This is a genomic window from Amycolatopsis sp. lyj-84, assembly GCF_046549075.1.
Lineage (GTDB): Bacteria > Actinomycetota > Actinomycetes > Mycobacteriales > Pseudonocardiaceae > Amycolatopsis.
In genome coordinates, this window is sequence record NZ_JAJPWO010000015.1 from 113605 (window position 1) to 218725 (window position 105121).

Annotated in this window: 112 protein-coding genes, 1 tRNA gene and 1 pseudogene (1 of these 114 cut by a window edge); 80 read left to right on the forward strand and 34 right to left on the reverse strand. The window is 69.1% G+C overall.

Translation table 11 applies throughout. The annotated features are described in order from the left end of the window. Positions 1-3652 carry the 5' portion of a type VII secretion protein EccCa gene (gene eccCa, locus ACLJRM_RS35495; protein WP_410665580.1) on the reverse strand. Its footprint begins 290 nt before the window's first position, so only the first 3652 of its 3942 coding nucleotides appear in the window; it begins with the start codon at positions 3650-3652; its stop codon lies off the left edge, out of view. Positions 3653-3805: 153 nt separating this feature from the next. Here eccCa and ACLJRM_RS35500 point away from each other — a divergent pair, with 153 nt between their 5' ends. Genes ACLJRM_RS35500 through eccD form a run of 6 tightly spaced genes read left to right on the forward strand, consistent with a single transcriptional unit; the run spans position 3806 to position 9257 of the window. After that, on the forward strand, positions 3806-4582 hold the full coding sequence (locus tag ACLJRM_RS35500; RefSeq protein WP_101609453.1) for a WXG100 family type VII secretion target: 777 nt from the start codon (positions 3806-3808) through the stop codon (positions 4580-4582). A 20-nt stretch (positions 4583-4602) separates the two neighbouring features. Continuing rightward, complete coding sequence (locus ACLJRM_RS35505; protein ID WP_101609452.1) at positions 4603-5667, forward strand: hypothetical protein; 1065 nt, start codon at positions 4603-4605, stop codon at positions 5665-5667. An 18-nt stretch (positions 5668-5685) separates the two neighbouring features. Further along, positions 5686-7035 carry a WXG100 family type VII secretion target gene (locus ACLJRM_RS35510; protein WP_101609451.1) on the forward strand — a complete coding sequence of 450 codons (1350 nt, stop codon included), beginning with the start codon at positions 5686-5688 and terminating at the stop codon, positions 7033-7035. Between the two features lie 13 nt (positions 7036-7048). Beyond that, positions 7049-7558: a hypothetical protein gene (locus ACLJRM_RS35515; RefSeq protein WP_101613388.1), complete on the forward strand. Its 510-nt coding sequence runs from the start codon at positions 7049-7051 to the stop codon at positions 7556-7558. Then, positions 7555-7884 (forward strand): YbaB/EbfC family nucleoid-associated protein, encoded by a 330-nt coding sequence (locus ACLJRM_RS35520; protein WP_233223736.1) that lies wholly within the window; start codon positions 7555-7557, stop codon positions 7882-7884. The genes ACLJRM_RS35515 and ACLJRM_RS35520 overlap by 4 nt, the downstream gene beginning before the upstream one ends. Beyond that, the gene (eccD, locus tag ACLJRM_RS35525) at positions 7881-9257 is read left to right on the forward strand and encodes a type VII secretion integral membrane protein EccD (protein ID WP_101609450.1); all 1377 of its coding nucleotides are present in this window, start codon (positions 7881-7883) and stop codon (positions 9255-9257) included. Before ACLJRM_RS35520 ends, eccD begins: the two co-directional genes overlap by 4 nt. A 418-nt stretch (positions 9258-9675) precedes the next feature. Here eccD and ACLJRM_RS35530 read toward each other — a convergent pair whose 3' ends face one another. Further along, a complete protein-coding gene (locus tag ACLJRM_RS35530; protein ID WP_101609449.1) occupies positions 9676-10731 on the reverse strand; it encodes a type VII secretion protein EccE in 1056 nt (351 codons plus the stop codon). A gap of 167 nt (positions 10732-10898) precedes the next feature. Between ACLJRM_RS35530 and eccB the strand changes: the two genes are divergently transcribed. Genes eccB through ACLJRM_RS35545 form a run of 3 tightly spaced genes read left to right on the forward strand, consistent with a single transcriptional unit; the run spans position 10899 to position 13713 of the window. Then, on the forward strand, positions 10899-12323 hold the full coding sequence (gene eccB, locus ACLJRM_RS35535) for a type VII secretion protein EccB (protein WP_101609448.1): 1425 nt from the start codon (positions 10899-10901) through the stop codon (positions 12321-12323). A 14-nt stretch (positions 12324-12337) separates the two neighbouring features. Further along, positions 12338-13060, forward strand: coding sequence for a response regulator transcription factor (locus ACLJRM_RS35540; RefSeq protein WP_233223729.1), 723 nt, complete (start codon positions 12338-12340; stop codon positions 13058-13060). After that, a complete protein-coding gene (locus ACLJRM_RS35545) occupies positions 13057-13713 on the forward strand; it encodes a response regulator transcription factor (RefSeq protein ID WP_020630350.1) in 657 nt (218 codons plus the stop codon). Before ACLJRM_RS35540 ends, ACLJRM_RS35545 begins: the two co-directional genes overlap by 4 nt. Before the next feature lie 10 nt (positions 13714-13723). On the opposite strand, the gene ACLJRM_RS35550 is transcribed toward ACLJRM_RS35545, so the two are convergent. Continuing rightward, positions 13724-14623 (reverse strand): SMP-30/gluconolactonase/LRE family protein, encoded by a 900-nt coding sequence (locus ACLJRM_RS35550; protein WP_101613387.1) that lies wholly within the window; start codon positions 14621-14623, stop codon positions 13724-13726. A 68-nt stretch (positions 14624-14691) separates the two neighbouring features. Between ACLJRM_RS35550 and ACLJRM_RS35555 the strand changes: the two genes are divergently transcribed. Continuing rightward, positions 14692-15180, forward strand: coding sequence for an Lrp/AsnC family transcriptional regulator (locus ACLJRM_RS35555; protein ID WP_410599942.1), 489 nt, complete (start codon positions 14692-14694; stop codon positions 15178-15180). Here the strand turns inward: ACLJRM_RS35555 and ACLJRM_RS35560 are convergent. After that, entirely contained in the window at positions 15128-15922 is a 795-nt protein-coding gene (locus ACLJRM_RS35560) for a carbon-nitrogen hydrolase family protein (RefSeq protein WP_410665625.1), read from the reverse strand. The genes ACLJRM_RS35555 and ACLJRM_RS35560 overlap by 53 nt on opposite strands. A gap of 84 nt (positions 15923-16006) precedes the next feature. On the opposite strand from ACLJRM_RS35560, the gene hisD reads away from it, so the two are divergent. The 4 genes from hisD (at position 16007) to ACLJRM_RS35580 (ending at position 19299) form a co-directional block, all read left to right on the forward strand. After that, a complete protein-coding gene (gene hisD, locus ACLJRM_RS35565) occupies positions 16007-17332 on the forward strand; it encodes a histidinol dehydrogenase (RefSeq protein ID WP_101609445.1) in 1326 nt (441 codons plus the stop codon). Further along, complete coding sequence (locus ACLJRM_RS35570) at positions 17329-18429, forward strand: histidinol-phosphate transaminase (protein WP_410599941.1); 1101 nt, start codon at positions 17329-17331, stop codon at positions 18427-18429. The genes hisD and ACLJRM_RS35570 overlap by 4 nt, the downstream gene beginning before the upstream one ends. Further along, positions 18426-19025 carry an imidazoleglycerol-phosphate dehydratase HisB gene (gene hisB / locus ACLJRM_RS35575; RefSeq protein ID WP_101609443.1) on the forward strand — a complete coding sequence of 200 codons (600 nt, stop codon included), beginning with the start codon at positions 18426-18428 and terminating at the stop codon, positions 19023-19025. Before ACLJRM_RS35570 ends, hisB begins: the two co-directional genes overlap by 4 nt. A gap of 118 nt (positions 19026-19143) precedes the next feature. Beyond that, on the forward strand, positions 19144-19299 hold the full coding sequence (locus ACLJRM_RS35580) for a hypothetical protein (protein ID WP_168214369.1): 156 nt from the start codon (positions 19144-19146) through the stop codon (positions 19297-19299). A gap of 89 nt (positions 19300-19388) precedes the next feature. Here ACLJRM_RS35580 and ACLJRM_RS35585 read toward each other — a convergent pair whose 3' ends face one another. Further along, positions 19389-21563 carry an MMPL family transporter gene (locus tag ACLJRM_RS35585; protein ID WP_101609442.1) on the reverse strand — a complete coding sequence of 725 codons (2175 nt, stop codon included), beginning with the start codon at positions 21561-21563 and terminating at the stop codon, positions 19389-19391. A gap of 160 nt (positions 21564-21723) precedes the next feature. Here ACLJRM_RS35585 and ACLJRM_RS35590 point away from each other — a divergent pair, with 160 nt between their 5' ends. Further along, entirely contained in the window at positions 21724-22293 is a 570-nt protein-coding gene (locus ACLJRM_RS35590) for a TetR/AcrR family transcriptional regulator (RefSeq protein ID WP_101609441.1), read from the forward strand. 61 nt (positions 22294-22354) lie between these two features. Then, positions 22355-23227, forward strand: a complete 873-nt coding sequence (locus ACLJRM_RS35595; RefSeq protein ID WP_410665626.1) for a hypothetical protein — start codon at positions 22355-22357, stop codon at positions 23225-23227. Here ACLJRM_RS35595 and ACLJRM_RS35600 read toward each other — a convergent pair. After that, positions 23224-23772, reverse strand: a complete 549-nt coding sequence (locus tag ACLJRM_RS35600; RefSeq protein ID WP_101609440.1) for an RNA 2'-phosphotransferase — start codon at positions 23770-23772, stop codon at positions 23224-23226. The two genes, ACLJRM_RS35595 and ACLJRM_RS35600, sit on opposite strands and share 4 nt — an antisense overlap. A gap of 46 nt (positions 23773-23818) precedes the next feature. Then, positions 23819-24280, reverse strand: a complete 462-nt coding sequence (gene soxR / locus ACLJRM_RS35605; RefSeq protein ID WP_101609439.1) for a redox-sensitive transcriptional activator SoxR — start codon at positions 24278-24280, stop codon at positions 23819-23821. A gap of 52 nt (positions 24281-24332) precedes the next feature. Here soxR and ACLJRM_RS35610 point away from each other — a divergent pair, with 52 nt between their 5' ends. Genes ACLJRM_RS35610 through ACLJRM_RS35620 form a run of 3 tightly spaced genes read left to right on the forward strand, consistent with a single transcriptional unit; the run spans position 24333 to position 26359 of the window. Beyond that, a complete protein-coding gene (locus tag ACLJRM_RS35610; RefSeq protein ID WP_101609438.1) occupies positions 24333-25025 on the forward strand; it encodes a transketolase in 693 nt (230 codons plus the stop codon). Positions 25026-25029: 4 nt separating this feature from the next. Continuing rightward, positions 25030-25920 carry a transketolase family protein gene (locus tag ACLJRM_RS35615; protein WP_410665581.1) on the forward strand — a complete coding sequence of 297 codons (891 nt, stop codon included), beginning with the start codon at positions 25030-25032 and terminating at the stop codon, positions 25918-25920. A gap of 10 nt (positions 25921-25930) precedes the next feature. Continuing rightward, on the forward strand, positions 25931-26359 hold the full coding sequence (locus ACLJRM_RS35620; protein WP_101609436.1) for an NUDIX hydrolase: 429 nt from the start codon (positions 25931-25933) through the stop codon (positions 26357-26359). Here the strand turns inward: ACLJRM_RS35620 and ACLJRM_RS35625 are convergent. The 3 genes from ACLJRM_RS35625 to ACLJRM_RS35635 all read right to left on the reverse strand — a co-directional run bounded on the left by ACLJRM_RS35625 (position 26345) and on the right by ACLJRM_RS35635 (position 28502). Continuing rightward, positions 26345-27022 (reverse strand): NIPSNAP family protein, encoded by a 678-nt coding sequence (locus ACLJRM_RS35625; RefSeq protein ID WP_410665582.1) that lies wholly within the window; start codon positions 27020-27022, stop codon positions 26345-26347. The genes ACLJRM_RS35620 and ACLJRM_RS35625 overlap by 15 nt on opposite strands. Before the next feature lie 56 nt (positions 27023-27078). Beyond that, entirely contained in the window at positions 27079-28251 is a 1173-nt protein-coding gene (locus ACLJRM_RS35630) for an acyl-CoA dehydrogenase family protein (RefSeq protein ID WP_410665583.1), read from the reverse strand. 71 nt (positions 28252-28322) lie between these two features. Further along, positions 28323-28502 (reverse strand): hypothetical protein, encoded by a 180-nt coding sequence (locus tag ACLJRM_RS35635; protein WP_101609433.1) that lies wholly within the window; start codon positions 28500-28502, stop codon positions 28323-28325. Between the two features lie 133 nt (positions 28503-28635). Here ACLJRM_RS35635 and hisH point away from each other — a divergent pair, with 133 nt between their 5' ends. The 3 genes from hisH (at position 28636) to ACLJRM_RS35650 (ending at position 30433) form a co-directional block, all read left to right on the forward strand. Further along, on the forward strand, positions 28636-29259 hold the full coding sequence (hisH, locus tag ACLJRM_RS35640; protein WP_101609432.1) for an imidazole glycerol phosphate synthase subunit HisH: 624 nt from the start codon (positions 28636-28638) through the stop codon (positions 29257-29259). A gap of 9 nt (positions 29260-29268) precedes the next feature. After that, on the forward strand, positions 29269-30006 hold the full coding sequence (priA, locus tag ACLJRM_RS35645) for a bifunctional 1-(5-phosphoribosyl)-5-((5-phosphoribosylamino)methylideneamino)imidazole-4-carboxamide isomerase/phosphoribosylanthranilate isomerase PriA (protein WP_101609431.1): 738 nt from the start codon (positions 29269-29271) through the stop codon (positions 30004-30006). A gap of 79 nt (positions 30007-30085) precedes the next feature. Further along, complete coding sequence (locus ACLJRM_RS35650; protein ID WP_101609430.1) at positions 30086-30433, forward strand: DUF1330 domain-containing protein; 348 nt, start codon at positions 30086-30088, stop codon at positions 30431-30433. A gap of 66 nt (positions 30434-30499) precedes the next feature. Here the strand turns inward: ACLJRM_RS35650 and ACLJRM_RS35655 are convergent, their stop codons facing one another. From ACLJRM_RS35655 to ACLJRM_RS35705, 11 genes are all read right to left on the reverse strand, one after another. Next, positions 30500-31078, reverse strand: a complete 579-nt coding sequence (locus tag ACLJRM_RS35655) for a Fic/DOC family protein (protein WP_410665584.1) — start codon at positions 31076-31078, stop codon at positions 30500-30502. Further along, a complete protein-coding gene (locus ACLJRM_RS35660; protein ID WP_101609429.1) occupies positions 31075-31665 on the reverse strand; it encodes a Panacea domain-containing protein in 591 nt (196 codons plus the stop codon). The genes ACLJRM_RS35655 and ACLJRM_RS35660 overlap by 4 nt, the downstream gene beginning before the upstream one ends. Positions 31666-31788: 123 nt before the next feature. Continuing rightward, a complete protein-coding gene (locus ACLJRM_RS35665; RefSeq protein WP_101609428.1) occupies positions 31789-32175 on the reverse strand; it encodes a PPOX class F420-dependent oxidoreductase in 387 nt (128 codons plus the stop codon). A 26-nt stretch (positions 32176-32201) separates the two neighbouring features. Continuing rightward, on the reverse strand, positions 32202-32936 hold the full coding sequence (locus ACLJRM_RS35670; protein ID WP_101609427.1) for an ABC transporter permease: 735 nt from the start codon (positions 32934-32936) through the stop codon (positions 32202-32204). Next, positions 32933-33658 (reverse strand): ABC transporter ATP-binding protein, encoded by a 726-nt coding sequence (locus tag ACLJRM_RS35675; RefSeq protein WP_101609426.1) that lies wholly within the window; start codon positions 33656-33658, stop codon positions 32933-32935. Before ACLJRM_RS35675 ends, ACLJRM_RS35670 begins: the two co-directional genes overlap by 4 nt. Before the next feature lie 48 nt (positions 33659-33706). Further along, on the reverse strand, positions 33707-34267 hold the full coding sequence (locus ACLJRM_RS35680; protein WP_410665585.1) for a putative glycolipid-binding domain-containing protein: 561 nt from the start codon (positions 34265-34267) through the stop codon (positions 33707-33709). Next, positions 34264-35187 (reverse strand): NADP-dependent oxidoreductase, encoded by a 924-nt coding sequence (locus ACLJRM_RS35685; protein WP_101609424.1) that lies wholly within the window; start codon positions 35185-35187, stop codon positions 34264-34266. Before ACLJRM_RS35685 ends, ACLJRM_RS35680 begins: the two co-directional genes overlap by 4 nt. 28 nt (positions 35188-35215) lie before the next feature. Continuing rightward, positions 35216-36217 carry a hypothetical protein gene (locus tag ACLJRM_RS35690; RefSeq protein WP_410665586.1) on the reverse strand — a complete coding sequence of 334 codons (1002 nt, stop codon included), beginning with the start codon at positions 36215-36217 and terminating at the stop codon, positions 35216-35218. After that, positions 36214-36723, reverse strand: coding sequence for a SigE family RNA polymerase sigma factor (locus ACLJRM_RS35695; RefSeq protein WP_101609422.1), 510 nt, complete (start codon positions 36721-36723; stop codon positions 36214-36216). Before ACLJRM_RS35695 ends, ACLJRM_RS35690 begins: the two co-directional genes overlap by 4 nt. Before the next feature lie 711 nt (positions 36724-37434). After that, complete coding sequence (locus ACLJRM_RS35700; RefSeq protein WP_410665587.1) at positions 37435-37722, reverse strand: hypothetical protein; 288 nt, start codon at positions 37720-37722, stop codon at positions 37435-37437. A gap of 27 nt (positions 37723-37749) precedes the next feature. Next, positions 37750-38352 (reverse strand): TetR family transcriptional regulator, encoded by a 603-nt coding sequence (locus tag ACLJRM_RS35705; RefSeq protein ID WP_101609421.1) that lies wholly within the window; start codon positions 38350-38352, stop codon positions 37750-37752. Between the two features lie 38 nt (positions 38353-38390). Here ACLJRM_RS35705 and hisF point away from each other — a divergent pair, with 38 nt between their 5' ends. From hisF to ACLJRM_RS35750, 9 genes are all read left to right on the forward strand, one after another. Beyond that, positions 38391-39164: an imidazole glycerol phosphate synthase subunit HisF gene (gene hisF, locus ACLJRM_RS35710; RefSeq protein ID WP_101609420.1), complete on the forward strand. Its 774-nt coding sequence runs from the start codon at positions 38391-38393 to the stop codon at positions 39162-39164. Next, positions 39161-39550, forward strand: coding sequence for a hypothetical protein (locus ACLJRM_RS35715; RefSeq protein WP_101609419.1), 390 nt, complete (start codon positions 39161-39163; stop codon positions 39548-39550). The genes hisF and ACLJRM_RS35715 overlap by 4 nt, the downstream gene beginning before the upstream one ends. After that, on the forward strand, positions 39540-39905 hold the full coding sequence (gene hisI / locus ACLJRM_RS35720) for a phosphoribosyl-AMP cyclohydrolase (protein WP_101609418.1): 366 nt from the start codon (positions 39540-39542) through the stop codon (positions 39903-39905). The genes ACLJRM_RS35715 and hisI overlap by 11 nt, the downstream gene beginning before the upstream one ends. Next, positions 39902-40264, forward strand: coding sequence for a DUF1304 domain-containing protein (locus ACLJRM_RS35725; RefSeq protein WP_410665588.1), 363 nt, complete (start codon positions 39902-39904; stop codon positions 40262-40264). The genes hisI and ACLJRM_RS35725 overlap by 4 nt, the downstream gene beginning before the upstream one ends. 98 nt (positions 40265-40362) lie before the next feature. Further along, positions 40363-41376, forward strand: coding sequence for a DUF3592 domain-containing protein (locus tag ACLJRM_RS35730; protein ID WP_410665589.1), 1014 nt, complete (start codon positions 40363-40365; stop codon positions 41374-41376). Between the two features lie 94 nt (positions 41377-41470). Then, complete coding sequence (locus ACLJRM_RS35735) at positions 41471-42271, forward strand: hypothetical protein (RefSeq protein WP_410665590.1); 801 nt, start codon at positions 41471-41473, stop codon at positions 42269-42271. Positions 42272-42371: 100 nt separating this feature from the next. Then, positions 42372-43394, forward strand: coding sequence for a DUF3592 domain-containing protein (locus ACLJRM_RS35740; RefSeq protein WP_410665591.1), 1023 nt, complete (start codon positions 42372-42374; stop codon positions 43392-43394). 119 nt (positions 43395-43513) lie between these two features. Beyond that, on the forward strand, positions 43514-44101 hold the full coding sequence (locus ACLJRM_RS35745) for a hypothetical protein (protein WP_410665592.1): 588 nt from the start codon (positions 43514-43516) through the stop codon (positions 44099-44101). Positions 44102-44123: 22 nt separating this feature from the next. Continuing rightward, the gene (locus ACLJRM_RS35750; RefSeq protein ID WP_410665593.1) at positions 44124-45353 is read left to right on the forward strand and encodes a DUF3592 domain-containing protein; all 1230 of its coding nucleotides are present in this window, start codon (positions 44124-44126) and stop codon (positions 45351-45353) included. 588 nt (positions 45354-45941) lie between these two features. On the opposite strand, the gene ACLJRM_RS35755 is transcribed toward ACLJRM_RS35750, so the two are convergent. Beyond that, positions 45942-46616: a TetR/AcrR family transcriptional regulator gene (locus ACLJRM_RS35755; RefSeq protein WP_101606056.1), complete on the reverse strand. Its 675-nt coding sequence runs from the start codon at positions 46614-46616 to the stop codon at positions 45942-45944. Between the two features lie 112 nt (positions 46617-46728). Here ACLJRM_RS35755 and ACLJRM_RS35760 point away from each other — a divergent pair, with 112 nt between their 5' ends. The 6 genes from ACLJRM_RS35760 (at position 46729) to ACLJRM_RS35785 (ending at position 50889) form a co-directional block, all read left to right on the forward strand. Next, positions 46729-47142, forward strand: a complete 414-nt coding sequence (locus tag ACLJRM_RS35760; protein ID WP_101613011.1) for an SgcJ/EcaC family oxidoreductase — start codon at positions 46729-46731, stop codon at positions 47140-47142. After that, positions 47139-47495, forward strand: coding sequence for a hypothetical protein (locus ACLJRM_RS35765; protein WP_410665594.1), 357 nt, complete (start codon positions 47139-47141; stop codon positions 47493-47495). Before ACLJRM_RS35760 ends, ACLJRM_RS35765 begins: the two co-directional genes overlap by 4 nt. 30 nt (positions 47496-47525) lie before the next feature. Next, complete coding sequence (locus tag ACLJRM_RS35770; RefSeq protein WP_168214243.1) at positions 47526-48326, forward strand: siderophore-interacting protein; 801 nt, start codon at positions 47526-47528, stop codon at positions 48324-48326. 10 nt (positions 48327-48336) lie between these two features. Beyond that, complete coding sequence (locus ACLJRM_RS35775; protein ID WP_101606058.1) at positions 48337-49572, forward strand: serine hydrolase domain-containing protein; 1236 nt, start codon at positions 48337-48339, stop codon at positions 49570-49572. A gap of 87 nt (positions 49573-49659) precedes the next feature. Then, the gene (locus ACLJRM_RS35780) at positions 49660-50685 is read left to right on the forward strand and encodes a styrene monooxygenase/indole monooxygenase family protein (protein WP_410665595.1); all 1026 of its coding nucleotides are present in this window, start codon (positions 49660-49662) and stop codon (positions 50683-50685) included. 60 nt (positions 50686-50745) lie between these two features. Further along, positions 50746-50889, forward strand: coding sequence for a hypothetical protein (locus ACLJRM_RS35785; RefSeq protein WP_410665596.1), 144 nt, complete (start codon positions 50746-50748; stop codon positions 50887-50889). Here the strand turns inward: ACLJRM_RS35785 and ACLJRM_RS35790 are convergent. Continuing rightward, a complete protein-coding gene (locus ACLJRM_RS35790) occupies positions 50865-52334 on the reverse strand; it encodes an alpha/beta hydrolase (RefSeq protein ID WP_410665597.1) in 1470 nt (489 codons plus the stop codon). The genes ACLJRM_RS35785 and ACLJRM_RS35790 overlap by 25 nt on opposite strands. 215 nt (positions 52335-52549) lie before the next feature. Between ACLJRM_RS35790 and ACLJRM_RS35795 the strand changes: the two genes are divergently transcribed. Beyond that, on the forward strand, positions 52550-54040 hold the full coding sequence (locus ACLJRM_RS35795; protein ID WP_410665598.1) for an FAD-dependent monooxygenase: 1491 nt from the start codon (positions 52550-52552) through the stop codon (positions 54038-54040). Positions 54041-54117: 77 nt separating this feature from the next. On the opposite strand, the gene ACLJRM_RS35800 is transcribed toward ACLJRM_RS35795, so the two are convergent. From ACLJRM_RS35800 to ACLJRM_RS35815, 4 genes are all read right to left on the reverse strand, one after another. Next, complete coding sequence (locus ACLJRM_RS35800; RefSeq protein WP_410604231.1) at positions 54118-55107, reverse strand: TIGR03842 family LLM class F420-dependent oxidoreductase; 990 nt, start codon at positions 55105-55107, stop codon at positions 54118-54120. A gap of 62 nt (positions 55108-55169) precedes the next feature. Continuing rightward, positions 55170-56555: a dihydropyrimidinase gene (hydA, locus tag ACLJRM_RS35805; protein WP_410665599.1), complete on the reverse strand. Its 1386-nt coding sequence runs from the start codon at positions 56553-56555 to the stop codon at positions 55170-55172. Then, positions 56555-57397 (reverse strand): nitrilase-related carbon-nitrogen hydrolase, encoded by an 843-nt coding sequence (locus ACLJRM_RS35810; protein ID WP_101606063.1) that lies wholly within the window; start codon positions 57395-57397, stop codon positions 56555-56557. Before ACLJRM_RS35810 ends, hydA begins: the two co-directional genes overlap by 1 nt. Then, positions 57348-58919 (reverse strand): NCS1 family nucleobase:cation symporter-1, encoded by a 1572-nt coding sequence (locus tag ACLJRM_RS35815; protein WP_410665600.1) that lies wholly within the window; start codon positions 58917-58919, stop codon positions 57348-57350. Before ACLJRM_RS35815 ends, ACLJRM_RS35810 begins: the two co-directional genes overlap by 50 nt. A gap of 241 nt (positions 58920-59160) precedes the next feature. Here ACLJRM_RS35815 and ACLJRM_RS35820 point away from each other — a divergent pair, with 241 nt between their 5' ends. The 3 genes from ACLJRM_RS35820 to ACLJRM_RS35830 all read left to right on the forward strand — a co-directional run bounded on the left by ACLJRM_RS35820 (position 59161) and on the right by ACLJRM_RS35830 (position 62519). After that, on the forward strand, positions 59161-59844 hold the full coding sequence (locus ACLJRM_RS35820) for a response regulator transcription factor (protein WP_168214530.1): 684 nt from the start codon (positions 59161-59163) through the stop codon (positions 59842-59844). Then, a complete protein-coding gene (locus ACLJRM_RS35825; protein WP_101606066.1) occupies positions 59841-60878 on the forward strand; it encodes a sensor histidine kinase in 1038 nt (345 codons plus the stop codon). The genes ACLJRM_RS35820 and ACLJRM_RS35825 overlap by 4 nt, the downstream gene beginning before the upstream one ends. A 69-nt stretch (positions 60879-60947) precedes the next feature. After that, positions 60948-62519 (forward strand): DUF4153 domain-containing protein, encoded by a 1572-nt coding sequence (locus ACLJRM_RS35830; RefSeq protein ID WP_410665601.1) that lies wholly within the window; start codon positions 60948-60950, stop codon positions 62517-62519. 162 nt (positions 62520-62681) lie between these two features. Here the strand turns inward: ACLJRM_RS35830 and ACLJRM_RS35835 are convergent, their stop codons facing one another. Further along, a complete protein-coding gene (locus tag ACLJRM_RS35835) occupies positions 62682-63047 on the reverse strand; it encodes an SSI family serine proteinase inhibitor (RefSeq protein WP_101606068.1) in 366 nt (121 codons plus the stop codon). Positions 63048-63106: 59 nt separating this feature from the next. Further along, a complete protein-coding gene (locus ACLJRM_RS35840) occupies positions 63107-64729 on the reverse strand; it encodes a PucR family transcriptional regulator (RefSeq protein ID WP_101606069.1) in 1623 nt (540 codons plus the stop codon). Positions 64730-64872: 143 nt separating this feature from the next. Here ACLJRM_RS35840 and ACLJRM_RS35845 point away from each other — a divergent pair, with 143 nt between their 5' ends. The 21 genes from ACLJRM_RS35845 to ACLJRM_RS35945 all read left to right on the forward strand — a co-directional run bounded on the left by ACLJRM_RS35845 (position 64873) and on the right by ACLJRM_RS35945 (position 83176). Beyond that, positions 64873-66369 carry a CoA-acylating methylmalonate-semialdehyde dehydrogenase gene (locus ACLJRM_RS35845; protein ID WP_410665602.1) on the forward strand — a complete coding sequence of 499 codons (1497 nt, stop codon included), beginning with the start codon at positions 64873-64875 and terminating at the stop codon, positions 66367-66369. A gap of 158 nt (positions 66370-66527) precedes the next feature. Next, positions 66528-67391: an aldo/keto reductase gene (locus tag ACLJRM_RS35850; protein ID WP_101606071.1), complete on the forward strand. Its 864-nt coding sequence runs from the start codon at positions 66528-66530 to the stop codon at positions 67389-67391. Positions 67392-67499: 108 nt separating this feature from the next. Then, entirely contained in the window at positions 67500-68525 is a 1026-nt protein-coding gene (gene hrcA / locus ACLJRM_RS35855) for a heat-inducible transcriptional repressor HrcA (RefSeq protein ID WP_101606072.1), read from the forward strand. A 40-nt stretch (positions 68526-68565) separates the two neighbouring features. Beyond that, positions 68566-69732, forward strand: coding sequence for a molecular chaperone DnaJ (gene dnaJ / locus ACLJRM_RS35860; protein WP_410604241.1), 1167 nt, complete (start codon positions 68566-68568; stop codon positions 69730-69732). Between the two features lie 3 nt (positions 69733-69735). After that, entirely contained in the window at positions 69736-70488 is a 753-nt protein-coding gene (locus ACLJRM_RS35865) for a 16S rRNA (uracil(1498)-N(3))-methyltransferase (RefSeq protein WP_410665603.1), read from the forward strand. Between the two features lie 824 nt (positions 70489-71312). Next, positions 71313-71663: a histidine triad nucleotide-binding protein gene (locus tag ACLJRM_RS35870; RefSeq protein WP_410665604.1), complete on the forward strand. Its 351-nt coding sequence runs from the start codon at positions 71313-71315 to the stop codon at positions 71661-71663. 114 nt (positions 71664-71777) lie between these two features. Next, positions 71778-72881 (forward strand): PhoH family protein, encoded by a 1104-nt coding sequence (locus ACLJRM_RS35875; protein WP_101606076.1) that lies wholly within the window; start codon positions 71778-71780, stop codon positions 72879-72881. Further along, complete coding sequence (gene ybeY / locus ACLJRM_RS35880; RefSeq protein WP_101606077.1) at positions 72878-73432, forward strand: rRNA maturation RNase YbeY; 555 nt, start codon at positions 72878-72880, stop codon at positions 73430-73432. The genes ACLJRM_RS35875 and ybeY overlap by 4 nt, the downstream gene beginning before the upstream one ends. Before the next feature lie 2 nt (positions 73433-73434). Continuing rightward, positions 73435-74787, forward strand: coding sequence for a hemolysin family protein (locus ACLJRM_RS35885; protein WP_101606078.1), 1353 nt, complete (start codon positions 73435-73437; stop codon positions 74785-74787). Beyond that, entirely contained in the window at positions 74780-75106 is a 327-nt protein-coding gene (locus ACLJRM_RS35890; RefSeq protein WP_101606079.1) for a cytidine deaminase, read from the forward strand. Before ACLJRM_RS35885 ends, ACLJRM_RS35890 begins: the two co-directional genes overlap by 8 nt. Then, the gene (gene era, locus ACLJRM_RS35895) at positions 75106-76005 is read left to right on the forward strand and encodes a GTPase Era (protein WP_101606080.1); all 900 of its coding nucleotides are present in this window, start codon (positions 75106-75108) and stop codon (positions 76003-76005) included. Before ACLJRM_RS35890 ends, era begins: the two co-directional genes overlap by 1 nt. A 156-nt stretch (positions 76006-76161) precedes the next feature. Next, on the forward strand, positions 76162-76503 hold the full coding sequence (locus tag ACLJRM_RS35900) for a CD225/dispanin family protein (protein ID WP_101606081.1): 342 nt from the start codon (positions 76162-76164) through the stop codon (positions 76501-76503). 25 nt (positions 76504-76528) lie between these two features. Continuing rightward, a complete protein-coding gene (locus ACLJRM_RS35905; RefSeq protein WP_101606082.1) occupies positions 76529-76879 on the forward strand; it encodes a CD225/dispanin family protein in 351 nt (116 codons plus the stop codon). Continuing rightward, the gene (locus ACLJRM_RS35910) at positions 76876-77328 is read left to right on the forward strand and encodes a DUF2752 domain-containing protein (RefSeq protein ID WP_410665605.1); all 453 of its coding nucleotides are present in this window, start codon (positions 76876-76878) and stop codon (positions 77326-77328) included. The genes ACLJRM_RS35905 and ACLJRM_RS35910 overlap by 4 nt, the downstream gene beginning before the upstream one ends. A gap of 147 nt (positions 77329-77475) precedes the next feature. Continuing rightward, on the forward strand, positions 77476-78711 hold the full coding sequence (locus ACLJRM_RS35915; RefSeq protein WP_410665606.1) for an RDD family protein: 1236 nt from the start codon (positions 77476-77478) through the stop codon (positions 78709-78711). A gap of 55 nt (positions 78712-78766) precedes the next feature. After that, the gene (locus ACLJRM_RS35920; RefSeq protein ID WP_410665607.1) at positions 78767-79309 is read left to right on the forward strand and encodes a CD225/dispanin family protein; all 543 of its coding nucleotides are present in this window, start codon (positions 78767-78769) and stop codon (positions 79307-79309) included. 49 nt (positions 79310-79358) lie between these two features. Then, positions 79359-80120 (forward strand): DNA repair protein RecO, encoded by a 762-nt coding sequence (recO, locus tag ACLJRM_RS35925; protein WP_101606087.1) that lies wholly within the window; start codon positions 79359-79361, stop codon positions 80118-80120. Positions 80121-80159: 39 nt separating this feature from the next. Then, positions 80160-80981 carry an isoprenyl transferase gene (locus tag ACLJRM_RS35930; RefSeq protein ID WP_101606088.1) on the forward strand — a complete coding sequence of 274 codons (822 nt, stop codon included), beginning with the start codon at positions 80160-80162 and terminating at the stop codon, positions 80979-80981. Then, positions 80978-81400 (forward strand): hypothetical protein, encoded by a 423-nt coding sequence (locus ACLJRM_RS35935; RefSeq protein ID WP_101606089.1) that lies wholly within the window; start codon positions 80978-80980, stop codon positions 81398-81400. The genes ACLJRM_RS35930 and ACLJRM_RS35935 overlap by 4 nt, the downstream gene beginning before the upstream one ends. 37 nt (positions 81401-81437) lie before the next feature. Further along, on the forward strand, positions 81438-82454 hold the full coding sequence (locus ACLJRM_RS35940; protein ID WP_410665608.1) for a permease: 1017 nt from the start codon (positions 81438-81440) through the stop codon (positions 82452-82454). Beyond that, positions 82451-83176 (forward strand): TIGR03943 family putative permease subunit, encoded by a 726-nt coding sequence (locus ACLJRM_RS35945; RefSeq protein WP_410665609.1) that lies wholly within the window; start codon positions 82451-82453, stop codon positions 83174-83176. The genes ACLJRM_RS35940 and ACLJRM_RS35945 overlap by 4 nt, the downstream gene beginning before the upstream one ends. Positions 83177-83254: 78 nt before the next feature. Here the strand turns inward: ACLJRM_RS35945 and ACLJRM_RS35950 are convergent, their stop codons facing one another. Together ACLJRM_RS35950 and ACLJRM_RS35955 are read right to left on the reverse strand one after the other, a co-directional pair. Beyond that, complete coding sequence (locus ACLJRM_RS35950) at positions 83255-83668, reverse strand: Fur family transcriptional regulator (protein ID WP_101606092.1); 414 nt, start codon at positions 83666-83668, stop codon at positions 83255-83257. 2 nt (positions 83669-83670) lie between these two features. Next, complete coding sequence (locus tag ACLJRM_RS35955; RefSeq protein WP_101613013.1) at positions 83671-84054, reverse strand: ArsR/SmtB family transcription factor; 384 nt, start codon at positions 84052-84054, stop codon at positions 83671-83673. A gap of 225 nt (positions 84055-84279) precedes the next feature. Between ACLJRM_RS35955 and ACLJRM_RS35960 the strand changes: the two genes are divergently transcribed. The 12 genes from ACLJRM_RS35960 (at position 84280) to ACLJRM_RS36015 (ending at position 97523) form a co-directional block, all read left to right on the forward strand. Further along, entirely contained in the window at positions 84280-85350 is a 1071-nt protein-coding gene (locus ACLJRM_RS35960; RefSeq protein ID WP_410665610.1) for a hypothetical protein, read from the forward strand. Between the two features lie 7 nt (positions 85351-85357). Further along, positions 85358-85993 (forward strand): class F sortase, encoded by a 636-nt coding sequence (locus tag ACLJRM_RS35965; RefSeq protein ID WP_410665611.1) that lies wholly within the window; start codon positions 85358-85360, stop codon positions 85991-85993. Positions 85994-86080: 87 nt separating this feature from the next. Beyond that, complete coding sequence (locus tag ACLJRM_RS35970; RefSeq protein WP_410665612.1) at positions 86081-86743, forward strand: class F sortase; 663 nt, start codon at positions 86081-86083, stop codon at positions 86741-86743. 92 nt (positions 86744-86835) lie between these two features. Beyond that, the gene (locus ACLJRM_RS35975; RefSeq protein ID WP_101606096.1) at positions 86836-88224 is read left to right on the forward strand and encodes a glycine--tRNA ligase; all 1389 of its coding nucleotides are present in this window, start codon (positions 86836-86838) and stop codon (positions 88222-88224) included. Positions 88225-88634: 410 nt separating this feature from the next. Next, on the forward strand, positions 88635-89576 hold the full coding sequence (locus tag ACLJRM_RS35980) for an ABC transporter ATP-binding protein (protein WP_410665613.1): 942 nt from the start codon (positions 88635-88637) through the stop codon (positions 89574-89576). Beyond that, entirely contained in the window at positions 89573-90301 is a 729-nt protein-coding gene (locus ACLJRM_RS35985; protein WP_101606097.1) for an ABC transporter permease, read from the forward strand. The genes ACLJRM_RS35980 and ACLJRM_RS35985 overlap by 4 nt, the downstream gene beginning before the upstream one ends. A gap of 15 nt (positions 90302-90316) precedes the next feature. Further along, on the forward strand, positions 90317-91513 hold the full coding sequence (locus tag ACLJRM_RS35990) for a sensor histidine kinase (RefSeq protein WP_101606098.1): 1197 nt from the start codon (positions 90317-90319) through the stop codon (positions 91511-91513). Then, a complete protein-coding gene (locus ACLJRM_RS35995) occupies positions 91510-92115 on the forward strand; it encodes a DNA-binding response regulator (protein ID WP_101606099.1) in 606 nt (201 codons plus the stop codon). The genes ACLJRM_RS35990 and ACLJRM_RS35995 overlap by 4 nt, the downstream gene beginning before the upstream one ends. Positions 92116-92147: 32 nt before the next feature. Beyond that, positions 92148-92801: a YdcF family protein gene (locus ACLJRM_RS36000; protein WP_101606100.1), complete on the forward strand. Its 654-nt coding sequence runs from the start codon at positions 92148-92150 to the stop codon at positions 92799-92801. A gap of 40 nt (positions 92802-92841) precedes the next feature. Continuing rightward, complete coding sequence (locus ACLJRM_RS36005) at positions 92842-94113, forward strand: deoxyguanosinetriphosphate triphosphohydrolase (protein WP_410665614.1); 1272 nt, start codon at positions 92842-92844, stop codon at positions 94111-94113. A gap of 521 nt (positions 94114-94634) precedes the next feature. Continuing rightward, a complete protein-coding gene (locus ACLJRM_RS36010) occupies positions 94635-95711 on the forward strand; it encodes a serpin family protein (protein WP_101606102.1) in 1077 nt (358 codons plus the stop codon). A gap of 9 nt (positions 95712-95720) precedes the next feature. Beyond that, a complete protein-coding gene (locus ACLJRM_RS36015; protein ID WP_410665615.1) occupies positions 95721-97523 on the forward strand; it encodes a glycosyl transferase in 1803 nt (600 codons plus the stop codon). Here the strand turns inward: ACLJRM_RS36015 and ACLJRM_RS36020 are convergent. Further along, entirely contained in the window at positions 97513-98739 is a 1227-nt protein-coding gene (locus ACLJRM_RS36020; protein ID WP_410665616.1) for an aldehyde dehydrogenase family protein, read from the reverse strand. The two genes, ACLJRM_RS36015 and ACLJRM_RS36020, sit on opposite strands and share 11 nt — an antisense overlap. Positions 98740-98969: 230 nt before the next feature. On the opposite strand from ACLJRM_RS36020, the gene ACLJRM_RS36025 reads away from it, so the two are divergent. After that, a complete protein-coding gene (locus tag ACLJRM_RS36025; RefSeq protein WP_410665617.1) occupies positions 98970-99536 on the forward strand; it encodes a carboxymuconolactone decarboxylase family protein in 567 nt (188 codons plus the stop codon). On the opposite strand, the gene ACLJRM_RS36030 is transcribed toward ACLJRM_RS36025, so the two are convergent. Further along, the gene (locus tag ACLJRM_RS36030) at positions 99537-100475 is read right to left on the reverse strand and encodes a sigma-70 family RNA polymerase sigma factor (protein WP_410665618.1); all 939 of its coding nucleotides are present in this window, start codon (positions 100473-100475) and stop codon (positions 99537-99539) included. Between the two features lie 117 nt (positions 100476-100592). Here ACLJRM_RS36030 and dnaG point away from each other — a divergent pair, with 117 nt between their 5' ends. The 3 genes from dnaG to ACLJRM_RS36045 are packed head-to-tail and all read left to right on the forward strand — an operon-like array spanning position 100593 to position 103804. Next, a complete protein-coding gene (gene dnaG, locus ACLJRM_RS36035) occupies positions 100593-102491 on the forward strand; it encodes a DNA primase (RefSeq protein WP_410665619.1) in 1899 nt (632 codons plus the stop codon). A 2-nt stretch (positions 102492-102493) separates the two neighbouring features. Further along, a complete protein-coding gene (locus ACLJRM_RS36040; RefSeq protein WP_101606108.1) occupies positions 102494-103006 on the forward strand; it encodes a hypothetical protein in 513 nt (170 codons plus the stop codon). Positions 103007-103039: 33 nt separating this feature from the next. Next, positions 103040-103804: a trans-aconitate 2-methyltransferase gene (locus ACLJRM_RS36045; RefSeq protein ID WP_410665620.1), complete on the forward strand. Its 765-nt coding sequence runs from the start codon at positions 103040-103042 to the stop codon at positions 103802-103804. Between the two features lie 79 nt (positions 103805-103883). On the opposite strand, the gene ACLJRM_RS36050 is transcribed toward ACLJRM_RS36045, so the two are convergent. Continuing rightward, entirely contained in the window at positions 103884-104117 is a 234-nt protein-coding gene (locus ACLJRM_RS36050) for a hypothetical protein (RefSeq protein WP_233224131.1), read from the reverse strand. A 112-nt stretch (positions 104118-104229) separates the two neighbouring features. On the opposite strand from ACLJRM_RS36050, the gene ACLJRM_RS36055 reads away from it, so the two are divergent. Next, a tRNA-Asn gene (locus tag ACLJRM_RS36055) sits at positions 104230-104302 on the forward strand. Positions 104303-104727: 425 nt separating this feature from the next. Continuing rightward, positions 104728-105121: pseudogene (locus ACLJRM_RS36060) on the forward strand (carbohydrate-binding protein); the annotation flags it as partial.

A 105121-nucleotide genomic window follows, 5' to 3' on the forward strand; every position in this document is an offset into this window, starting at 1 on the left:
TCCGGCCCACGGTCGCGACCATTTCGTAGTCGTCGACGACCACGAACAGCTCCGGCCCCCGCCACCACGACCGGTTCCGCAACTGCTCGGGCGTGACATCCGAACCGGGAAGCCGGTTCCGCATGGCCTGCTGGCACTGTTCGATCAGCCCGGTCAGCGCGGTCTCGGAACCCGCGTAGCCCAGCAGATGCGACTCCGGCACCGCGCCGAGCAGCCCTCGCCGGTAGTCGGCGACGATGATCGCGGCCTCCGTCGGCGAATACTTCGAAGTGATGCCTTGCGCGATCGCGCGCAGGAGCGAGCTCTTTCCGGATTCCACATCGCCGAAGGCCACGAAATGCGGTTCGGTGGCGAAATCGAGGTACACCGGCCGCAGATTCGATTCCGCGATGCCGAGCGTGACCTGTTTGCGCGGCCCCGCTTCCAGCGAGTCGAGTGGGATCTCGGGCGGCAGCAGCCGCACGGCCGGAGCCGGCTTTCCCTTCCAAGCAGCGGAAATCCGCCGGTTCAGATCCAGGCCGCCCGCGCCGACGGTGTCCGGCCGCTGATCCGAATCGATCCGCGGGAGCGCCGCGAGGAAGTGCAGTTTGTCCGCGGTCAGCCCGCGGCCCGGCCGGTCCGCCGGGACGTTCTGCGCGATCTTGCGGTCGATCAGCGAGTCCGCCGGTTCACCCAGCCGCAGTTCGAATTTGGTACCGATGGCGTCGCGCAGCGGCGCCCGCATGCCCATCCACTGGTTGATCGAGACGACGACGTGGATGCCGAAACCGAGCCCGCGCGAAGCCAGGCTGGTGATCTGTTCCTCCAGCTGCTCGTATTCCTGCCGGATCGTGGTCCAGTTGTCCACGAACAGGAAGACGTCGCCGAACTCGCGGCCCTCTGTGCTCTCCTTGAACTCCGCACGCCGCTGGCGGAACGTCGTGATCGACTCGATCCCGTTGGCGGAGAAGAACTCCTCACGCTGTTCGAGCAGGGTCGTCAGTTCCGCGACGACCCGGCGGCAGCGCTGGGCGTCGCGGCGCGTCGCGTATCCGGACACGTGGGGCAGCCCGGCGATCGGCGCCAGCGCGCCACCACCCATGTCCAGGACGAACAGCTGGACCTCTTCCGGCGTGTGGGTGAGCGCGAGCATCGCGGCGATGTCCCGCATCAGCGTGCTCTTGCCGCTCTGCGGCGCTCCGACGATCAGCGCGTGCCCGGCGGCACCGGAGAAATCGGCCCACAGCATGTCGCGCCGCTGCTCGAACGGCTTGTCCACCAAGGCGACCGGGATCATCAGCTTGCCGTTCCCGCCCCAGCCCAGCGGGCACAGACCGCGTGCGGCGTCCTCGCCGAGCGGCGGAAGCAGCTGGTCCAGCGTGGGCGGTTCGGCCAGCGGCGGCAACCAGATCTGGTGCGCTTCCGGGCCTTTGCCTTCGAGTCGCGAGATCATCGCGCCGATGATCGTCTCGCCGGTGCCCTTTTCGACCGGTTCCTCCGCTTCGACGGTCACCGGGATCTCCACCGGCGCCAGCGTGAACGGCATCAGCCCGAGGCTTTGGCCGTCCTTGCGCACGATCTTGCTGCGCGGTGGCAGCTCTCCCGAGACGTACGCGGCCTTGAGCCGGATGAGGGTGTCGTTGTCGGACTTCAGATAAGCCGAGCCCGGCACGGGCGGAAGCTGGTAGGCGTCCGCGACCCCGAGCACCGCGCGGCTCTCCGACGCGGAGAAAGTCCGCAGGCCGATCCGGTACGACAGGTGCGAATCCAGTCCGCGCAGCCGTCCTTCCTCCAACCGCTGTGACGCCAGCAGCAGGTGGATCCCGAGACTCCGCCCCAGCCGTCCGATCGCGACGAACAGGTCGATGAACTCCGGCCGCGACGACAGCAGTTCGCTGAATTCGTCGATGATCACCAGCAGCGACGGCATCGGACGCAGGTTGACGCCGGATTCCCTGGCCTTTTCGTAGTCCCGCACCGACGCGTAGTTCCCTGCCGCGTGCAGCAGCTCCTGACGCCGCAACAGCTCGCCGTTCAGCGCGTCCGCCATGCGGTCGACCAGCGCGAGATCGTCGGACAGGTTGGTGATGACGGCGCAGGTGTGCGGCAGCCCGGTCATCCCCGCGAACGTCGCGCCACCCTTGAAGTCGATGAGCGCGAGGTTGAGCTTTTCCGACGAATGGGTGACGGCGAGCGCGGTCACCAGCGTCCGCAGCAACTCGCTCTTGCCGGACCCGGTCGCGCCGATGACCAGCCCGTGCGGGCCCATCCCGCCTTCCGCGGACTCCTTGAGGTCGAGGTCGACCGGCCTGCCTTCGGGATTGATGCCCAGCGGGATCCGCAACCGGTCCCGCGCCGAACGCGGCGCCCAGGTGACCTCGGTGTCGGTGTCGCGCGGGTCGCCGATGCCGAGCAGCCCGGCCAGCCCGAACGTCGCCGACATCGGCGCTTCGCTGACCACCGCCGCCCCCTGGAACAGCGGCGTCAGCATCCTGGCCAGCGCCTCGGCGGCCCCGCGGTCCAACGTGTCCGGGGTGCCGAGGAATCCGAGCCGCTGCTCGGTGCCGTCGCCGACGACCATCCCGAGTTGTTCGGGGCTCATGTGCAGGCTCAGCAGCCGTTCGGACGAAACCGACCGCGGCTGCTCCGCGCCGATCTCCACCACCGTGACGCCGAGCCTGCCTTCTTCGGCGACGAGCCGCGGGTCGGCGAGGGTGTGCCCGCCGTCCACGATCACGACGATATGCGGCAGGTCCAGCCGGGAATCCGGCCGTCGGGTGAACGCGGGCCGGTCGCCGAGGTCGGGGCCGAGGAGGTCGGCGAGCTTCCCGGAGTCGGCGTCGACGAGCCGTCGCGGACCGGCCGCGTCGGCGGCGGTGGAGGCGACGTGCGGCAGCCACTTCGCCCATTCCCAGTCGTGCAGCCGGTCGTCCTTGACGCACAGCGCGATCCGCAGGTCGCCGGGTGAGTGGAAGGTCGCGAGCTGGGTCAGCATCGCCCGCGCGGTCCCGAGCGTGTCCGGACGGCGGCCGGACAGACTGACCTGCGCGAACGACCTCAGCGAGACCGCGACCGGGAGACCGTCGACCGTCGAATAGGTCCGGATGAAGTGCTTGAGGTTCGTCGAGCACACCGGATCGAGGTCTTCCAGCGGCACGGTTTGCGGCGCTTTCAACGGCGTCGCGAGCCGCTGCGGCCCCGTCCCGACGCGCACCTGCCCGAACTGCGAGTCGGACCGGCGGCGATCCCACAGCTTCCCCGTCTCGATGTACGCCCAGAGATCCGCCGGATCGGGCTGCAACGCCGCCATGGCCGCGCGCTGGCTGTCCGCGATGTCGCGGACCTGGCCGCGCAAACCGGTCAGATAGCGCTGGTAATCCCGGCGCTCCTCGTTGATCTGCGCCTTCTTCGCCGCGCCGCCGCGGCCGAGCGACATCACCACCATGCCCGCCATCGCGGTGAGGAACAACGCGCCGAAGATGTAGGTCATCACCCCGCCGTCGCGTCCGATGTAGACGAACGACATGGCGCCCATGCCCAGCATCATCGGCATGAACATCAGCAGTTGCATGGCTCCGCCGGAGGAGCCCTTCGGCAGCATCGGCGGGGACTGCAGGACGATTTCACCGGGCTGCTCGCCCAGGGCCGGCATGCGGTCGCGAGTGGCGCTCATCAGGGTCTTTCTGGCCGCGTGTGGGTAATCCTGCCGATCATTCTGGCCACTCGTGCCGCCGTTGCGGTGGGTACTTTTGCCGTCCGCTCGCGTCTGGTGGCGAACTTACGCTGCTGGTCAACGCAGACGTGGGGGAACGAGAAAAGGAGAACCATGGTCGGCACGGGCGAGTACCGGGCGGAGCCCGAGGCCATGCGCTCGGCGGTCGGGAACCTGGGCGGCATCATCATGCAGGGCATCAATGTCGTCGGCGACCTCGAGCGCACCGTCCTGCAGCCGATGTCGTTCGCCACGTTCGGCAGTGCGGTGGCGGCCGCCAACACGGCCATGCAGAGCCAGCAGGTGGTCGCGGTCCGCACCCTCCTGCAACTGCTGCAGCAGATCAACGGCTTCATCAAGAGCAGCGCCGACGCCTACCAGGCCGCCGACGAGGCGGTCGCGGGCGGCTACGGAGGCCGTCCCGGCGGCGGCGCGGGATCGACCTCGTCGATCTGGGGGAACTCGCACGCGTCCGAACTGGCGACGCTGGCCATCAACGACAGCGCCGGGAGCAACGGCGAACCTTCGTCGGTCGGCAATGTGCTGCGCTACCTGGGGGACGCGCGGCTGGGTCAGCTCGGCGACCACCCGATCACCGACGCGCGGTTCCACGGCGTCTCGGACTTCAACGACTGGCTGGCCGGTGACGCCGACAACCAGGCGCGGGTCGGGGTCATCGAGGTCTACGCCGGTACGGCGCGCAACTTCGGCGACGTGCCCGGCGGGGTGCACAGCGGCGACGTCGTCGTGGTCGAACCGCTCCTGTTCTCCGACAACAAGCCGGTCATCGCCATCGCCGGAGAGGGCGGACTGCTCTACAACCACGGACTCGTCGAAGCGGACATCAACGGCCTGGCGAAGGTCAGCGTCTACCGCCCGGCTTCCGTCTGACTTCCGGCCTGAGGAGCGACATGCTGACTTACCCGAATTCCAGCGCGATGGACGCGACAGCGTCCTCGGGCGGGCCGATCACCATTCTGCCGCAGATCCTCACCGGTCAGCCGGAGCAGATCGCGAAGCACGTGCTCGAAGTGCTCAAGAAGGCCAACGAGTTCCTCACCATGTACAACGAGGTGACGAAGGCCGCCGAGCAGCTGAAGAAGATCTGGTCCGGTGGCGCTTCGGACTCGGCGATGAAGAAGATCACCGACTCCCTGAACTCGCTGACCAAGATCGTCCAGGTCGTGCAGAAGGGCGCGGAGCTGCTCGGCATGGCCGGGACGCTGATCAAGACCGCCCAGGCCGCCTACAAAGCGGTGGTCTCGGCGGTGAACCCGACGGTCGCCGGGCTGATGTCGAATCCGTGGACCTACGGCGCCGCCGTCGCGCTTTCCACCGCCACCAGTGCTTCGCTGCGCGCGTTCATCACCGCGATCGGCGCGCTGCTGAAGGCGCTCGGCGTCGTCGACCTCGCCAACCAGATCACCCAGATCGCCAACATCATCGGTGAGGTCCAGAAACTGTTCGGGCACAGCGATTCCGGCAACGGTTCGGCGGGCAACGCGGCCATCTCCGGCACCCCGGTCACGAACCCGCAGGCGCCGGGTTCGGTCGCCAGCGGCGCGGGACAGGCCGCTGTCGGCGGTTCCGGTGGTGGTGCGGGCGGAGGCGCGAGCGGCGGCTCCGGCGGGGGCACGACGCCGGGCGAGACGCCGCCGTTCACCCAGTACCGGCCGCCCGCGCTGGGCGGGAACGGCGCCCAGGGCAACTGGCCGGGCGGCGCCGACTCCTGGATCCCGGTGGACAGACCGTCCGGCGGCGGCTCGGGTTCCGGCTCCCTGCCGGGCGCGGGTGCGGGCATGGGCAACGGGAACACGGTCACCATCACCACCGACCTGAGCACCGGGAAGTCCACCGTGCAGGCGCCGGGCGGTCAGGACATCGATATCGACATCGACATGAACTACGGCGGCAAGCACTTCGAGCAGCACATCGACATCGACGCGGGAGCCGACTCACCGGCGAAGGGCAGGTAAACCGTGTCGGGGAGCGGTGTGGTCGACGCGTCGGGCGTCGTCAGCTCGATCTTGTCGAATTACCGGCGGCTCGTGGTCGAGTACCAGCGGCGGGTCACCGGCGACCCCTCGGCGCTGAACGCGTCCGCCCAGCGGTGCGGCGAGCGGGCGTCGACGGTTTCTGGCCGGGCGGACGAGATCGGCAAAGCGGCGAAGGCGCTCAACGCGTCCTGGGAGGGCGACGCCTACATCGCGTTCGCCACGGCCGCGGCGAAACTGAGCCAGGAACTCGGTGAGCTCGGCGCCAAACTGAGCGACCAGTCGAACCGGCTGCGGGCGGGCGCGCAGGCCCTGCAGGGCGCGAAGTCCTGTGTGGACTCGATCCTCGCGCAGTTCGACCAGTACGCCGCGCAGCTCGTCAGCCAGGCGCGGACGGCGAACGCGAACGCGGTCAACGCGTTCATCTCCGCCGCCCGCCAGCTCGGCGAGCGCGCCGCGCAGGCGGCACAGGAGATCGCCGACGAGCTGAGCGAGGAACTCGCGCGGCTGTTCCCGCCGGAGGGCGCCGGCCGGATCGAACACGAACTCGGCAAATGGGGCCGCGGCCCGTTGTACTGGCTCAACGGCGAAGCGCTCGACGGCCGCAAGCGCCCGCGTTCGCATCCCTCCTGGTTCGGCAATTCCGGCTGGAAGAAGCTCACCTGGGACGGTCTCGAAGGCACGCGCGCGCCGCGTGCCGGCGACACCCCGTTCGGCAGGCCGAAGCCGGAGGGCCTGCGCGACAAGGCCTGGGGCAACACCGAGATCACCTATGCCAAGTGGAAGCAGGAGCAGGACGGTTTCACCCCGGGGTGGGACGCCAAGGTCTCCTCGCAGGGCTGGGATCTCAAGGCGTCCGGCCACGCCGAACTCGCCGCCTTCAAGGAAGAGGTCGAAGGCAAGAAGGAATGGGGCGTCGCTTCGGGCAGCGCCAAGGGGACCGCGTTCGTCGGCGGCGAGGTGAACGGTTCGCTCCAGGCGGGCGCGCACGGCGTCGGCGTGCACGCCAACGCCTTCGTCGGAGGTAAGGTCGAAGGCGAGCTCGCGGCGGACGTGGCCGGGGTGGGCGTCGGCGCGAGCGGCACCCTCCAGTACGGAATCGGCGCGCAGCTCGACGGCCAGGCGGTTTACGACGCCGGGCACATCAAGGTCAACTTCAAGGCGGGTGTCGCACTCGGTCTCGGTGCCGGGATCGGCGCGAAGATCGACATCGACCTGCCGAAGATCGCGGACACCGTCGGCGAGTACGGCGGCGCGGCCGTCGACGCGGTGAGCGGTGCGGCGGGCCAGGCGGCGGACGCCGTCGGCGAGGCGTGGGACGACGCGGTCTCCTACGTGGGCACCTGGTGATGGGATGAGCAAAATGGCGACGCAGGACCGGGTTTCCCTCCCGCTCGGATTCGACATCCCCGACGGCTGGGTGCCGGTCGAACCCGCGTCGGTCGGCGCCGAGGGCGCGGTCTTCGTCGCCGTGCACTCCGTCCCGGACGCGGAGTTCACCCCGAACATCACCTTGAGCGTCGGGCAGCGGCCGGACGAAGCGCAGATCACCGACATCGCCGACGAGGCCGTCGAACGGCTCGGCCGGACCATGGCGGCGCTCGAAGTGGTGCGGCGCAAGGTGATCGGCACCGGGCTCGCGCCCGGGGTGACGCAGGTACTGCGCATCCGCACCGGCGAAGGACAGGAACTCGTCCAGACGCAGGTGCAACTGACCGTGCCGGGCGCGAGCCCGGCCGAACGGCTGATCCTCGAGATCGCCTGCACCGCAACGCCCGAGGCGGCCCGCCGCCTCGGCGACGACTTCCGGCGGTTCGTGGGCAGTGTCCACGTCCGGCGGGATTTCACCGCAGATGAAGGAGAAGACTCGTGACCACCGACCCCTACGCCATGCCGGACATGGACGAGCTGCTGGACCAGGTCCGCAAGCAGACCGAAGAGGTGCAGCGCATCCAGCGTTCGGTCGAGGCGATGGAGGTCAAGGCGCACTCGCGGCAGAACGAGGTCACCGTCGTCCTGCGCGGTGACGGCCGGTTCACCTCGATCGACATCGACCCGCGCGCGCTGCGCCAGTACGACGCGCGCAACCTCTCGGAGATCGTGCTGGAGGCGGTCAACAACGGGCTGCAGAAGCTGGCCGAGGCCAGCAGCGCCAAATTCGCCCCGGTCATCGAGTCCGCCAAGTCGATCGAAGCATGACGGCCGCGATCGCGGGCTCCACCCGCCGCGTCACGGTGGTGACACCGCGGGCGCGGGTCGATGTGGCGCTGCCGCAGCAGAGCACGTTCGCCGAACTCGTCCCGCAGCTCGTGCGGCTCGCGGGTGCTTCGGGGCAGGCGTCGGCCGAGCATCCCGGGTGGGTGCTTTCCCGGCTCGGCGGCGCCCCGCTCGCGCTCGGGCTCACGGTCGCCGCGGCCCAAGTGCGCGACGGAGAAGTCCTCCACCTGACCCCGCGGGAACGCCCGCGGGGTCCGCTGCTGTTCGACGACGTCGTCGATTCGATCGCCAGTGTCGCCGAGTCGGGCTCTGGCCGGTGGGGACCGGGGATCGCGCGCAAGGCGGGCATCGTCGCGTCGGTGGTGCTGCTGCTCGCCGGTGGCCTGCTGGTGCAGGCGGCGGCGTCGGGCAGTGTGCTGGCGCCGATCGGGACCGGACTGCTGGCGCTCGTGCTGGTACTGGGCGGTGGCGCGCTGAGCCGCGCGTACGGCGACGCGGAGGCCGGTGCCGCCGGCGCGCTCGCCGGGGTCGGCGCTGCGCTGCTGGCCGGGATGTCGATCCTGCCGCCGCATCCGTTGTTCTCCTTGTCGGCGGGACCGCTGGCCGCCGGGCTCGCCGTGGTGACCGTGTACGGCGTGATCGCGGCCGTTTCGGTGGCGGACCGGCTGCCGTGGTTCGTCGCGGTGACCGTCTCGGCCGGACTCGGCGCGATCACCACCGCCATCGTCCTGCTGGCCGACGTGCGCGCGGTTTCGGCGGCCGCCGTGGTCGCCGTCGTGGCGACGGGGCTGGCCGCGGTGGCGCCGATGATGGCGCTGCGGCTCGGCAGGCTGCCGCTGCCCCGCGTGCCCGACGACATGGACGCGTTCCGCGCCGACGAGAACCCTTCGCTCGGCGAGGACATGGTCGGCGGGACGACCTACGCGCAGGCGTTGCTGACCGGGCTGCTCGTCGCGCTCGGGCTCACCGTGGTCTCGGCTTCGGTGGTCCTTGCATCCTCAGGCGGGGCTTGGGAAGCGGGCCTGTGCGCGCTGCTGGGGCTGGCGCTGATGTTGCGCTCGCGCGCGTTCGCCGGCCGCTCACAGCGGCTCGTGCTCATCGGTTTCGGCGCGGCTGCCCTGGCCGCGGCCGGTTTCTGGCTCGCCGCGGGCGGGCCGCGGTCGTTCGTGTTCGGCGCCGGCTGCGCGGTCGTCGTCGCGGCGGCCGTCTGCCTCACGTACGCGACGCGGGTCGCGAAGGGACGCCGTTCTCCTTACTGGGCAAGGACTCTCGACATCGTCGAGTTCCTGGTGCTGCTCTCGCTGATCCCGTTCGTCGGCATGATCGCCGGGGTCTACGAGGCCGTCCGGGGCTGAGGGCCCCGCCCCTCCAGGCAATTAGTCCTCTGGATGCGGTACTTGCCACACGCAATCACCGCATCCAGAGGACTATTGAGGGGAAGGTCAAACGTGTCGTGTTCGCGGGCGGGTCGTGCCGGGCTGAAGGCTCCCTTCGCCGCGTCCGATGCGGTGAAGGGAGCCTTCGGCATCGCGGATCTGGACTGGCCGCACCCTGACTGTCCACACGGGACACTCGGGAGCGACTGGCGCCCGCAGGCCGGTCCAGAACCACGCCACGAAGGCCACCTCTTAACCTTGAAGCCAGCGAAGGAGTCCTTCGCCGCGGAGGCTCGGTCATGCCACATTTGACTTACCCCTCAGTAATTGCGTTACGTCCGTGAAGGATTCCTTCCCTACCCTCAGAGAGGAAAGGAATCCTTCACGGACAGTCCCCTCAGTTCTCCAGGGCCAGCGGCAGGGTCCGCCGGACCGCCGCCGCGTGCCGTCCGTGCAACGGGGTCACCGCGATCCCGTCCGGCCGGACCGTCTCCGCTCCCGGCCGTCCGCCGACCCGGATGGTCACTTCGGACTTCTCCCGTCCGCCGGGGGTCCGGTGCAGCGTGTACGAAGTCGCGGTGAACGCCGAGCCGGGCACGTGAAGATCCAGCGTCCGCGCGAGATCCCGCTCCGACCGAGGCCGGTAGCAGACCTGCGACGCGCCGCCCCAGTCCCACGAACGCCAGCCGTTCACCGGCGCGTCCTGGCCGCTTCCGATCGCGACGCGCAGTTCCTCAGCCACTTCACCGGCTTCGAGCACGGTGCTTTCGAAACCGGCTTCGGCCAGCGCGCCCATGAGCGACAGAGCCGCGCAGGCGGTGCTCCGCAGCGCGCCGAGTTCCCCGCCGCCACGGGCGAGTGCCGCGATCGGCGCGTCTTCGGGCCGGTACCGGACGGTGAGCCAGCGGACCCGGAGCACCGACTGTCCATTGGGGACGGTCCAGGTCAGCAGTTGCGCACTGGACAACGGGATCCCGGTACTCGCGTAGGCCTCGCGCAGAATGCCGACCAAGGCGTCCGGGCCGGGTGACATCGCGCCGGGCTTGAGCCGCACGATGGCGCTCCAGCCGTCGCGGACCTCGGCGACACCGAAGCGGTTGCCCGCTCGGTCGACGTGCTGGCGCACCCGGACGGGACCGGCGAGCCGGTGCAGCGGGTCGGGGATCTCGTGCTTGTCACGGCGCTTCAGCCGGTATCCGGCCCACGTGAGCAGCCAGCCCGCGGCGTGGCGTCCGGCGAAGCGGACCGACGTCGTCAGCACGAGGACGCCGGCCGCGGCGAGGATGCTGATCCACGCGGCCTGGGGGAGTCCGTCGACGGTGAGGGCCAGCAGGATCGCGATCCCGGCGATCTCCCACAGTGCCGCCTGCAGCGGCCGGATCGGCAGCAGCCAAGGCAACGGCGCCGCGCCCGCGGGGCCGCCGCGAGCCGGGGCCGGGCGGGGTGTCCCCACCGCTGGAGCGTCAACCGACAAGGAATTCCCCTCCTCCGTGCACGTGCACGACGGTAGTGGGCTCCGGTGCGGGGGAGGGCGTAAAAATTACCCTCACCGTGGAGCAGGTCGGAACCTAACGTGAGCACCCTCGAACGGGGTGGGTAAGAACGGCGGGGTACGGGAGCGTGTGGACGCAGCGGGACCAGATCCAGGCCTACCAATTCCTCCGCAGGAGACTGGTTTCGGCACTGGTCTCGGCGGACGCCAACCATCCCGTCGCCCCGAGCCGCAGGCTGGTCATCGGAACCCTGTGCGGGCTCGGTGTGGCCTTGCTGATCACCGCGGTCTTCGGCGTGATCGGCCTGCTGAACCCCTCCGGCGGTAAGGACTGGCTGGCGGGCGGCAAGGTGATCGTCGAAGAGGGCACCGGCGCGCGCTACATCCTCGGCCAGGACGGCGCGCTGCACCCCGTGCTCAACTACTCCTCCGCCCGGCTGATGGCGGGCGGCAACGGCGAAGCCACCGTGACCGTCCCCGCGGACAAGCTCGCGAAGGCGCCGCGCGGCGCGCAGGTCGGCATTCCCGGCGCACCCGATTCGCTGCCCGCGGCGGCCGCGCTGCTGAAGACCCCGTGGACGAGCTGTTCGCGGACGACCCAGGACGCGCCCGCCTCGTCCGAACCGGAGACGACGGTGCTTCTCGGCGCGCCGGCCTCCGGGGTCGACCTGCCGAGGGATCAGGCCGTCGTGGTCCGTGTCCCCGAGGGAGAGCGCTATCTGGTGACCGCGGGACGCCGCTACAAGCTCACCGCGGAAGCCGCTACGGCGTTGCAGTTCGACACCTATCCGGCGATCGCGGTTTCGTCCCGGTGGATCGGCACCGTCGCGGCCGGACGCGATCTGGCCTACCGCGCGGTCGAGGACGCCGGGCGGACCGGCCCGAAGGTCGGCGGCACCGCGACGAAGGTCGGTTCGGTGCTCGGCGTCATCGACGCGATGGCGTCCCCCAACGACGCGACGTCGTACTACCTCGTCCGCGCCGAAGGGCTCGAACCGATCGGCCAGACCGAGGCGAGCCTGCTGATCAACACGCCGCAGAACGCGGACGCCTACACCGGCGTCCCGGCCCCCGTCGCGGTGCGCGCGGCCGACGTCGCCGCGGTGCCGAAGGTGGGCACGGCGAGGACGGGCGGGGCCGATCCCGCGGAGTATCCGGACCGCATCCCGCGAAAAGCGCCCGTTACCGGACAGTCCGTGACGTTATGCGCACAGGGTTCTCGAATCGTTATCTCCGCACAGGTCCCCTTGCCGCAAGGTGCGAAGGCGATCCCGGTGACGGCGCGCACGGACGCGCTGGTCGCCGACGCGGTTTTCGTGCCTCCGTCGGGAGGCGCGGTGGTGACGGAATCCGGTTCCGGCACGGCCTACGTCGTGACCGACACGGGCCTGAAGTACCCGGTGGCGAGCACTGAGGCACTCGCTTCACTCGGATACGGCCAAGCCGAACGGCAACCGGTTCCGAATGGGTTGCTGGCACTGGTCCCGCGCGGACCCGCGCTGGATCCGGCGCAGGCGGGCCGTGCGGTGTCCGCGGCAGGTGGGACGGGGTGAGCGGGAACGTGCAGATGACTGAAGACAGGCCGGAGACCGACCGGGTCGACGTCGCGGTGATCGAGGATCATCCGTTGTACCGGCATGCCGTGGTCCGGGTCCTCACCGAGGCCGAAGGGATCGAACTGGGCGCCGTGGTCGATTCGGTCGCCCGGTTCCACGTCCATCCGCAGCCGCCCGGCAGCGTGGTGCTGCTCGACCTCGGCCTGCCGGGGATCGCCGGCGCGGCGGCCGTGCTCCAGGTCTGTGAACTGGGACATCACGTGCTCGTGGTGTCCGCGCAGGCGGAATCCGAGCAGGTGCTCGGCGCGATCGCGGCCGGTGCCAAGGGATTCCTGTCCAAGGACGTCGACGTCGACGAACTCCTGATCGCGATCAGGACGGTCGCGCAGGGCAGGGCCTACGTTTCCGCGGTGGTGGCCGGAATGATCATCAAGGACAACGCCGACCGTCCCGTGCGGGCTCCGGACATCGCGTTGTCGGCGCGGGAAAAGCAGGTCCTGCGACTGGTCGCGGCGGGCGAACGCGACGTCGACATCGCCCGGATCCTGGGTATCGGGGTCCGGACGGTCCGTGGTTACCTGGACCGGATCCGTGACAAACTCGGAGAGAGAAGGCGGGCCGGTCTGGTCCGCAAGGCCATCCAGCTCGGGCTCGCGTCTCCGCCGGAGGTGCCCGGCCCGTCTCGGCCGGTCGCGCCCCGCGACGACGCGGGCGGATTCGAAGGACGCCGGTGAACGCAGACGAGCAGCAGCCGAAACGCAGCACACCCATCAACGTCGGGGTGATCGAAGATCATCCGTTGTACCGGGACGCCGTCGCGCGCGTCCTCACCGAAGCCCCCGACATCGCGCTGGGCGCCGTCGCCGACTCCGTCGCGCGGTTCGCCGTCCAGGAACAGCCTCCGGGCAGCGTCGTCGTCCTCGACCTCAAGCTGCGCGGTGTCCAGGACGCCGCCGCGGTGCTCGAAGTGGGGCAGATGGGACACAAGGTGCTCGTGGTGTCCGCGCACGCCGAGCAGCCCGAGGTGCTGGGAGCCATGCAAGCCGGGGCGAAGGGTTTCCTCTCGAAGGACGTCGACGGCGACGAGCTCCTGCGCGCCATCCGCACCATCGCCGACGACAACGCCTACGTGTCGCCGACCCTGGCCGGGATGATCATCCAGGACAGCGAAGACCGCCACGCCGGACCCAAGATCGTCCTGTCCGAACGGGAGAAGCAGGTGCTGCGGCTGGTCGCGGCCGGTGAACGGGACGTCGACGTGGCGGAGATCCTGAACATCAGCGTGCGGACGGTGCGGTCCTATCTGGACCGGATCCGGGACAAGACCGGGGAACGGCGGCGTGCCGGGTTCGTGCGGGTGGCGATCCGGGAAGGCCTGCTGCGCTGATCAAAGGGCCTCAGGAGAACCGCGGTCCCGAGAAGTTCACCCGCAGCGTGTAGACCGAGCTGGACGCCGTGACGAACAGATCGTTCCGCCGCGGCCCGCCGAAGGTCAGGTTCGAACAGACCTCCGGCACGTGCAGCTTCCCGATCCGCGTGCCGTCGGGAGCGAAACAGTGCAGGCCGTCGTGCGCGGCGGTCCAGATCCGGCCGTCGGCGTCGAGGCGGACGCCGTCGAAGACGCCGGCGTCGCAGGTCGCGAAGACCTCGCCACCGGAAAGTTCGCCGTCGTTCACGGCGAAAACCCTGATGTGGCTGGGATCCTGCCGGGTGTCCACGATGTAGAGCAGCGACTCGTCGAGGGAGAAGGCCAGCCCGTTCGGCCGCGTGAAATCGTCCGCGACGATCCGCACCGAGCCGTCCACCGGGTCGGCGCGGTAGACGTGACAGGCACCGATCTCGCTCTCGGCCCGATGGCCTTCGTAGTCGCTGTCGATCCCGTAGCTGGGGTCGGTGAACCAGATCGCGCCGTCCGAACTCTCGACGACATCGTTGGGGCTGTTGAACTTCTTCCCCTGGTAGGTCTCCGCGAGGACGGTGGTCGTGCCGTCGTGCTCCGTGCGCGTCACCCGGCGGCCGCCCTGCTCGCAGCTGACGAGCCTGCCCCGGCGGTCGACGGTGTGCCCGTTGTGGAATCCGGCGGGCTCGCGGAACACGCCGACCGCGCCCGTGGTCTCGTCCCAGCGCAGGACGCGGTCGTTCGGGATGTCGCTGAAGACCAGGTACCGGCCGGCGGGGAAGTAAGCGGGTCCCTCGGTCCACCGGCAGCCGGTGTGCAGCCGGTGGAGCCACTCATCGCCGTTGACGCGGGCGAACCGCTCGTCGAGGACCTCGAAACGCGCCTTGACCTTGTCCACGCTCACCCCAGAGATCTGAACCAAGTATTGCAATCATCATGAACCGCAGAACTTGATATGGTCAACCCATGGATGAGGTGGATCGCATACTGCTCACCGAGTTGCAGCAGGACGCGACTCAGGCGTATGCCGCGCTCGGCAAGGCCGTCGGGCTGTCCGCGGGCGCCGCGCACGAGCGGGTCCGCAAGCTGCGCGAACAGGGCGTCATCCGGCGTACCACCGTCGACGTCGACCCGGCGGCGGTCGGTCGCGGGGTGATGGCGTTCGTGCTGGTCGAGGCGGGATCGTGGATGGGTGATCCGCCGACCAAGGCCGCGCTGGAGGCGTTGCCGGAGGTCGTGGAGGCGCACGTCATCGCGGGCCCGGCCTCGCTCCTGGTGAAGGTGCGTACGCCGACCACCGAAGAGCTGCAGGCGTCGTTGCGCAGGCTGTACGCCATCGAAGGCGTCACCGGCACGCAGACGATCGTGGTGCTCGAATCGTTCTTCGAACGCTCCGTGGACGCTAAAGGCGACGATTCGCCAGCGCGCCCGTCGCCGCCCGAGCCTTCCCGCTGACCGCCGGATCCACGTCGACGACCACCATGTCCGGTCCGGCGCCCAGCTGGGCGTGGACGCGTCCGAAGCCGTCGGACACCGTGGAATAGCCGATCCCGGTCGGAGCCTTCGGATTCACCGAGGTCCCGCTCGCGGCCGGATCGGCCTGCCCGCAGCCGAGGACCCAGCAGCCGGAGTCGAGCGCGCGGGCGCGCACCAGGACCTCCCACTGCTCGCGTTTGCCCTCGCCCGCGCCCCAGGACGTCGGCACGAGGACGATGTCGGCGCCGTCGTCGGCCAGCTTCCGGAACAGCTCGGGGAAGCGGATGTCGTAACAGGTCGCGACGCCGAAGGTGACCCCGTCGACCTCGAAGGTGGCCGGAGCGGCCCCCGGCGCGACGGTGTCGGACTCGGCGAACCCGAACGCGTCGTACAGATGGATCTTGTCGTAGCCGAAGTGATGACCGGAGCCGGTGACGAGGAGCGTGTTGCTCACGCGTCCGTCGGGCGACGGCGTGAACATGCCCGCGACGATCACGACGCCTTGCTCCTCGGCGATGGCCGCCACAGTGGACGCCCACGGACCGTCCAAGGGTTGCGCGAGGGGTTTCAGCGGCACGCCGAAGCGCGCCATCGTCGCTTCGGGGAAGACCACGATCCGCGCGCCGCCGGCCGCCGCGGCCGCCACGCCTTCCCGAATCGGCTTCAGGTTCGTTTCGGGATCCTCGGCGGCGGTGAGCTGGCACAACCCGATTCGCGGCACGGTGGACTCCCTCATCGTGGGATCGCTGGTCACCACCCCAGTGTGCCTGCTCGGGGCGATCGGGCCACCTCGTACCCTTGACCCATGCTGAACCGTACCGACCTGCGTGGACAGGTCCCGTCCGTTGCCGAACTCAGGAGCACGCTCCCGCGTGCCGAGTACGACGTGGACGCGGCGCTGCATCACGTACGGCCGGTGGTCGAGGCGGTCCGCGATCGCGGCGTCGAGGCGGTTCTCGAGTACACCGAGAAGTTCGACAAGGTCCGTCCGGCAGGCGTGCGGGTCGCCGCCGCCGAACTCACGAGCGCGCTCGAGAACCTGGACCCGGCCGTCCGCGAGGCGCTGGAGGAGGCATGCGTCCGCACCAGGAAGGTCCACGGCGATCAGCGCCGCCAGGACGTCACCACGGAGGTCGTCGACGGCGGCACCGTCACCGAGCGCTGGATCCCGGTCGAGCGTGTCGGGCTGTACGCGCCGGGCGGGCTCGCGGTGTACCCCTCGACCGTGGTGATGAACGTCGTCCCGGCGCAGATCGCCGGCGTCGGCACCCTGGTGCTGTGCTCGCCGCCGCAGGCCGCGTTCGGCGGGCTCCCGCACCCGACGATCCTGGCCGCCGCCGAGCTGCTCGGTGTCGACGAGGTGTGGGCCGTCGGCGGCGCGCAGGCCGTCGCGCTGCTCGCGTACGGCGGCACCGACACCGACGGAACGACGCTGGAGCCGGTCGACATCGTCACCGGGCCCGGCAACATCTACCTGACCGCCGCCAAGCGGTTGCTGCGCGGCATCATCGGCATCGACTCCGAGGCGGGCCCGACCGAGATCGCGATCCTCGCCGACGGGACCGCCGACCCGGTGCACGTCGCCGCCGACCTGATCAGCCAGGCCGAGCACGATCCGCTCGCCGCGAGCGTGCTGGTCACCACGTCCGTGGAGCTCGCGGACGCCGTCGACAGGGAACTGACCGGCCGCGTGGCCGCGACCAAGCACGCGGAGCGCGTGACGGAAGCCCTGAGCGGCAAGCAGTCCGGCATCATCCTGGTGTCTACTGTGGACGACGGTCTCCGTGTCGTCGACGCGTACGCCGCGGAACACCTGGAGATCCAGACCGCGGACGCGCGTTCGGTGGCGGCCCGCGTGCGCAACGCCGGCGCGATCTTCGTCGGGGCGTACGCGCCGGTCTCGCTCGGCGACTACTGCGCCGGGTCGAACCACGTCCTGCCCACCGGCGGATTCGCGCGGCACTCGTCCGGGCTTTCGGTGCAGAGCTTCCTCAAGGGCGTGCACATCGTCGACTACGACGAGAACGCGCTGCGCGAGATCGCCGGCCGTGTCGTCGCGCTCGCCAACGCCGAGGACCTGCCCGCGCACGGCGAGGCCATCACGGCGCGGTTCGAGGGGGAGCGGGCATGACCATCGGCGAGGAGATCACGCTCGACGCGCTTCCGCTGCGGGAAGACCTTCGGGGCAAGACCCCGTACGGCGCGCCGCAGCTCGACGTGCCGATCCGGCTCAACACCAACGAAAACCCGTACCCGCCGCCGGACGCGCTGGTGGCCGACGTCGCCGAGGCCGTCCGCGCCGAGGCCGCCTCGCTGCACCGCTACCCGGATCGTGACGCCGTCGCGCTGCGGCAGGACCTCGCGGACTATCTCGCGGTGTCGACCGGTGTGCTGGTGTCGGAGTCGAACGTGTGGGCCGCCAACGGGTCCAACGAAATCCTGCAGCAGATCCTGCAGGCCTTCGGCGGCCCGGGCCGGTCCGCGCTCGGCTTCGAGCCGTCGTACTCGATGCACCCGATCATCTCGGCGGGTACCCGCACCGACTGGCTGCCGGTGCCGCGCCGCGGCGATTTCACGCTCGACACCGAGAAGGCCGCCGCGCTCGTGCGCGAACGCCGTCCGGACGTCGTGTTCGTGACCAGCCCGAACAACCCGACCGGCGGCTCGATCCCGTTCGGCGAACTGCGCGGGTTGCTCGAAGCGGCGCCGGGCATCGTGGTGGTCGACGAGGCGTACGCGGAGTTCTCGTCGCAGCCCAGCGCCGTCGAGTTGCTCGAGGAGTATCCGGCGCAGCTCATCGTGTCGCGCACGATGAGCAAGGCGTTCGCCTTCGCGGGCGGGAGGCTCGGTTATCTGGCGGCCGCGCCCGCGATCGTCGACGCGCTTCAGCTGGTGCGGCTGCCGTACCACCTCTCGAAGCTCACACAGGCGGCCGCGAGGGCCGCGCTGCGGCACGCGGACGCCACGCTGGCTTCGGTCGCCAAACTCGCCGCCGAACGCGACCGGGTGGTCGAATCGTTGCTGGGACTGGGATTCACCCCGGTCCCGAGCGACGCGAACTTCGTCCTCTTCGGACGGTTCGCGGACGCGCCCGCGACCTGGAAGTCCTATTTGGACAACGGCGTGCTGATCAGGGACGTCGGTATCGAAGGGCACCTGCGGGTGACCATCGGCACGCCGGAAGAGAACGACGCCTTTCTCGAGGCCAGCAAGGAGGTGCCGCGATGAGTCGCGTCGGCAAGGTGGATCGCACCACCAGGGAATCGTCCATTTCGGTCCAGCTCGACCTGGACGGCACGGGACAGGTGGAGATCGACACCGGTGTCCCGTTCTACGACCACATGCTCACCGCGTTCGGGGTGCACGGTTCGCTCGACCTCAAGGTGCAGGCGACCGGTGACGTGCACATCGACGCGCACCACACCGTCGAAGACACCGCGATCGTGCTCGGCCAGGCGCTGCGGCAGGCGCTCGGCGACAAGAGCGGCATCCGCCGCTTCGGCGACGCGTGGATCCCGATGGACGAAACCCTCGCGCACGCCGCGATCGACGTCTCCGGGCGCCCGTACTGCGTGCACCTCGGCGAGCCGGAGCAGTTCAACAGCTTCACCATCGGCGGGAACTATCCGTTCGTGCTGACGCGGCACGTGTTCGACTCGCTGTCGTTCCACGCCCAGATCGCGCTGCACGTGCGCGTGATCCACGGCCGGGACCCGCACCACATCGCGGAAGCCGAGTACAAGGCCGTCGCCCGCGCGCTGCGCGCCGCCACCGAACCGGACCCGCGCGCCGGCGGCATCCCCTCCACGAAGGGCGTCCTCTGACTCCGCGTTTCGTCCTCTGGTTGCGATAGTTGCACACGCTGAGGACCGCAACCAGAGGACGAATTGCGGAGTGCACCCGGGGAAGTCGGGCGGGTGAGGGTGTGGCAGCCTGGCGGGTATGAGTAACACGACCATCGCCGTGCTGCTGCTCGCGCTCGGCGGCTTCCTGATCGGCGGCGTCTACGCGACCTGGAAGAGCGTCAAGTTCCTGGCCGTGGTGCTGGGCATCGGTGCGCTGCTGGCGATCGGCGGCGCCATCGCCTGGCTGGCCTGACAAAGCCCGCGCAAAGCTGAAGGGGCCTTTCCCCGCATCTCATGCGAGGAAAGGCCCCTTCACCGCGTCTAACTCGGGTAAAGCGTCCTTCAGCTCCGGACCAGCTCCCGCTCGTCAGGGGCGTCCAGCTGCTTCGTGAGCTTCTCGCCTTCGACGTCGACATCGGGCAGCACGCGGTCCAGCCACTTCGGCAGCCACCAGGCGCCGCGGCCGAGCAGTGACATCAGCGCCGGCACGATGGTCATCCGGATCACGAACGCGTCCACCAGCACGCCGAAGGCCAGCGCGAACCCGATCGACTGGATCAGCGAGGACTCCGCGAGGATGAATCCGGCGAACACGCTGATCATGATCAGCGCGGCGGCGACCACGACGCGGGAGCCGTGCCGGAAACCGGTGACCATCGCCTGCTGCGGGTCGGCGCCGTGGACGTACTCCTCGCGCATCCGCGTCACCAGGAACACCTGGTAGTCCATCGCGAGCCCGAACAGCACGCCGATCAGCAGGATCGGCAGCATGCTCATGATCGGCCCGGTCGTCTTCACCCCGAGCAGGTCGGTGAGCCAGCCCCACTGGAACACCGCCACCACGGCGCCGAACGTCGCGACCACGGAGCCGAGGAAGCCCAGCGTCGCCTTCAGAGGGACCACGACCGAGCGGAACACCAGCATCAGCAACAGGAACGCCAGCCCGACGATCAGCGCGAGATAGGGCAGCATCGCGTCGGCGAGTTTCTCCGAGACGTCGATGTTCGCCGCCGTCTGGCCGGTCACCGCCAAGGACGCGCCGGTCGCCGTGCCCAGTCCCGCGTTCAGGCCGCGGATGTCGCTGACGAGGTCTTCGGTCGCGGTGCTGCTCGGACCGCTCTTCGGAATGACGGTCAGCAGTGCCAGGTCACCGCCGCGGTTGACCTTCGGCGGCGTGACGATCGGGCGTTCCTCCAGGCCGCTGATCCGGGTGGAGGCCTGCTGGAGCGCGGCTTGCCGGTCGGTGCTGTCCGTCAGGTCGACGACGATCACCAGCGGGCCGTTGGCGCCCTCGCCGAAGCTGCGGCTGACGGTGTCGTAGGCCTTGCGCTGGGTGGTGTCCGGTGCGGCGGTGCTGTCGTTCGGGAGGCCGAGCTGCATGCTCGCGGCCGGGATCGCGACGATCGCGAGGCCGGCGATCGCGGCGATCAGCACCGGGATCCGGCGGCGGGCCACGAAACGCGCCCAGCGTTCGCCGTGCGTCGTCGCGCCTTCCTTGCGGCGCAAGCGGATTTTGCCGCCCGCGATTTTGCCGCCCGCGAAACCGAGGATGGCGGGGAGCAGGGTCAGCGCGATGACGACGGCGATGGCGACGGTGATCGCCGCGGCGATACCCATCTCGCCGAGGAACGGGATGCCGACGACGGTCAGCCCCGCCAGCGCGATGATCACGGTCAGCCCGGCGAACACCACGGCGGATCCGGCCGTGCCGGTGGCGCGTCCGGCGGCTTCCTCCGGGTCCCGGCCGATCTCCAGTTCGTGCCGGTACCGGGAAACGATGAAGAGCGCGTAGTCGATGCCGACGGCGAGGCCGATCATCAGCGCGAGCACCGGCGTGTTCGTGTTCAGTTCCAGGAATCCGGACGCCGTGGTGATGCCCGCCATGCCGATGCCGACACCGATGAGCGCGGTCAGCAGCGGGATCCCGGCCGCGAGCAGCGAGCCGAAGGTGATGATCAGGACGATGGCGGCGACGGCGACACCGAGGCCTTCGGTGGCGTTCGTGGCGGGCATCGCCTGGACGGCGTCACCGCCGAATTCGACGGTGTACCCGGCGGCCTTGGTGGGGTTCGCGGCGGCCATCAGGCCCTCGCGGTCGGCGTCGGTGAGTTCGAAGCCCGGCACGCGGTAGCTGACCTGGGCCAGCGCGACGTGTTTGTCGGGCGAGACCGCCTGCATCTCCAGCGGGTTGACCACTCCGGCGACCTTCGGCGCGTCCTTGAGCCCCTTCACCAGGCCCGTGATCGCCGCCTGCCCGTTCGCGTCGGTGATGTCACCGGGTGTCGAGATGACCACGCGGGCGGTGGCGCCACCGGCGGCGGCCTCCGGGAACCGGTCCGCGAGCTGGTCGATCGCCTTCTGGGACTCGGTGCCGGGGATGGTCACCGAGTTCGAAAGCTGGCCGGACAGGGTCAGCGCCCCCGCGCCGAGGGCCACCAGGACAACGGCCCACACCGCCGCCACCAGTGCCCGGCGCCGGAACGAGAACCGGCCCAGGCGGTACAGGAAGCTGGCCACAAAAATCTCCCGTTCACTCGATCAGGTTCATTCCAAGCTAGCCGATCGGCTAGTGGCCTACAAGCCGATCGGCAAGTGTGTGACTAGCCGCACGGCTAGTACTGGTTTGGCCCGGCGGCCACGCTTGACGTAATCTCCGACGGCTGAACGAGGAGGGATCATGGACGTCGTCCACGCGGAGGACACCCGCACGCGACTACTGGGAACGGCGTTGCGGTTGTTCACCGAACACGGCGTGGAAGGCACCTCGCTGCAGATGATCGCGGACGCCCTCGGCGTCACCAAGGCCGCCGTCTACTACCACTTCAAGACGAAGGCGGAGATCACCGAATCCGTCGCCGAGCCCGTGCTGCTGGAGCTGGAAGGCATCGTCGACGACGCCCGCGCCCAGCGCACCCGCGGCGCGCAGATCGACCATCTGCTCGACGGGTTCGTCGACCTCGTGGTGCGCCACCGCGCGCTGGTCGCGCTGTTCTCCAGCGATCCCGGCATCGCCCGTGCGATCGAGAAGTCCGTGCACAGCTCGGAAAGCTTCAAGAATCGCCTGCTGGAGGTCCTGGTCGGCCCGGATCCGGATCTCACCGCGATCGTGACGGCCCAGGTACTGCTGGCGGGCATCGCCATCGCGGGCGGTTCGCCCGAGGTCGCTTCGCTCGACGACGAGACGCTGCGCGAAACGCTCCTCGGTGTCGGCCGCAAGCTCTACAACCGCCCGCGCCGCCGCACGTGACCGATGTGTTCAAGACAGGCGCCGCGATCCGCGCGACGCTGTGGTCATGAACAACGTGCTCATGAACATCGATCCGCACCAGTCGGCCACCTTCATGGCCACCCAAGCCCGGCTGCTCGACAGGCGCCGTTTCGAGGTCCTCTTCCGTGATGGCGACCCGGCGGCGGCGCTCGCCGCGCTGGAGGGATATCGCAATCCCGACGGCGGCTACGGACACGGGCTCGAACCCGACTGCCGCTCGGCGACCAGCCAGCCCGGCGGCGCGCTGCACGCTTTCGAGGTCTTCGCCGACGTCGGCCCGGCGACCAGCCCGCGCGCGGCCGAACTGTGCGACTGGCTCGCGTCGATCTCCTTGCCGGACGGCGGGATCCCGTTCGCCCTGCCGATGCCGGACCCGGTGGGCAGCGCGCCGTTCTGGGCGGGCGCCGACCCCTCGGTCTCTTCGCTGCAGATCACGGCGATCGTCGCGTTCACCGCGCAGCGCGTCGCGGCGCACGATCCCGCGGTCGCCGCGCATCCCTGGCTTGCCAAGGCCACGCGCTACTGCCTCGACGAGATCGAGAAGCTCGACGAGGCCCCGCACGCGCTCGTGCTGGCTTTCGCGATGAAGCTGGTGGACGCACTGGGTGACACGCGCCTGGTCGAGAAACTCGGCCGGTTCATCCCGGACGACGGAGTGGTCGCCGTCGGAGGCGGGATCGAGGGCGAGGCCATGCGCCCGCTCGACTTCGCCCCGGCACCGGACGGCCCGGCGCGGAAGCTCTTCCGGCCGGACGTCGTCGAAGCGGATCTGCGCCGGGTCGCGGACGGCAGGCACGACGACGGTGGCTGGCGGGTCGACTACACCAGCTATTCGCCCGCGGCCGCGCTGGAGTGGAACGGGCTGTTCACCGCGAACACGTTGTCGCTCCTGCGGAACAACGGCCTGGCCTAGGGGAGACGCCGCAGGAACTCCGGGGGAACGGCGGCGGTGAGCCAGACACCGTTCGCGCTGACCTGGAATTCGTGCCCGGCGGCGGCCATCTCGCGGGCGTCCACGGCGAGCAGCACCGGGACGCCGCGCCGGGCCCCGACGGTCCGCGCGGTGTCCACGGTGGCCGAGAGATGCACGGCGTGCCGCTTCATCGGCCGGAGGCCGTCGGTCATGATCGCGCCCAGGAACCGGGACACGGTCCCGTGGTAGAGCACGTCGGGCGGGGTCGCGCCGGGCAGCGCGAGGTCGACGTCGACGCTGTGGCCCTGGCTGGCCCGGATCCGCAGCCCGGTTTCGTCGAAGGCGAAACGCCGTTTGTCGTTGCCCTCCACGACTTCGTCGAGCTGGTCGCGGGTCAGGGTCAAGCCGTGGCGCCGCAGCGCGGCCAAGAGCGTCCCGACTTCCACCCAGCCGTCAGGGGTGAGGGTGATGCCGATGTCACCGGGCGCGTGCCGCAGGTGCCGGGAGAGTCGTTTCGAGACTCGGATGAGGTTCTTCTTGTCCATTTCGAGTCACAGTGACGCACGTCCGGCACCCGCGTGGCAACGGAATTCAGAAGCCGCCCTCGGAGGCCGGGCGCAGTTTCCCCGCGCCGGGGCCGAATCGGGACATCTGGTCGTCGGCGTTGTAGAGCCCGCAGCTGCGCAGGGACAGGCAACCGCAGCCGACGCATCCGGTCAGCCTGTCGCGCAGGCGCTGCAGCGCGTCGATCCGCGCGTCGAGTTCGTCCTGCCAGCCACGGGACAGGCGGGCCCAGTCGGCCTTGGTGGGGGCGTGGTCCCTGGGTAAGGTCTCCAGTGCCGAGCTGATGTCGTCCAGGCTGAGGCCGACCCGCTGCGCGGCACGGATGAAGGCGATCCGGCGCAGCACCGAGCGCGGATACCGCCGCTGGTTGCCCGCCGAGCGCTCCGAGCTGATCAGCCCTTTGTCCTCGTAGAAACGCAAAGCCGTATGGGGCACGCCGCTGCGGTCGGCGACCTGCCCGATGCTCAGGTGTTCAGCCAATCTCGTCACGTCGCCAGGCTAGCCTTGACTTCGACCTAAGTCGAGGTTGCAACCTCGGTTCATGACCACTGACACCAGGACCGGCTACGAGGATCTGCCGCGGCTGATCTCGTTGATGACCGGGGACGAGAAGCATCAAGCAGCCGCGGAGTCCACTGTGGACGTCTTGTGGGTGCTCTACGACCGTGTGCTCGACATCACCCCGGAGACCTTCCGTGATCCCGGCCGCGACCGCTTCCTGCTGTCGAAGGGACACGGCCCGATGGCCTTCTACGCCGTCTTGACGAAGAAGGGCTTCATCCGGGAGGACGAACTCGCCGACTGGACTTCGGCCGAATCCCGGCTCGGGCACCATCCCGACCGGGCGAGGCTGCCCGGCGCCGAGATCGCCAGCGGCTCGCTCGGGCACGGGCTCCCGCTGGCCATCGGCACCGTGTTCGGGCTGCGCGCCAAGGGGTTCCGTGACGCCAGGGTCGTCACCCTCGTCGGTGACGCGGAACTCGACGAGGGCTCCAACTCCGAGGCCATCGCGGTGGCGGGCCGGATCGGCATGCCGCAGCTGACCACCGTCGTCATCGACAACTCCTCGGCGACGCACGGCTGGCCGGGCGGGATCGCCCGCCGGTTCGAGGTCGAGGGCTGGGTGACCCGCACCGTCGACGGCCGCGATCACGAAGCGCTCTACGAAGCCTTCACCACCCCCCATCCGGACCGGCCGCTCGCCGTGGTCGCGACCGTCGAGCGAAAGGCCTGAACCCGTGGACATGCGTGAAACGTTCCTCGACGCCGCCGCCGAGGTGCTCGACACCGACCCGAACGTCGCCGTCGTGCTCGCCGACATTTCGGCGGCACAACTGGCTTTCGCCGCCAGGAAGCATCCGGACCGGGTGCTCAACGTCGGCATCCGCGAGCAGTTGATGATGAGCGCCGCGGGCGGACTGGCGCTGGCCGGGATGCGGCCGATCGTCCACACCTTCTCGTCGTTCCTCGTGGAGCGGGCGTTCGAGCAGGTCAAACTCGACCTCGGGCACCAGGACGTCGGTGCCGTGCTGGTGTCTTCCGGCGCGTCCTACGACATGCCGACCGCCGGGCGGACGCATCAGGCGCCCGGGGACGTCGCCCTCATCGACACGCTGCCGGGCTGGACCGTGCACGTGCCGGGTCACCCCGAAGAAGCGCGGCGGCTGCTGCTGGAGTCCATCCCGGGCAACGGGCGCGTGTACCTCCGGCTCTCCGCGCAGGAGAACGCGAAACCGTATCTGGGCGCCGGCCTGCAGACGATGCGCGAAGGCGGCCGGGGCGTCGTGGTGGCCGTCGGGCCGATGCTCGACCGGGTGCGGGAAGCGACCGCCGATCTCGACGTGACCGTGCTCTACACCTCGACGATCCGGCCGTTCGACGCCGCGGGGCTGCGCTCGGCCGTCGAAGCCGCGGGCGCGAGCGACATCGTGCTCGTCGAGCCCTACCTCGCAGGGACGTCGGCGCATTCGGTTTCGGGTGCGCTGTCCGAAATCCCGCACCGGCTGCTCTCACTCGGTGTCCGGCGTGACGCGGAAGTCCGGATCTACGGCGAAATGGCCGACCACGACCTCGCGCATGGTCTCGACGCCGGGTCGATCGCCTTGTCGATCAAGGAATTCCTCCGCTAGCGTCACCGGGATGACGAAGATCCGCCCGCTCGTGCTCGGGGTCATCCGCCGCGGCGAAGACCTTCTCGTGTTCGAAGGCCGGGACAACGCCAAAGGCGAGACCTACCACCGCCCGCTCGGCGGCGGCATCGAGTTCGGGGAGACCGCCGTCGAGGCGCTGCACCGCGAGTTCCAGGAGGAACTCGCGGCGGAGCTGACCGCTGTCGAGCAGATCGCCGTCCTGGAGAACGTGTTCACCTTCGAGGGCAGGCCGGGGCACGAGATCGTGTTCCTGTTCGCCGCCGAGCTGACCGACAAGGCCTTCTACGAGCGCGACGAGGTCGGCGTGGTGCTCGACGACGGCGCACGCGTGCACTGGCTGCCGATGGCCGACGTGGTGAGCGGCAAGGCGATCCTGTACCCGGACGGGCTCACCGAACTCCTTTCAGCGCAGGAGTGAGCGCGGGGTCGGGGTGAGTTCCAGCCGCTGCCACGGGCGTTCGAGCCTGCCCGAGAGCTCCTCGCCGATCCGGTCGAGAACGCACCCGTATGCCTCCGGGTCTTCGGTGGATTTGGCGAACCAGACGAACACTGTCTCGTTCTCTCGCACGGGAAGGCGGGGGAAGGTGCTCTCGGCGGGTTCGGTCTCGAAGTGCCCGAAGGTGTCCAATCCGGTCTCCCTCAGAGCCGGAGCCACGGAGTCCGCGAAGTACTCGGAGAACTCCTTGACCGGCCCGAGGGGATGGCAGATCGTCGCCAGTACCCGGGAATCCGGGGCGCCGTCCGGAACGGGGAAACCCGGCCCGGACGGACGCAGCAGCAGGACGTCGGAAGCGTCGATCATCGTCTCGTTCGCCGCCGGGCCGTGCTCACGCCACACCGGCCCGTAGTAGAACGACTCCAGGGCCGCCCGTCTGCTCTCCATGTCCCGGAATCCGCGCAGCCACACGAACCTGTCCGGTGCGGCGGGCTCACGGAACAGACCGAACAGGCGCATGCCGGAGGCTTCCAGCGGCTCCACGAACTCGCGCTCGAAGAGCTCGATCAGCTCGTCCCGGCGGCCGGGGTGCAGCGTGTACCGGCGCAGCTCGACGACGGACTGGAACTCGGCGGAATCGGTCATGCGACGGACCGTAGCGGCCCGCACCGACAGTTTCCGGCGGCCGGCTTTTCGGAGGCTCAGCGGAAGGCGGCGATCCCGGTGACCGACTGGCCGAGCGAGAGCGCGTGCATCTCTTCGGTGCCCTCGTAGGTCAGCACGGTTTCGAGGTTCGACATGTGCCGCATCACCGGGTACTCCAGCGAGATCCCGTTGGCGCCGAGCATGGCGCGCGCGGTCCTGGCGACCTCCAGCGCGGAGCGGACGTTGGCGAGCTTGCCGAAGCTGACGTGGTTGTGGTGCAGCGTCCCGGCGTCCTTGAGCCGTCCGATCCGCAGCGCGACCAGCCCGGCGCGGTTGACCTCGACGACGAGGTCGGCGAGCTTGCGCTGCGTGAGCTGGAACCCGGCCAGCGGCTTGCCGAACTGTTCCCGGCTCAGCGTGTACTCCAGCGCGGATTCGTAGCAAGAGCGAGCGGCGCCGACGACGCCGAACAGGATCCCGTAGCGCGCCTCGTTCAAGCAGGACAGCGGTCCGCGCAGGCCCCTGACGTCGGGGAACGCGGCGGACTCCGGCAGGCGGACGCCGTCGAGCACGAGTTCCGCGGTCAGCGAGGCGCGCAGCGACAGCTTGTGCTTGACCTCGTTCGCGGTGAAGCCCGGCGTGGTCGTGGGGACGACGAAGCCGCGCACGCCCTCGTCGGTCTGCGCCCACACGACCGCGACGTCGGCGACCGTGCCGTTGGTGATCCACATCTTGGTGCCGTTCAGCACCCAGTCCGAGCCGTCGCGCACCGCGCGGGTCCGCATGGCGCCGGGGTCGCTGCCCGCGTCCGGTTCGGTCAGGCCGAAGCAGCCGAGCGCCTCGCCCGCGGCCATCCGCGGCAGCCATTCCTGCTTGTGATCCTCGGTGCCCCACCTGTGGATCGCGTACATCGCCAGCGAACCCTGCACGGAGACGAAGCTGCGCAGCCCGGAGTCGACGGCCTCCAGCTCGCGGCAGGCGATGCCGTAGGCCACGGCGCTGGTCCCGGCGCAGCCGTAACCCTCCAGGTGCATGCCGAGAAGCCCGAGCTGACCGAAGCCCTTGGCGAGCTCGGCGGCGGGCAGATTGCCCGATTCATACCATTCGGCGACATTCGGGAGAAGCTGGTCCTGCGCGTACGCGCGGACAGCGTCCCTCATGGCCCGGTCTTCCTCGGAGAGTTCGGCGTCGAGATCGAGGAAGTCGCGCGGATCCGGGCTGCTGCTCATGCGGTCACTCCTGGTCGGCTCGGTGGGTCACGACCTATGAAGAAAACCACACACATGACCGGAGTCGGGTGTCAGAGATCGCGCCATCCGGTGGTCTTCGTCACCTGAACCGATGCCGTGGCCGTCCGGCCGGGGGCGGAGCGCTGCTTCTGCTGGGGGATCAGCAGCTCCGCGAAGGTAGGAAAAGGCACGCTGTCGATGTCCTCGCGCCAGGCTTGGAACAGGCCGGTCAGCTCGTCGGTGTCCTGCATCGATCCTCCAGAAGTGCAGGGCGGTCCTGCGCCGGCCTCACTCGGAGGCGTTATTACCCAGACGAGTGAAGGATGAAACAGGGAATCCGAAGAAAATCCGGTCCGCTAACCTGGGCGCGTGCCTACTCCCCGCGTGGTGATCCTGGACTACGGGTCCGGCAACCTCCGATCCGCCGAACGCGCCGTCCAGCGCGCCGGTGCGGACGTCGAGGTCACCGCCGACCCCCATGCCGCGCTCGAGGCAGACGGCCTGGTCGTCCCCGGTGTCGGCGCCTTTTCCGCCTGCATGGAGGGGCTGCTGTCGGTGTCGGGGGAGAAGATCATCGGCAAACGCCTCGCCGGTGGCCGTCCCGTCCTGGGCATCTGCGTCGGCATGCAGATCCTCTTCGAACGCGGCGTCGAGCACGGCGTGGAGGCGGCCGGCGCCGGTGAATGGCCGGGCACGGTCGACAGGCTGGAGGCCGACATCCTGCCCCACATGGGCTGGAACACCGTGCGCGCGCCCGAGGACTCGCAGCTGTTCGCCGGTCTCGACGCGGACACGCGGTTCTACTTCGTGCACTCCTACGCCGCGCGGACCTGGGAACTGGACTCCGGCCTCGCCGGGCAGCAACCCAAGGTGACCTGGGCGAACCACGGCCAGGACTTCGTCGCCGCCGTCGAGAACGGGCCGCTGTGGGCGACACAGTTCCACCCGGAGAAGTCCGGGGACGCCGGGGCGCACCTGCTGCGCAACTGGCTCGGGACTCTCGCTTAGAGTGGGCGCGTGACTTTCACGCTCCTTCCCGCCGTTGATGTGGCCGATGGCCAGGCCGTGCGACTCGTCCAGGGCGAGGCCGGCACCGAAACCTCCTATGGCAGTCCGCTGGAGGCGGCACTCGCCTGGCAGCGGGACGGGGCGGAGTGGATCCATCTGGTGGACCTCGACGCCGCGTTCGGCAAGGGCTCCAACCGCGAACTGCTCGCCGAGGTCGTGGCGAAGCTGGACGTCCAGGTGGAGCTGTCCGGCGGCATCCGCGACGACGCCTCGCTGGAGGCCGCGCTGGCCACCGGCGCCCGCCGGGTCAACCTCGGCACCGCGGCGCTGGAGGACCCGGAATGGACCGCGAAGGTCGTCTCGTCCTACGGCGACCGCGTCGCCATCGGGCTGGACGTGCGGATCACCGAGGCCGGGCACCGGCTGTCGGCTCGTGGCTGGACGCAGGACGGCGGTGACCTCTGGGAGGTCCTCGACCGGCTCGACCGCGACGGCGCTCAGCGCTACGTCGTCACCGACGTGAGCAAGGACGGCACCCTCCAGGGCCCGAACATCGACCTGCTCCGCGAGGTCGCCGCCCGCACCGACGCGCCGGTCATCGCCTCCGGCGGCGTGTCCAGTGTGGACGACCTCCGCGCGCTGGCCGCTCTGGCCCGCGACGGTGTCGAGGGCTCCATCGTCGGCAAGGCGCTCTACGCCGGGGCGTTCACCCTGCCCGAGGCGCTCGCGGCCGTCGCGGAGTTCTGAGCTTTACCTCCGGGGTAATCGACGCCACGCCGTCGTTCGGTCAGGATTCCTTCCAGGACAACAAACCTGGAGGGACATCATGACCGCCTACGGAATCGCCCACCTTCGCCCGACCGGTGCTCTGGTGGAAGAGGTCTTCGAGTACCTGGAGCGGATCCAGGCCACGCTCGATCCCTTCGGCGGCAAGTTCCTCGTGCACGGAGCCGAGGTCGAGGTCGTCGAAGGCGAGTGGCCGGGGGCGCTCGTGATGATCTCTTTCCCCAGCATGCCGATCGCGCGGGAGTGGTACGACTCGCCCGCGTACCGGGAGATCCTGCACCTGCGGGCGGACCACATCCCCGGTGACCTGATCCTGGTGGAGGGCTGCGGGCCGGACCACGACTCGGCGGCGATGGCGGCGGGGCTGAGGGCGCTCCAGGCCGCCTGATTCTGGTGGCGCTGAAGGGCTCCCGGCCAGCTTGAGTGCGAGGGATCAGCGGTCATCGCGCTTTGCTCACATGCGGACGATCACGGGCGCGAGAACCTTGATCAGTTCGGTCGTCGCAGTGGTCCGGAGGCTGTGGCTGGACGCGGCGTTGTTGTCGTCCTTGTTGAGAGCGGACCAGTCGAGTCGCCAGCCCGCCGCTGCCGACAGTTGTCGCAAGAAGGCTCGCAACGTCCGTCCATTGCCCTCGCGAAACGGGTGCATGGCGTTCAGTTCGGAGTAGTACCAGGCAAGGCGTTCAAGGAAGTTGTCCCGATCCAGGCCGAGTAGCCAGCCATCGGTTTCGAGGTTTCCCAGCACCGCCGATGTCTGCTCATCAACGAATCTCCAGGGGCAGAAATTCGACGCCCCTTTGGCGATGTTCACGGTGCGGGTCTTTCCTGCCCAGTCGTAGACATCCTTGAACAGGGCGTGGTGAAAGCCCTGTAGATGCTCAAGGGTGTATTCACCAGGGAGACTTTGACGAGCGAGTTCGACGTCTCGAATACTGACGATGCGCGCCTCGGCCTGCTTGAAGGTCTCAGGATCTTCGATGTCCAGCTTGTTGCGAAGGCACTTCCCGTCGGGAAGGCTGTACGGATCGCTCACTGCCGACGGGCTCGCTCTATTTCTTCGGCGATCAGGTCGTCGGCGGAGCGTGTATTGGTCGCGACTTCGCGGAGAGTTCGCTGCCAGTCGTCGTCGAGATCGATACCTTCCATGGCCGCGCTGGCCGCGGCCTGGGCGACCGCGACGTCGACATCGGCGATCTGCCGTGCGTAGAAGTGACGCATCTGGTCGTGCGCTATCGGCTGCGAGGATTTCTCGTTTTCGGCGACTACCCCTCTCGCGACTCGCCACGGGGACTCCATGTGAGTCATCCGCGACAAGGTTTCAGCCGAGTAATGAGCGTACTTGTCCATTACCCAGGTCAACGTCGCGTTCTCGGGTTCTGTCAGCGCTCCGGCATGACCGCTCGGCCAGCTCGTTACCTGGTACTGCTTTCGGTGCCCGGCGAAGATAGACGGTGTGACGGGCCCCTGAGGCCATGCTTCGATCTTCTCGTCGAACATCGGTTCACGCTGAAACACCAGATGCCACGCTTGTGAGTAGTAAAGCAGCTTCTGCAGCTTCATCGTCGTGATCGGGCCGGTGCGGGTCAGCACGGCAGCAGCCACGTCACGTGCGCTGGCCATGGCTACCACCTCCTCTGATGCACTTCATCTTACCGTGCCGCGGTCTCGAATCGGGCATCTGAGAGCCGTCGGGCGAGCAATGATCGAACTTGTGTTCGAGAATGTCAAGTGTGGCGAACGGAGCTACCCGGCCAGCTTGATCGCGATCCCCACCGTCCGGTCCTTCGGCCCGCGCAGCTTGCTGAAGAACATCGTCACCCGCCCGGTGACGCCGTATTTCCGCGCGATCACCTTGCGCACGCGCTCGGTTCCGTCGAGGTCCAGCAGCCGCGCCTCGCCCGCGACGACGTCGCCGTGGGTGTTCTTGCCGCGGAGGTCGCAGGCCTGGACCTCGACCCGGCCGCTGTTGCGGATGCGCTTGACCTTGCCCGCCTTGCGTTCGGACCAGAGCACCAGCTCGCCGCCGTCGCCCGCCGCCCAGACCGGGGTCGGCACCGGGGTGCCGTTCTTGCGGAAGGTGGTCAGGACGACGTACTTCTCGGCGGCGATCCGCTCGAACTCCGATCCCATGTGGAGAGTCTAGGCCGTTCGACGACTTATGCCGTTCGACGACGCAGCGTCGCCGCGCCGAGCATCAGCGCGGCCAGCGCGCACGCGCCGACGACGATCAGGTTCCGGATCAGTGTCGCGTCCACAGTGCCCGATGTGGTGACCCGGGTGAGCGCTTCGACGGCGTACGAAAGCGGCATCACGTCCGAGAGCCGGTTCAGCAGCCAGCCCATCTCCCCGCGCGGCACGAACAGCCCGCACAGCAGGATCTGCGGCAGCACGAACAGCGGCATGAACTGCACCGCCTGGAACTCCGTCCGCGCGAACGCGCTCACGAACAGGCCGAGCGCCATCCCGAGCAGGGCGTCGAGGACGGCGATGAGCAGCAGCATGCCGATCGAGCCAGCGATGTCGAGGCCCAGCCACGCCAGTGAGATCCCGGCCGCGACGCCGACCTGCACGATCGCGATCGAGCCGAACGCGATCGCGTAGCCGAAGAGCAGGTCCAGCCTGCCGATCGGCAGGGTCATCAGGCGTTCCAGTGTCGCCGTGGTCCGCTCGCGCAGGGTCGTGATCGAGGTGATCAGGAACATGATCAGGAAGGGGAAGACACCGAGCAGCGCCGGGGCGACGCGGCTGAACACCGCTTCGGAGTTGAAGACGAAGCGCAGCAGCACCATCAGCAGCGACGGGACGACGACCAGCATCACGACGGTGCGCGGATCGTGCCGCAGCTGCAGGAGGATGCGCCGGGCCGTGGCCAGCGTCAGGGCGGGATTCACGGTCGCGTCACCTCCGTCTCGCGGACCAGCCGCAGGAACGCCTGCTCCAGATCGGCCGTCCCGGTGCGTTCGCGCAGCCCGGCCGGGGTGTCGTCGGCGAGTATCCGGCCCTCGCGCATGAGCAGCAGCCGATCGCATCGCGCGGCTTCGTCCATGACGTGGCTGGACACGAGCAGTGTCGCTCCGCCGTCGGCGAGACGGCGGAACAGCGACCAGAGTTCGTCGCGCAGCACGGGATCGAGGCCGACGGTCGGTTCGTCCAGCACGAGCAGTTCGGGTTTCCCGAGGAGCGCGACGGCGAGATTCGCGCGGTTGTGCTGGCCGCCCGACAGCGAGCCGACCAGCTTCCCCGCGTGGTCGGTGAGGCCGACCTCGCCGAGCACTCTGTCCACATCGGACATCGGCGCGCGGAGTACGGAAGCGAAGTAACGCAAGGCTTCCGTGATGGTGAGGTCGGCGTAGATGGCCGGATTCTGGGTGGCGTAGCCGATCAGCCGACGCAGCGGCGGACTGCCGGCGGGATGGCCGAGCACGGTGACCTCGCCGCCCGCGACGATCTGCACGCCGACGATCGAGCGCATCAGCGTCGTCTTGCCGCAGCCGCTCGGCCCGAGCAGGCCGGTGATCCGGCCGCGCGGCGTCTCGAAACCGATTCCCCTGACGACCTCGCGGCCGCCGCGGACGACCCGCAGGCCGGTCACGGAGATCGCCGAATTAGTCATGTGTTTAATTCTGCGCCCGTTGAGAAGCCCGAGTCAAGAGGCCGTGTTTCAGGGCAGCCGGACGGCGATGCCCGGGTAGTCGACCACCAGCAGGTGCTCGTCGTAGTGCAGGACGCACGAGAACGCGAAAACCGGCGCCGAGTAGGCGAAATCGCGGTCGCCGATGCGCTCGTAGCGCTGCTCCAGCCGCTCCACGGTGAGGTCACCCGCCCGGACGTACGCGGCGGGCGCCTCGGCGGCGGCGCCCAAGGCGAGGCCGAGCCGGTGCACCGGCAGCGTGTTCGTCATCGACGACGACTCGAGGTCCACGTCGAAACAGCCGTCCAGACGCGGATCCGGGACGCCGTCCACCCGCCATCGCCCGTCGCCGTCCGATTCGAGCACCGTGCGCCGGGTGCCCGACGCCGACCGGCCGGAGATCTCCGCCCGCCGCGTGTGCCAGGCGGCGTCGACGGCGATCGAGTACTCGACGAACCAGGACTCCCCGTCCTCGACCGCCGTCGTGGCGCCATTGATTCGCCAACCGCCGTCGTGCCCGTTGAAGAACGCGACTTCCAGGCCGGTCCTCGAATCCTGATGTCGCCAGCTCGCCGCGGCGGGGAGAGTCACGGCACCAGGACGAGCTTGCCCCGGACGTGGCCCGCTTCGCTCTCGTCCTGGGCCGCGGCCGCTTCGGCGAGCGGATAGACCCGGGCGATCGGCAGGTCGAGCTTGCCTTCGGCGGCGAGTGCGGCCCCTTCGGCAAGCGCGCCGGGAACCTGCTCCGCCGGACCTCCCGAAGTGAAACGGACGCCGTGGTCGGCCGCGTCCGGCGCGGCGATCGTGACGACGCGCTTCGGGCCACCGGTCAGCTCGACCAGCGTCGACAGCGAGCCTCGACCGGAGGTGTCGAAGGACGCGTCGATGCCCTGCGGCGCGACCTCGCGGACGCGTTCGGCGAGTCCTTCGCCGTACCGCACCGGGACGGCGCCCAGCGAACGCAGGTACTCGTGGTTCGCCTCGCTCGCGGTACCGACGACGGTGAGCCCGCGCGCGACGGCGAGCTGGACGGCGATGGTGCCGACGCCGCCCGCCGCGCCGTCGATGAGCAGCGTCTCGCCCTCGCCGAGCTCCAGCAGGTTGAGCGCGCGGTAGGCGGTGCCGACGACCACGGGCAGCGCCGCGGCCAGCTCCCAGGACAGCGCTTCGGGCTTGCGGGTCAGGCCCGCCGGATCGGCGAGCACGAACTCCGCGTATCCGCCGTTCCCCCGCCCGAGGACCTCGTCACCGACGGCGAAGCCGGACACATCCTCACCGACCGCGTCGATCACGCCGGCGACGTCTCCACCGGGGACGGCGGGGAACGTCGACGGGTACACCTCGGCCATCAGCCCGGACCGGATCTTCCAGTCGATCGGGTTCACTCCCGCGGCGCGGACGGCGATCCTGACCTGGCCCGCGCCCGGCTCGGGAAGCTCCCGGTCGAGGACGTGCAGAACCCCGGAGTCGCCGTATTCGGTGAACGCGATGGAGCGGTAGGTGTCCGTCATGCCGTCGACAACCTTCGCCCGCCCGCGCCTATTCCGGCGGTTTCCCGATCCAGCCGTAGTCACCGGGGATGACCTGCAGGTTGTCGGCGATGTCGAGCAGCGTGGCCTGGTCACGTTTCCCCGAAACGGTGAGCCACCGTCCGCTTTCGAGCTGGACGGAGACCGCGCCGTACTGATGCCCGAGTGGCCCGTCGCGTTCCGGGAGATAGCCGCCGTCGCGACCCTTGACCTTGAGGGGGACCGGTTGGGCACCACTCAGTTCCGGCCCTTCGCCGCTGAGCGACGCCGTGACGACCGCCGCCGCGGTGGGCTGCCCGGCGGACGTGGCTTCCAGTTCGGTCGTGGCCCCGTTGATCTTCATGAACGTCTTGACTCCCGACAGCTCGAGATCGGCGGGCAGCCGTCCGAACCGCAGTTCCCCCGAGACCCGGACGTGGTTGTCCGGGACCATCGCCTCGGCGATCCGCTCGCCGACCGCGCGCGGGTCTTTGATGTTGAACAGCGTCAGACTCAGCAGATAGACGTTGTCGGGGGACCAGGTCAGCATCATCCCCTGGCCGGGCATCTCGACGGCCATGCCGACCTTGCCGTGCACGATGATCTGGTTCGGCGCGGGCGCGATCGTCCACGGTCCGGACCGTTCGTCGCTCAGCGGGGTGCTGGTCAGCTGGAGGTTGCCCATCCCCGGGCCGATCCAGACCCTTTCCTGCGGCGCGGGATAGGGCTTCGCGCCCCGGCTGGTTTCCTGGAAGCCGTCGGGGAGCCAGCCGGGCTTGTACGGCAACACCGACCAATCGGCGTTGCGCGCCGAAGCCGGGGGAACCGACGTGAAGGCCCGCAGGCCCAGCGGGACGCCGAGCGCGATGATCGCGACCGCCGCCGCGACCAGCGCCAGGGCCATCTTCGGACGGCTTCGCGGCCGTTGGGACAGCGCGTCGCGGATCTCGGCCCCGTCGGGCGCCCGCGTCGCCAGGTGTTCGAGGCTCTCCCGGATCAGGTCCTCGGTGTTCTCTTCACTCAGTCGGGTCATTTGCGGGCTCCCGTGGGCTGAACAGACGAGGACGGGCCGGTTTCCCGCAGCGTCGCGAGCGCGCGCGAGATCTGGCTGCGCACGGTCGACGTCGCGCAGCGGAGCACCGCGCCGATCTCCTCGTCGGTGTAGTTCTCGTAGTAGCGGAGCACGATCGCGGCGCGTTGTTTGCGCGGGAGCTTCGCGAGCCTGTCCAGCATCGCGTCGCGTTCGTCGTATTCGATGGCGTGATCGGAGACCGGCGGGCTCATCAGGTCGAGCATCTCCGGCGACGACGGCACCACGCGGCGGACCGCGAGGCGCCGTCGCCACGACAGGTACTCGTTCGTCACCATCCGGCGGACGTACGTCGGCGGCGAGTCGATCTTCGGCCAGCGTTGCTGAGCGCGCAGCAGCACCTCCTGCACGATGTCCTGCGCCAGGTACGGGTCGTCGGTCAGGACGGTCGCGTAGCGCAGGAGCTCGTCCAGGCGATCCGCGACGAACTCGTCGAAGGTCGCAGGCACGTGGTCCCCCTCAGCCGATGGTCTCGCTCTAGTGACGCACGGGACCACCCGGCTGATGCATCGGGAGCGGAACTTTTCCGGGTGAACGTGATCACCGCACGGCGGTCTCCAGCCGGACGAAGGCGAATCCGGTCGTCGCCGGTTCCTCACCGGTGGGGCCGGTGGCCGCCGGACGGCGTTCGCCGTCGTGCACCACCAGCAGGCCGTGCGGGAACAGCGGGCCCAGCGGCGCGGTGGTGATCGCGGCGCCGTCGTCCGGAAGTCGCGCCGCGGGGCGTTGCGGCCGGTGCGGTCGTGGACCACGAACCGCGAGTCGCCCTGGCTCGACACGAGCAGCTTGTCGGCGGCCAGCGTCAGCCCCTCGGCGTCCGCGGTCAGCCACTCGCCGCCGAAGCCGGGGTCGGGGCCGTCGGCGACGCATTCTTCGGTCGCCTCGTCGAAGCGCTGCGGCGCCCCGAAGGAACGGACCTTGTCGATCAGCGACGGACGCCCGAAACCGTCACCGTGCACCGGGATCCGCCAGATCTCGACGTCCTCCTGCGCCGTGTAGAGCACGCGGTGCTCGACGTCGAGCACCGAACCCTCCAGCTGCGGGCGCTCGTCCGGTTCGCCGCACGGCGACCACGATCGTGCCGATCGGCGCGGTGCCGACGGTGCCGCCCGGTTTGTCGACAAGTCGCAAGAGCGCCACGCGGGTTTCGTGCCGCCGGGTCACCGCGACCCAGCGCGCGCCGGTGCGCGGATCGCGTCCGGCGGTGAGCCCGTACGCCGTCCGCTGTTCGTCCACTTCGGACTCCGAGGCGGAGAAGACCGGTGCGGCGGAAGGATCCGTGACGTCCCACAGCACGTGCGAGCCGACCGCGGTCGGCTCGCCACCGCCAGGTCGCCGACGACGTCGACGTTGTTGAACCGCCCGCCCGCGGGCACGGCGAGCTGCTGGAGCCGCCGCGCCCTCAGGTCGAACGCGGCCAGCCCGCCTTCCTCGAGCGTGCCGAGCACGACGCTCTGGGAGGGGTTCTTCGGAAGCTAGCCGCGCGAGTTGTCCGGCCGGTGAACGTCGGCGGTCAGGTAGTACTGCGCGACCGGCGCCAGCATCGCGACGACCTCGTCGTCGGAGGCCTCGACCAGCGGCGGGAGCTGGATGACGTAACGCAGCAGCGCGAACCCGACCATCTGCGCGGCGATCCCGGCCACCCGGACCTTCGGCACGCCGCGTGCTTCGGCGACCCGCGCCAGTACCGTCCGTTCGAGGAACTGTCGCATCATGGTCGCGACCTGCTCGTTCGTGGTCGCCGACCGGATCATCGCCAGGAACGGCTCGCGGCCCGCCGGGGCCTGCCAGAAACCGAGAAACGCGCGGACGAGACGTTCGCCGACCTCGTCTTCCGGGCCTTCGAGGATGCGGGGGACCATCTCGCCGGGGTCGATCGGCAGGTTCATCGACGCGGCGAAGAGCCCCTGCTTGGTGCCGAAGAAATGGTGCAGCAGCGCGGCGTTGACCCCGGCTTCGGCCGCGATGCCGCGCACGGTCGCCCCGTCGTATCCCTGTTCGGCGAACCTGCGCCGAGCCGCGTCGAGGATCTCCTCCCGCGTCTCGGTCTGCCCCGGCCGCCGCCCCGCCTGTGCCATTCCGCGAGCTTAGAACGCCCTTGACTACGCTTGTCCCCATGTCAGTCGCAGTCAGGGTCATCCCGTGTCTCGACGTCGACGCGGGCCGAGTGGTGAAGGGCGTCAACTTCGCCGACCTGCGCGACGCCGGCGACCCCGTCGAGCTCGCCCGCCTGTACGACGCCGAGGGCGCGGACGAGCTCACGTTCCTCGACGTCACGGCTTCCTCCGGGGACCGCGAGACCACCTTCGACGTGGTCCGCCGGACCGCGGAGCAGGTGTTCATCCCGCTCACCGTCGGTGGTGGCGTGCGCACGAACGACGACGTCAACCGGCTGCTGCGCACGGGCGCGGACAAGGTGAGCATCAACACCGCGGCCATCGCGCGGCCGGAGTTCCTGCGCGAGGCGTCCCGCCGCTTCGGCGCGCAGTGCGTCGTGCTGTCGGTGGACGCCCGGCGCGTTCCGGAGGGGACCGAACCGACCCCGTCCGGGTTCGAGGTGACCACGCACGGCGGCCGCCGCGGCACCGGGATCGACGCCGTCGAATGGGCCGCGCGCGGGGAAGAACTCGGCGTCGGCGAGATCCTGCTCAACTCGATGGACGCCGACGGCACCAAGAACGGCTTCGATCTCGAACTCCTGACCAAGGTGCGCCGGGCGGTCCGCGTCCCGGTGATCGCCAGCGGCGGCGCCGGCGCGCTCGAGCACTTCCTGCCCGCCGTCGAGGCCGGTGCGGACGCGGTGCTCGCGGCCAGCGTGTTCCACTTCGGACAGTTGAAGATCGGCGAGGTCAAGGGCGCCCTGCGCGCCGGGGGAGTCGTGGTCCGGTGATCCCGAACAAGTGGAAGGCCGCCACCGAGGTCAAGGTCGTCTGCGCGCTGATGCTCGGGCTCGGTCTCGCGTACGTGGGGATGGCCGTGATCCTCATGTTCGCGCCGTACTCCTCCGCGCGGACGTTCCTGCTGCCCGGAACGTCAGTCGTGCTCGGTGGTCTCGTCGTGGCGGGACTGGTGCTGAGGATGTCTTCGGCGCGGTTCGCCGGTTTCGCCGTCAGCTTCCTGTTCGCCTTGCTGCACGCGCTGTCCATGCTGGCGGCGGAACTCTTCTGGGTGAAGATCGTGTCCGGGCTGCTTTTCGCCGGGTACATCTACTCGGCAGTCCTGCTCAACTCGATGCCGGTGAAACGGCACCTGCTCGGAGCCACGAATGACGCTTGATCCCGCCCTCTCTGATCGCCTGAAGCGCAACGCCGACGGGCTGATCGCCGCCGTCGTCGTCGAGCACTCCACCTCGGACGTCCTGATGATGGCGTGGATGAACGACGAGGCGCTGAGGCGCACCCTCACCACCCGGCGCGGGACGTACTATTCGCGCAGCCGCAAGGAACTGTGGGTGAAGGGCGAGACGTCCGGCCACGTCCAGCACGTGCGCGAGATGCGGATCGACTGCGACGGCGATACCGTCCTGCTGCGCGTCGACCAGACCGGCCCGGCCTGTCACACCGGCACGCACACCTGTTTCGACACCGGCGAACGGCTGCTGCTGGCCGACGAGAGCGAGAAGACCCCGTGAATGTCGTCGCCAACGTCCTGGTCGGCATCGTCGCCCTGATCCACCTGTACATCGTCGTGCTCGAGATGTTCCTGTGGACGACCCCGCGCGCTCGCGCCGCTTTCGGCACCAGCGAGGAATTCGCGAAGGAGAGCGCGCCGCTCGCGGCGAACCAGGGGCTGTACAACGGTTTCCTGGCCGCCGCGCTGATCTGGGGGCTGATCGCGACCGGCGGTACCGCTTGGCAGTTCAAGATCTTCGGCCTCGCGTGCGTGATCGTGGCAGGGCTCTACGGGACGGCGACGGCGAGCAAGCGGATCTTCTTCGTGCAGGTGGTCCCGGGCACGCTGGCGCTGATCGCGGTGCTGCTGGCGGGATAGGACCTTGGTCCCTCCCGGTAGCCTCGTCCCAGGCGTAAAATCCGTGTATGAAACTGGGGACTGGGGAAACTTCGGTGGATCGATACCACCGTCGGAGAGTGGGCTACCGCTTCGCGATGCTGTTCAGTATCGCGGTGGCGAGCGCCGCGGCCATCGGACTCGTCCTGCAGTCGACGGGCGAGGAATCCGGCTGGGGAATTTCCGGGTTCGCCGACGAGATCGCACTCTTGATCGCGGGTCCGGCTCTGGCGGCTTTCGCCGGGCATCGCTTCAAGGTCAACGGCAAGCTGCTCGAAGCCGCGCTGGCAGAGCGAGCGGCCTCGCCGGTGCCCGTGCCGGAATCGACCGGGATCGGGGTCGCCGATCCGGACGCGGAGACCCCGCGCCTGCGGAAGCTGGCGCTGCGGTCCACGGTGCTGGCGCCCCTGTGCCTGCCCTTGGTCGCGGCCGGGATCTACGTCATCGCCTTGCCGTCGATCCAGTCCGCCGGCTTGCTGGAGCACGGGAACCGCGTCAACGGCACCGTGGTGGACGTTCCGGATCGCGGGTACATGTGGGTCGAGTACTGGGTGCGGACCGAACGCCGGGAAGTACTGATCGACAAGCATTACGACCACGAGTACGAGCCCTACCAATCCGTCGTGGTCTATTACGATCCGGAAGATCCAGACCGGGCGCGCACCGACGTGGAGTCCAACACGGAGGACTTCGGCAAGGCAGGCGTGTTCCTGTTGGCACCCGGGTTCGTCGGCTTCGTGTGTTCGGTGCTGTCCGCCAAGGGTTGGCGCCATCGGCACCGCCTGGTGACGGAGACCGGATGGCGTCCGGCGATCGCGACGGTGAAACGGGACTACACCATAGGGTCAGGGCAACAGTTCGAGATCCACCTCGTGTTCGAGGACGGTTCCCAGACGGTGGTGCGGTCGGCGGGCTGGTCGGTCCGCTCGGCGATCTGGTATCGGAGCAAGCCGGGGACGCGGGTCCAGGTCGGTGGTGAGGGCGGAGACGTGGTCGTCCTGTTCCCCCGCGGCGGGCTGAGCGGGAAACCGTACGTGGTCCCCGCGGGAACGACGCGGGACAGCGACGAAGCCAGGCCGAAGACGAAGGTCTGAGCGGCCTGGCCTCGGTGTTCCCCTGAGTGCCGGAAGGCGCGAACGGGACCTTCGTCCCTCCTCGATGAGGGCTTCCCGGGCGTACGCTTTTTCCATGAAACTGGGGACTGGGGAAGCTTCGGCGGAGCTGCATTGGCGCCGAAGAGCGCGCTGGCTTTTCGCCTGTCTGTTCCTGAGTGTCGGCGGGCCGAGCCTTCTGCTCGCGGGGCTCAACATCAGGGCCGAGATCACCGGTGACAAGCTGTCCCGTGACGACGCCATCATCGCCATCACCGTGCTCATCGCGGTGGCGGGACTGGTGGTCTTCGCCGGACAGCGGGCCGCTTTCCACGGCCGGGCGGTGACCGAATCACTCGCCAAGACTCCGCTCGCGGCGGAGGCGGGCAGCGGTTTCGACGCCGTCGACGAAGACGGCGAGACTCGGCGGTTGGGGGTTCTTTCCGTGCGGGCAAGCGTCTTCCTGGCCATCTCGATCGTGCTGGCCGTGGCGGGTTTCGTTTTCCTGGTGGCGGTGGGCGACGAGATCGGCCAGTCCCTCGGCGCGCTGGCGATGGTCTTCGGGGTGGGCGGGGCGGTAGCCGCGGGAATGGCGTCGAGCACCTGGCTGGCGTGTCACCGGTCGGTCCTGGCCGCCGGGTGGCGCGAGGCCACGGTGACCGTGAAACCGGACTACGACCTGGCCCACCGGGAGCGGGAACCGGCGAACTTCGACGTGCGGTTCGCCGACGGAGAGACGATCGGCTTGCGGGGAACGCACTTCTCGTTCCGGACCGGCACCCGGTTCGCGGCCCGCCCCGGTGCCCGTGTCCTGGTCGGCGGGGAAGGACAGGCGATGGTCATCCTGTTCCCGGCCGGACCGTCGGATCCCCTTTACGCGGTACCGGTGCGACGCTAGAACCTGCTCACTCGTACGCTCGGGGCGGCTGTCCGGTTGCCCCGGCGGCCGGTCGGAATCGTCTCCTTCGAGCGCGTGTGTCCCCGGTTAAAATCGGTCCATGGAACTGGGGGGCAGGGAAGACGAGACAAAGGACTTGAGACGTCGAAGAGCGCTTTGGCTCGGCGTCGCCTGGTTCTTCGGCGTCGTGTTCGCCGTACGCCGCATTGTCGTCACCGGCCGCCTTCTGGCCGAGGCGGGCAGGGTCGACCAGAGGTCGTCGAAGGTACGCGCGTTGAGCAGCCGCTCCCTTGGCTTCGCCCTGCTCTGGATGACGGTCTTCGTCGGCGCGGTGTTCGGGACGGACTTCCTTCAGCGTTCGGCCGACGAGCTGCTGGCGACCGGAACCCGTGTCGAGGGCAGGGTGGAAAGCTTCCGCCTCGACCGCACCGGCAAGTATCCGACCATCATCGTCGGCTATCGCGTGGACTCCGCCTCTTTCAAGGCGACGATCGACCCGGACTCCGGGCGCGTCTACACGGTCGGTCAACCGGTCACGGTGATCTACGACCCCGCGAATCCCCGCTCGGTCCGGACGCTCGAAGAGGCCAACAAGGACGGGATCGCCATGGGGCTGTTCCTTGTCCTGATGCTCCTTTCCCTGGTCGGCGCCCCGGCGTCCGGGTGCGCCGCCGTCAAGTGGTGGCTTCGCTACCGGGCGGCGCTGGCCACGGGGTGGCGTGCGGGCAAGGCGACGGTGTGGGGAAGGAAGGGCAGGAAACTCCCGGACATCGATGTCAAGTTCGAGGACGGCGCCGTCACCAGGTTCCGCACGGTGATGTCGACGCGGGGAGCGAACCGGTTCAAGGAGGGCGGGAACGTACCCGTCTCGGTCGCGGGGACGGGCCAGAACGTGGTCTTGGTCTTCCCCGACGGCCGGTGGCGCGCAGGAAGGCCCTACGAGGTTCCGGCAAGAGAAGTCCGTTCCGACGGGTTGGCCGCGAGCGGCGTCCGGGGAGGCAAGGGACAGGCCGGGTTCGTGCCGGAGGAGCGGCGCGATACCGCTCGCCGCCATGGACTGGAATTCCGCGATGTCCCTCCCCGAGAGAAGCCACTGAAGCCCCGAGGGAAGCGTCGCTCGTGAAACGGGGCGACCGGATGGCGCCCTGCTCACTTGCACGCTCGGCGAGCGCTCGCGGTTGCCCTGGAGCGAGAGGGAACTCGTTATCCCGGGAAGGCCATTTTTCCCGCTAACCTCAACGCATGAAACCGGGGCAAGGGAAGAGAAGATCGGCCGACCGCGACCGTCCTAAAAGGCTTCCGCGCGTCGCCGGGCGGCCTCTGTCCTCTTCGGATGTCGACGACGTCAAAAGCCTTGTCGCGCAGACGGTACACGAAGAAATTGCCGCTCCGCTGATCGAGAGACTGTCGCACTTCAAGGTGCGAGCGCTGGCTTTGTCGGTCCTCTGGCTGATCTTCTTCGTCACCTGCCAGGTGAGCGACGTGCCGTTCCCACTGCCTTTCTTCGCGTTCCTGGGCTTTCCGGCGTGCCTGGGTGCCGCTTGGCTCTGGCGGAGCCGGTATCGCTCAGTCTCGAAAACCGGCCTGCGTGAGGCCACGGCGACGGTGCGGCCCGGGTGGCTGTTCCCCCGTGTCGACGTGTTCTTCGAAAACGACTACAAGTTTCTCGCCACGCGCCGTTCGCTGAGGATCGCGCCCCGGGTCCGGAAGGTTCCCGTCTTCGTCGGCGGTGAGGGAACGGACATGATCGTGATCTTCCCGCGTGGACGGTTCGGCAAGGACACGCTCTACGCGGTGCCTGTCAAGGAAATCGAGCCGGACACGGCCTGACATAGGACTGGGAGAAGGCGAATTGAGGCGAAGGACGAGAGGTCGCGACGGCCTGTCGCTGTGGTCGTCCGCCAAGGACGATCAGCTCGAAGAGCATGTCCCCGAGCCGGAAGAATCGAGTTCGGCCGCGCCGGCTCGTGCCCGGGCCGAGCCGTTTTCCCTGGATCGGGAACAGTGGGATGACGTCAAGAAAGCGGCGCGAAGGCATCGGCACAGGGAAATCGGATACCAGGCCGCCGAGCTGATCTTCATCGCGATCTTCTTGGTGTGGACGGGCGGCACGATCTATTCCTTCGCCGTACCGGACTATCCGTGGGAGGACTACGAACTCGCGGCGAACATCACGATTCTCGTCGTGGCTTCGGTATCGGCGGTCTTCGCCGCGTGGCGAGCCAGGGTGAACGGCGCCCGGTCCGTTGTGCCGGTTGGATCGGGGGAGTGGCTGCCGCCCGAAGAGGACCTTCCGGTCGACAACCGGGTTGATCTCGAACGAGAGATCTCACGACTGCGAACCTTGAGGTTCCGCGCGTTTCTCATCGCCCTTGGCTGGGCCGCGGTGCACATCGGAGGCTTTCTCGGCATGGTCGGTGTGGAGCGCTCGGCAGCGGAACTGCTGGAGACCGGCGCGCAGGTGCCCGGCAGGGTGGCGAGTCTCCACGATCCGGACGGAGGCCGGGGTGGTCGGTCGATGGAGGTCAATTACGTCGTCGGTGGAAGGCGCTACAACACCGACGTCTCCCTCGAAACAGATCAGCGCTACGTGACCGGGGAATCGGTGACCGTGGTGTACGACCGGTCGGAGCCGGGCCGGATGCGGACCCTGGAAGAGCCCAACGAAAACCAGTTCTGGGTCGGGGTTTCGGTGACGGTGGCGATCGTGGCCCTGATCGCAGTCCCGTTCTCTCTCGTCGCGGCCGGGGCGTGGCGGCGGCGCCACCGATCGGTGCTGGCCACCGGGTGGCGGACGGCTTCGGTCACGGTCGCGCCGGACTATCCGATCCGTTCGGGTCGCAAGATGCCGTCGATCGAGGTCGAATATCGCGACGGCAGCAGAATTACCCTCCGTGCCTCGACGTCGACGCATGGTTCGACCCCGTTGAGGAAGCGGCCGAAGCGATGGGCTTGGGTCGGCGGCGAAGGCCGGGACATGGTCGTGCTGTTCCCGCATGGGCGTTGGCGTGAACCGCCGTACGCGGTGCCCGCTTGGGCGGTGACGGAACGCTTTCAGCCGGACGAACAAGCCACTTCGTGAGTGGTGAGGACGGTTCTATTGAGGGGAAGGTCAAACGTGTCGTGTTCGCGGGCGGGTCGTGCCGGGCTGAAGGCTCCCTTCGCCGCGTCCGATGCGGTGAAGGGAGCCTTCAGCAGCGCGGATCTGGATCGGCCGCACTCTGACTGTCCGCACGGGACACGTTTAGCCGGGTAAATGTCTGATTGATACCCATATGCACGCTTTGCGGAGGGGGTCGTGAGTGGCAAAGCGGGTTCTAACCCTCTTTGCCACTCACGACCCCCTCCGAAAACCGCACATCCAACCATCAATCGGACATTCTGTCGCCAGGAAGTGTCCCTTGTGGACACTCGGGAGCGACTGGCGCCCGCAGGCCGGTCCAGAACCACGCCACGAAGGCCACCTCTTAATCTTGAAGCCAGCGAAGGAGTCCTTCGCCGCAGAGGCTCGGTCATGCCACATTTGACTTACCCCTCAATGACCGCCTTGCCGCTCGCGAGGCTCTCCACGGTTCGGCACTCTGGTCGCCTGGAAGTACGTGAAGGACCCCTTCCTTGCGCTAGACGCAGTGTTGGGGTCCTTCACGTACTTGGGAGGCGTCCTCACCACTCACGAGGCCCTGGCCGCGAGGCCGGCGAGGAACAGGTCGATGGCGAACTCGAACCGTTCCTGGGCCGTCTCCGCGGTGAAGTACTCGCCCGAGCCGAGCATGTTCGGGAACGTGCCGGGCGGGAACGACGTCATGTACTCGACCATCTGCTTGCCGCGTTCCTCCTGCTCGGCCAGGTTGATGTCGCCGTGCTGCCAGCCCGCGCCTTCGTAGGCGAAAGCCTTGGCGTAGAGCCATAACGCGTCGGCCGCGAACAACGCCTGCTTGAGGTCGAGGCCGCCCGCGCGCAGCACCGCGAGCATGGCTTCGGCCTGCTGCAAGGCGTTCGCGCCGACCGGTACCGGGATGGCCCACGCGATCTTGGCGATTCCGGGGAACGACGTCAGCGCGCGCACGTTCTCCCGCAACAGGTCCTTCGCCTGCTCGATCCACCGCTCCGGTTCGGGTTCGGGGACCGGGCCGAAGTCGAGGACGTGGTCGACCATCAGCTCGTGGAGCTCTTCCTTGTTCGCCACGTGGGCGTAGAGCGACGCGGGGCCGGTTTCCAGCGCCTGGGCCACGCGCCGCATGCTCACCGCCTCCAGTCCCTCGGTGGCGAGGAGGTCCAGGGCCGTCTTCACCACGAGCTCCTGGGACAGCACGGGTTTCTCGGCGCGACGCCGGGGCCTGCTCACTTCGTTCGCCTCCTGATCCGGGGTACCCCCCGAACTCTACTTGACGCGAACGCCGTTCGTCTGTAGAACGGTGTTCGTCACACGAACGCCGTTCGCCCCACTGGAGGACATCATGACCGAACGACGGGCCGAGGTCCTGGCCGTCCTGGGCAAGCTCGCCGACGCGTGGAACGACGGCGACGCGGCCGCGTACGCGTCGCTGTTCACCGAGGACGCCGACTACGTGACGTTCTTCGGCATGAACATGCCGGGCCGCGTGATCATCGAAAGCGCGCACCGATCTCTGTTCGAGGGGCTGCTGAAGGGATCGAAACTGGTCGCCGGGAGCGATGAGCCCAAGGTCCGGTTCGTGCGGCCCGACGTCGCGATCGTCGTGTCCGGCGGCGGATCGTCGCTGGCGGGCGGCGAGCCCGAACCCGGCCGGGAATCGACGCTGACGTATGTCCTGGTGGAGGAGTCCGAAGGCTGGCGGGTCGCGTCGTTCCAGAACACCCGGGTGAGTGACCCGGCCGCGAGCGCGGCGTGAAACCGCTGGTCGAAGTCGACGACGTGGTGCCCGCGTCCGCCGATGAGGTCTTCGCCCGGATCGCGGAATTTCTCCAAGCGCAGCAGTACAACCCGGGCTTCGAGATAGACCCCGAGCGCGGCCTCATCGCCCAGCAGGGCGGTTGGTGGTACCGCGGGGAGTACCTCGTCGTGGATGATCCGGCCGGTGCGCGGGTAACCCATCGGGTGTACAACGTCGCTTCCCGGGGACGGTGGGCGGTCCCGCTGGCCAACCGGTTCTTCGCCGGGTTCGACGGGCGGGTCCGGGAGGGCTTTGATCGGATGATGGGAGACGTCGCCCGCTCGATCCGGGATCGGCGTACGCTCAGTTAGGTTCACCTAACCTCATGAAAGGAATCGTGAATGGCCGAGGCGCGGAGATCAGTGTCGGCGACCCGGTTGCGGGTGCTGCGCACCGAGCGGATCACCCCGCATATGGTCCGGATCGTCGCTGGGGGCGAAGGGATCGCCTCGTTCCAGCCCAACGAGTTCACCGACGCCTACGTCAAGGTGCACTTCCGGGTGCCCGGCGTCACCTATCCCGAGCCGTTCGACCTGGCGCGCGTCCGCGAAGAACTGCCGCGTGAGCAGTGGCCGCGGATGCGTTCCTACACCGTCCGGGCCTTCGACCGGAATCTCGGCGAGCTGGTGCTCGACTTCGTCCACCACGGTGACGAGGGTGTCGCCGGACCGTGGGCCGCCGCCGCGAAACCGGGCGACGAGCTGCTGATCTCGGGTCCCGGCGGGGCGTACGCGCCGGGCGAGGAAGCCGACTGGCACCTGCTCGCGGGTGACGAGAGCGCCCTTCCGGCGATAGCCGCGTCACTCGAAGCGATGCCGGCGGGCGTTCCCGTGCACGCGGTCATCCTCGTCGAGGACGCCGCCGAAGAGCAGTCGCTGACCACCAAGGGCGACGCGCGGATCACCTGGCTGCACCGGAGCAAGGGCGACGATCTCGCGGCAGCCGTCCGCGCGCTCGAGTGGCGTGACGGCGTTGTGCAGGCGTTCGTGCATGGCGAGGCCGCGTTCGTCCGGGATCTGCGACGTCACCTTCTCGACGACCGGGGAATGCGGCGCGACCTGCTGTCCATCTCCGGATACTGGCGGATCGGGAAGACCGACGAGGCGTGGCGACTGGAGAAACAGGCCGAACGGAACGCGTAGCCTCGGTCGCATGATCGAGCTGAAGGTGGACGTCGACCCGGCCGAGGTGGGCTTCGACGCGGAGCGGTTGCGGCGGATCGACAAGCACTTCGACGGGTACCTGGAGCGAAATCTGCTTCCCGGGTACCTGGCCGTGGTGACCCGCAACGGGAAGGTCGCGCATCTCGCGTCGAACGGGCTGCGCGACATCGAGGCCGGGCTCCCGGTGGAGACCGACACGATCTGGCGCGTCTTCTCGATGACGAAGCCGGTCACCTCGGTCGCCGCGATGATGCTCGTCGAAGAGGGGCGCATCGACCTCCGGGACCCGATTTCCCGGTGGCTGCCGGAATTCGCGGAACCGCGGGTCTTCACGGCGGGCTCGTCCGTCCGGGTGATGACCGAGCCTGCGACGGAACCCATCCGGCTCTGGCACCTGCTCACCCACACCGCCGGGCTGACGTACGGGTTCCACCGCACGCATCCGGTCGACGCGCTCTACCGCGAGGCCGGCTTCGACTGGGGCACCGCGCCGGGACTCGACCTCGCGAGTGTCTCCGAGGCGCTCGCGCGGCAGCCGTTGCAGTTCCAGCCCGGTTCGGAATGGAACTATTCGGTCGCGACGGACATCCTCGGAAGGCTCGTCGAGGTCGTCTCCGGTCAGTCTCTCGACACCTTCTTCAGCGAGCGGATCTTCACTCCGCTCGGCATGCACGAGACCGGATTCCAAACCGACCCGGCCGCCCTCGACAGGCTGGCCGCGCTCTATGTGCCCCACCCGAAGACGAAGGCCCCGTTCCGTCACGACGAGATGGGCGCCATCGGCCGTGTCACGCCCACGTGCCTCTCGGGCGGCGGGGGGCTGGTCTCGACGGCGGGTGACTACCACCGCTTCACGCAGATGCTGCTGCGTGGCGGTGAACTCGACGGCGTCCGGTTGCTCGGTTCGCGCACGGTGGAGGTCATGGCGAGCAACCACCTGCCGGGCGGGGTGGATCTGGAGACCTACGGTCGCGTCGGTTTCTCCGAGACGCCGTATGACGGTTTCGGCTTCGGACTGGGCTTTTCCGTGCTCGACGACCCGGTGAAGGCCAAAACCCTCGCCAGCGCCGGGGAATTCGCCTGGGGTGGCGCGGCGAGCACCGCCTTCTGGGTCGATCCGGACGAGGACGTCACGGTGCTGTTCTTCACCCAGCTGCTGCCGTCGTCGACCCATCCGATCCGCGCCGAACTGCGCAACCTGGTGTACCAAGCCCTCGTGGGCTGATCCTTTTCGGGCAGCCCATCAGGCGGATCCTTTACCGCGCGGTGGAAACCCGGCCACACTGGACCCAGCCGAAGGGGAGGGGTCCTCATGCGCCGGATCGTGGTGGTCGGGGCCGGGCAAGCCGGTCTGGTCCTGGCCTTGGGCCTGCAGCGGCACGGATACGCCGTCACCGTGGTCACCGACCGCGACGCCGGAACGATCCGTGCCGGTGGCCTCATCTCGAACCAGTGCTTGTTCCATCCCGCCCTGACCCGGGAACGCGCGCTGGGCATCAACTTCTGGGACGGAACCGCCCCGGAGATGCTCGGCGCGTCGTTCGGGCTCGCCGGGGACTCCCCGGAGCCCGCCGTCTCGTGGCGCGCCCGCTTCGACCACCCCGCGCAGTCGGTCGACCAACGGGTCAAGGTGTCCGACTGGCTGACCGCGTTCGCCGCCCGCGGTGGTGAGGTGCGGATCGGCAAGGTGACGCCCGACGGGCTGGAGGAGTACGCCCGCGAGTTCGATCTCGTGCTGGTCGCGGCCGGGCGAGGACCACAGTTCGACGGTCTCTTCCCGCGTGACGACGCGCGTTCCCCGTATCGCGAACCGCAGCGGACCATCGGGATCCTGTACCTCGTCTCCGGAGGCGACGAGCCGCTTCCGGTGTATCCGGGCCTGACGTTCGGGCTCTCCCGGGCCGGTGAGCTGTTCGGGCTGCCGGTCCAGTCGGTGCGCGGGCCCGTCTTCGGCCTCGGGTTCTTCGGCGTTCCCGGCGGACCCATGGACGTCTGGGACGACGTCACCGACGTCGACGAGCATTTCGCCCTCGCGCTGACGCTGCTGCGCAAGCAGTTCCCGTGGGTCGAAGAGTCGCTCGCCGGCGCACGCCCGAGCGGGCCGCTGGACGTCCTGCGCGGCCGGGTCCTGCCGATCGTGCGTGAGCCGGTCGGGACGCTGCCGTCGGGGGCGAAGGTACTCGCGATGGGCGACGCCGCGGTGACGAACGACCCGATCGCCGGGCAGGGCGCGAACATGGCGGCGCACGCGGCCGCGGTCTACGAACAGAGCATCCTCGACCACGGCGACCGCCCGTTCGACGAAGCGTTCCAGCGCCGTACTTTCGCCGAGTACTGAGAAAAGGCACAGCACGCGACCCGGCTGAGCAACGATTTCCTCGCGCCGCCACCGGATCACGTGCTGGCCACCTTGGACGCCGCGCAAACGGCGCCCGAGGTGGCACGCCGGTTCGCGCACGTCTTCTCCGACCCCGCCGACTACGCCGCTTGGCTGACCGACGAGGAAGTCGCGCTCGCCTACCTCGGGTCGAACGGCTTCTGATCCGGGGCGCAGACGGTGCCGCGCGCCGGGAGACGGCCGTGGATCAGGTACGCGTCGAGGGCCGCGTCGACACACTTGCTGCGGTTCGCGGCGCCGTGCCCCCAGGCGTCCAGCGTCAGGAGCCGGGCGTTCCCGAGGATGCGCTCGGTCCGTTTCGCTCCGGCGTACGGCGTTTCCGGATCGCCCTTGCCGTTGGCCAGCAACAAGATCGGCGCGGTCGGCCGGTTCCACGGTCCGGTGTAGCGCGCCGGGTCGGAGGCGGGCCAGAAAGCACACGGCAGTGAGAGATACGTGTCGTACGAACCGAAACCGCGGCTTTCGCGATCGGCCTCGCGGGCCGCTTTCGGCCACGCCGCCGGGTCGCGCGGGTTCGTGGTGTCGGCACAGATCGTCCCGCCGCCGCCGAGTGCGGAGTCGAACGGCGTCACGATGGCTTTCGCCGAGGCCGATTTCGTCGCGGACTGAAGGAATTCCGCCAGCGCGGGCGAGTCGGCCTCGTCGGTCAGCGCGTTGTGGGTGCGCCGGATGACGTCCTGATAGGTGATCGCGCCCGGCGTGGCCTCGAGCCGGTCGAGGATGCCGTCGTATTTGGCCCGCAGGTCCGTCCCGGGTTCGCGGAACGCGCACCGGACGTCGGCCGCGCAGGCGTCGAGGAACGCCTGCAGCGCGCGGTCCGCGTCCCGGAAACCGCCGAGCCTGGTGCTGAACGGGACGTTCGCGTCCTGCGGACGGTGCCCGGTGGACCAGGCGATCGGATCGTCGACGGCGTCGAGGGCCAAGGCCCCGACGCGATGCGGGAACAGGTTGGCGTACACCTCGCCGAGGTATGTGCCGTACGAGAGGCCGTAGTACCGCAGGCGGGGCTCACCGGCGGCCTCTCGGAGCTTGTCGAGGTCCCGGGCGACGTTCGTGGTCGACAGATGACCCAGCAGCGGCCCGGCGTTGCGGCCGCACGAGGCGGCGACCTCACGGACGTCGGCGATCTGCCGGGTTTCCTGCTCGACGGTGATCGGGAACCGGCCGAGCACCCGCTTGAGCGGCTCGAGTTCCGCTTCGCTCGCGAAGCAGCGGACAGGCGTACTGGCGCCGACGCCGCGCGGGTCGAAGCCCACGATATCGAACTGCCGGTGCAGCGACGCGGTCTGGAACTCGCTGAAGCGGCCGGGATTCCCGGGGCCCCCGGGGTTGGTGAAGACGGTGCCGCGTTTGTGCTTCTGGTCGGTCGCGGGAAGGCGGCCGAGCGCGATGGTGATCCGGGGGCCGCCCGGGTCCCGGTACGAAAGCGGGACTTCCAGTTCGGCGCAGTCGTAGCCGGATGGCGATCCCGCCGGACAAGGGCCCCAGGCGATGCCCTTCGGCGTGGCCGAGACCGCGGGCGCGATCGTGACGGCGGCGAGTGCGGTGAGGGTGATCAAAGCGGCGGTGCGGACTCTGCTGGTGGTCACCCGTCCAGCGTCTCGGCTCGCGGGCGCGTGATCCCTGGTGCGCGTACCCGGAAAGACGGTGGAGCAGGCCCTACCCCGCCTCAGCCAGGCACGAAAAAGGAGGGGCGCGCCCCTCCATGTTCAACATATAGCGCACCTGGGGGCTTGCGGCAAGACCCCGGTGATACCGCAGAATCCTCGGCCGTAGCCAGTACAGGCCGAACAGGAGTGAGGATTTGACGGACGTCGACGTGATCATCGTGGGTGCCGGTCCGACCGGTCTGATGCTGGCCGCGGAGCTGCGGCCGGCCGGGGTTCGCCCGCTGGTCCTGGAACGGCGGCCGGAACAGGGGAAGACACCGAAGGCCCACGGTCTCAGCGGGCAGATCCTGGACCTGCTGAAGTACCGCGGCCTGCTGGACCGGGTCCGGGGGCTCGTCACCGACCCCGTCCCGCCCCACCGGTTCCCGTTCGGCGGCGTGCACGTCGACCTCACCCGGTTCGACGAGTCCCCGCTGAAGGCGCTGTCGGTGCGACAGCAGTTGTTGGAGCGGCTGCTGGAGGAACACGCTCTCGAACTCGGCGCGGAGGTGCGCCGCGGGCACGAGGTCACCGGGCTGTCCCAGGACGGCACCTCCGTGACGGCCCAGGTCCGCGGGCCGGAGGGGGAGTACGAAGTCACCGCCCCGTACCTCGTCGGATGCGATGGTGGCCACAGTCCCGTCCGCGCGCTCGCCGGGATCGGGTTCCCCGGGACCACCTATCCCGAGGTCAACCGGATCGGGCAGGTCAAGATCCCCGAGGGGCTGACCGTGCACGACAACGGCGACATCGAGACACCGGGGCTGGGCCGGATCAAGGCGGGCTACACCCGCACCGACAACGGGGTGTTCGCGCTCGGTTCGCTGACGCCGGGGATCTTGTTCATCCAGACCACCGAGGACGATCTCGGCGAGATCGACGACGACGTGCCGCTGACGCTGACCGAGTTCGGCGACAGCATCCGCCGCGTGCTCGGCGGGGACGTCCCGCTGGGCGACCCGGTCCGGCTCTCGCGCTACCAGTTCTCCGCCCGCCAGGCGGAGCGCTACCGCGAGGGGCGGATCCTGCTGGCGGGCGACGCGGCCCACCTGCTGCCGTCGACCGGTACGGCGATCAACGTCGGCATGTCCGACTCGGTCAACCTCGCCTGGAAGCTGGCCGCCGAGATCCAGGGGCGGGCGCCGGAGGGGCTGTTGGACACCTATCACGCGGAACGGCACGCCGCCGGTGCCCGCGCGCTGCTGCAGTCCCAGGCGCAGGTCGCGCTGCGGCGCGGGCACGACGAGGCCGCCGAGGCGCTCCGGACGGTCTTCCAGGAACTGCTGGGCGACGAGCAGCCCGCGCGACGGCTGGCCGCGCATCTCGCCGGGACCGACCTGCGCTACCCGATGCCCGGCTCCGGGCACGCGCTCGCCGGCACCTTCGTCCCGGATCTCGCGCTGGAGACCGACCAGGGCGCGACCAGCGTCGGGGAGTTGCTGCGCCCGGCGCGGCCGGTCCTGCTCGACCTCGCCGGACGGCCGGAGCTCCGCGAGCTCGCCGAAGGACTCGTCGACGTCCACACCGCCAAGGCCGAGGACCGGCCCGCCGACGTCCTCCTGATTCGCCCGGACGGGTACATCGCCTGGGCGGGGGACACCGATGACGGCCTGCGAGAAGCGCTCGCCGCCTGGTTCGTCGGCTGACCTCACGCGATTAGTCCTCTACTTGCGGTAGTTGCACGCGCGAGGACCGCAAGTAGAGGACTGATCGCAGAGGGGGGTCAGCGGCCGATGACCTCCGAGCCGTACCGCTTCAGGGTTTCTTCGCGCTGATCGTGCATGAGGTACAGCGCGAACTGGTCGACGCCGAGCGAAGCCAGTTCCTCCAGCCGCTCCACATGCGCCGAAGACGGCCCGAGCAGGCAGAACCGGTCCACGATCTCGTCCGGCACGAAGTCGGTCGAGGGATTGCCCGCCCGCCCGTGGTGTGAGTAGTCGTACCCTTCCCTCTCACGGATGTAGTCGGTCAGTTCGCGTGGCACCGGCCCGGAATCGCCGTACCGCGCCACGAGATCCGCGACGTGGTTGCCGACCATCCCGCCGAACCAGCGCAACTGTTCGCGCTGGTGCGCCAGATCGTCCCCGACGTACGCCGGTGCGGCGAGGCAGATCGTGATCCCGCCCGGGTCCCGTCCCGCCGCACGGGCCGCCTCGCGGACGGCGCCGATGGTCCACCGGGCGATCGCGGGATCGGCGCACTGGAGGATGAAGCCATCGGCGTGTTCGCCGACCGTCTTCAGCGCCTTCGGCCCGTAGCCCGCCATCCACATTTCGAGCCTGCCGTTGCGGATCCAGGGGATCTGGACCGGTTTGTCCCGCAACAGGACCTCCCGGCCCTCGGCCAGCTCCTTGACCACGTGCATGCAGTCGCGCACGGTGGCCAAAGTGGACGGTGCCATGCCGACGACCCGGTGCGCCGAATCGCCCCGGCCGATCCCGCACACCGTCCGGTTGCCGTACATGTCGTTGAGCGTGGCGAAGGTCGACGCCATCACCGACCAGTCCCGCGTGGCCGGGCTGGTCACCATCGGGCCCACGATCATCGACGACGTCGCCGCGAGGATCTGCGAGTAGATGACGAACGGTTCCTGCCACAGCACACACGAGTCGAACGTCCAGCCGTAGCGGAAACCCTGGTCCTCGGCGGCCTTCATCAGCCGCACGAGGTCGCGTGCGGGTGGGTCGGTCTGGAGCACTATCCCGAAATCCATCCGGCCTTCTTCCCCTCCACCACCCTCAACGGAGCGGCTTCGCCACACTGAGTTCGATTGCCTCAGTTCAGGTACTGGTTCAGGTCGCGCGAGAGGAATTTCCCGTGCGTCGTACTGCCCGAGAAGCCCGACGGCGACACCACCACGAGGCCGCGCGAGAGCACGGTCTCGACCTTGCCGGTGATCTCCATTCCTTCGTAGGCCGAGTAGTCCACGTTCATGTGGTGCGTTTCGACCGACAAGGTCTGTTTCGCCGACGGGTCGTAGATGACGATGTCCGCGTCCGAACCCGCCGCGATGACGCCCTTGCGCGGGTACAGCCCGAACATCCGCGCCGGGGTGGTGGAGCAGGTCTCGACCCACCGGCCGAGGGTGAGCTCGCCCGCCACGACACCCTGGTGCAGCAGGTCCATCCGGTGCTCGACGCCGGGGATCCCGTTGGGGATCGCGCGGAAGTCGCCGCGGCCGAGTTCCTTCTGGTCCTTGAAACAGAACGGACAGTGATCCGTCGATACGACCGAGAGGTCGTTGGTGCGCAGCCCTCGCCACAGGTCCGCCTGATGCGACTTCTCACGCAGCGGGGGAGAGGCGACGTACTTCGAGCCCTCGAAATCCGGCTTAGCCAAGTCCTCGATGGACAGATAGAGATACTGAGGACACGTCTCCGCGAAGACGTTCTGGCCGTTGTCGCGCGCCTCCGCGACCGCCGCGAGTGCCTGCGACGCCGAGAGGTGCACGATGTACAGCGGCGCCCCGGTCACCTTGGCCAGCTGGATCGCGCGCGAGGTCGCCTCGCCCTCCAGCTCCGGCGGCCGGGTGAGGCCGTGCTGCACCGGGTCGATCTTCCCGGCGGCGAACGCCTGCGCGGCCAGCTGGTCGATCGCGATGCCGTTCTCCGCGTGCATCATGATCGTGGCGCCGATCTCGCGCGCCTTCTGCATGGCCAGCAGGATTTCGCCGTCCGTGGAGTAGAACACCCCCGGATACGCCATGAACATCTTGAAGCTGCCGACCCCGCCATCGACGCAGGCCTGCATCTCCTTCAGCGACGAATCGTTGACGTCGGAGACGATCATGTGGAAGCCGTAGTCGATGGCGCAGTTGCCGTCGGCCTTCTCGTGCCATTTGTCCATAGTGGACAGCAGTGAGGTTCCCTTTGCCTGGACGGCGAAGTCGATGATCGTGGTCGTGCCGCCCCACGCCGCCGCCGTCGTCCCGGTGCCGAAGGTGTCGGCGGAATGCGTCCCGCCGAACGGCATCTCCATATGGGTGTGCGCGTCGATCCCGCCGGGCAGCACGTACTTCCCGGTGGCGTCGATGACCGAATCGGCCGGGCCCAGGGTGCCGGGCGCGCCGACGGCCACGATCGTCTCGCCGTCGACGAGGACGTCCGCCGCCGAAGCGCCCGCCGTGGACAGCACCTGCCCGCCGCTGATGAGGGTGGTCATCACGCCTCCGCGAGGGGTCCGTAGCTGTCGGGACGGCGGTCTCGGTAGAAGGCCCACAGGTCCCGCACTTCGGCGAGCTGCCCCATGTCGAGGTCGCGGATGACGATCTCCTCCTCGGTGTCGGAAGCGGCCTCGCCGATCAGCTGGCCGCGCGGGTCCGCGAAGTACGTCTGACCGTAGAAGTCGTTGTCGCCCAGCGGTTCCACGCCGACCCGGTTGATCGTGCCGACGAAGTACTCGTTCGCGACGGCGGCCGCGGGCTGCTCCAGCCGCCAGAGGTATTCCGACAGACCGCGGCTGGTCGCCGACGGGTTGAACACGATCTTCGCGCCCGCCAGGCCCAGTGCGCGCCAGCCCTCCGGGAAGTGCCGCTCGTAACAGATGTAGACGCCGATGCGGCCGACGGCGGTGTCGAACACCGGGTAGCCCAGGTTCCCGGGCCGGAAGTAGAACTTCTCCCAGAAGCCCTTCACCTGCGGGATGTGGTTCTTGCGGTGCTTGCCGAGGTAGGTCCCGTCGGCGTCGATCACCGCGGCGGTGTTGTAGTACACGCCGGGCTGCTCGACCTCGTACATCGGGACGACCAGCACGACACCGTGCCGTTCGGCGACCTCCTGCATGAGCTTCGTCGTCGGCCCGTCGGGGATGCCCTCGGTGTAGGAGTAGTAGTCGGTGTCCTGCACCTGGCAGAAATACGGTCCGTAGAACAACTCCTGCAGGCAGATCACCTGCGCGCCCTGCGAAGCGGCCTTGCCGATGGCTTCGACCGCGTTCGCGATCATCGACTCCTTGTCACCCGTCCACCGCTGCTGGATCAATCCGGCTCGGACCAGGTCGCTCACTTGCTTCCTCCTCTGTGTAGGCGGTGCGCTTGTGCTCGGGCAGGGCCAGCAGCAGGTAGACGACGAAGGCGCCCGCCAGTCCGACGACCCAGTTGTAGTCGTAGAGCGGTTTCAGGAACGGGATCAGCCCGTCGGCGGGGAACGGCCCGCCGTACGCGCCGCCGACCGAGAGCACGGCGCCGACGAGTGTCGCGACGAGCGCGCGCCAGTTCCAGCCGCCGTTGAACCAGTAGACGCCGCGTTCGGTGTAGAGGTCGCGAAGCTTCAGTTCGGTGCGCTTGACCACCCAGTAGCCGGCGACGAGCACCCCGGCGACAGCGCCGAGCAGGCCGCCGTAGAAGCCGAGCCACGCGAAGATGTAGATGTTCGGGTCGGAGTAGAGCCGCCACGGCTGGATGGCGATGCCGATGATCCCGGTGATCAGCCCGCCGACGGCGAAGGTGATCTTCTTCGGGAACGCGTTGGAGAAGTCGTAGGACGGGCTGACCACGTTGGCCGCGAGGTTCGCCGACACGGTCGCCAGCACCAGCGCGATCAGCGCGACCACGACGACCACGGGGGAGTCGAAGCGGTCGGCCAGTTTCGCCGGGTCCCAGATCTGTTCGCCGTAGAGGACACTGCCGCCCGAGGTGGTCAGGATCGCCACGATCGCGATGAACGTCATCGTGGTCGGCAGGCCGAAGATCTGGCCGCGGACCTGCTTGCCCTGGCTGCCGCCGAAACGGGTGAAGTCCGGCATGTTGAGCGAAAGCGTCGACCAGAACGCGATCATCGCCATCAGCGACGGCGCGAACACCTTCCAGAAGTCCGGTCCCCAGCCGAGTTGCCCGGGTTCGGACAGGATCGGGCCGAGTCCGCCCGCCTTGACCAGCACGTAGCCCAGCAGGATCAGGAAGCCGACGGAGACCAGCGGCGCCGTCCAGTTCTCGAACCGGCGGACCGCCTCCATCCCGCGCCAGATGATGATCATCTGGAACAGCCAGAACAACCCGAACGAAAGCCACAGCGTCCAGTGCTGGCCGAGGACGACGGTGGAGTCCTTCCAGCCGGAACCCGCCAGCCGCCCGACGATGATGTAGACGGCCTCACCACCGACCCAGGTCTGGATACCGAACCAGCCGCACGCGATGAACGCCCGAAGCAACGCCGCCAGATTCGCACCACGCATCCCGAAGAAGGCGCGGGCGAACACCGGGAACGGGATGCCGTACTTCGTCCCGGCGTGGCTGTTGAGCAGCATCGGGGCGAGCACGACCAGGTTGCCGATGGTGATCGTCATCAGCGCCTGGACCCAGTCCATGCCGAGGGCGATCAGGGAGGCGGCGAGCGCGTACGAAGGGATGTTGTGCGCCATCCCCATCCACAACGCGAAGTAGTTGTAGGTCGTCCAGGTCCGCTTTTCGACCGGGACCGGGGCGAGTTCTTCGTTGTAGAAGCGGCTGTCCTTCAAGGACTCGACCTCGCCGAGTTCTACCCGGCCATCAGGATGCACGAGCTGGGTTCCGCGTGCCGTCGGCTCCATTGCGGAATCGTGCTCGCCCTCGTCACGCGGGTGGGACTGGCAGACTGTTCACTGTTGGTGGCGTCGGAACGCAGACTGTCGATTGCGTTCGAAGCCCCCTGATGCATGACCTGCGTCACACATACGGACGTAGCAATCAGGCAAACGGGCTGAAACATCTCCACAGGATCTCCACAGCTCACCCGAACGGTCTCCACGGTCGCTGCTTACAGTCATCCCCATGGAACTGGGAGGACGCCGGGTGCTGGTCGTCGAGGACGACGTGACCATCGCCGAAGCCATCGCCGCGCGGTTGCGCGCGGAGGGCTTCACGGTCGATCTGGCGCACGACGGCCCTTCCGGCGTCGAGACGGACGCCGCGCGGGAGCCGGATCTGGTGGTGCTCGACGTGATGCTGCCGGGTTTCGACGGGCTCGAGGTCTGCCGCCGGATCCAGGCCCGCCGCCCGGTCCCGGTGCTGATGCTGACCGCCCGGTCGGACGAGACGGACATGCTGATCGGCCTCGGCGTCGGCGCGGACGACTACCTCACCAAGCCGTTCTCCATGCGCGTGCTCTCGGCCAGGGTGCACGCGCTGCTGCGCCGCGTCGAACGGTCGGCACGGACCGACGTGAGCGAAGCGGGCACGAAGATCGTGCTCGGCGACCTGGAAATCGACGTCGAACAGCGGCGGGTCACGCGGGCGGGCACACCCGCCCAGCTGACCCCGATCGAGTTCGACCTCCTCGTCCACTTCGCGAAGCGCCCGAGGGCGGTGCAGCCGAGGGAGCGGCTGCTGAGCGAGGTCTGGGACTGGGACGTCGCGGGCACCGGTTCGGGCACCCGCGCGGTCGACAGCCACATCAAGGCGCTGCGCCGCAAACTGGGCGCGGACCTCATCCGCACCGTGCACGGCGTCGGGTACGCCCTGGAGGTGGGATCGTGAAACTCCGCCCGCTGTTCGGCCGGATCGTCGACGCGCTTCCGAGGCCGCTCGACCCGGTCCGGTCCATCAAGCTCAAGCTCGCGATCCTGCTGGTGTCCTCGGGCGGTATCGCGTTCGCCTTCTTCAACTGGCAGATCGGCTGGCTGCCGCCGCGCACCACGATCGCCGCGATGGTGCTCGCCGTGGTCACCTCGCAGATCCTGGCGCACGGGATGACCCGGCCGCTGCGCGAGATGACCGCCGCCGCCAGGGCGATGGCCAAGGGCGACTACACGCGGCGGGTCCGGGCGACCGCCCGCGACGAGGTCGGCGAACTCGCCCACGCCTTCAACCAGATGGCCGCCGACCTCGACGCCTCGGACCAACGGCGGCGCGAGCTGATCGCGAACGTCTCCCACGAACTCCGCACGCCGATCACCGCGCTGAACGGCGTGCTGGAGAACCTCGTCGACGGCGTCGCCAAGCCCGATCCGGCGACGCTGAAAACCGCGCTGCAGCAGACCGAACGGCTCGGCAGGCTGGTTTCGGAACTCCTCGACCTCTCGCGCATCGACGCCGGCGCGTTCCCGTTGCAGCTGGAGGAGTTCGATCTCGAACTGCTGCTGGAAGAGGTCGCCGCCGAAGCCGGGGTGACCTCCGCCGCGACCGGCCGCGGCGTGCGGTTCGCCGTCGACGTCCAGCCGCCCGGCGCCGTGGCCGTCGCCGACCGCGGCAGGCTCTACCAGGTCGTGGTCAACCTACTCGACAACGCCGTCCGGCACGGGCCGGCCGGGGGCGAGGTCCGGGTGCGGGCGGAGGCCCGCGAGACCGACGTCGTCATCGAGGTCGAAGACGAAGGCCCCGGGATCCCGCCGGGGGAGCGGGACAGCGTGTTCGAACGGTTCACCCGCGGCGAGCGGGCGGGCGGCGGTGGCACCGGCCTCGGGCTCGCGATCGCCCGGTGGGTGGTCGACCTCCACGACGGCAGCATCGCCGTCGTCGCCCCCGAAGGGCGTCCGGGCTGCGTCATCCGCGTCGTGATCCCGGTTCCTTAAGCCCGTTCCGCTTTCTTTCCGCGGCTCCGCACACCCACTCGGATGTGCTTTCGCAAACTGGAGGGTTCGATGAGCGAAGAACAAGAGGAGAAGCAGGCGCACGCGTCGCCCCCTGGGGCGACGGACACCTTGCCGCCCGCGCCGCTGGTACCGGCGCCGGTGCCGGTGCCGGTGCTTATGCGGCCGCGGGTCCCGCCGAAGTCGTCGATCGTCCCGCTGCCCCGTTCGGTGCTGCCCGCCGCTGTCGCCGCCGGGCTGATCGCCGCGGTCGCCATGCCGGACGATCCCGGAGCCGGCTGGTTCGTGGCCGGGCTCGCCTTCGCCGTGGCCGTCTACGTCGCCGACAAACGGGCCCGCGGTGACGCCGAGCCGCACTTCCGCCTCACCAGCGCGTTGTGGGCGGCGGTCGCGCTCGGACTGCTCGCGGTCGGCATGGTCCGCGCGTCGGTGTGGCTGAACGTGCTGTGCGTGCTGGCCGCCTGTGTCGCGGGATCTCTCGCGGTGGTCGGGAAACGCACCGTGAACACGATCATCTACGACGTCTTCGCGGTCCCGATCGAAGCGCTGCTTTCGGTCCCGTGGATCGGGCGCGGGCTCGTGAAGCTCGGCAAGAAGCCGGAAAGCCGTACGCGGCCGAGATTCCTGGTGCCGGTGCTGGCGAGCTCCGGGCTGCTGCTGGTGTTCGTCCCGCTGCTGCGGGGCGCGGACGCCGCGTTCTCGAGCGTCGTCGACTCGGTGATCCCGGAGCTCAACCCGGGAACCTTCGTGCGCTGGGGTTTCCTGTTCGTCGTGGCCGCGTTCGCCGTCGCCGGGGCGTGTTACCTGCTGGCGGCACCACCGTTGCCCGCCGAGGACGACGCGCCGCGCAAGCGGCTGGCGCACCGGTTCGAGTGGGCCCTGCCGCTGGGCGTGCTGGTGGCGCTGTTCGCGAGCTTCGTCGTGGTCCGCCTGGTCGTGCTGTTCGGCGGCAGCGAGTACGTCCTGCGGACGAGCGGGCTGACGGCGGCCGAATACGCCAGAAGCGGGTTCTGGCAGCTGTCCGCCATCACCGTGCTGACCCTGCTGCTGGTCGCCGCGGCGCTGCGCTGGGCGCCGAAGTCGTCGGTGGCCGATCGTGCCTGGCAGCGCGGGCTGCTCGGCGTGCTGAGCGTGCTCAGCCTGGTGCTGGTCGCGTCGGCGTTGAGTCGCATGTGGACATATCAGCAGGCGTACGGGTTCACCGTGCTGCGGCTGCTGGTGGAGGTCTGCGAACTCTGGATCGGCCTGGTGTTCCTGCTGGTACTGGTGTCCCTGGTCCCGCTGCGGTCGTCCTGGCTGCCGCGCGCGGCCATCGGTGCCGCGGCCGCGGCGCTGCTGGGGCTGGCCGTCCTCGATCCGGAACGGTTCATCGCCGACCGTAACATCGACCGGATCGCGCACGGCAAGACGCTCGACACCCGTTATCTGTCAGGGTTTTCCGCCGACGTCGTCCCCGCGGCGGACCGGCTCCCGGAGCCGCTGCGGTCGTGCGTGCTCGGGCCGGTCGTGACGGGTATCTCGGAAGATGATTGGCGAGGATGGAACCTGAGCCGGTCCCTCGCGCGTCAGACCCCCGTTGCCGCGAAGGACGGGATCGGGTGCCGGTACCTGCCCCGTTCTTGAGCCGTGACACCACGGCCTTGATCGCCTTCTTTGGGGGTGAGGGCGATCAAGGCGGTGGTGAACGGCGGCCGCCGGGCCACCGAGGGGGAGGCCCGGCGGTCACCTGTGTGCCGCGAGGGCCTTATCGGACAAAAGCCTTTCGGGGCAACGATTTTCCGTCGGTCAGAAGGTGAAGACGCCGGCCGACTCGGTGTCGGCGACGCAGCGGTTGGCGTACGAGGTGCGGTAGGTGACCGGTTCGCCGCGCCACTTGCCGACGGCGGAGACGTCCACCGGGTTGTACTCCAAGGTGCAGGAACGCGGTTCCGCGCGTAGCCTGTCGAACTTTCCGTCCACTTCGGACAGTTTGGCGCAGGCGCCGCCGCGGCCGGGGTGTGAGCCCCCGGTGGGGCCGCAGCTGAGGGAGACGGTGCCGACCCGGCCGCGTGCGTCGTGGCTGGTCAGCTGGAACGTGGATTCGGCGGGTTGCGCCGGGGCCATGCAGGCCAGCGCGAGGACGCAGGCGCCGATCGGTTCGAAGAAAGCCATACTTCCACTATCGGCTGATGTGACCCGATCACTGTGGTCCACGCTTGGGTGAGATTTGCTCACCCGGTCGTGTGGTCGTTCGCCTCTCGAATGTCGTGAGCGAGCAGGGCGACATACAGGGAGAGCATCGATTCCGGGTCTTCGAGCCGCACTCCGAGCACCTGCTCGATCCGGGCCAGCTGCTGGTAGTAGGCGGTGCGGGAGGTGTGCGCGGCGGCCGCGGCGGCCGACTTGTTGCCGCCGTGTTCGCAGTAATGTCTCAACGCCTGAACGAGTCTGCTGCCCTGCGCGGCGTCGCGGCCCAGCAACGGGCCGAGTTCCCGCGCGGCGAACGCGGTGACCCGTTCGTCCCCGGCCAGCAGGTGCAGCAGGCCGCGCAACCGGACGTCGTCGAGGCGGTGGACCACCCGCTCGGCGTTCTCGGCGAGCGCCGCGGCGGCGACCTGGGCGGCCTCGACGAGCGTCCGGCGCGCGTCGGCGGGTCCGGCGCCCGTCGTCCCGACCGCGACCACCGCGGGCGCGCTGGAACGGGCCTCGTGGACGTCGGTGGCCAGCCGCCGCAGGACCGCGTCGACCCCCGCCTCCGGCGAGAGCGCGATCAGCGCGCGCACCAGCGTGTCGTCGGTGGCCACCAGCGCGGACACCTTGGCGCGCCGGGCGGCGAGCGCGGTCGCCTCGGCGAGTTCCCGCAACAGCACCGGAGTGGACTGCGCGGTCTTGGCGGTCGCGGTGATCCGGGGCCGCACGGCGACCCCGACCAGCAGCCGACCCGTCAGCGGGACCCCGAGCGCGGAAGCCCGCGCCGTCAGTTCCGCGGGCGGCACCGGATTCGCCAGCAGTTCGGTCAGGATCGCGCGGTGCGCCTGGCGTTCGAGGCTGTCGGTGTCCTTGGCGACCAGCCGGTGGACCGCGAGCGCGGACGCGGCGCGTTCGGCGACCACGACGTGCCGCCGCGACGGCGGATCCCCGCAGACGACGACCAGCCGCCCCCAGTCGTGCCCGCGCGCGCCGACCACGGTGATCAGCCAGCCCGCGCCCGGGTGGAAACCGGTCCGCTCGCCGACCTGCACCGGCCGCGACCGCGACGGCCAGCCGGGCAGCAGTTCGCCGGGATCCGTCCCCGCCGTGTCATAGGCGAGGACTTCGTGCGACAGCGTCTCCAGCACGACGGGATGCTCGGTGAGCCTCGCGACCTCGCGCAGGATCTCGCCGGGCTCGGCACCGGCGACCGTCAGCGCGGTGAAGGTCTCGTGGACCCGTTCCGCCGCGCGGAGTTCGTCGACCTGGGCGTCCACGATCAGCCCGTTCACCGCCTCGGTCACCGACACGAACCGCGTCTCCCGCGAAAGGGTGATCAGCGGGACGCCGTGGCGGTCCGCGGCGTCGACCAGCGCGGGCGGCAGCTTGTCACTCCAATGACGGACCAGTTCGACGACGACCCCGGCCACGCCGACCCCCGCCAGATCGGCGACGTACCTCGCGAGCGCGGCGCCGTCGTCGGGCAGCGCGACCCCGGTGGTGAGCACGAGTTCCCCGCCCCGCAGCAGGGGGGCGATGTCCGCGACCTCGGCGACGTGCGCCCAGCGGACCGGGGCGTCCAGCCCCGCCGCGCCCGCCACCACATGCGGCCGGCCCTGGCGCAGCACCGGCAGGGCGAGCACCTCGGCGACGGTCGGGTACATCGGCCTCCCACCTGGTCGGAACGCAGAGAGACAGACTGTACGGCCGGGGGCGGGAGTCCGTACACGTTGCCGATGGCGTCGGTGTGGCGCGCGCACCCAGACTCGACCGGGAGCAGGCAACGGCGATCAGGAGGGCGGAATCCGTGACCGACCGCATCAACCACTGGATAGACGGCAAACCGTCCGAGGGCGTGAGCGACCGATCCGGTGACGTGTTCGATCCGGCCACCGGACAGGTACGGGCGAAGGTCGCCTTCGCCTCCCAGGACGACGTCGACGCCGCCGTCGCGGCCGCGTCCCGGGCACTGCCCGGCTGGCGCGGGACGTCGCTCGCCGGGCGGACGCGGGTGCTGTTCGCCTTCCGCGAGCTGCTGTCGGCGCGGCGCCACGAGCTGGCGAAGATCGTCACCAGCGAGCACGGCAAGGTCGAGTCCGACGCGGCGGGCGAAGTCGCGCGCGCCATCGAGAACGTCGAGTTCGCCTGTGGCGCGGCGCAAATGCTCAAAGGCGGGTTCAGCGAGAACGCGTCCACCGGCGTCGACGTCTACTCGATCTCGCAGCCGCTGGGCGTGGTCGGCGTGATCTCGCCGTTCAACTTCCCGGCGATGGTCCCGCTGTGGTTCGTGCCCAACGCGCTCGCCTGCGGCAACACCGTCGTGCTCAAGCCGAGCGAGAAGGACCCGTCCGCGGCCACCTTCATCGCGGAACTGTTCGCCGAAGCGGGTCTGCCCGACGGCGTCCTGAACGTCCTGCACGGCGACAAGGTGGCCGTCGACGGCCTGCTGGAACACCGCGACGTCAAGGCGATCTCGTTCGTCGGGTCGACGCCGATCGCGAAGTACGTCTACGAAACCGGGACCAGGCACGGGAAACGCGTGCAGGCGCTCGGCGGCGCGAAGAACCACATGGTCGTCCTCCCGGACGCCGACCTCGACCTCGCCGCCGACGCGGCCGTCTCCGCGGGCTTCGGCTCGGCGGGGGAACGGTGCATGGCGGTGTCGGTCGTTGTCGCGGTCGACCCGGTCGGCGACGAACTGGTCGCGAAGATCGCCGAGCGGATCACGCGGCTGCGCGTCGGCGACGGCATGCGGCCCACCTCGGAGATGGGGCCGCTGGTCACCGCCGCGCACCACGAACGCGTCGAGTCCTATGTGGACGCGGGCGTCGAAGCGGGCGCCCGTCTCGTCGTCGACGGCCGCGGGATCGAGGTCGACGGCGAGGAGGGCGGCTTCTGGCTCGGCCCGACACTGTTCGACCACGTCACGCCGGAGATGTCGGTCTACACCGACGAGATCTTCGGCCCGGTGCTGACGGTCGCGCGGGCCGACGGGTACGACGCGGCGCTGGACCTGATCAACGCCAACCCCTACGGCAACGGCACCGCGATCTTCACCAACGACGGACGGGCCGCGCGGCGGTTCCAGAACGAGGTCGAGGTCGGGATGGTCGGTGTGAACGTGCCGATCCCGGTGCCGGTCGGCTACTACTCGTTCGGCGGGTGGAAGGACTCGCTGTTCGGGGACAGCCATGCTTACGGACCGGAAGGGTTCCACTTCTTCACGCGGACGAAGGTCGTCACCTCGCGGTGGCCGGACCCTTCGCAGGGCGGGGTGAACCTCGGGTTCCCGCGCAACAGCTGACGCTTTCGCGCTCCCGCGCGCGCTATGAAAGGCCCGTTACTTGCAAAGTTTGCAAGTAACGGGCCTTTCATAGCGTCCCGAGGAGCGACCAGGCTGGCCTTCACCGCCAGAGAGAGCGAGGGTGGACGGAGTCAGCCGAGGAAGCTTCAGGAGGCTCCATGTCCGCACAGCCCGCCCGCCGCTCCGGAACGTTCGCGCTCGGCGGCGATCTCCCCGTCTTCCGCCTGGGTTACGGGGCGATGCAGCTGACGGGCCCCGGCGTCTGGGGCGACCCGAAGGACCCCGAAGAGGCCGTACGCGTGCTTCGCCGCGCGGTCGAACTCGGTGTCACGCTGATCGACACCGCCGACTCCTACGGCCCGTTCGTCGCCGACCACCTCATCAAGAAGGCGCTCCACCCGTACGCCGACGACCTCGTCATCGCGACCAAGGTCGGCTTCACCCGGCAGGGGCCCGGCCAGTGGACCGTCGTCGGCAGGCCGGAGTATCTGCGCCAGCAGGTCGAGCTGAACCTCCGTCACCTCGGCGTCGAACGGATCGACCTGCTGCAGCTGCACCGCATCGACCCCCAGGTGCCGGTGGCCGACCAGCTCGGCGTGCTCGCCGAGCTGCGGGACGAAGGCAAGATCCGGCACATCGGGCTGTCCGAGGTCAGCGTGTCCGACCTGGCCGAGGCGCAGAAGACGGCGCCGATCGTGTCGGTGCAGAACCTGTTCAACCTCGGCAACCGCCGCTCCGAGGCCCTGCTCGACCACGCCACCGAACACGGCATCGGCTTCATCCCCTGGTACCCGCTGGCCACCGGCGGGCTCGCGGGCGACGACAGCCCCCTCGCCGCACTGGCGAAGGAACACGGCCGCTCTCCCTCGCAGCTCGCGCTGGCGTGGCTGCTCAAGCGGTCGCCGGTCGTGCTGCCCATCCCGGGGACGTCGTCGGTCGCGCATCTGGAGGACAACGTCGCCGCCGCGGAGATCGAGCTGACCGACGCCGAATACGACGCTCTTTCCGCCGCCGTGAGCTGAGGGGACCAGGCGCTTTCCTCTCGGGTCATGCGGGGAAAGCGTCCTTCGGCACCCCGGGCACTATGCCTTCCGTAAACTCGTTGTGAGGACGAGCCGAGGGAGGTGCGGATGGCCAACGCCGAAGAACGCCGTTTCGAAGTACTGCGCGCGATCGTCGCCGACTACGTGTCCAACCAGGAGCCCGTCGGGTCCAAGGCGATCGTCGACCGGCACAACCTCGGGGTGTCGAGCGCCACCGTGCGCAACGACATGGCGGCGCTCGAAGAAGAGGGCTACATCACACAGCCCCACACCAGCGCCGGCCGCATCCCCACCGACAAGGGGTACCGGCTGTTCGTCGACCGGATCGCCGAGGTCAAACCACTGAGCACGGCCGAACGCCGGGCCATCACGGCCTTCCTCGACAGCGGCACCGACGTCGACGACGTCCTGCGCCGGTCCGTCCGGCTGCTCGCGCAGCTGACCAGGCAGGTCGCGGTCATCCAGTACCCGATGATGACCAACTCCGCCGTCCGTCACCTGGAAGTGGTCCCGCTCACCCCGGCCCGGCTGATGCTGGTGCTGATCACCGACTCCGGCCGCGTCGACCAGCGCACGGTCGACCTCGGGGACGTCATCACCGAGGAGAACGTCGGCAGGCTGCGCACGGTGCTGAACGGGGCGCTCGCGGGCCGCCGTCTTTCCGAGGCCGCGGCGGCGGTCGCCGAACTGCCGGAGAAGTCGCCGGGAGAGCTGCGCGACAACCTCACCCGTGTCTGTACGGTTCTGGTGGAATCGCTGGTCGAGCACCCCGAAGAGCGGCTGGTCCTCGGCGGCACGGCGAACCTCACCCGCAACGTCTCGGACTTCCCCGGATCGCTGCGGCAGGTACTGGAAGCGCTCGAGGAGCAGGTCATCGTCCTCAAGCTGCTCGCGGCCGCCCGCAACCCCGGTGCGATCACCGTGCGCATCGGTGAGGAAAATGAGGACGAGCAGATGCGCAGCACCTCGGTGGTGTCCATCGGCTACGGCATGGACGACCTGCTGCTGGGCGGGATGGGCGTCGTCGGTCCGACCAGGATGGACTACCCGAACACCATCGCCGCGGTGCGCGCGGTGGCGAACTACGTGGGGCAGATCCTCTCCGGCCGCTGAGCCGCGTTGAGGTCGAAGTCAGAAGGAGAAGGCGAAGACGGTGGCGAGGGACTATTACGGCATTCTCGGGGTTGCGAAGAACGCGACGGATCAGGAGATCAAGCGCGCGTACCGCAAGATGGCCCGTGAACTGCACCCCGACGTCAACCCGTCGGAGGACGCTCAGCATCGCTTCGGTGAGGTGACCACCGCCTACGAGGTGCTGTCGGACCCGCAGAAGCGCAAGGTCGTCGACCTCGGCGGTGACCCGATGGACGGCGGGGCGCGCGGCGCGGGCGGCGGTGACCCGTTCTCCGGTTTCGGCGGACTCGGCGACATCATGGACGCCTTCTTCGGCGCCGCCGGGGGTGGTGGCGGTCGCGGCCGTGGCCCGCGCAGCCGCGTGCAGCCCGGCTCCGACGCGCTCATCCGCCTCGGCCTGACGCTCGAGGACTGCGCCACCGGTGTCGACCGTGAGATCACCGTCGACACCGCCATCGTGTGCGACCTGTGCCGCGGCGCCGGCTCGACCGAGGGCACCGGCAGCCAGACCTGCGACACCTGCGGCGGCGCCGGCGAGGTCCAGTCCGTGCAGCGGTCGTTCCTCGGCCAGGTCGTCACCGCCCGCCCCTGCCCGGTCTGCCGTGGCTTCGGCGAGGTCATCACCGACCCCTGCCGCCAGTGCGGCGGCGACGGCCGCGTCCGCGCGCGCCGCAACGTCACCGCCAAGATCCCGCCGGGCGTCGGCGACGGCATGCGCATCCGGCTCTCCGGCCAGGGCGAGGTCGGCCCCGGCGGCGGCCCGGCAGGCGACCTGTACGTCGAGATCGACGAGGCACCGCACGAGGTGTTCGTCCGGCAGGGCAACGACCTGCACTGCAACTTCCGCATCCCGATGACCACCGCCGCCCTCGGCGCCACGGTGCCCATCGAGACGCTCATCGACGGCGACTACGAACTCGACATCGAGCCGGGCACCCAGCCCGCCACCGAACTCGTGCTCACCGCCAAGGGCATGCCGCGGCTGCGGTCCTCCGGCCGCGTCGACGGCCGGGGCGACCTGCACGTCCACATCGACGTCGTCGTGCCGACCAAACTCGACGACGCCCAGCGGGACCTCCTCGTCGAACTGGCCCAGCAGCGCGGCGAAGACGTGCCTTCGCTCTCCTCGAACGGCTCCAAGCCCGGCGGGCTGTTCTCCAAGCTGCGCACCAAGAACCACCGGTAACCCGTGCCCGAGACGACACTGCCGGTCTTCCTCACCGCCGCGCTGCCCGGTTCCGGGCGCACCACGCTCGACGGCGAGGAAGCCCGGCACGCCGCCACCGTCCGGCGGCTGCGCGTCGGCGAACGTCTCGTGCTTTCCGACGGCGAAGGCGGCATGGCGCGCTGTGTCGTCGAAGCCGTCCAAGCGGGCCGAGATGCGGCACTCACTCTCGCCATCGAAGAACACTGGATCGAAGAACCGCCCGCACTGCGCGTCATCGTCGCCCAGGCACTCGCCAAAGGCGACCGCGGCGAACTCGCCGTCGAACTCGCCACCGAAGCCGGCGCCGACGCGATCGTCCCGTGGCGCGCCGCCCGCAGCGTCGCCCGCTGGGAAGAAGGAACCCGCGGCGACAAAGCCCTCACCCGCTGGCGCGGCACCGCCCGCGCCGCCGCCAAACAAGCCCGCCGCGCCCACGTCCCCGAAGTCGCCGAACCCGCGAACACCCGCGAACTCGCCGAACTCGTCCAGACCGTTTCCCGCGCACTGGTCCTCGAATCCGGCATCACCACCCGGCTCACCGAGATCGAACTCCCGCCACAAGGCGACATCCTCCTCGTCGTCGGCCCCGAAGGCGGCATCACCGACGACGAACTCACCACCCTCACCGACGCCGGCGCGACCGCCATCCGGTTGGGCCCCACCGTTTTGCGCACCTCCACCGCGGCCGCCGTCGCGCTCGGCGCGCTGGGAGTTCTCACCGACCGCTGGACGTGAAAAAACACCCCACTAATTTGCGGCGAGTTATGGCGCGATCACGCAAACAGCCGTTACTCTCGTTAACTGACGCGCAACACACGGTTTCGGCGCGCCACTGGGGATGAAGCCCAGTCGCGCGCGTGAATCCCCGCCGGGCACCTCCCCCCTCGGTCCGGCGGAGCCGCGGCGACGGTGGAGCGACCCCCAGGCTCCACCGCGCCGCGGCGTCTTCATTTGGGGGCTTCGCATGTCGCTTCGCTCATGCTCTGTCCCAAATTTCGACGCCGCGGCGCGGTTCCGCGTGTTGACCCGGGGGGCCGAGCCCCCCGGACCCCCCACGGTGCGTCCGGCGGCGGTTGGCGGCCGGGAGACAGAGCAAAAGCGAAGCGTGCGTAGGTGGTGACGTGGCCGTCCTGTGCCGATGCTGGCGCGTTGTCGTGGGCTGGTGAGTGACGTGGCGTCCTGCGTCGATGCTGGCGCGTGTCGTGGGCTGGTGAGTGACGTGGCGTCCTGCGTCGATGCTGGCGCGTTGTCGTGGGCTGGTGAGTGACAAGGCCGTCCTGTGCCGATGCTGGCGCGTTGTCGTGGGCTGGTGAGTGACAAGGCCGTCCTGTGCCGATGCTGGCGCGTTGTCGTGGGCTGGTGAGTGACAAGGCTTTCGCAAGTAGCCCTCTAGTGGCGGTTGTTCTTCTGGTCGTGAAGGCCTCCTTGCCTACCTTGAAAGTAGTGAAGGGGTCCTTCGCTACTTTCGATGTGATCGCTGGTGACACTGAGGCGGCCGTGGCGTGGCGCCCGATCCCAAGTCGGGGCGGGGTGGGCCGGGTGGGGGATAGGGTGGGGCAATGAGTGACGCGGAGACGTTGTTCGAGCGGATCATCGCGGGGGAGATCCCGTCCGAAAAGGTGTACGAGGACGCGACGACGTATGCGTTTCGGGACATAGCGCCGCAGGCGCGGGTGCATGTGCTCGTGGTGCCGAAGAAGCGGTACCGGAACGTGGCCGAGCTGGCCGCGGCGGACCCGCAGGTGCTCGCCGACATCGCCTTGGCCGCCAAGAAGGTGGCGGAGCTCGAGGGGATCGACGGGTCCGGCTATCGGGTGGTGTTCAACACCGACGGTGACGCCGGGCAGACCGTCTTCCACGTGCACGCGCACGTGCTCGGTGGCGAGCAGCTGGGGCATTTCGGGCGCTGAGGCGCACGGCCTGCGGAAACCGGACTGCGTGCCGCCACCCGCAACCAGTAGCATCGACCTTGTCAGTGTCGTTGAAAATCGCAGCGTAAGCGCAGGAAGTAGGCCCGAGGCCACGTGGCCGGAACCGTACCGGGTGAAGCCGCCCGACCCGACGTCACAACGGACGTCACAGCGACGAAGGCCGACGAGGCCGCCGTCACCGAAGCGGCCCAGTCCCGATTCCCCATCCCCGACGCCGCCGCGCTCAGCCTGCTCGGCTCGAGGGACGAAAACCTCCGCGTCGCCGAAGAACTCCTCGCCGCCGACGTCCACGTCCGCGGCAACGAGGTCACCCTGACCGGCGCCCCCGCCGACGTCGCCTTCGCCGAGCGTGTCTTCGCCGAACTCGTGACCCTCGCCGGCCGCGGCCAGCAGGTCGATCCGGCCACCGTCCGCCGCACCGTCGGCATGCTCTCCACCGGTGACTCCGAGTCGCCGGCCGAAGTGCTGAGCATGAACATCATCTCCCGGCGCGGCAAGACGATCCGGCCCAAGACGCTCAACCAGAAGCGCTACGTCGACGCCATCGACAAGCACACCATCGTGTTCGGCATCGGCCCCGCCGGTACCGGCAAGACGTACCTCGCCATGGCCAAGGCCGTCCAGGCCCTGCAGGCCAAGCAGGTCAGCCGCATCGTGCTGACCCGGCCCGCGGTCGAAGCGGGCGAGCGCCTCGGCTACCTGCCGGGCACGCTCAACGAGAAGATCGACCCGTACCTGCGCCCGCTCTACGACGCGCTGCACGACATGGTCGAGCCCGAGTCGATCCCCCGGCTGATGCAGGCGGGCACCATCGAGATCGCGCCGCTCGCGTACATGCGCGGCCGCACCCTCAACGACGCCTTCATCATCCTCGACGAGGCGCAGAACACCACGCCGGAACAGATGAAGATGTTCCTCACCCGGCTCGGGTTCGGCGCCAAGATCGTCGTCACCGGCGACGTCACCCAGGTCGACCTCCCCAACGGCCAGAAGAGCGGCCTGCGGGTGGTCCGGGACATCCTCGAAGGCGTCGAGGACCTGCACTTCGCCCAGCTCACCAGCCAGGACGTCGTGCGGCACAAGCTCGTCGGCGACATCGTCGACGCGTACGAGAAGTGGCAGGCAGTGCAGGACAGCCAGGACCAGGGCAACAACCGGGGCCAGGGCAGCGGCTGGAAAGGGCAACGCCGTTCATGAGCATCGAGATCGCCAATGAATCGGGCGTGAACGTCGACGAGACGTCGATCGTGTCGGCCGCCCGCTTCGCGCTCGACAAGATGGAGGTCAGCCCGCTCGCCGAGCTGTCCATCCTGCTCGTCACCCTCGAGGTGATGGAAGACCTGCACGAGCGGTGGATGGACCTGCCGGGTCCCACCGACGTCATGGCCTTCCCGATGGACGAGCTCGACTCGTCGCGCCGCCCCGACGCGCCCGACGCCTCACCCGCACTGCTCGGTGACATCGTGCTCTGCCCGGCGTTCGCGAAGGACCAGGCCAAGACCGCCGGGCACGCGCTGATCGACGAGCTGCACCTGCTCACCACGCACGGGGTCCTGCACCTGCTCGGCTACGACCACGCCGAACCCGCCGAAGAACGCGAGATGTTCGGTCTGCAGAAGCGGATCCTCGGCGAGTTCCAGGCGGCCGTGGCCGCGGTGGACCGGCGCGACGCGCAGCGCACCGCGGACGACAGGCTCCTCGGCACGGCCGGTCTGGACACCGCGCCCGCCGACGAACCCCCCGCCTAGACATGGGCAGTCCGACCGCGCTGCTGGTCATCGCCATCGCGCTGATCCTGCTCGCCGGGGTGTTCGCGGCCGCCGACGCGGCCGTCAGCACGGTCTCCAAGGCCCGCGCCGACGGTCTCGTCCGGCTCGGGCGCCCCGGCGCGCGTCAGCTCGCGCTGGTCATCGCCGAACGCCGCCGCCACATCAACCTGATCCTGCTGCTGCGGATGACCTGCGAGCTGACGGCCACCGTGCTGGTCACCGTCGACATCCTCGGCTGGATCGAGCCGCTGTGGCTCGCCATCGTGGTCGCCGCCGGCGTGATGGTCGTGGTGAGCTACGTGCTCATCGGCGTCGGCCCGCGCACCCTCGGCCGCCAGCACCCGTACCGGATCGGCCTGGTCGTCGCGGGCCCGGTCCGGGTCCTCGGTTCGATCCTCGGCCCGCTCAGCAGGCTGCTGATCGTCCTCGGTAACGCCATCACCCCCGGCCGTGGCTTCCGCGAAGGCCCGTTCACCTCCGAAGTCGAACTGCGTGAACTGGTCGACCTCGCCCAGGAACGCGGCGTCGTCGAGGAATCCGAACGCGAAATGATCCACTCGGTGTTCGAACTCGGCGACACCGTCGCGCGCGAGGTGATGGTGCCGCGCACGGAGATCGTCTGGATCGAGCACGACAAGACCGTGCGCCAGGCGCTCGCGCTGGCGCTGCGCACCGGGTTCACCCGGCTGCCGGTGATCGGCGAATCCGTCGACGACATCGTCGGCGTGGTCAACATCAAGGACCTCATGCCCGCCTACATGGGCGAGGGCGGTCCGCAGCGCGTGGTCGAGGAGCTGATGAACCCGGCGAGCTTCGTGCCGGACTCGAAGCGGCTCGACGATCTGCTCAAGGAGATGCAGGTCTCGCACAACCACATGGCGATCGCCGTCGACGAGTACGGCGGCACCGCCGGCCTGCTCACCATCGAGGACGTCCTCGAGGAGATCGTCGGTGAGATCACCGACGAATCCGACACCGACGAACGCCCCGAGGTCGAGGAACTCGAAAGCGGCGCGGTCCGCGTCTCGTCCCGGCTCTCGATCGACGACCTGGGCGAACTGTTCGGGATCGACCTCGAAGACCACGACGTGGAGACCGTGGGCGGGCTGCTCGCCGAGCGACTGGGTAGGGTCCCGCTGCCGGGGGCCGAAGCCGAGGTCGCCGGACTTCGGCTGTTCGCCGAAGGCGGTAAGGACCGGCGCGGGCGGATGCGGATCACCACGGTGGTCGTCCATCCCGCCGACGCGACCGCGGTGACCGACCCTGCCCAGGGCAGGCGCCGCACGCGGGTCCCGCAGCCCGATGAAAGTGACAGGAGTGTCGAACATGCCTGAGCTGGACGCCGAGGACGAGAAGCTGGTGACCCTGGCCAGGTCCGCGCGAGCCCGCACCCAGGCCGAGGAAGGCGCCGCGCTGCGCGACACCGACGGCCGCACCTACGCGGCGAGCACGGTCGACCAGCCGTCGTTCAAGCTCACCGCGCTGCAGGCCGCCGTCGCCGCCGCCGTTTCGAGCGGAGCCGAAGGAATCGAGGCCGCCGTCGTGGTCACCGCGGAAGGCCTGCTCAAAGAGGCGTCCGTGCACGCGGTCCGCGACATCGCCGAAAAGGCGCCCATTTATCTCGCCGATCCCAGTGGCAAGGTGCTGAACTGATGGCCGAGCCGCACCGTTCCGGTTTCGCCTGTTTCGTCGGGCGCCCCAACGCGGGCAAATCCACGCTGACCAACGCGCTCGTCGGCAGCAAGGTGGCGATCACCTCCAGCAAACCGCAGACCACCCGGCACGCCATCCGCGGCATCGTCCACCGTGACGACGCCCAGCTGGTCATCATCGACACGCCGGGGCTGCACCGGCCGAGGACGCTGCTCGGCGAGCGGCTCAACGACATCGTCCACTCGACATGGTCCGAAGTGGACGTTGTCGGGCTTTGCGTGCCCGCCAACGAAAAGGTCGGTCCCGGTGACCGGTTCATCGCCGCCGAACTCAAGAAGATCGCCAAGCGCACCCCGGTGATCGGTGTCGTCACCAAGACGGATCTCGTGAAACCCGAACAGGTCGCCGAGCAGTTGCTCGCCCTGCAGGAGGTCATGGAGTTCGCCGAGCTCATCCCGGTGTCCGCTGTGGACGGTTTCCAGGTCGGCGCGATCGCGGACCTGCTGGTGCGCCACCTTCCCGAAGGCCCGCAGCTGTACCCGGGCGGGGAACTCACCGACGAGCCCGAGCAGACCCTGGTCGCCGAGCTGATCCGTGAGGCCGCGCTGGAGGGTGTCCGGGACGAACTCCCGCACTCGATCGCCGTCACCGTCGAGGAAATGCTGCCGCACGAGGGCAGGGACGACATGATCGACGTGCACGCGTTCCTCTATGTGGAACGACCCAGCCAGAAGGGCATCATCCTCGGGCACAAGGGTGAGCGTCTCAAGGACGTCGGCGCCCGCGCCCGGCAGCAGATCGAAGGACTCCTCGGGACGAAGGTCTACCTCGATCTGCACATCAAGGTCGCCAAAGAGTGGCAGCGCGACCCCCGTCAGTTGCGACGACTGGGCTTCTGACTGAACGGAATGTCTCGATTCGGTCGCGGAGACCGGTTGATGATGTGGAACCGGACGGGTGACCTTAGAGTCTCACTCCTCGACTCCGGTGATCGCTGATCGGGCGGCGGCGCGCGGGTCGATTTCCACATCTCATTCGTGAAGGGAAAGCGGTAAATGACCGACAACCAGGGCCTGCCCAACTACTCCGGCGACCCTCAGGGCGGTGGCGGCTTCAACAACCCCGGCCCGCCGCCCAACAACAACCTGGTGTGGGGGATCCTCACCACGATCCTGTGCTGCCTGCCCTTCGGAATCGTCTCGATCATCAAGGCGACCCAGGTGAACACGCTCTGGGCGCAGGGGCAGCCCGCCGCCGCGCAGGAATCCGCCGACGCCGCCAAGAAGTGGGCCATCATCGCCGCGATCGTCGGTGTCGTCCTCGGCATCCTGTACTTCGTCCTGGTGGTCGCTCTCGGCGTCTTCTCGACTTCGGTCGACATGAACAACTACCGCTGATAGCGGCTACCGAGGGGGAGACCTCATGACCGACCAGTACCCGAACTACCCGCCTCCGGGCGGGCCTCCACCGCAGCAGCCGTACTACGGCGGCGTGCCGAACTACGGTCCGCCGCCGGACAACAACCTGGTGTGGGCCATTCTCTGCACGGTGTTGTGCTGCCTGCCGCTGGGTATCGTGGCGATCGTGAAGTCGAGCCAGGTGCAGACGTTGTGGTCGCAGGGCTTCCACGCCGAAGCCCAGAAGGCCGCCGACGACGCGAAGAAGTGGTCGATGTGGGGAGCGATCGCCACCGGCGGTCTCTTCCTGTTGTACATCATCTTCGTCGTGGTGATGATCATCATCGGAGCGTCGGCGGGAAGCTTCACGCCGTGACGACGTCCGTCTACACGGGATTCCCGGCGCGCGGGTTCAAAGCACGGGCCCGCGCGCTGGGGCCGCCCCTGGCCATCGCCGCCGGCGCCGGTCTCGGCTGCGTCGCCCTCTGGCTGGGCGATCCCACCACGCCCGGCGGGCCGCTTCCGGTCTGTCCCACCAAGGCACTGCTGGGCATCTCGTGCCCAGGCTGCGGTGGCATGCGCATGGTCTACAGCGTGCTGCACGGCGACATCCCCGCCGCGCTGCACTACAACGCGGTGTCCTTTGTGGTCGTTCTGCTGCTCGTCTGGAGCACCGTCGCCTGGGCGGTCGGCAGGGTCCGCGGTCGTACGATGGACAGCTGGCTGCACTGGCGCTGGACGCCGCTCGCGTTCGGCGTCGTGTTCGTCGTCTGGTTCGTCATCCGTAACCTGCCCTTCGCCCCGTTCACCTCGCTCCACGTGTGAGTGCCGGGCCGGGACCCGGATCGTCGGTGGCACCGAGTACGCTCCCGCGCACCGGTCTGCTCGGCGTGTACCCATGCCGTACATTCAGCCCGGGTCGCCGCACGAGGCCCCGTGCGCCAGGGGCGAGGAACCAGCGAGGGGATTTCGATGACCACTCCCTACGGCCAGCAGCCGCCGGGACAGCAGCCGCCACCCGGGTCCGGGCCCCAGCCGGGGGACGGGCAGCAGCAGTCACCGCAGCCGCAGCAGCCGTTCGGACAGCCGTCGTCGGGGGAGCAGCCTTCACCTTTCGGGCAGCAGCCTCCCCAGGGTGATCAGCCTTCGCCGTTCGGGCAGCAGCCTCCCCAAGGTGACCAGCAGTCCCCGTTCGGGCAGCAGCAATCCTCGCCGTTCGGCCAGCAACAGCAGTCTCCGTTCGGGCAGCAGCCGCAGCAGCCTTTCGGCGCGCAGCAGCAGACGCCGTTCGGGCAGCAACCGCAGCAGTCTCCTTTCGGCCAGCCGCAGCCGGGCCAGCAGGCGCCGTTCGGTCAGGCCTCCCAGTTCGGTCCGCAGCAGGACTACGCCCACTGGGGCCTGCGGGCGGGCGCGACCCTCATCGACTTCGGGCCGATCGTCGTGCTCCCGATCATCGGTTCCATCATCTCCGCGACGGGGTCCTACACGGTCGGCATGATCATCGCCGGTCTCGGCTACCTCGCGGGACTCGGCTGGACCATCTACAACCGGTGGATCCAGATGGGGAACACGGGCCAGTCCCTCGGCAAGAAGGTCCTGAAGATCAAGCTCGTCCGCGAGGCCGACGGGCAGCCCATCGGCCCGTTGATGGCCTTCGTCCGGGACCTGTGCCACAACCTGGACGGCTGGGTCTGCGGCCTCGGTTACCTCTGGCCGCTGTGGGACCAGAAGAAGCAGACGTTCGCCGACAAGATCCTCAGCACCGTCGTCGTCCCCGGCGAGGCCACCGCGCCCGCGTCGGCGCCGTTCGGCCAGAGCCCGGGATTCCCCGCGCCGTCGCAGTCGTTCCCCGCGCAGCCTTCGCCGTTCGGTCAGCCGCAGCAGCCGTTCGGCGCGCAGCCCCAGCAGCCGCAGCCGGGCCAGTTCGGGCAGCAGCCCGCGCAGCCGTTCGGACAGCAGTCCTCTCAGCCGTCCCAGCCGTTCGGTCAGCAGCCGCAGGGAACCGCGGCACCGTCCCCGGAGTCCCAGCCCGGACCGGCTTTCGGCGAGGCCGAGCCCACCCAGGTGCTTCGTCCCGGTCAGCAGTCTCAGCAGGCGCCGTCCGGGTTCGACGAAGCCGAGCCGACGCAGAAGATCACGCCGGAGCAGCTGAGGCAGCAGCTGCCGGGGGCGGACGGGCCGAACGGGCCCGGAACGCCGCAGCAGTAACGGAACGACCGGCGGGATCCACCCGCCGGGAAGCACGACACAAATGGGGAACCCGATGACGAACCCGTACGGCCAGCAGCCTGGCTACGGCCAGCAGCAGCCCTATGGCCAGCAGCCTCAGCCCGGATACGGACCTCCGTCCGGCGCCACGCCCGCGCCGTACGGTCAGCCCTCCGGCGCCACCCCCGCGCCCTACGGTCAGCCGTCGGGGGCGAACCCGATGCCGTACGGCCAGCCCGCTCCCTATGGTCAGCCTTCGCCCTACGGCCAGCCCGCGCCTTACGGTGCCCCGGGTGGCATGCCCGGTGGCGGCGGTGACATCAACTCGATCCCCGACTACAAGGGCTGGGCGATCGGCTGCATCTTCCTCTGCTGGATCATCGCGATCTTCGCGATCATGAAGTCCAACGAGGTCAACACCTACAAGATGCAGGGCAACTACGCGGCCGCCGCGGACGCGTCGAGGTCGACGAAGACGATGTGCATGATCGCGTCGATCATCGGCGGGCTCGGCTGTCTCGTCGGCATCGTCATCTTCATCTTTTCGATCATCGCGGCTTCGACGGCGACCTACAGCTGCTACGGCAGCTACTGCTGATTCCGGGGCGCACCACCCCGATGTCGGTCCCAGGTGGGACGATGTCGGGGTGGTGAACCTCTATCGCGACACCGGAGTGGTGTTGCGGACGCACAAGCTGGGTGAGGCCGACCGGATCATCACCCTGCTCACGCGGCGGCACGGCAAGGTCCGTGCGGTCGCGAAAGGCGTGCGTCGGACGTCGTCGCGCTTCGGGGCCCGGTTGGAGCCGTTCGGGCACGTCGACGTCCAGTTCTACACCGGCCGCTCCCTCGACGTGATCACCCAGGTCGAGACGGTCGACGCCTTCGCGCTGCCGCTGGTGGCCGATTACCAGCGCTACACCGCCGCGAGCGCCATCGCCGAAACGGCGGACCGGCTCTCCGCCGAAGAGGGCGAGCCGGTGCTGAAGCTCTACATGCTCGTCGTCGGCGCCCTTCGGGCACTCGCGGGCGGCGAGCGGGACAGTTCCCTCGTGCTCGACGCCTTCTTCCTGCGGGCCATGGCCTACGCGGGATGGGCGCCCGCGATCACCGAATGCGCCCGGTGCGGCCTGCCGGGTCCGCACAAGGCGTTCAGCGTGTCCGCCGGCGGTTCGATGTGCCCGGATTGCCGGGTTCCCGGCTGTGTCCACCCCTCCCATGAGGTACTGACCCTGCTCGCGGCGCTCCTGCACGGGGAGTGGCCGGTGGCCGAAGCGTCGCAGCCGGTGCCGCGGCGGGACGCTTCCGGCCTGGTCGCGGCGCATCTGCAGTGGCATCTGGAGCGCCAGTTGCGCTCGCTGCCGCTGGTGGAGAGGCGTGCGCGGGAGGGCGTCACTCCGGCGCAGTAGGGTCGCAGGCACAGGTTCACTCGATCAGGAGGCTCGAAGGTGCTGCGCAGGGGACGCGAGAACAAGGCGTCGCAAATCGAGCTTCGCGCGCCGGAGCCGCATCCGTCCGGTGCCCGGCCGCCGGAGATCCCCCGGGAACTCCTCCCGAAGCATGTGGCGCTGGTGATGGACGGCAACGGCCGCTGGGCCAACCAGCGGGGACTGCCCCGGATCGAGGGCCACAAGCGCGGTGAAGCGGTGATGATCGACGTCGCCAGCGGTGCCGTGGAGCTCGGCGTCAAATGGCTGTCGGTGTACGCGTTCTCCACCGAGAACTGGAAGCGGAGCCCGGAAGAGGTCCGCTTCCTGATGGGCTTCAACCGCGACACCATCCGCCGCCAGGTCGACTACCTCGGCTCGATCGGCGTCCGCATCCGCTGGGCGGGCCGCCGCCCGAAGCTGTGGGCGAGCGTCATCAAGGAACTGCAGGTCGCCGAGGAGAAGACCAAGGACAACACGGCGCTGAACATGACCATGTGCGTCAACTACGGCGGCCGTGCCGAACTGGCCGACGCCATGCGCCGGGTCGCCCAGGACGTCGCCGACGGGAAGCTGAACCCGGACAAGGTCACCGAGAAGACCATCGGGAAGTACCTGTACCAGCCCGACATGCCGGACGTGGACCTGTTCCTGCGGCCGTCGGGGGAGCAGCGGACGTCGAACTTCCTGCTCTGGCAGTCGGCCTACGCCGAGATGGTCTACCAGGACACGCTCTTCCCGGACTTCGACCGCACCCACCTGTGGCGGGCGTGCCTCGAGTTCGCGAAACGGGACCGCCGCTTCGGCGGCGCCATCGACAAGGCTTCGGAAGGAACCTCATGACCACCGAAGCGGCGGACACGGCGGCCCTGCTCACCTCCGCGCGGGAAGCCCTCGAGCGCTATCTCGAAGTCCACGTCGACGACGACGGCGCGCTGACCTTCTCGCACGCGGACGTCCCCTGCGTCATCCAGGCGACCCGGCTGGCCGAAGGGCTGACAGTGCTGAGCCTGACCTGCGTGGTCGCCTGGGATCTGCCGGACGATCCGGCGATCGCGGTTTCGGCGGCGGAACGCGCCGGGCAGGGCCTGTTCGGGACGCTCGGGGTCGTGCGCTCGGAAAAGGGCATCGACATCACGCTGAGGTACGCGTTCCCGGCCGAGGGCATGGAGTCCTCGCCGCTCGGGACGCTGCTCATGCTGGTCATCTCGACCGCTTCGCAGCTGCGCACCGACCTGCTGGGCACCGCTCCCGGGGAGTGACCGCCGGGACACAGGGTCACCTGGCATCATCTCGCGCATGGAAACCATTTCCAGGAGCGCCCCGGAGAAGAAGCCGGCCCGGCGGTTCAAGATCACCTCGATCGAGGTGCTCTGCGCGATCCTGCTGATCGCGATCCTCGGGCAGAGCTGGCTCCAGCAGGTCTTCGACGTGCCCGCGCTGCGGACCGGCTCGACGGTGTTCGTCGCGGTGTGCGTGCAGGCGCTGCCGTTCCTGGTGCTCGGGGTGCTGATCAGCGGCGCGATCGCGGCGTTCGTCCCCGCGCGGGTGCTGGAGAAGGTGCTTCCCCAGCGAGCCGGTGCGGCGGTCGGCGTCGCGGGGCTGGCCGGGGTCGCCCTGCCGGGCTGTGAATGCGCGTCGGTGCCTGTCGCGCGGCGGCTGATCGGGCAGGGCGTCGCGCCCGCGGCCGCGCTGACGTTCCTGCTGGCCGCGCCCGCGGTGAACCCGGTGGTGCTGGTCGCCACGGCGGTGGCGTTCCCCGGGAACCCGGAGATGGTGTTCGCCCGGTTCGCCGGTTCGCTCGCCACGGCGATGGTGATGGGCTGGCTGTGGGCGAAGTGGGGCAAGCTCGACTGGATCGCGGAACGGGCGCTGCGTCGGCTGCCGGAGGTCCAGCACGGTTCGCGCTGGAAGACCTTCGCCGAGACCGCGCGCGGTGATCTGGTCGAGGCGGGCGGTTTCCTCGTGCTCGGCGCGATGATCGCGGCCACGATGAACGTGCTGGTGCCCGCCAAGTGGTTCGGCGTGCTGGGGGAGCAGATCGTGCTCGGGGTGCTGGTGATGGCCGTGCTCGCCGTCGTCCTGGCCCTGTGCAGTGAGGCGGACGCCTTCGTCGCCGCGTCGCTGACCGCGATGCCGCTGCTGCCGAAACTGGTCTTCCTGGTGGTCGGGCCCGCGATCGACGTGAAACTGTTCGCCTTGCAGACCGGCACCTTCGGCAAATCCTTCGCGCTGCGGTTCGCGCCGGTGACGTTCGTCGTCGCGCTGTCCTGCGCCGTGGTCTCGGGCGTGCTCATCCTCGGAGGTGGCGTGTGAAACGCGAGACCCAGAACATCCTGCTGATCCTGCTCGGCGGGGCGCTGCTCAAGATCACCGTCAACGGCGACTACCTGCGCTACGTCAAACCCGCGCAGCAGCCGTGGATCATCGCGGGCGGCGCGGTGATGGTCGCGCTGGGCGCGGTCGCGATCGTCCGCGACCTGCTGGCCGCCCGGGCCGCCGCCGCTGTCTCAGGGGATGTCCACGCGCACGACCACAACACGCGTTCGGCCTGGCTGCTGATGGTGCCGGTGCTGGCCGTCTTCCTGGTCGCGCCGCCCGCGCTGGGCGCCGACTCGGTGACCAGGACCGAGGCCAGGGCGCCGCAGAGCGCGTCGGCGAGCAACGCGGCCGCCTTCCCGCCCCTGCCCGCGGGCGACGTGGTGCCGCTGGAGGTCAACGAGTTCGTCAGCCGCGCGGGCTGGGACAAGAGCGGGTCCCTGAACGGGCGCACGGTGCGGCTGTCCGGGTTCGTCGTGCACAACGAAGGCAACACGATGCTGGCCAGGCTGGTCATCGGCTGCTGCGCGGCCGACGCCTTCCCGATCACGGTGCGGCTGGTGGGCGACGGCGTTTCTGGGTTCGGCAACGACACCTGGCTGGAGGTGACCGGCGTCGTCGTCCCGGGGACGGCCGTGCGGGAGAACAGCTACATGCCGGACTTGACGCTCACTTCGGTGCGGCAGGTTCCGGAGCCGAAGGATCCTTACGAGTACTGACCCGATGCGCCAGCGTGCAATGAAGGGGACTTTCATTGCAAAATTTGCAATGAAAGTCCCCTTCATTGCACGGGCGCGTCAGTGATTCGAGCAGGTCCCGACGATCTCCACGGTGTGGCTGATGTCGGAGAAGCCGTGCTCCGAGGCGATCTTCTCGGCCCAGCGTTCGACCGCGGGGCCCTCCACCTCGACGGTGCTGCCGCAGAGACGGCACACCAGGTGATGGTGGTGGTGCGACGAGCAGCGCCGGTAGATGGCCTCGCCGGTGTCGGTGCGCAGGACGTCGATCTCGCCGGCCTCCGACAGTGACTGCAGGGTCCGGTACACCGTGGTGAGCCCGATACCGTCGCCGCGTTTGCGCAGCTCGTCGTGCAGTTCCTGGGCGGAACGGAAGTCGTCGATCGCCTTGAGCAGCTCGACCACGGCGGCCCGCTGTTTCGTCGACCGGCGTCCCGGTACCGGCGCGGAACTGTTGGCCGTCGTGGGACTCATGCTCACTTCCCCTCCTGAACGTGGGCTACGGCGTCCACCACGATATGCGCAAGGTGATCGTCGACCAGTCGGTACACCACCTCACGGCCGCGCCGCTCACCCTGTACGACGCCCGCCGTCTTGAGCACCCGGAGGTGCTGGCTGATCAGCGGCTGCGCGACATCGAGCGTGTCCACAAGTTCGTGTACGCACCTGTCCGCGTTACGCAGCTGCAGGACGATGGCGATGCGCACGGGCGCGGCGAGCGCCCTGAGCAGGTCGCCGGCGTCCGCGAGGGCGGCGGCCGAGGCCGACGCCGCGGGCTCTGCGGGGGGCCGGGCCGTCGAATGCGGGCCGGGGTCTTCCGTGAAGCCCGGGGCGGCAGAGTCCGGGGTCACCGTAGCCATGGCCGCCTCCAAGTTCATCATGATTTCCGAAGTCATTGCCAGTAACAGTCCAGCCCATCTTAGTGTTCCCGTCCCGCGTGGTCTGTTCGCCGAGCGGTCGACCACTTGGCGGCGCCGTTACTGCTCCTTTCGGGTGACTTCGCAAAGAAATGACCATTCCACTTCGCATGTGGTCGCTAACGGTGCAAGGTTGTCGCGAGGGTCAGAGGGAGGCAGTGGGGAGACATGACTCGTTTCGTGACGAAGCTGGCCGCCGCGACGGCGGCCGTCGCCTTGGCGTCGGTTCCGGGGCCGGCCTCGGCACAGACGACGCAGGCCGTGGATGAGAAGACCGGCCCCGTGTCGTTCGCGAACGTGGCGTCGGTGCGCATCGGGAACCCGGGATCGCTGATCACCGAGACCCAGCGCTCGCCGCTGTCGCCCGGACAGTCGAAACTCTCCCCTGACCGCACCGTCGTCCCTCGTGACGACGGCGAGCGGAACACCTTCGGCGACAAATGGGACATCAACCTGGGCCGCTACGGTGCGCAGAGCCCGTACCCGGCCGGGATCGCCAGCCGTGACCACAACGTTCTCGCCGCCCTGCAGCAGACCACCGTCCCGACCGCGAGCGCGGAGAGCAACTACGCGCTGATCGACAACGGGCACGGCGGCACGAAGCCCGCCGACAACACGGTGCTGGTGCTCGAAGGCGCGAAGAGCGCGGTCAACTGCGCCGCGCCGGGCAAAACGACGTCGTCGACCAGCGTGGGCAAGATCTGGGTGCGGGACGAGACCGGCGCGCTCAAGCAGTCCGGGGCTTCGGGTGTCGACGTCAAGGGACTCAAGCTCGGGCCGCCGTCGTTCGTCAAGAACGAGAACCTCAGCAAGGACAAGACGACCTCCGACCTGACCGTGTCCCGGGTGACCGCCTTCGACCAGCTCATCCGGCAGAGCGGCTGGCGCGACGGCGACGTGACCGCGGTGGCGGGCTGGAAGCTGGACATCGTCACGCACGTGCGCGACGCGGCGAACAAGGACCTGCGCGAGGCCCGCACGACGATCGTCCTCGGCGGCGTGAGCTGCGCGATCCCGAAGAACTTCGTGGCGAAGCCCGCCGGTGGCACCGGGCCGGGCGCGGCCCCCGAACAGCCCGCGGTGCCGGGGACGGTGCCCGCAGGCGGTATCCCGCCGCAGGCCGACGGCTCGACGCGGACCGTGGTCGGGCTCGGGCTGCTGGGCGGCGGCATCCTGATCGGCGCCGCGGCCATGCTGCTGCACCGCCGTCGCAAGCCCGTCCCGGCGCGGGAGAAGTAGCGGTCCCGTGCGGACCTGGCTGGCGGGACTCTCCGCCGTCGTCTCCGCGCTCGCCATTTCCGCGGGCGTCGTCGTGCTGACCTGGATCCCGCCGGAGTCGGCGGTCCCGGTCCCGGTCGCGGAACCCGCGGTCATGCCGGGGGAGGACGGCGCTCCCTTGGTACTGCCCGCCGACACCTCGAAACGCGGGCAGCGGCCCGGCACCATCCGCCTGCCCGAAGGCGGCTCGGCGAAGCTCGTCCGCTCCGAGGTCAACGCCGACGGCGTCCTCCCGATCCCGCGCGGTCTCGGCGACGCGGCGTGGTGGGGCGCCCGGCTCGGCGCCGAAGCCGGTACGGCGCTGATCTCCGGGCACGTCAACTGGAGCGGCGCCAAAGGCCCGTTCGACGAGCTGTGGCGGATGCGGGAAGGCCAGGAAGTGGCCGTCAGCGACGCGGCGGGCGGGGTCTGGGTCTATCGCGTGCGCGAGGTCGTCACGGTGCACAAGAACGATCTGCCCGCGCAGGCGGCGAAACTCTTCGCCCAGAGCGGGCCGCACCGGCTGGTGCTGGTCACCTGCGGCGGTGACTACCTCGGCGGGACCGACGGCTACCGGGACAACCGGGTCATCGTCGCGACCCCCGTTTCCGGGCCGCCCGCCTGAAGTCGATGCAACCCGCGTCGGCTCGCGTCGCGTGTCTAGCGACACCGGCCGCTCCGGCGGCTTGACGCGAGCAAGGAGTAATACCCGATGGTGGGACAGTTCGACGACGGCGCGGTGGGCGGAGAGCAGCCGAAGAAACGCCCCGGCCTGCGATGGATCCTCGCCGGCGCCGCGGTTTTCGTGGTGGCGGCCGTGATCGCGGTGCTCGTGTTCACCGGAAGGAGTGAGCCGGTCGTCGCGGCGGCCCAGGACGCGGCGAACACGTCGGCGGTGCAGACGGCCGAGGTCGCCGCGGACACGGGCCAGGCACCCGGAACGGTCAAACTGCCCGGTGGCGGCACGGCGAAACTGATCCGCAAGGAACTGACTTCCGACGGGACCCTCCCCATCCCCGAGGGTCTCGACGAAGCCACCTGGTGGGGCTCGAAACTGGGCGCCGACCAGGGCGCGTCCCTGCTTTCCGGGCACGTGAACTGGAAGGGCAAGAAGGGCCCGTTCGACGAACTGTGGCGGCTCAAGACCGGGCAAGAGGTCAACGTCGTCGACACCGACGGCGGCAAGTGGGTCTACAAGATCGGCGAGATCGTCACCGTGCACAAGACGAAGCTGGCCGAGCAGTCGGAGAAGCTGTTCGGGCCGGACGGTCCGCACCGGCTGGTGCTGGTCACGTGCGGTGGCGAGTACGTCGGCGGGACCGACGGCTACGAGGACAACCGCATCGTCACCGCCTCGTTGGTCAGCCGGCCCTGAGCCGTTCCAACCTCGCCGGAGGTCGTGCGGGGTCCTGCGGTTAGTCTTGTCGTTCCAAGTCCTAACCGTCCCCGCATGCTTCGGAGCGTGGAGTGCCCGCGAACACCATTGAGACCGTCGTCAGCCTGTGTAAGCGTCGAGGCTTCGTTTTCCCGTGTGGAGAGATCTACGGCGGTACCAAGTCGGCGTGGGACTACGGTCCGCTCGGGGTCGAACTCAAGGACAACATCAAGCGCCAGTGGTGGAAGACCGTCGTGCAGAGCCGGGACGACGTCGTCGGCCTCGACTCCTCGGTGATCCTGCCCCGCCAGGTCTGGAGCGCGTCGGGTCACCTCGACGTCTTCACCGACCCGCTGATCGAATGTCTCTCCTGTCACAAGCGTTTCCGCGCCGACCAGCTGGCGGAGGACTTCTCCGCGCGTACGGGCAAGGAGGTGACCGAGGACGACCTGTCCGAGGTCCCGTGCCCGAACTGCGGCAACCGGGGCGAATACACCGCGCCGCGTGACTTCAACATGATGCTGAAGACCTACCTCGGCCCGGTCGAGTCCGAGGAGGGCGTGCACTACCTCCGTCCGGAGACCGCGCAGGGCATCTTCATCAACTTCCTCAACGTGCAGACCACCGCGCGGAAGAAGCCGCCGTTCGGCATCGGCCAGATCGGCAAGTCGTTCCGGAACGAGATCACCCCGGGCAACTTCATCTTCCGCACGCGTGAGTTCGAGCAGATGGAGATGGAGTTCTTCGTCGAGCCGGGTGAGGACGAGACCTGGCACCAGTACTGGATCGACGCGCGCACCGACTGGTACAAGGACCTCGGCATCAAGCCGGAGAACCTGCGCCTTTACGAGCACCCGAAGGAAAAGCTCTCCCACTACTCGAAGCGCACCGTCGACATCGAGTACCGGTTCGCGTTCAACGCGGGCCAGGAGTGGGGCGAGCTCGAGGGCATCGCGAACCGCACCGACTACGACCTGACGACGCACTCGAACCACTCCGGCGTCGACCTGTCGTTCTTCGACCAGGCTTCGAAGCAGCGGTTCCGCCCGTTCGTCATCGAACCCGCGGCCGGTGTCGGCCGTTCGATGATGGCGTTCCTGGTCGACGCGTACCACGAGGACGAGGTCCCCAACGCCAAGGGCGGCGTCGACAAGCGCGCCGTGCTGAAGCTGGACTACCGGCTCGCGCCGTTCAAGGTCGCCGTGCTGCCGTTGTCCCGCAACGCCGATCTCACGCCCAAGGCGCGCGACGTCGCGGCGATGCTGCGCAAGCACTGGAACGCCGACTTCGACGACGCCGGCTCGATCGGCAAGCGCTACCGGCGCCAGGAAGAGATCGGGACGCCGTTCTGCGTCACCGTCGACTTCGACACGCTCGACGACCTCGCGGTGACCGTGCGGGAGCGCGACACCATGGCGCAGGAGCGGGTCGCGATCGACAAGCTCGAGTCGTACCTGGCGGCCCGGCTGATCGGCTGCTGACGGCCCACTCCGCTCCGGCACCCTTGGTCGCCTGAAGTACGTGAAGGACCCCTTCCTTGCGCCTAACGCAAGGAAGGGGTCCTTCACGTACTGAAAGGAGTGAAGGTCGCGTTTCCTCGGCTGAGCCGAGGGAAGGGGTCTTTCACACGCCGCCTCTGTGGCTGCTGAAGCACCTGGGGCGGACGTGGCGATTGCCGACTCCGTGAAGGCCTCCTTCCCTACTCTGAAGGTAGTGAAGGAGGCCTTCACGTACTCGGGAAAGGAGTGAAGGTCGCGTTCCTCCCACTCCACTGCCGCCACACCTAGCGTCCCTGGACGGCGCACACAGCGCGCCACCCCTGACAACTGTCACCCCCAGGTCGTGACGCGCGGCCCACGGACGAGACGCCTGAGCGCGACAAGCTCTAGGCATGCGAGAACAAGACATCACCGCGGGGGCGGCGGTACGGCTTTCCGGCCTGCGTAAGCACTATGGCGACGTCCATGCCGTCGACGGCGTGGACCTCACGATCGCGCCGGGCGAGGTGGTCGCGCTCCTCGGCCCCAACGGCGCGGGCAAGTCCACCACGGTCGACATGATCCTGGGCCTCACCGTGCCCGACAGCGGCACCGTGACCGTCTTCGGGCGTGAGCCGGGCGACGCGGTCGGCGACGGGATGATCGGCGCGATGCTGCAGGGCGGCGCGCTCGTCGAGGATCTGACGGTCGCCGAGACCGTCGGCATGGTCGCCGCGTTGCACCGCAAGCCGATGCCCGTGCGCGAGGCGTTGCGCCGTGCCGGGATCGAGGACATCGCGAACCGGCGGTCCACCAGGCTTTCCGGTGGGCAGAAGCAGCGCGTGCGGTTCGCGGTCGCGCTGGTCAGCGATCCCGACCTGCTGATCCTCGACGAGCCGACCGCCGCGATGGACGTCGGCACGCGCCGCGAGTTCTGGAAGTCCATGTACGAGTACACGAACTCCGGTCGCACGGTGCTGTTCGCGACCCACTATCTCGAAGAGGCCGAAGAGTTCGCCGACCGTGTCGTGCTGATGCGGTCGGGACGGGTCGTCGCGGACGGTTCGGTCGCGCAGGTCCGTGCGCTGGCAGGGGGACGCACGGTCCGCGCGGTGGTGCCCGCGGCGGCGGAGCCGGTGATCGCGGGGCTGCCCGCGGTCACCGGTTTCGAGCTCCGCGGTGGCCGCGCCGCCATCTCCACTTCCGATTCCGACGCGACGCTGCGGGCGCTGCTGACCCGCGTGCCCGAAGCGCACGACATCGAGATCAGCGCCATCGGCCTCGAAGGCGCCTTCCTTTCCCTGACGACCGACTCGACCGACTCGACCGACAAGACCGAGGAACCCGTCCGATGAACCCGACCTTTCTCAAGACCGAGATCGTCCGCACCTTCCGTTCGACGCGGTTCGTGCTCTTCGCCGTCGCCTTCCCGGTGCTGATGTTCCTGTTGCAGGCCAACGTTTTCGGCTCCGCCGACGTGAACATCTCCGGGGTGATCATGGTCAACATGATGGCCTTCGGCACCTTCTCCGCCGCGATGACGAGCGGCGCGAAACTGGCCATCGAGCGGTCCACGGGCTGGCAGCGTCAGCTGCGGCTGACCCCGCTGACCGGCACCGGCTACCTCGGCGGCAAGGCGCTGTCGGCGATGCTCGTCGCGCTTCCGTCCTTGCTCCTCGTTCCGCTGGTCGGCGTCCTGGTCCAGGGTGTCCACCTCGACGCCGCGGGCTGGCTGCGGCTGGTGCTGGGCATCTGGCTCGGCGCGATCCCGCTGGTCCTGCTCGGGCTGCTGCTGGGCCAGTTCGGCACGCCGGAGTCGATGCAGCCGATGAACATGATCGTGATGATGGGCATGGGTTTCCTCGGCGGCATGTGGATCCCGATCGACGGGATGCCGTCGTGGATGGCCGACCTCGCCCAGGCGACGCCCACGTACTGGCTGATCCAGCTGGTCCGCCCGGTCGTCACCGACCATCTCACGGTGAGCTTCACGGCGGCGCTCGGTGTGCTGGCGGCGTGGACCTTGGTCCTCGGGGCGCTGGTGATCAGGCGTTACCGTAAGGACAGTGCGCGGGTCTGAGAAAAGGGTGAACCGGTGAGCGACTACCCGGGCAGGGTTACGACGGGCTTGAACAGCCGTGAGAACTGGTGGTCGGACATGCCGCCGAGGACCGGGAGGGGGCCCCGGCCGGGGCGGTGGGCGATCCTCGGCATCGCCTTCATCCTGCCGAGTTTCGTCCCGGCCGCGGTCGAGCTGTTCACCGACGGGGCGACGGGGAAAGAGCTGGTGATCATCGCTCTCCTGGTCGTGTACGGCGCCTGCTACGTGCTGTTCCCGCTCAGCCTGCGGCCTTCCCTGCGGAAGACGACCTACACCTTCTCGGTGCTGATGCTGCTCATCGGCCTGGTCCTGGTCTTCCTGCACGACAACAACCCGTACATCCTGATCTACGCGACGGCGGTGCTGTCCTTCACCTTGCCTCCGGCGTGGGCGGTGATCCTGGACGGTGGCGCCCTCCTGGTGGTGCTGGGCGTGCACCTGGCCATCGGGAAGGACGACTTCGGCGATCTGGTGGCGGTCACCTCGATCACGGCGGCGATGTTCTTCATGGCGAACCTGGTCCGCGCGGTGCGGAAGCTGGAGGCGGCGAACCGGGAGATCGCGACGCTCGCGGTGGCGGGCGAACGGGAGCGCCTGGCCAGGGACCTGCACGACATCCTCGGCCACAGCCTCACCACCATCACGGTCAAGGCCGGGCTCGCCCGCCGGATCCTGGAGAGCGGCAAGGACGACAGCCGCGCGCTGCAGGAGATCAGCGAGGTCGAGAGCCTGACCCGCAGCGCCCTCTCGGACATCCGCGCCACGGTCTCCGAATATCGCGAGGTGTCGCTGTCGGCGGAGATCGCCGGGGCGCGGGCGGCGCTGAGGGCCGCCGAGATCGACGCGGATCTGCCGCACGCGGTGGACAACGTCGATCCCGCCCTGCAGCGGACCTTCGGCTACGTGCTGCGGGAGGCGGTCACCAACGTGCTCCGGCATTCCGGGGCGAAGCGGGTGAAGGTCCGCTTCGGCAAGACCTGGCTGGAAGTCGAGGACGACGGCGACGGCGGCGAGGTGACGGCGGGGAACGGCCTGCGCGGGCTCACCGAAAGGCTGGCCGCGGTCGGTGGGACCTTGACCGCGACGGCGCCTTCTGCGGGAGGATGGCTCGTCCGCGCGGAGGTACCGGAATCCGCCGTGCGGAGCGGTGCGCGTGCGCCGCTCACCGAACCCGCTGGAGGCTGCGCGTGATCCGGGTCCTGCTCGCCGACGACCAGGCCATGGTGCGAGGGGCACTGGCCACCGTCCTCGGTCTCGAATCCGACATCGAGGTGGTCGCGCAGATCGGCTCGGGGGACGAAGTGCTCGCCAAGGCGAAGGAAACGACGCCGGACGTCGCGCTGCTCGACGTCCAGATGCCGGGAAAGGACGGCCTCGAAGCCGCCTCCGAGCTGCACGGCGCGCTGCCGTCGTGCCGGATCATCATCTGCACCACCTTCGGCAGACCCGGCTATCTCGCGCGGGCGATGGCGGCGGGCGCCGCGGGATTCGTGGTCAAGGACGCCCCGCCGGAGCAGCTCGTCGACGCCGTTCGCAGGGTCCACAGTGGACTCAAGGTGGTCGATCCGGCGCTCGCCGCCGAGTCGCTCGCCACCGGCGCGAGCCCGCTCACCGGACGCGAGCGCGACGTCCTCAAAGCGGCCGGGGACGGCAGCACGGTGGCCGACATCGCCCGGGCGCTGCACCTTTCCGAAGGCACCGTGCGCAACCATCTTTCGGCCGCGATGGGCAAGACCGGGGCGAGGACGAGGGCCGAGGCGGTGCGGCTCGCGGAAGAGCACGGCTGGCTCTGAGATCGTCTCGCCGCTCTGCGAGAATCACCCCCGTGAGTACCGCCGAACGGACCAAGCCCACTCGCGCGAACTGGGTGCGCCGGACCGTGGCGGGGTTCCTGCTGATCGTCGTCGCGGTCATCGGCGGGACCGCGTTCCGGGTCTGGCAGGTCGCGCGGGAGGACGTGCGCGATCAGGCCGACGTCATCGTGGTGCTCGGCGCGGCCCAGTACAACGGCAGGCCGTCGGGGATCTTCGAGTCCCGGCTGGCCAAGGCGAAGACGCTGTACGACCAGGGCGTCGCCAAGACGATCGTCACCGCGGGCGGCAAGAAGGCCGACGACAACTACACCGAGGCACAGGCCGGCGCGCAGTGGCTGCGCAAACGTGGCGTGCCCGTCTCCGCGACACTGCCGGTCGGTGAGGGCAGCGACACCCTGCGCAGCCTGCGCGCCGTCGCCGAGCAGGTGCAGAAACGGGGCTGGAAGACCGCGGTGCTGGTCAGCGACCCGTGGCACTCCTTCCGCGCCCGGATCATGGCCGACGACGTCGGCCTGGAGACGTGGACCTCGCCCACCCATCGCGGCCCGGTGGTGCAGACCCGCGAGACGCAGGCGCGCTACATCGTCCGCGAGACGGGCGCGCTGCTTTATTATCGGCTCACGAAGTCCCCGGCGGACACTCTGTTCGGTACCGGCGAGGTCTGACGCGGCGATAAGTGTCGGTGATCACGCATAAGCTGGACGGGTGAGTGACACCTACACCGAGGCCGACAGGGCACGCCTGCTGCCCGAGCGGCCCAAGGGCGCGGCGCTGGAGGGCGCCGAAGACGGGCGGAGCGCCTTCGCCCGTGATCGCGCGCGGGTGCTGCACTCGGCGGCCCTGCGGCGGCTGGCAGGCAAGACCCAGGTGGTCGGCCCGGGTGAAGGTGCCGAGGTCAGCGGGGTACCGCGCACCCGGCTGACGCATTCGCTGGAGGTCGCGCAGATCGGCAGGGGGATCGCGGACGAGCTGGGCGCGGACCCGGATCTGGTGGACACCGCCGGGCTCGCGCACGACATCGGGCACCCGCCGTTCGGGCACAACGGCGAGCGCGCGCTGAACGAGGTCTCGCAGCCGTGCGGCGGCTTCGAAGGCAACGCGCAGACGTTGCGGATCCTGACCAGGCTGGAGCCCAAGGTCCTGCTCGAAGGCGGGGCCGTCGGCGGGCTGAACCTCACCCGCGCCTGCCTCGACGCGTCGACGAAGTACCCGTGGCAGCGTGAAGAGGGCAATCCGAAGTACGGCGTCTACGCCGATGACGCCGACGTCTTCGCATGGGTCCGCGAGAACGCGCCGGACCGCCGGACCTGTCTGGAAGCGCAGATCATGGACTGGTCCGACGACGTCGCGTACTCCGTGCACGACGTCGAGGACGGCGTGCTGGCGGGCCGGATTTCGTTGCGGGTACTGGCCGACGCCGAGGAACGCGCGGCGGTGGCCGAGGCGGCGCGCCGGTTCTCGCACCAGTCGCAGTCCACTTTGGAGGGTGCGGCGAAGGAACTGCTCGACCTGCCCGTGGTCGCGGCGCTCACCGAACCGGGCCTCGACGGATCACTGAAGGCACAGGTCGCGCTGAAGCGGCTGACGAGCGAACTGGTCGGCCGGTTCGCGACGGCGGTCGTCGGCGCGACGCGCAAGGTGCACGGCGAGGGGCCGCTGCGCCGCTATGCCGCGCAACTGGTCATCCCGGAGCAGGTCGCGGCCGAGGTCGCGTTGTTCAAGGCGCTCGCGCTGAGGTACGTGATGAGCGACAGGCGGCGCCTCGCGATGCAGGACGGCCAGCGCCAGACGCTCGCCGAACTGGTCGACGCGCTGTGCCGCCGCGCCCCGGACGCGCTGGACGGCCTGTTCCTGCCCGCGTGGGAGGCCGCCGCGGACGACGCGGCCCGCCTGCGCGTGGTCGTCGACCAGGTGGCCTCGCTCACGGACGCGCAGGCCTACGCGTGGCACGCCTGGCACACGGGGCGCCACGGTTGAGTCGTGGGTCTGGATGGTCGTGAGTGGGGTTTCGGGTTCTCTTGGGGGCGGATCTCGCGTGATCGGGTGACGTTCACGGAGTTCGCTGTCCGAGCACGCGAGATCCGTTCCCGATCACGCGAGTTACGCCTTCGCTCACCTTGGGTTCGGACACGACGTCACCTTTGCCCTACCCCTCACTATTGACGAGAAGGGCAAACGTGTCGTGTTCGTGGGCGGTCCGGTCACGACAGCCGGGTGATCGGTTGCCTGTGTGGTGGTCAGGGTGTCGCGAAAGCCACTTTCGGGACATCGGTGTGGTGGTGAGGTGTCGGTACAGAGGGAAGCCACGGGACAGGCGTTGAGAACGGCACTTTCGCAACCTTGACCGTTGCGAACGCGACTTTCGCGACGCGTCCACGGCCAAGACACGTTCGCCCTGCCCCTCACTAGCCCGAATCATCACTCACGACCACCCGAGCCACCTGAACGGAACTTTCGGACAGGAGACGGACAGGCCCGTGCACGGTACGGTCTGCGGCATGGGCGCTGTCGAAAGCCACCTCCGGTTTGGTCTGGACCTCTATCGGGTATTGGCGAGCCGCGCGGAGAACGCGTGCTTCTCGCCGTACTCGATCGCGAGCGCGCTCGGCCTGGTGACGCAGGCCGCCAAGGGGAAGACCAGAGAAGAACTGATCGCGCTGCTCGGCGACCCGGACGAGCTCGCCGACCTGCTGGGCAAGGCTTCGTCGCTGCTCGACGACGGCCCCGAACTCGCGGTCGCGAACACGCTCTGGGCCTGGGACGGGCTCCCGATCGAGGACTCTTTCCGTGCCGAACTGGCCGCCTGGCCGGGCGGCAAGGTGGCGAGCGCCCCGTTCGGCGACGATCCGGAAGCCGCGCGGCGGCTGATCAACGCCGACGTCGCCGAGGCCACCCGCGAGCTGATCCCCGAACTGCTGAAGCCGGGGACCGTCGCGCCGGACACCGTCGCCGCGATCGTCAACGCGCTGTATCTCAAAACCGCCTGGACCAATCCGTTCTCGCGTGACAACACCGCGCCCGCGGACTTCCACGCGCCGTCCGGTACCCGTACGGTGCCGACGATGTGGCTCGAAAAACAGCTCGACCACACCCACGAGGACGGCTGGCAGGTCGTCCGCCTCGGCGCCGAGGGCGGGGTGGAGGCGACCATCCTGCTGCCGGACGGCGATCTCGACGACGCCGAACTCGACGCGGGCAAGCTGGCGCGGCTGCTGGAGAACACGCGGTCCAAGACGCTCGCCCTGTCATTGCCGAAACTCGACCTCGACGTCGACAGCCCGCTGACGGCGAAACTGCAGGAACTCGGCGTCCGGACGATGTTCACCGCCCGCGCCGATCTCACCGGGCTCGCCGACGACGACCGGCTCGAAGTGTCGGAGGTCGTCCACCAGTCCGTGCTCCGCATCGACGAACAGGGCCTCGAAGGCGCCGCCGCGACGGCGGTGCTGATGCGGCTGACGTCGATCATGGTCGACGAACCTCTCGAGGTCGCCGTCGATCGTCCCTTCCTTCTGCTCGTGAGGCATGCCTCGACGGGTGTGATCTACTTTCTCGCCCGCGTAGTCGAGCCGTGAGGATGGTCAGTGAGCCTTTTCCAGGCTGAGGCGGCGGCCGTGGAGGCCGAAGAGACTCCCACGAGACCTCGCCGGTTCGCCGCCGTCGACGCCGCCATCATGGGCAGCTTCGTGCTGTTCGCTTTCCTGCTCTACAACGGGCTCTGGCTCGATCTCAAAGAGGGCTACCTCTGGAACAGCGCTTCGGACCAGAACCTGTGGGAGTGGTTCTTCTCCGTCACCGCGGACAACGTGCTGCACCTGAGGAATCCGCTCTCGTCGCACTTCCAGAACCATCCGCTCGGCGTGAACCTGATGGCCAACACGGCCATGCTCGGCATCGGCATCCCGCTTTCGCCGATCACGCTCACCTTCGGGCCGACGGTCACCTGGGCGATCGCGCTCACCGGCGGTCTCGCCGGCACGGCGGCGGCCTGGTACTGGGTCTTCTCACGGCATCTGGTCAACCACCGGGTCGGCGCGGCCATCGGCGGCGCCTTCGTCGGATTCGCCCCGCCGATGATCTCGCACGGCAACGCGCACCCGAACTTCGTCGCGTGGTTCGTCCTGCCGTTCATCGCGCTGCTGGTCTTCAAGATCGCGCGCGGTGAACGCCCGGTCCGCAACGGGATCTTCCTCGGCCTCCTGGCGGCGTATCAGATCTTCCTCGGCGAAGAGCCGCTGCTGATCTTCGCGATGGCGTTCGCGATCTTCGCCATCGCCTACTTCGCGACGAACTACCGCGAGTTCCCGCCGATGGCGAAACCGCTCGGGAAGGGCGTCGGCATCGGGGTCCTCGTGGCGCTGGTGCTGTGCGCGTTCCCGTTGTGGTGGCAGTTCTTCGGCCCGCAGAGCTACCAGGCGATCGAGCACGGCGCCGTCGGCAACGACACGGCCGCGTTCACCCGGTTCGCGACGCAGTCGGTCGCCGGGCAGCCGCAGGCCGCGGCGGACGTGTCGATGAACCGGACCGAGGAGAACGCCTTCTTCGGCTGGCCGCTGATCGTGCTGATGGTGGTCATCACCGTCTGGCTGTGGCGTGAGGTGTTCGCGCGGGCGCTGGCGATCTCGATGTTCGTGATGGCCTGGCTCTCGCTCGGCGTGCAACTCGTCGTGGTGCACGAAGAAACCGGCATCCCGGGGCCGTGGAAACTCCTGTCGGAACTGCCGCTGTTCGAATCGCTGCTGGAATCCCGGCTCGCGATGGGCTGCATCCCGCTCATCGGCGCACTGCTGGCCTTGGCGACCGAGCGCGTCTACACGGTCGCGTCGAAGCTGCCCGAAGTGCCGGGGGAGCGGCGATTCCCGTTGCGGCTGGTGTGGATCGGCGTCGTGATCGCGGTCCTGCTGCCGATCGCGCCGACGCAACTGATCGTGAAGGACCGCCCGCCGACACCGAGGTTCCTCGCCGACGGCACCTGGCGGACCTACGTGGCACCCGGCGGGACCGTGGTGCCCGTGCCGTTGCCGAGTTCCGGCGAATCCGAGCCGCTGCACTGGCAGATCGACGCGGGCCTCGGTTATTCGATGCCCGAGGGCTATTTCGTCGGTCCGAGCGGCCCGGACGACAAACGCGGCCGCTACGGCGCCATCCAGCGGCCGACATCGATCATCTTCGACCAGATCAAGCAGACCGGCGTGCCCGCGACGATCACCGAATCGCAACGGGTGCAGGCACTGGAAGACCTGCGGTACTGGAACGCCGATGTGCTCGTGCTGATCCCGCGCGAACACCAGGACGCGCTCCGGGCCACGGTGGACCTGCTGCTGCGGAAGCCCGCCGAGTTCGTCGACGGCGTCTGGGTCTGGGACGTCCGGACGATCACTCCCTGACGCTCTCGCGATCGGTCACGTGCTCGTTGACCCACGCCGTCCCGCAGTCGAGCCGCGCCGCGATTCCGGCGGCGCGCTCCTCGTCCGGGCCCCACACCGACCCGGACAAGCCCGACGGCGTGGCGTTGGCCAGCCCGACGGCTTCGTCCACTGTGGAGCATCGCACGATCGGCAGCACCGGGCCCGACTGATCCTCGCGCACCACCCGCATCCCGTCGTGCGCCCCGGCGAGGATCGCCGGGGCGAAGAAGTACCCGGGCCCGTCGAGCCGCCCGCCGGTGACGAGCCGTGCCCCGTCCGCCCGCGCTTCCTCGGTGAGTTCGATGACGTGGTCGTACCGCGGGCGGTTGTTCACCGGGCCGAGCTGCGTTCCGGGCGTCCGGCCGTCGCCGACGACGACCGTTTCCGCGAAGGCCGACAGTGCCTCGACGACGCCGTCGTACGCGGACCCGACGGCGTAGACCCGTTTGACCGCCACGCGGATCTGCCCGCAGTTGGCGAACGCGCTCCAGAACAGCCGTTTCGCGATGACGGCGGGGTCGGTGCCGGGGAGGACGATCGCGGGATCGTTGCCGCCCAGTTCCAGCGCCAGCCGTTTCGAACCGGGCGCGGTCGCGGCGGCGACGTGCTTCCCCGTGGGGACGGAGCCGGTGAAGTCGACCTTCCGGATCCCGGGGTGGGCGACCAGGCGCTCGCCCAGCGGATCCTGCCCGGTGAGCACGGTCAGGACGTCCGGCGGCAGCACCTCCGCCAGCATCCGGCCGAGGTGCAGGGTGGTGAGCGGGGTCCGCGGCGACGGTTTGAGCACCACCGTGTTCCCCGCGGCGAACGCGGGCGCCAGCTTCGCGGCGGCCAGTTGCACGGGGAAGTTCCACGGCGTGATCGCGGCGACCGGGCCATCACCGACGATCTGCGGTTCGAGTCTCAGCCGGGCGAAGTACCGGAAGCGTGCCGCCGCCCTGGCGAACTCGGCTTTGGCTTCCCGAAGCGGTTTTCCCTGCTCCTCGGTCAGCACGGGCGCCAGCACCGCCGCGGCCTCCTCGACGACGACGGCGCACGAAGCCAGCGCCGCGTGCCGGTCGGTGGCGCGCCAGGCGGGCCAGGCACGGGACGCGGCCCGTACCGCTTTGTCGACATCGACGGGCCCGGCGTCCGGGACGGTCGTGATCCGCTGTCCGGTCGCGGGATCTTCGACGGCGAGCATCGGACGGTCCATGTGTTTCCTCCGGTGGGATGGTGCGGAGGGGTCGCCGAAGAGCCCGATGTGTCGGCATCGGTTGTATCGAAGGAATTGCCGAGAGTAAGCGTACCTTTGTTGATCGAATGGGGGTTCCGGCGAAAAGGCTAAATCGCGGCCCCTTCCGGGCGCGTGGCGCGCGTCACTGTCACGTCCTCGCGGACCGTCTCGTCCACCTTCCGACCGCAAATCGCACCGAGGAGGACACCATGCCGCGCATTCCCGCCGTCAAGACCACCGAAGCCGGCTTCATGCTGAAGCTGTTCTACAAGTTCGCCGGGAAGCGCTTCGGTGCCGTGCCCGAGCCGCTGGCGGTCTCGGCGCACCACCCGGCACTGCTTCGCGCGAGCGGGCTGCACGAAATGCTGGTCGAGAAGGCCAGCAAGGCCCTGCCGCCGAACGTGCGCGAGCTGGCCGTGTACCGGGTCGCGACGCAGCTCGGCTGCGCGTGGTGCATCGATTTCGGGACCATGCTGCAGATGCACGAGGGGCTCGACATCGAACGGCTGAAGAAGATCGACGACTACGCGAAGTCGCCCGCCTTCACCGAGCAGGAACGGCTCGCGCTCGCCTATGCCGACGCGATGACCGCGAGCCCGGTGACCGTCACCGACGAGCAGGTCGCCGGGCTGGAACGCGAGTTCGGCCGCAAGGGCGTCATCGAGCTGACCTACCAGATCGGGCTCGAGAACATGCGTGCCCGGATGAACAGCGCGCTCGACATCACCGCGCAGGGGTTCACCTCGGGCGACGCCTGCCGGATCCCGCTTCCCTGATCAGCTGCCGGCGCGGGACCGCGCGGTGGTGAGCTTGTCCGGGTTCGCCATGTCGTAGATCGCGACGATCTTCCCGTCGTGGACGACGAACGCGTTGACGTGCTCGTCCAGCGCCCGGTACCCCGCCGAAGCGGCCTGCGGCGGGATGTAGAGCCCGAGGTCGCCGTTGACCAGCGTGAGCCTCGCCTGCTCGATCCCGGCCGGGTCGTACATCCGCATGAGTCCCTGGAAGAGCCGGGTGACCTTGTCGAACCCGGTGACCGTGTGCACCGCCGTGCGCGCCTTGCCGCCGCCGTCGCCGACCAGGACGACGTCCGGGTGCAGGACCTCGGCCACCGCCTGGATGTCGCCGGTGAGCATCGCGGTCATGAACCGCTCGATGATCCGCTGCTGCTCGGCCAGCACCGTCCGGGGCGGCGGATCGGCGTCGGCGAGCGCCCGGCGGCCGCGGGAACCGTGCTGGCGCGCGGCTTCCGCGGTGCAGCCCAGGATTTCGGCGATCTCGCCGAACGGCACCGAAAACGCGTCGTGCAGGACGAACGCGACGCGCTGCTCCGGGGTCAGCCGGTCGAGGACCACCATCGCCGCCATCCGCATGCCGTCGTCGCGGACGGCGATGGCCAGCGGGTCCTCCGACGGCGGCGTGCCCAGCGGGCCGAGGACCGGCTCGGGCAGCCATTCGCCCACGTACCGCTCGCGGCGGACCACCGCCGACCGCAGCCGGTCCAGGCAGATCCGGCTGACGACGGTGGTCAGCCAGCCCTTGTGGTCCTCGATGGCCGAACGGCGTTGCTCGTCGAGGCCGCTCAGCCGCAGCCAGGACTCTTGGACGGCGTCCTCGGCGTCGGTCAGCGCGCCGGTGAGCCGGTAGGCGACCGACACCAGGTGGGGACGCAGGGTGGCGAACTTCCCGGCGAGTTCGTCCAGTGCGGTGCTCATAACCCGAGTGTGCCGCACGGCGGTCCGAGGGAAGGGCAAGTGAGGGGAAGGTCAAAGGTGTTCCGGTCGCGGTGGCCCATCGACCGGCCTTGCCCGGACACGGCCTAGAGTGGAGGCGTGGCAGGACGGATTCGGGATAGCGACATCGCGGAGGTGCGCGAGCGCAACCGGATCGACGAGGTCATCGGCGACTATGTGGCGCTGCGCAGCGCCGGTGGCGGCAGCCTGAAGGGCCTCTGCCCGTTCCACAACGAGAAGACCCCGTCGTTCAACGTGCGCCCCACCCACGGCACCTTCCACTGCTTCGGCTGTGGCGAGGGCGGCGACGTGATCAAGTTCATCCAGAAGATGGACCTGATCTCCTTCGTGGAAGCCGTCGAGCGGCTCGCGGATCGCGCGGGGTTCCGGCTGACCTACGAAGGCGGCGGCGGAAGCGTCCAGCGCGATCGCGGCACCCGCGCCCGGCTGATCGAAGCGCACCGTGCCGCCCAGGAGTTCTACGCCGAGCAGCTGCTCACCCCGGACGCGCGCACGGCGCGGGACTTCCTGTCCGAACGGGGTTTCGACGCGGCCGCCGCGCAGACGTTCGGCTGCGGGTACGCGCCCGCCGGCTGGGACAAGCTCACCAAGCACCTGCTCAACCGCGGGTTCGAGGTCAAGGAACTGCTCACGGCCGGACTGGCCAAGGAAGGGCAGCGCGGGCCGATGGACCGGTTCAACCGGCGGCTGCTCTGGCCCATCCGCGACGTCGGCAACGAGGTGGTCGGGTTCGGCGCGCGGCGCCTGTACGACGACGACCGGGTCTCGGCGAAGTACCTGAACACCGCGGAATCGCCGATCTACAAGAAGTCGCAGGTCATGTTCGGCCTCGACCTGGCCAAACGCGAGATCGCGAAGCGGCACCAGGTCGTCGTGGTCGAGGGCTACACCGACGTGATGGCGATGCACGCCGCCGGGGTTCCGACGGCCGTCGCGTCGTCGGGAACGGCGTTCGGCGAGGACCACATGAAGGTGCTTCGCCGGCTGATGATGGACGACGACGCCTTCCGCGGCGAAGTGATCTTCACCTTCGACGGTGACGAAGCGGGCCAGAAGGCGGCGCTGAAGGCTTTCGAGGGCGATCAGACCTTCGCCGGGCAGACCTACATCGCGGTCGCCCCCGACGGCATGGACCCCTGCGAGCTGCGGCTCGCCAAGGGTGACACCGCGGTGCGCGATCTGGTCGCGCGGCGGATCCCGCTGTTCGAGTTCGCGATCAAGAGCATGCTCAAGGCCTTCGACCTCGACTCCGTCGACGGTCAGGTCGCGGCGCTGCAGAAGACCGTCCCGATGGTCGCGGGCATCAAGGACCGCGCCAGCCGCGACGGCTACGCGTCGAAACTCGCCTGGTGGGTCGGCTGGCAGGACGCGGCGCAGGTGGTGAACCGGGTCCGCGGCAGCGCGGGTGCCTCGGCGAAACGCTCCACCACGGTCGACACCCGCCGGAACGCCCCGGCGGCCACCGCCGCCGCGGAGGAGGACCTGCCGAGGCCCGCTCCCGGCGATCCGCGGTTCATCGCGCAGCGTGAAGCGCTCAAGGCGGCCCTGCAGCAGCCGATGCTCGCCGGGGCGGAGTACGACTCGCTCCCCGAGGAAGCGTTCACCCATCCGGTTTACGTCGCCGTCCACAAGGCGCTGCTGGCCGCCGGGGGTGCGGGTTCCGGGCTGACCGGGCCCGCCCTGCTCGACGCGGCCGCCCCGCATTGTCCACAGGGGACGGTGCGGCGGGTGCTCAGCGAGCTTTCGGTGGAACCGTTGCGCGCCAAGGGCGAGGTCGACTCGCGCTACATCTCCGCGCAGTTCGCGGCGGTGCAGGAAAGCCTGATCGGCCGTCAGATCAACGAGATCAAGTCGAAACTCCAGCGGCTTTCCCCGGTCGAGGCGCCGGACGACTACCGCGCGTTGTTCGGCGACCTCGTCGCGCTGGAGCAGTACCGGAAGGCGCTGAAGGAACAGGCCATCGGCGGATTGGACTGAGCATGGGCTGGCTGCGTCACCTGCTGGGTGACCGTGTCCCCGCGGACTTCGACGGTTCGCTGGACGACGGCGAGCACGTCGTCGGGAGCGCGGCGGTCGAGGGCGGCGGGTACCTGCTCGTCACGGCGCTCGGCCTGTGGGTCCCCGGCCCGCGCCGGGTCGGCTGGCATCTGGTCGGCAAGGCGGCGTGGTCCGACGGCGCGCTCACCCTCACCGAATCCGAGGAGACCGGGACAGCGGGGAAGGCCGTACTGCTGGCCGACAAGGCCCCTGTGCGGTTCAAGCTCGACCGGCCGGGCAAGGTCCCGATCCTGATCCGGCAGCGTGTCGACGGCTCGATCCGGGGGCGGCACCGCAAGGACCTCGGGACCGGGGGAGCGTGGTTCGTCGAGCGCAAGGTCCCCGGTCAGGACGGCACGGTGCTGCAGGTGCGGCCCGATCCGGGCACCGACGTCGACGTGATCACGGCGATCGCCGAGGAAGCGGCGGAGAAACTGGCCAAGCCCCGCGGCTAGCAGTACGCTCGTACTGTATCGCTGGGAGGCGCCATGTGGGATCCGGTCAAGTACCTCGACTACGCCGACCTGCGGGCCAGGCCGTTCCACGACCTCATCGCGCGGATACCGGCCGAGAAGCCCCGCCGGGTCGCCGACCTCGGCTGCGGCCCCGGGAATCTGACCGCCGGCCTGGCGGAACGCTGGCCGGACGCGATCATCGAGGCGAGCGACAGTTCCCCCGAAATGGTCGAGGCCGCGCGCTCGCGAGGTGTCGACGCGAGGGTGTTGGACGTCAACGACTGGGTGCCCGAGCCGGACACCGACGTGGTCATCTCGAACGCGGTGCTCCAGTGGGTCCCTGAGCACCGTGTCCTGCTCCGGCGCTGGGTGGACCGCCTGCCGTCCGGGGCGACACTCGCGTTCCAGGTCCCCGGCAACTTCGACGCCCCCTCGCACGCCCTGGTCCGCGCCCTCGCGCGTACCGAGGAGTGGGCTCCGCGCCTCGCCGACGTCGTCCTGAGGGAGAACGAGGCCGTCGACAGCCCGCTCGGCTACGGGAACCTGCTCGCCGACGCGGGGTGCGCCGTCGACGCCTGGGAGACGACGTATCTGCAGCGTCTGACCGGCGAGGACGCCGTGCTCGAATGGATCACGGGCACCTCGCTGCGGCCGGTCAAGGAGGCCCTCCCCGGGGACGACTGGGACCACTACCGCGCGCAGATCGCCCGCAAGCTGGACGAGGCCTACCCACCGCGCCCCGACGGGACCACCTGGTTCGAGTTCCGGCGGGTCTTCGTGGTCGCCGTCGTGGGCTGAAGGGGACTTTCCCCTCGTCAGACGTGGTGAAGGGGCCCTTCGCCGCGTCACATGCGGCGAAGGGCCCCTTCGGTCCGATTTAGCGCTGCGAAGACCGCCCGAACGTCTCACCGACCTTGGCGCGAGCGACCCCGGCGGCGCCCTGCACCATGGGGTGGTCAGCGATCTTGCGGTAGGTCCGCACGATCTGCTCGTACCGTCCCCGGCCGGCCTTCGCGCCCAACACGTAGCCCGCGGCCGCACCCAGCAGGAACATCTTCATCCGAGTCCACGCCTCCCGTTCGATCTTGCTCCGGCTGTCATTGTCCCTCAAAACGCGAGCTTGACGAGTCGCCGCCGAAAGTGGGGGTGGGTGTGCGGCGCCCGGAGGGCATGGGCTAAAGTTCTCTCATCGGTCGGAGCGATCCGGCCGGTGCGGAGCACAATCCCCTGTAGCTCAACTGGCAGAGCATTCGGCTGTTAACCGGAGGGTTCTTGGTTCGAGTCCAAGCGGGGGAGCACAAGCCCAGGCCAGGTAGCCTGGGCTTCTTCGTGTCCGGGGTGCGTGAGGCGCGGCTCGAAGCAGTGTTCCGAGCGCGTCGAGCCGACGCCGGGTCAGTCCCGGGGGGCTTGGGGCGGCCAGGCCGGTCGCGGGACACGCTGCCGACCCCGGCCTGGACCCGGTCAGCATAGTGGCGAGACAGCTGACCCAATAGAGTAGTTAGTCCCCACGAAGCGCCCGAAAGGGCGCGGTTCGCCGATTGCTTCTTCAAATCTAAACATTTCCCCCGGCGATGTTCGCGCTCTTGTCATGAATTCATTATTGGCATGCGATAAGCGGCCTGCATCTTTTCGAGTGAACAGGTCACGGTGCGGGTAGCGACCAATTCACGGTCGGCGACCATGGGAGGGGTAATACCGGCTCCAATGAGGGGTAGGTCGCGATGACTTGGCTTGGGTGGGAAAGCCTCGGTGGAACTCTGACAAGCGATCCGGCGGTGGCGTCCTGGGCGTCCGGGCGACTCGACGTGTTCGCGCGTGGTACGGATAACGCGTTGTGGCATAAGTGGTATCAGAACGGCTGGTCGGGTTGGGAGAGCCTGGGTGGTTTGCTGACGAGTGGGCCGGCGGTGGCGGCGTGGTCGGCGGGTCGGTTGGATGTTTTCGTCCGTGGTACGGATAACGCGTTGTGGCATAAGTGGTATCAAAATGGCTGGTCGGGTTGGGAGAGCCTGGGTGGTTTGCTGACGAGTGGGCCGGCGGTGGCGGCGTGGTCGGCGGGTCGGTTGGATGTTTTCGTCCGTGGTACGGATAACGCGTTGTGGCATAAGTGGTATC

Coding starts and splice junctions, on each gene's coding strand:
- ACLJRM_RS35500 (WP_101609453.1), top strand. CDS start 3,806: ATGGTCGGCACGGGCGAGTACCGGGCGGAGCCCGAGGCCATGCGCTCG.
- ACLJRM_RS35505 (WP_101609452.1), top strand. CDS start 4,603: ATGCTGACTTACCCGAATTCCAGCGCGATGGACGCGACAGCGTCCTCG.
- ACLJRM_RS35515 (WP_101613388.1), top strand. CDS start 7,049: ATGGCGACGCAGGACCGGGTTTCCCTCCCGCTCGGATTCGACATCCCC.
- eccD (WP_101609450.1), top strand. CDS start 7,881: ATGACGGCCGCGATCGCGGGCTCCACCCGCCGCGTCACGGTGGTGACA.
- ACLJRM_RS35540 (WP_233223729.1), top strand. CDS start 12,338: ATGACTGAAGACAGGCCGGAGACCGACCGGGTCGACGTCGCGGTGATC.
- ACLJRM_RS35555 (WP_410599942.1), top strand. CDS start 14,692: ATGGATGAGGTGGATCGCATACTGCTCACCGAGTTGCAGCAGGACGCG.
- hisD (WP_101609445.1), top strand. CDS start 16,007: ATGCTGAACCGTACCGACCTGCGTGGACAGGTCCCGTCCGTTGCCGAA.
- ACLJRM_RS35570 (WP_410599941.1), top strand. CDS start 17,329: ATGACCATCGGCGAGGAGATCACGCTCGACGCGCTTCCGCTGCGGGAA.
- hisB (WP_101609443.1), top strand. CDS start 18,426: ATGAGTCGCGTCGGCAAGGTGGATCGCACCACCAGGGAATCGTCCATT.
- ACLJRM_RS35580 (WP_168214369.1), top strand. CDS start 19,144: ATGAGTAACACGACCATCGCCGTGCTGCTGCTCGCGCTCGGCGGCTTC.
- ACLJRM_RS35590 (WP_101609441.1), top strand. CDS start 21,724: ATGGACGTCGTCCACGCGGAGGACACCCGCACGCGACTACTGGGAACG.
- ACLJRM_RS35595 (WP_410665626.1), top strand. CDS start 22,355: ATGAACATCGATCCGCACCAGTCGGCCACCTTCATGGCCACCCAAGCC.
- ACLJRM_RS35600 (WP_101609440.1), bottom strand. CDS start 23,772: ATGGACAAGAAGAACCTCATCCGAGTCTCGAAACGACTCTCCCGGCAC.
- ACLJRM_RS35610 (WP_101609438.1), top strand. CDS start 24,333: ATGACCACTGACACCAGGACCGGCTACGAGGATCTGCCGCGGCTGATC.
- ACLJRM_RS35620 (WP_101609436.1), top strand. CDS start 25,931: ATGACGAAGATCCGCCCGCTCGTGCTCGGGGTCATCCGCCGCGGCGAA.
- ACLJRM_RS35625 (WP_410665582.1), bottom strand. CDS start 27,022: ATGACCGATTCCGCCGAGTTCCAGTCCGTCGTCGAGCTGCGCCGGTAC.
- ACLJRM_RS35630 (WP_410665583.1), bottom strand. CDS start 28,251: ATGAGCAGCAGCCCGGATCCGCGCGACTTCCTCGATCTCGACGCCGAA.
- ACLJRM_RS35635 (WP_101609433.1), bottom strand. CDS start 28,502: ATGCAGGACACCGACGAGCTGACCGGCCTGTTCCAAGCCTGGCGCGAG.
- ACLJRM_RS35650 (WP_101609430.1), top strand. CDS start 30,086: ATGACCGCCTACGGAATCGCCCACCTTCGCCCGACCGGTGCTCTGGTG.
- ACLJRM_RS35660 (WP_101609429.1), bottom strand. CDS start 31,665: ATGGCCAGCGCACGTGACGTGGCTGCTGCCGTGCTGACCCGCACCGGC.
- ACLJRM_RS35665 (WP_101609428.1), bottom strand. CDS start 32,175: ATGGGATCGGAGTTCGAGCGGATCGCCGCCGAGAAGTACGTCGTCCTG.
- ACLJRM_RS35675 (WP_101609426.1), bottom strand. CDS start 33,658: ATGACTAATTCGGCGATCTCCGTGACCGGCCTGCGGGTCGTCCGCGGC.
- ACLJRM_RS35685 (WP_101609424.1), bottom strand. CDS start 35,187: ATGACGGACACCTACCGCTCCATCGCGTTCACCGAATACGGCGACTCC.
- ACLJRM_RS35690 (WP_410665586.1), bottom strand. CDS start 36,217: ATGACCCGACTGAGTGAAGAGAACACCGAGGACCTGATCCGGGAGAGC.
- ACLJRM_RS35705 (WP_101609421.1), bottom strand. CDS start 38,352: ATGGCACAGGCGGGGCGGCGGCCGGGGCAGACCGAGACGCGGGAGGAG.
- hisF (WP_101609420.1), top strand. CDS start 38,391: ATGTCAGTCGCAGTCAGGGTCATCCCGTGTCTCGACGTCGACGCGGGC.
- hisI (WP_101609418.1), top strand. CDS start 39,540: ATGACGCTTGATCCCGCCCTCTCTGATCGCCTGAAGCGCAACGCCGAC.
- ACLJRM_RS35735 (WP_410665590.1), top strand. CDS start 41,471: ATGAAACTGGGGACTGGGGAAGCTTCGGCGGAGCTGCATTGGCGCCGA.
- ACLJRM_RS35740 (WP_410665591.1), top strand. CDS start 42,372: ATGGAACTGGGGGGCAGGGAAGACGAGACAAAGGACTTGAGACGTCGA.
- ACLJRM_RS35745 (WP_410665592.1), top strand. CDS start 43,514: ATGAAACCGGGGCAAGGGAAGAGAAGATCGGCCGACCGCGACCGTCCT.
- ACLJRM_RS35760 (WP_101613011.1), top strand. CDS start 46,729: ATGACCGAACGACGGGCCGAGGTCCTGGCCGTCCTGGGCAAGCTCGCC.
- ACLJRM_RS35770 (WP_168214243.1), top strand. CDS start 47,526: ATGGCCGAGGCGCGGAGATCAGTGTCGGCGACCCGGTTGCGGGTGCTG.
- ACLJRM_RS35775 (WP_101606058.1), top strand. CDS start 48,337: ATGATCGAGCTGAAGGTGGACGTCGACCCGGCCGAGGTGGGCTTCGAC.
- ACLJRM_RS35780 (WP_410665595.1), top strand. CDS start 49,660: ATGCGCCGGATCGTGGTGGTCGGGGCCGGGCAAGCCGGTCTGGTCCTG.
- ACLJRM_RS35800 (WP_410604231.1), bottom strand. CDS start 55,107: ATGGATTTCGGGATAGTGCTCCAGACCGACCCACCCGCACGCGACCTC.
- hydA (WP_410665599.1), bottom strand. CDS start 56,555: ATGACCACCCTCATCAGCGGCGGGCAGGTGCTGTCCACGGCGGGCGCT.
- ACLJRM_RS35815 (WP_410665600.1), bottom strand. CDS start 58,919: ATGGAGCCGACGGCACGCGGAACCCAGCTCGTGCATCCTGATGGCCGG.
- ACLJRM_RS35830 (WP_410665601.1), top strand. CDS start 60,948: ATGAGCGAAGAACAAGAGGAGAAGCAGGCGCACGCGTCGCCCCCTGGG.
- ACLJRM_RS35835 (WP_101606068.1), bottom strand. CDS start 63,047: ATGGCTTTCTTCGAACCGATCGGCGCCTGCGTCCTCGCGCTGGCCTGC.
- ACLJRM_RS35840 (WP_101606069.1), bottom strand. CDS start 64,729: ATGTACCCGACCGTCGCCGAGGTGCTCGCCCTGCCGGTGCTGCGCCAG.
- ACLJRM_RS35850 (WP_101606071.1), top strand. CDS start 66,528: ATGTCCGCACAGCCCGCCCGCCGCTCCGGAACGTTCGCGCTCGGCGGC.
- hrcA (WP_101606072.1), top strand. CDS start 67,500: ATGGCCAACGCCGAAGAACGCCGTTTCGAAGTACTGCGCGCGATCGTC.
- ACLJRM_RS35870 (WP_410665604.1), top strand. CDS start 71,313: ATGAGTGACGCGGAGACGTTGTTCGAGCGGATCATCGCGGGGGAGATC.
- ybeY (WP_101606077.1), top strand. CDS start 72,878: ATGAGCATCGAGATCGCCAATGAATCGGGCGTGAACGTCGACGAGACG.
- ACLJRM_RS35885 (WP_101606078.1), top strand. CDS start 73,435: ATGGGCAGTCCGACCGCGCTGCTGGTCATCGCCATCGCGCTGATCCTG.
- ACLJRM_RS35890 (WP_101606079.1), top strand. CDS start 74,780: ATGCCTGAGCTGGACGCCGAGGACGAGAAGCTGGTGACCCTGGCCAGG.
- era (WP_101606080.1), top strand. CDS start 75,106: ATGGCCGAGCCGCACCGTTCCGGTTTCGCCTGTTTCGTCGGGCGCCCC.
- ACLJRM_RS35900 (WP_101606081.1), top strand. CDS start 76,162: ATGACCGACAACCAGGGCCTGCCCAACTACTCCGGCGACCCTCAGGGC.
- ACLJRM_RS35905 (WP_101606082.1), top strand. CDS start 76,529: ATGACCGACCAGTACCCGAACTACCCGCCTCCGGGCGGGCCTCCACCG.
- ACLJRM_RS35915 (WP_410665606.1), top strand. CDS start 77,476: ATGACCACTCCCTACGGCCAGCAGCCGCCGGGACAGCAGCCGCCACCC.
- ACLJRM_RS35920 (WP_410665607.1), top strand. CDS start 78,767: ATGACGAACCCGTACGGCCAGCAGCCTGGCTACGGCCAGCAGCAGCCC.
- ACLJRM_RS35935 (WP_101606089.1), top strand. CDS start 80,978: ATGACCACCGAAGCGGCGGACACGGCGGCCCTGCTCACCTCCGCGCGG.
- ACLJRM_RS35940 (WP_410665608.1), top strand. CDS start 81,438: ATGGAAACCATTTCCAGGAGCGCCCCGGAGAAGAAGCCGGCCCGGCGG.
- ACLJRM_RS35950 (WP_101606092.1), bottom strand. CDS start 83,668: ATGAGTCCCACGACGGCCAACAGTTCCGCGCCGGTACCGGGACGCCGG.
- ACLJRM_RS35955 (WP_101613013.1), bottom strand. CDS start 84,054: ATGGCTACGGTGACCCCGGACTCTGCCGCCCCGGGCTTCACGGAAGAC.
- ACLJRM_RS35960 (WP_410665610.1), top strand. CDS start 84,280: ATGACTCGTTTCGTGACGAAGCTGGCCGCCGCGACGGCGGCCGTCGCC.
- ACLJRM_RS35970 (WP_410665612.1), top strand. CDS start 86,081: ATGGTGGGACAGTTCGACGACGGCGCGGTGGGCGGAGAGCAGCCGAAG.
- ACLJRM_RS35980 (WP_410665613.1), top strand. CDS start 88,635: ATGCGAGAACAAGACATCACCGCGGGGGCGGCGGTACGGCTTTCCGGC.
- ACLJRM_RS35985 (WP_101606097.1), top strand. CDS start 89,573: ATGAACCCGACCTTTCTCAAGACCGAGATCGTCCGCACCTTCCGTTCG.
- ACLJRM_RS36010 (WP_101606102.1), top strand. CDS start 94,635: ATGGGCGCTGTCGAAAGCCACCTCCGGTTTGGTCTGGACCTCTATCGG.
- ACLJRM_RS36020 (WP_410665616.1), bottom strand. CDS start 98,739: ATGGACCGTCCGATGCTCGCCGTCGAAGATCCCGCGACCGGACAGCGG.
- ACLJRM_RS36025 (WP_410665617.1), top strand. CDS start 98,970: ATGCCGCGCATTCCCGCCGTCAAGACCACCGAAGCCGGCTTCATGCTG.
- ACLJRM_RS36030 (WP_410665618.1), bottom strand. CDS start 100,475: ATGAGCACCGCACTGGACGAACTCGCCGGGAAGTTCGCCACCCTGCGT.
- ACLJRM_RS36040 (WP_101606108.1), top strand. CDS start 102,494: ATGGGCTGGCTGCGTCACCTGCTGGGTGACCGTGTCCCCGCGGACTTC.
- ACLJRM_RS36045 (WP_410665620.1), top strand. CDS start 103,040: ATGTGGGATCCGGTCAAGTACCTCGACTACGCCGACCTGCGGGCCAGG.